The following is a 115,343-nucleotide window of genomic DNA, read 5'->3' on the forward strand; positions in this document are numbered from 1 at the left end:
GTCCAGCGCGGCAAGAGCTCCCTGGTCAACGCGTTGGTCGGTCGCCGGGACCTGTGTCCGGTGGGCGTCGACGTCACGTCGTCGGTGACGCTGGGTGTCACGCCGGACCCCGACCTGCCGACCGAGCTGGCCGCCGAACTGTTCCTGCCCACCGGCACCCGGACGATCGACGCGGCCGACCTGGCCCAGTGGGTGACCATCGACGGTGCGCGGGTCCGCGATCCCCACGTGGAGGAGCTGCCGACGGCGGCGGCGCTCGCGGTTCGCGACGCCCGCATGTCGGACGTGACGCTGATCGACACCCCCGGAGTGGGCGGCCTCGACGGAGGTTTGACGCGGCTGGCAGCGCAGACCGCCCAGCAGGCCTGCGTCCTCGTGCTGGTCTGCGATGCGTCGAGCCCGTTGACGGCCCCCGAGATGGCATTCGTGCGCGAGGCGACCACCACCGTGGACTCGGTCGTCGTGGTCGTCACGAAGACGGACAAGAACCTGCGGCGCTGGCGGGAGATCGTCGACGAGAACTCACGCATCCTCGCCGACCAACTGCAGCGGCCGGTGACCGTGCTCGGGGTCTCCAGCCTGCTCGCGGTGATGGCCGCCGAGTCGACCGATCCGGTCGTCCGGGATCGGCTGGAATCAGACAGTGGGATCGCCGCGCTGCGTTCCGAGATCGTCCGGCGCCTCGACGCCGGCGCCGCACTGCCGCAGCTGGATGCGGTGCGCACCTGCCTGGAAGGTCTGCGGTCGGTGCGCACACGGGTCGCCCGCGAACTCGACGCCGTGCGCACCGGCGCGAACGCCCTGCCCGACCTCACCGCCGACGTCGCACGCCTGTCCGATCTGCAGGAGCAGTCGCGGCAGTGGGAGCAGTACCTGGCCCGCGACCTGACCCTGCTGCGGCAGTCGGCGATCGACGACCTGGAGCGTCGTCTCGACGGGGTGCGCGACAAGTGGACGACCTACATCAACACCCACGGCATGCAGGTGCTGCGCCGCAGCGAGCAGAAGTTCACCGCCGACATGCAGGCAGATCTGCAGGTGGCGATGGTCGAAACGTTCTCGGCCTTCCTGCAACGGCTGCACGACGAGATCATCGCGCCACGCTTCGCCGACGACCCGAGCGTCTGGGAGGAGCTGAGCGCGCGGATCGTCACGTCCATGCAGGGCAAGAAGATCGAAGCCCATCAGGTGGGCAACAAACGTCACGGGCTGCTCGACCCGACGCTGCTCACCATGGGAGTGGTCGGCGGGTCGACCCTCGGCGGACTGCTCGGGCTGTCGGCGCTGATGGGCGTCGGAGTGGTGGTGGGCACCGTGTGGGTCGGGGTCAACCTGAGCTTCCGGGCCATCCGTGCCGGCAAGTCGAACCTGCTGAGCTGGCTGCGCGAGACCATCGCAACCACCAAGGCGGCCACCGGCCGGCTGCTGGACGGCGCCGTCGCGCAGTCGCGCCCCGAGATCGTCATCCGCTATCGCGACTATCTCCGGACCAGTATCGAGCACCTGCAGACGACGATTGCCGAGGTGCAGAAGGCGGCCTCGGCCGACGCGGCCGCACGCGAACGCTCGATCCAGCGGTTGACCACCAACCTGGAGATCATCGACAAGCGGATCGCCGCCGCCGACCAGCTGCTGACGGACGGGCGGTGACTGTCGTGCATCCGAATCACGACCCTGTCCACAGCACCCTCGATCGCGGCCTGCATCAGCTGGCCGCACTCGGCGGTGATCTCGTCGGCCACGCCAACGCGATCGGGACGATCCTGTGGTCGCCGCCGCGGGTGGTGATCGTCGGACGGTTGAAAGCGGGTAAATCAACCCTGGTCAACGCGTTGATCGGGGCACCGGTCGCCGAGACGGCCGCGCTTGAGGCCACCAACGCGGTGACCGTCTATCAAGACGGTTCGCCATCGCGCGCGGAGGTCGTCGGGATCGACGGGCGGCGTCATCCGGTGGCGGTTCCACATGACCGGCCGGCCCCGCTGCCCCTGGAGACGCCCGACATCGCGTTCGTGGACCGCTGGCTCCCGTCGGCGGCGTTGCGCCGTCTCACCCTCATCGACACACCCGGATTGTCGACTCTGACCGTCGCCAACGACGCCGCGACGCGACGGGTCATGATCGATGGATTCGAGCAGACCAGAGTCGCATCGATCGACGCCGACGCAGCGGTCTTCCTGTTCGACGCGGCGCCGCGCGCCGACGAGATCGACTTCCTCTCCCGGCTGCCCTTCACACCGCTGAACATGCTCGGAGTGCTCTCGCGCGCCGACTCGTTCGGCGAAGGGGCGTTCGGACGACGTGACCCGCTGACCCACGCCACCGAGCACGCGGCACGGATGGCGGACCGGCTGGCCGCCACCGTGGGCACCGTGGTCCCGCTCTCCGGGTTGATGGCCCAGACCAGTCACACCGGGATGCTGACCGAGCAACTGACGGATGCGCTGGCACGGCTGCGCGGGCTGGGGCCGCTCGACGTCGTCCGGGCCTTCGACGGCGACGGGCCCGACGAATGGACCGGCCAGGTGCCCCCGGCGCTGAGGGTGCAGCTACTCGCGCTGTTGGGTGAGTACGGCGTGCTCAACGGGCGCCAGATCGCGACCGGCGGTGCCGCCGCCCTGAACGCCTGGCTCGTCGAGCGCTCCGGGATCGGCAGGTTCCGCCACGCCCTCGACGCCTCGACCACGCGCTTCGCCGTGCTGCACCGGGCACATCGCATCCTGGCGCGGCTCGATCAACTGGCGTATACGCATCCGGCGCGCGATGAGATCCGGTCCCTGGCCGCGCAGCTGCGATCGTCGCCTTCGTTGCACCCCGTCGCCGTGCTCGAGGATTATCAGCGGATGCTGCGCACCGACCCGCTGGCGGCGATCACCGACGACCTGCGCACCATCCTCACCGCAACATCCCCGCCCGGGCGGGTCGGTCTCCCCGACGACGCGTCACCGCAGCTGGTGGCGACCGAGGCTCGCCGGCGCCTGGCGCTCGTCCAGCAGCGATCGCTGGCGACCAGCTCGGCCGCCGAGGATGCCGCCGTCGTCACGCTCGTTCGCACCTACACCCCGCTGACGGCCAGACAGTCTGACAGCCCGAACTCGTGACAGCCCCGAAATCGTGACCACCCAGCCACCGACACACAGGAACCACCAACCCATGTCCTTCGCCGCCTGGACCCTGGCCATCGACTTCGGCACCTCCAACTCCGCCGCCGCGCACTCGGGCGCGACGAGCGGCGCCATCGAGACGCTCGCGTTGTCGCACGCCGGGAATCTGATGTCGTCGTCGGTGTTCGTCGCAGCTCCCGACCGGATCATCGTCGGTGATGCCGCGGTGGATGCGGCGCAACAGAATCCGGCCGCCTTCGTCGCGTCACCGAAACGCCTGATCGGCGCGGACCCCACCTGCACGGTGAACGGCCACATCATGCCGACCCACGTCCTGGTGTCGGCGGTCATGGGGGCGATCGTCCAGCGCGGCAAGGCGGCCCACGCGGGCGCGCCTCCGGCACAATTGGTCCTGACGCATCCGGAGGCGTGGGCCCATCAGCAGATCCGGGTGTTGATCGACGCGGCAGCCGCGGTCGGCATCCATCCGTCGACCATCACCACCATCTCCGAACCGCGCGCTGCCGCCGCCCACTACTCGCGGTCACACGCGATGCAGCCGGGCGCCAAGATCGCCGTGTTCGATTTCGGTGGCGGCACTCTCGACATCGCCGCGCTCACCGTCACCGCCGACGGCGCCTTCGAGGTGATCGCGGCGCGCGGCGACAACGGTCTGGGCGGCAAGAATCTCGATGCGCTCGTGCAGCGGTGGGTCGAGGAGCGGCTCGGCGAACGCGATCCGGATCTCGTGGCATGGCTGCGCCGTGAGGCACCGGTCGATGTACTGCAGGCCCTGCATGACTCGGTCCGCCGTGGCAAGGAGTTGTTGTCGGAGGCACCGTCGGCGACCATCACCGTGCCCACGCCTGCGGGACGCACGACACTCCAGATCACCCGCGACGAATTCGACGAACTCATCGGCCGAGCCGTCGATCAGGCGATGCAGCTGACGCGGGCGACGCTTCTCGACGCGGGGATCACCCACGCCGGGCAACTGACCGCGCTGTATCTGACCGGCGGTTCCTCCCGGATTCCGCTGATCCAGCAGCGGCTGGGCGATCTCGGGCTGGTGGCGACGCTCGACGACCCGAAAACCGTTGTCGCCCAGGGTGCGTTGCTGACCGCACGCGCCGAGGCGGCGCCGCGCGGGAATCCGGCGTCGGGGTGGCCGGCACCGCCGCACCCGCCGACGCGCGGCCCTGGTCAGCCGGCGCCGGTGCGGGCTCCCGAGTTCACAACGCCGCCCGGCGGGTCACCGCAGCGGCGTCGGCGGTGGGGGCGGATCGCCGCAGTCGCCGTCGCCGTCGTCGCCGTGGTGGGGATCGCTGTCGGCACGATCGCCCTGGTGAACTCGGGGGGCGACGACCCGCCCGTTGGCGCGGCCGCACAGTCGAGCGCGTCGGACACCGCCACGGACGCCGCCGGCGGCCCCACCGGAGTCGTGACGGACGAGGACCAACTGATGGGCCTGCTGCCCGGCCCGCTGCGCGCGTCGGTGACCGATTGCCGCAAACAGGGATTCAGCTCCAACGACGCGCTGAAAGTGATGTGCCGGTTTGCCGAGACCAGTTCACTCGCCGAACTCGCCGGCCCCGAACCACTCTCGTACTTCATGGTGGTCTACGCCGACCCCGCCGAGGCGAAGGAACGCATCGTCAACATCCGCAACGGCGTCTATTCCGCCGGCAAGGGCACGCTCGTCGAGGATCCGCAACGCACCGCGGCCGCGGAGGTCCGTCCACAGTCGTCGGTGAGTGGTGACTACATCGTCGACTACGCCAGTGAGGCGACCGCATTGATCGTCAATGTTTTCGGCGTCGGGTCCGAGGCCGAGGGCCGGACGTTCCTGAGCCGCTCCGGGCTGATCGCTTGACACCGGGCCTGATTGCACGCCGCGGAACATTTCCGGGGCCTGCCGCCGTCTGATCCGGTGAGATCAGACCGCGCACATCTTTCAGGGGGCCCGCCGTGCTCACGATCGGCAACACCGGTGGATTGTCGGTGCGTGGTATCGGCCTGACCGTCGACGGCGGCAAGACCCTGCTGCATGACATCGGTTTCACCGCCACACCGGGGACGCTGACCGCGGTCATCGGTCCTTCCGGCGCCGGGAAATCCACGCTCGCCAGAATCATCTCCGGATCTGCCGCACCCACCACCGGGCACGTCACCTTCGCCGACCGGGACGTGCACGGCGACCACGACGCCATGCGGACCCGGATCGGTGCGGTGCCACAGCAGGATGTGGTGCACCGCAAACTCACACTCCGCCAGGCCTTGGCATTCGCCGCCGAACTCCGCCTACCGCGTGACATGTCCGCGGCGCGGCGGGCGGCCGTTGTGGCCGCCGTACTCGCCGAGCTCCACCTGAGCGACCACCTGGACACCCGTATCGACAAGCTCTCCGGCGGACAACGCAAACGGGCATCGGTGGCGCTCGAGTTGCTCACCGGCCCGTCGCTGCTGATCCTCGACGAGCCCACCTCGGGGCTCGACCCGGCGTTGGACCGGCAGGTGATGGCCACTCTGCGTCGGCTCGCCGATGCCGGGCGGGTCGTGCTGGTGGTCACCCATTCACTGACCCATCTGGCGATGTGCGATCAGGTACTGCTGCTGGCGCCGGGTGGCGTGGTCGCGTTCCACGGCCGCCCTGACGAGCTGGCCGTGGCGATGGGCACCGGGGACTGGGCGGAGATCTTCGCGTTCGTCGCCGCCCATCCGGCGCTCGCCCACCAACGCCATCTCATCCGGGCAGCACCGCGGACCTCGGGGGCATCGCGGAGTGTGGACCGTTCCGGGTTCGTACCGGTTCATGACGGACCCCGACGCAGTGCGATCGGACAGTGCGGCACCATCATCCGACGTCAGGCGCGATTGGTCGCGGCCGATCCGGGATACCTGACCTTTCTCACCGTCATGCCGATCGTGCTGGGGCTGCTCACTCTCGTGATTCCCGGATCGGCCGGCTTCGGTGTCAACAGCGCCGCCGAGACCGCGGGGGAGGCGCTGCAGATCCTGGTGATCCTCGTCGTCGGCGCCACATTCACCGGCACCACTCTCACCATCCGTGATCTGGTGGGCGAACGTGACATCTTCGAGCGTGAGCGAGCGGTCGGGTTGCGACCCGGCGCATACCTGGCCGCGAAGATCGTCGTGTTCTCCGGTATCGCGGCGGCGCAGACCGCGGCCATGGTGGCGATAACGTTTGTCGGCAAGGGAATTCCGGATTCACGTGTGGTCGGCGCGGCTCCCGTCGAGCTGTTCTGCGCCGTTGCCGCACTCGCCGTGGTGAGCGTCATGGTGGGACTGGCTCTTTCGGCCACGGCCCGCTCGACCGAACAGACGATGCCTCCGCTGGTCATCTTGGTGATCACGCAACTCGTGTTCTGCGGCGGTCTGTTTCGGCTGACCGCGCCGGTGCTCGCACAGTTCTCGTGGGTGCTGCCCTCCTACTGGGGCTACGCCGCCGCGGCCGGCGCCGTCGATCTGAGAAGCATCGCACCTCTCGCCCCACAGGTCGACGGTGCGCTGATCTGGTCACCCACACTCCTCAACGCGGTACTCGCTTACAGTGCGCTGCTGCTGATCTCGACGATCCTGGTCACCTACACGATGACGAGGCTGCAGGTCCGCCGCGGTCGGGGACGCTGATGTGGGCTGCGGTGCTAGCATTGCCGGCATGTCGAGTCTGCAGAAAGGCGCATGAGGCGCCCTCGTCGTCTAGTGGTGCGCGTCGTTGAGGTGTCTGTCGGGACTGGAGCGCTGCCACCTTCTCAGGTTGGAGCGGTCACCGAATTTCCGGTGAGTTTCGCTGAGCGTAGCTCGCCGTTTGCCACCCGTGCCGTGCGGGATGTCGAAGTCATGACTGTGCGCGGGGTGCTCGAGCTCGACGACCGAGGGCCTTTGAGTAACCGAATCGTCAACGAACCTTGGGAAGTCGTCGATGAGGCGCCTGCCCACTACCGCGATGTCCAGTGCGCACCACACTTTCACGGAGACAGTCCCACCGCCATCGACGACGGTGAGGGGTGCCGGGACACCGCAACTCTGATCGATCTCGATCTCGATGACGTTGCGCCACAGCCCTTGCGCCCGCGTGTGGTCCCCGGTCACGCTTCCGGCGCCGACGACGGCGCGGTGTGGGTGGGGCCGGTTCTCGACCAACTCGGCCGGCATGCGTGGCCGTTCTTCGCCTGCACCCCGCTGCGCGTGTTCTACGGCCGCGGGTTCGCGGCGGTCGTCCACGACGACCTCACGCTGGGCCCACCCAACAGACTGCCCAAGGAGGTCATCGCCGCAGGCGGTATCGATGACCGAACATGGATTGTCACCTATCGGTCGCGACGGGACACCGATGACCTCTCCACACAGTGGTGGCCTCTACCCGTTCCCGATGATTCGACCACGGTACCGCCGGGCGATCCGCGACTGGCGATTCTCGATCCCGCCACGCTGTCGGCTGAGGTGAGCTGGCCCGTCGAACAGCGCCGCTCCGTCGCCGGCCACGGCGCGGATGTCTGGATCTGCGATCGCAAGAGACTCTCTCGCGCCGACCGTCGTTCGTCGGATCGACCGAGGCGCGTCGACGTCTCCGCACTGATCGCAAGTTCCCTCCCACCCGCGACCGACCCGAGGCCTCGCCGGTGAACGACACCACTGCCGGGAACTACGCACCCAGACCGATGTCGATCCTGGTCGACCACATCGCGATCGAGGACGGGGCGATCGACCCACCCGCAGTCGGAGCCGTGGCATCGTTCCCGCTGCTCTTCATCGAGACGTCGGCGTCCGAACCCGACGCGGTGACGGTCCGCGGTGACCTCGAACCCGCGGATGGGCCGCTCGTCCAGCTCGACGGTGGGACCAACTGGTTCGGGTTACTGCACGGCGACGGATGGACAGCCACCTGGCACGGACGTCGCCGGCTGACCGGGTCGATCGAGACGACCGGCCGGTTCATGGGGGTGATGGACATTCACGCGTCTGGACGAGTGCGGGGACGGGTGAGAACCGTGCGCGTGGTCTCCGTGTACTGGAGACGAGTCGACACCCGAGCACGCTGGGAGCCGGTGACCGGACGCCGCGAGTACCGACAGGTGGACCGTTCACCGCGATGGTTTGCCGACGAGCGCATGTTGACGGACAACCCACCCGCTGTGTCCCGCAGCGAGATCGGTGTCCTGATCACACTTGACCTTGGCGGCTGACCTTGGCGGCGTACCGCCGGGCAGTGCCGGGATATGACTGACAGCAATGCGAATGAGTGTCGATCCCTGCCCGCGGCAAGAGCACCCGACAAAGCGTCCTCCGCCACCGGGCCATCGACATGTTTCCTCGGCCCGTTTCTGTTGGGTGCATCTCTGGGAACTGGTGAATAGGGAACTCCGGCGAATCTTCGGTGGCTCCCGAGGTCAGCGAGAGTTCGAGCGGCCGGCCTCAGAGCACGTTGCTGTGATCGGTTGAGTCGTCCCCGCCGTAGTTGTCGTGCGGGCTGGTGTCGGACCCGTAGCTGTCGTGGGACCCGTAGCTGTCGTGGGAATACGAATCCAAGTGCCCGTCACCATCGGTGTCGGCGGCATAGGCGTCCAGGTGCCCGTCGCCGTCGGTGTCGGCCGCGACGGTGTCGGCCATGCCATCCCGGTTAGTGTCGGCGACAACGGTGTCGGGCCGACCGTCGCCGTCGGAATCCAGGGTGGATGCGACGATGCGGCCGTCCTCGAGCGAGTCGACCCGGGTGATGTCGCCGGTGGCGTCGAGGTGCGTGATCGTGTCGGCCTGACCGTCCTCGTCGGAGTCTTTGGCCACCAGAACGGTCCCGTCCGCGCCGCGCGCCGCCGCCGTGTCGATGGTGCCGTCGCCGTCGGTGTCGGCGGCGACGAGTTCCACATTTCCTGCTTCGTCGTACTGCACGATGACGTCGTGCCCCTGGCTGTCGGTGGTGTGCACGACCCTGTCCTGGTCGGGGGCGGTCGGGGAAGTGGCGTGGTGAGACTGGAACGGGGAACCGGACATGAGGTCGTCCTCTCGGTCGGTGTGAACGTGACACGGATCTGATGCACGCAGGTCGCGAGAATGTTCCCGGCGTTTTTCCCGACGACGAATCGGGAACATCGTGGCGGCCCCGTAGCATCAGATCTGAGAGCGGTCACCATCTGGTGACGGCGAGGAACTCACACCCGGGGGGAGGTCACATGCAGGAGGAGCCGTCGATTCTGGCTTCGCTCGGCATCGACCCCACGACTCTCACACCGCCGCCGGCCGCCGCGTGGGACACCGCGATGCAGGCCGCGTTCGACCCCTCAGCGTCGGCTGATCCCGACACCGTGCCGGACATGGACGACGTGCCGCCGGACGTCGGGGACGGTGGCGATGATGACGTCCTCGACGGCTTGGTCCCCGATGAGCCCGGCCACCAGCACGCCCCGGCGAGCCCCGACGAACCAGTCGCCGATGACGCGTCGGGTTCCGCGGACGTCGATCACGGTGACGACCCGGAACTCGACCTGACCGACCACCACCATGATGCGCCGGGCGGCGACTTTCATGACGGCGGGCACGACTCACACGACGGTCACGTCGATCTCTGAATCGGGTTGGGGGACGTGATGGACGAGGCCGTTCTGCTGATGCGGGCGCGTGAGGGCGACCAGCGCGCCTTCGCCGACCTGGTCGGCGCACACCGCAACCATGTGTGGGCGGTGTGCCTCAACATCTGCGGCAACCCGCATGACGCCGAGGACGCCCTGCAGAACACGCTCGTCGCGGCCTGGCAGAACCTGCACAAGTTCCGCGGCGAGGCGCGTTTCTCCACGTGGCTGCACCGCATCGCCGCCAACAACGCGCTCTCGGTGGTGCGAAGCCGTAAGTCGAACACCACCATCACCGACTTCACCGACCCCGACCAGCAGGTCACGCTGGACGACCCGGACGGCCCGGCGTTCGACGAGCGGGTGGCCCTGCGCGACGCCGTGCGCGACGCATTGGCCCAGTTGCCCGACGACTTCCGCGAGGCGGTCGTGCTCCGCGAGTTCGGCGACCTCACCTACGCCGACATCGCCGTGCACCAGGGCGTCGGCGTGCAGACGGTGAAGTCGCGACTCAACCGCGCCCGCACCCAACTCGCGGAGATCATGGCCGACCACGTCGGGAGTAACTGACCCGCCGCCACCCACTGACAACTCGTGATGCGGTTGTTATCCCCTGGGGTTGTCGTTTTGACCAACTCTTAACTACTGTCACAACAGTCACATCAGCAACATCCTTAACGGGATGGTGTTGTTCCCGATGCTCACGCTCACGGAAGGTCTCGCGAGACGTTGGTCAGAGCACGCCCTCGGCACACCCGGGCCCGATCGCTGTCATTGGCTGCGATCGGGTTCATCCCGGTGCTGCTGGTCGGCGGTCTGGTGGCCGTGGTCGCGCCGACGTTCACCTCCGAGAGGGTCACCCTCTCGGCCGGGTCGGAATTGACGCTGATCGGACACGGCCTCGGGCACGGGCGCGGGATGGGGCAGTGGGGTGCGTACGGCTACGCCCGCAAGGGATGGTCGGCATCTCAGATTTTGCGCCACTATTACGGCGGCACCACCGCGGGGAAGGTGGACAGGCCCGAGATCACGGTCGCTCTGACCGGGAAGAACTCGGTGAATGTGCACGCGGACGCCGGGATGCGAGTCGGTGGCCAAACGGTGGCTCCCGGACAGGCGGTCAGCCTGTCCGGGGCCACGGCCACCATCACCAACGGATGCGGTGGCGGTGTCGTGCGGTCGGTCCCGGCGCAATGGGTCGAACCGATCACCATGGGCCCGAGCCGACCGCCGGGCGAGTTCCTCAGATTCTGCGGTTCCAACCAGGCCTACCGTGGCGCCCTCGGATTCGACGGCGGCCGCGTGGCCAACCGCCTGCACATCGATGACTACGTCAAGGGCGTGATCCCGAAGGAGAGCGTGCCGCAGTGGGCCGACTCCGGCGGTGCCGAGGCGCTCAAGGCGCAGGCGGTGGCGGCGCGGACCTATGCGCTGGCGGCGATCGCCGGCGGCAAGAAGATCGACGACACCCAGAACTCGCAGGTGTATGGCGGTGTGGCCGGCGAGGATCCGCGTACCAATCGCGCCGCCGATGCGACCGCCGGTCAGATCCTGCTGCAGGGTGGCAAACCTGCGTTCACCGAATTCTCTTCGTCCACAGGTGGTTACACGGCGGGCGGACGCTTTCCGGCGGTCCGCGACGACGGCGACTCGGCGTCGCCGAACCACAACTGGACCGCCACGGTCAGCGCCGGCAGCGTCGGTGCCGCGTTCGGCGTCGGGGCCCTGCGCAGCCTCGAGGTGATCGAGGCCAACGGCCTCGGTCCGGAGAGCGGGCGGGCGATCAAGGTCCGCGCGGTCGGGTCGGCGCGCACGGTCGAGGTCAGCGGCGAAGATGCCCGCACCCGGCTGCAGCTGAAGTCGTCGTGGTTCGCCGTGAAGGGACAGGCACTCAAGCCCAAGATCGTCACGCCGCCCACCGGCCCCGACGGCGGTGGGCCGCTCGGCTCGCTGGACCTCGGCAGCCTGATGGAACTCCCAGACCGCCTGCTCCCGGGTTCCTCGCAGCTGCTCAGCGTCGGTACCCAGGCGCTCAACGGCAAGTACGACCAGCTCGGCGGGATCACCGGACCGCTCGGTCAGGCCATCGGCGTCCCGAACCTGACCCCCGACGGCAACGGCGTGGTGCAGCTGTTCCAGCGCGGGCTCATGTTCTTCAGCCAGAACACCGGCGCACACGCGCTGACCGGTCGGGGTCTCGCGGACTATCTGGCGCGTGGCGGACAACCGGTGATCGGTTTCCCGAGGTCCGACCGGCTGGGGTGAGCCCCACGATCGGCTGCTACTCCGGTCCGGCCTCGACGATCCGCTTGGCCACCTCGGCCAGCTTCACGTTGCTGTCCTGCGACAGCCGGGCCAGCAGTCGGAACGCCTCGTCGGCGTTGATGCGGTAGCGCTCCATGATCATCCCCTTCGCCTGACCGATGACGTCGCGGGTGCTGAGCGCGGTGAGCAGTTGCTCCTTCTCCCGAACGGCGGTGAAGGCGGTGGCGCAGTGCGCGGCGAACAGCTGCCCCACCGAGATGGCATCGACATCGAACGCGTGGGTCGTCGTGCTGATCAGGTTGAGCGCGCCGAAATCGTTCCCGTCGATGTAGAGGCAGAAGCAGGCCATCGATCCGATGCCCAACTCCACGGCCGAGGCGGCGAACCGCGGCCACCTCTGCTCGTGACGCATGTCGTCGACCAAAACAGTGGTGTCGTCGATGGCCGAGCGCACGCATGGCCCCTCATGGAGTTCGCGCTGCAGATCGTCGGACTTGCCCGCGAGATCGCCGACCATGACCGGTGTCTCGATCTGACCTCTGGTGACCAGTGTGACGCTGGCGTACTCGGCGCCGGGCACCGAGTCGACCGCGGTCTTGGAGATCTTGCGCAGCACCGCCTCGGTGTCGTTGCTCTCCTCGCGCAACTCGCGAACGATCTCCGCCATCCGGGCTGTCTGATCGAAATTCATACCGACTCCTCCACCACCATCCCCCACCCGAATTCGTACAGCTCAGGGTACGAGATTTTCGCGTGCCGCAATCGATGGGACCGGCTCGCGGGTGAAGAGGTCGAGCCGCAGGTCCTCGTCGCGATAGCCGCCACGATGGTGCAGTGACGAGGCGAGCAGGAAGTCGTGGACGTCGTCGCCGGATCGGGGGTACTCGGACACCTTGCGCCGCCAGTGGACCGCAAGCACCTCGCCATCGGCGCTCAGCGAGCGGTGCAGACGCTCGACCACGGTGTGCAGGTCGGCGGACTGGAGATAGTAGAGCACCTCGCTGAGCACGATCAGGTCGAACTGACCGTCCGGCCAATGGGTCATGATGTCGCCGGTGGTCACCGTCGCGCGACTGCCGACGTGGGCGAGACGCCGCGTCGCGAGTTCGACGGCCCGCGGACTCAGATCCATACACAGCAGGTGGTCGCTGAACATCGCGAGCTCGGAGCTCAGGATGCCGATCGAACACCCCGGTTCGAACACCCGGTGATAGCGCTCGCGGGAGAGGGCGGCGAGGGTCAGCGCGTACTTGCGCCGCTCGTACCAGCGATCGGTGAATCCCCAGGGATCATCGCTGTTCGCATACATCTCGTGAAAGTAGCTGTCGGGCAACGGCCGTGACATCTCACCCGATTCGGATGACCCGGTCATACGAGCACGAACTCCCACGGCCGGATGAGGTGGGCCAGGACGTGCGGCGGTAGGACGGCCTCGTCGGCCGGATCGTCGGACAGCGGGCGAACCTGTGTGTCGAAGGCGTGGATCGCGGCGTGTTTCACCGCGAGTATCGCCGGATCGATGTGATGTGTCCGCATCCGATCCCATGGGACGGCCGGGTCGCCGGGCTCGGCCCAATGCCACATCCAGATCGGATACATCCAGAGCGGGAGGTCGCGCCGACGGGCCACCTCGAGCGCACTGCGCCCGACCGCGTCGTGATCCGGATGACCGTCATGTGACCAGACTGACAGCACCGTGGTCGCCACGTCGGGTTTCTCGTCGATCACGGCCTCGATGATTCCCGCCATCGTGTGATGCGCCTGCTCCAGAGCCCCGTCGGTCAGCCCGAACCACCGGGGCCGGCCGAGCCCCAGCAACTCGGTGGCGGTGTCGAGCTCGACGTGGCGCCGGCCCGCCAGCTGTTCGGGCGACAGCGTCGGGGAGCCGGGATGTGAGGCACGACCGTCGGACATGCAGATGATGACGACCTCCACTCCGGCGGCCGCGGCCGCGGCCATGATGCCGCCGGCGCCGAGGACCTCGTCGTCGGGATGCGCACCCACCACCACGAGGCGTTCGACGTCGACGGTGACCGTCGGCCAGGGACTCGCGGCATCGAACCAGCACTGCCACGCCGCCTCGGGGGTGCCGTCGGAGGCGACCGGGGTCTCCGCCAGGCCGTTTCGGGTGGTCGGTTCGGTCATCGGCACAGTTGTTCCTCCGTCGCGGCCAGTCGACCGAGAGTCACGAGATCGTGGTCGGCGTGGGATTGCCGTAGGTAGATGCCGAGATCGGCGACCGCTTGCGCGTGTTCGCGGCGATGCACCAGCGGTGCGGGGCCCAGCGCACGGTTGACCCGGTCGATGACCGCGGTGGCGATCTGTTCGATCGACCAGCGGACCTGGTGGGCCAACCGCCGTGCGAGAACCTCGTCCTTGGGGGCCATGTCGATCTGGGTCGCGGCGTGTTCGAGGACCGCGTGGCCGTCGGCGAGCAGGGCGTCGACAGCCCCGAGATGCATCATCACCAGGTCGTCGTCGCGGCGTTTGGCGGCCGCCGAGTAGAGGCTGCCCGCCACCTTGCGCGCCCCACCGAGCCAGCACGCCGCCACCCCGACGCCGCCGTGCCAGAATCCGGGTCGATCCAGGTATTCGCCCGGATCCCCGATGGGACGAGCCACGGCCCGATCGAACTGCGCGGTGCCCGTCTCGGTCGCGCGCATACCCGTCGCCACCCAACCTCCGCGTTCCGGACGGACGCCGTTCTGATGCAGATCCACCGCGAACAGTGCGCGTTGATCTCCCTGGCGCGCGGTGACCAGCGCATGAGTGCACGTGATGACCCCGGAGCACCAGGGTTTGGTCCCGGAGAGTTCCCACACCTCACCGCGCTTCTCGGCGATGACCTGCGGCTCGGGTGGCTCGGCGGCCCAGACACCCCAGAACTCGCCGGGGCCGACCCGCTCGCCGACGATCTCGGCGAGGATCGCGTCGGCGTCGAGGTGGGCCTCCACCAGCCGGCCCATCGAGATGTCGCGGTGACACAGATCGGTCAGCACCCGCAACCGCTGCGCCGTCTCACCCCGTGCGGGGAGCGGGACGTCGAGGCCGCTCTCGGTCGCCACGCGGTAGGCGAGGGCGGGGACATCGCAGTTCATCGGATCACCTCCGCCTGCGCCCGCGCCCGTCGGTTGTTCCCCTGACTCACGATCTCGAGTCGATGCAGGTAGGCGGCGAAGCCGGAGTCGGCGCGACCGTCACGTCGGGTCGAGGTCTGCACGGGCGAGCAAGAGCTGCGGTGCACCCGGGCGCCGGCCGACGCCAGGCGCCGGACGAGGTCGACGTCCTCGTCTCCGGTTCGCGCCGCGAACCCCCCGACACGTCGGTAGAGCTCGGCCCGGAAGCCCAGGTTGGCGCCGTGCACGTGGTAGTGGCTTTCGTCGGCGCCATAGCGCTCGGCGAACATGGGTGCCAGCTCGGGTGGCCAGGTGTCCCAGTCCTTGGGCGTGACCGTGCCGACAAAGGCGTCGGCCCCGGCACCGGCGGATGCGAGATGGCACACGATCCAGTCGGGTGGCACCTCGGAATCGGCATCCGTCGTCGCGAACCAGGTGTGCGGGTCGGTGTCGGGATTCAACAGCGCGGCGAATCCGGCGCGGCGCGCGGCGCCGACCGATCGCGCCGCGATGGACATCGTCGCGACGGTCGGCGGAATGAGCCGGGACGATGAGTCGGTACACGCGTCGAGCACCACCATCACCGTGACCTCGACGTTCACCTCGGCGGATGCGGCCTCGAGCGCGGCCAGACAGGCGGGCAGGAGGCGTTCCTCGTCGTGGGCGGGTACCACCACGGCTACGCGCTCGATGGGGGAACGGTCGCGCGGAAGAGAGATTTCGGACACAAGCAGCCCCTGACGATCTTCGATGGAGTTTCGGACCCAAGGGCTCCAGGTCGATGACCCAGGATAGCCGCGATCGGGATTTTCGTCACCGGCCCACCCCGGCCGCGCCGTGTGCACGGCGATTACTCAGGGTGGGTCCGTTACCCTGAACTTCCGTGGCAGGCAATAGTCAGGACTCGAGCAGTCGGGTCGACGGCACCCCAGGTGCGTCTTTCGATCTGATCATCGTCGGTTCCGGGTTCTTCGGGTTGACGATCGCCGAGCGGGCGGCAACCCAGCTCGACAAGAAGGTTCTGGTCGTCGAGCGTCGGCCGCACCTCGGCGGCAACGCATACTCCGAGCCGGAGCCGACGACCGGCATCGAGGTCCACAAGTACGGTGCGCATCTGTTCCACACCTCCAACAAGCGGGTGTGGGACTACGTCAACCAGTTCACCGACTTCACCGGCTACCAGCACCGGGTGTTCGCGATGTATCAGGGACAGGCTTATCAGTTCCCGATGGGGCTGGGTCTGGTGTCGCAGTTCTTCGGCCGCTACTTCACGCCCGACGAGGCGCGCGCACTGATCGCGGAGCAGTCCGCCGAGATCGACACCGCCGACGCCAAGAACCTCGAGGAGAAGGCGATCAGTCTGATCGGCCGCCCCCTCTATGAGGCCTTCGTCAAGCACTACACCGCCAAACAGTGGCAGACCGACCCCAAGGAGCTGCCGGCGGGCAACATCACCCGGTTGCCGGTCCGCTACACCTTCGACAACCGCTACTTCAACGACACCTACGAAGGACTGCCGGTCGACGGCTACACGGCGTGGCTGGAGAAGATGGCCGCCGACGACCGCATCGAGGTGCGTCTGGACACCGACTGGTTCGACGTCGGTGACGAGCTGCGGGCCGCGTCGCCGTCCGCGCCGGTCGTCTACACCGGACCGCTGGACCACTACTTCGACTACTCGGCCGGTCGGCTCGGTTGGCGAACCCTGGATTTCGAGACCGAGGTCCTCGACACCGGCGACTTCCAGGGCACCCCGGTGATGAACTACAACGACCCCGACGTCCCGTACACGCGTATCCACGAATTCCGCCATTTCCATCCGGAGCGGAATGACTATCCGTCCGACAAGACCGTCATCATGCGCGAGTACAGCCGTTTCGCCGATGCCGACGACGAGCCGTACTACCCGATCAACACCCCTGACGACCGCGCCAAGCTGGCCGCGTATCGCGATCTGGCACAAGCCGAGACCGCGGCGAACAACGTGCTGTTCGGCGGGCGACTGGGCACCTATCAGTATCTGGACATGCACATGGCGATCGCCAGCGCGCTCACCATGTTCGACAACACCCTGGCGCCGCACCTCACCGACGGTGTGCCCCTGGGTGAACCGGCACCGGGAGCCAAGCGAGCGGGCCGAAACGAAGAGGCGGAGTAGATGACCGTGACCGACGCGCAGACCACGTCGAACGATGCCGGACCGGCGTCGAAGGCGAAAACCCTTCTGCAGCGGGTGATCCTGCCGCGCCCGGGTGAGCCCATCGACGTCCGTTCGCTGTATCTCGTGGAGTCGGGCGACAATCCGCGACGGGCACACGCCCCCAGCCGCACCTCGGTCGTGCTCGGCGCCGAGTCGGAGGTCAGTTTCGAGACCTACTTCAACGCGTTCGCCGCGGCCTACTGGCGCCGCTGGAGCATCCTGACCTCGGTCGTGCTGCGCGTCGAGGTCATCGGGACCGCACGCGTGGACATCTACCGGTCCAAGATCGACGGCTCACGGATTGCGGTCGACGGCGACCTGATCACCACCGACGAATCCGGCCGCGGCGTCATCGAATTCGAATGTGACCTGGGTCCGTTCGAGGACGGCGGCTGGATCTGGTTCGACATCACCACCGACACCGACACCGAGATCGTCGCCGCCGGTTGGTATGCGGCCATCGACAGCCCCACCGGGGATGACACCAAACGGGTCACGGTCGGCATCCCGACGTTCAACCGGCCCGACGACGCGGTCAGCGCGCTGGCAGCATTGACCTCGGATCCGTTGGTGGACGAGGTGATCGACGCGGTCATGATGCCCGACCAGGGGACCCGCAAGGTGGTCGACGCCCCCGGCTACACCGAGGCGGCCGCCGCGCTCGGCGATCGACTGAACATCTTCGACCAACCCAACCTCGGCGGCTCGGGCGGATATGCGCGCATCATGTACGAGGCGTTGCGGCGCAACGACTCTCCGTATGTCCTGTACATGGACGACGACATCATGATCGAGCCCGACTCGATCCTGCGGGCTCTGGCCATGTCGCGGTTCGCCAAGACGCCGATGCTGGTCGGCGGGCAGATGCTCAACCTGCAGGACCGCAGCCACCTGCACTGCATGGGCGAGGTGATCAACCGCGACAAGTTCATGTGGACGGCCGCGCCCTTCGTCGAATACGACCACAACTTCGCGAAATACCCTCTGCGCGACCGGGAGAACTCCAAGAACCTGCACCGGCGCATCGACGTCGAGGGCAACGGCTGGTGGATGTGCATGATCCCGCGGGAGTGCGCCGAACAGATCGGCCTGCCCATGCCGTTGTTCATCAAGTGGGACGACTGGGAGTTCGCGCTGCGCGCGGCCAAGGCCGGCTACCCGACCGCGACGGTGCCCGGGATCGCCATCTGGCACATGGCGTGGAGCGACAAGGACGACGCCATCGACTGGCAGGCGTACTTCCATCTGCGCAACCGGCTCGTGGTGGCGTCGCTCACCAAGGACGGCCCGATCGACGGCATCCTGAAATCCATGGTCAAAGCGACGGCGAAACATCTTCTGTGCCTGGAGTATTCGACGGTGGCCATCCAGAACGAGGCCATCCGGGACTTCCTTGCCGGACCCGACCACATCCGGAGTCTGCTGCCGACCGCGCTGCCGAAGATCGCCGAGATGCGCAAACAGTATCCGGACGCCGTGGTCCTGCCGTCGGCGACCGAGCTGCCGCGCACGAGCGGTCAGGCGACGCACCTGGGCACCAACGTCCCCGAGGGCAAGGTCGCGAAACTCAAGTCACTGGCCGCGGCGATGGCCCGCAACGCCCGCCCGGCCGACCCGCGCCACCACGAGGTGCCACAGGCCAACTACCCGCCCGTCGAGGCGCGCTGGTTCAGTCTCGGTCGGGTCGACGGCGTCACCGTCACCACCGCCGACGGCCGCGGTGTGGTCTATCGCAAGCGTGACCGCGACAAGATGATCGCCCTGGCCAAGGAGTCGGCGTCGCTGGTCCGTGAGCTGAAGGACCGGTTCCCGACGTTGCGCGAGACCTATCGCGACAAGCACCAGGAACTGACGAGTCAGGAGAGTTGGGCGCGTGTCTTCGGAATCGACTGAGCAGATCGCACCGGCGTCGGGTGAAGCCGACGCCCTGGTACGGATCCAGTCGGCCCTCGTGGATCGTCCGGGCGCGGTCCCGGCCGCGCGGGGCCTCTCCCACTTCGGTGAACATTCTCTGGGATGGCTGGCGATCGCCGGCGCGGGTGCCGCGTGGGCGCACCGGCGCGGGGACACCGAAGCCCGGCGGCGGTGGATCGAAGCCGGTGTCGGCGCATTCGGCGCGCACGCGGCCTCGGTGATCATCAAACGTGTGGTGCGCCGGCCCCGCCCCGACCATCCTTCGATCACGGTGGGAGTGTCCACGCCGAGCCGACTGAGCTTCCCGTCGTCGCATGCCACCTCGACGACCGCGGCCGCGATCCTCATCGGTCGCGCTGCCGGGCTTCCACCGGCGGTGCTGCCCGCCGCAATCGTCCCGCCGATGCTGGTGTCGCGACTGGTCCTCGGTGTGCACTACCCGACCGATGTCCTCGCGGGGGCGGCGATCGGAGCGGCGAGCGCGGCCGCCGTCGCGGCGGGTGACAGACTGTTCGCGACAAACGATCGCGGGTAGTAGACCCGCCCATCGCCAACGACCGTCGCGAAGACGCGAGCCAGGAACGAGATGAGCCCGAGGACATGAGCGAAGAGCCGATCGAGCACGAACCGGTGTTGGCACCGCCGAAGAATCTGGCGACCGGTCTGATCAAGGCCGTCCGCCCCCGCCAGTGGGTCAAGAACGTCCTCGTCCTGGCAGCGCCATTGGCCGCGGGCAGCGTGGGTGAAGGGGATGTGCTCGGACCCGTCGCGATCGCGTTCGTCGCGTTCTGCCTGGTCGCGTCGAGTATCTATCTCATCAACGACGCCCGCGACGTCGAATCCGATCGCAACCACCCGACCAAGCGGTTCCGTCCGATCGCCGCGGGAGTGGTGCCGGTGCCGACGGCCTACGGACTCGCCGCGGTCCTCGCGGTGGCCTCCCTCGCGGTCTCGTTCGTCGCGAACTGGCAGACCGCGGTGGTCATCGCGATCTATCTCGGCATCCAGCTCGGCTACTGCTTCGGGTGGAAGAATCAGCCGGTCATCGACATCTGCATCGTGTCGTCGGGCTTCTTGCTGCGTGCCATCGCCGGTGGTGTGGCGGCCGAGATCGCGCTGTCCCAGTGGTTCCTGCTGGTGATGGCGTTCGGCTCGCTGTTCATGGCCGCAGGCAAGCGTTATGCCGAGCTCCAGCTGGCCGAACGCACCGGCGCCAAGATCCGCAAGGCGCTGCAGTACTACACGACCACCTATCTGCGCTTCGTCTGGACGCTGTCGGCCACCGCCGTGGTGATCTTCTACGGACTGTGGGCCTTCGACAAGAACTCCGGCCACGACACGAACGTCGCGTACGCCGTCTCGATGGTGCCGTTCACCATCGCCATCCTTCGCTACGCCGTCGACATCGACGGTGGCCAGGCCGGTGAACCCGAGGAGATCGCGCTCGGCGACCGCGTGCTGCAGCTGCTCGCCGTCGCCTGGATAGTATGCGTGGGTGTCGCGGTCTATGCAGTCAACTGACGTCACCAACGCCGAGGAATCTGCCGACAGCATCTCCGACTCCGTCGACAGCACGGACGATGCCGCGAAGCGTCCCGGGCGTGGGCTGAAGGCGTGGGGCCCGCGGCAGTGGGTTCCGGCCATCAGTTTCTTCATCGGCGCGGTCACCGTCACCACTTTCTTCACGATCGGGGTCTGGCAACGGCGCTGGATCGCCGATGACGGACTCATCGTCCTGCGCACGCTGCGCAATCTGTTCGCCGGCAACGGTCCGGTGTTCAACGCGGGGGAGCGGGTGGAGGCCAACACCTCGACCGCGTGGACCTATCTGCTGTGGTTCTGGGCGTGGGTGACCGACGGTCAGCTCGAATACGTCGCCCTGTGGGTGGCGCTGGTGCTGTCGGTGTCGGCCATCCCGATCGCCATGTACGGCACCGCCCGCCTCTATCGCACGCGGCTCGGTGGGATCACCGGCGACGGACTCACACTGCTGCTACCGTTCGGCGCGATCGTCTACATCGCCCTGCCGCCCGCCCGTGACTTCGCGACGAGCGGACTGGAAAACGGTCTCTGTGTGTTCTGGGTGGCCGTGCTGTGGTGTCAGCTGGTGGCGTGGAGCCGCCGACCGGGACGCAGCGCGACGGCCTGGCAGCGTGCGGCCACCGTGACCCTGGCGTTCACCGCGGGTTTGGCCCCGCTGATCAGACCGGAGCTCACCATTCTCGGCGGCCTGGTGCTGGTGATGGTGGTGCTGGCCCCGACGTCGTGGAAGATGCGGATCGCGATGATCGTCGCCGCCGCGGTCCTGCCGGTCGGCTATCAGATCTTCCGGATGGGGTACTACGCGCTGCTCGTGCCGAACCCTGCGGTCGCCAAGGACGCGAGCGGCTCCAAGTGGCATCAGGGCTTCGTCTACCTGGGCAACTTCTTCGGCCCCTACGCCCTGCTGCTACCGGTGATCCTCGCGATCATCGCCGGGATCATGATCGCCGGCGGTCATCGCCTGGCGCGGCAGCGACGTGCTGCCGAGGGTGCCGATCCCGACGCCGCCGGTACTGATGCCGCCGGTACTGATGCCGCCGGTACTGATGCCGCCGAGTCCGACACGAACCTGCCGTCCCGACTGGGTCGGTGGTCGGTGGCCCTGCAGACCCCGACCGCGGTGGTCGTGGTCTTCCTCGTCGCCGGACTGATCGGCGGCATCTACTGGCTCCGTCAGGGTGGCGACTTCATGCACGGCCGCGTGCTGCTGGTGCCACTGTTCACGCTCCTGCTGCCGCTGATGGTGCTGCCGGTGACGATCCCGGCCCATCTCCGCGAGGCCTTGGGTCGTTCCCGCCCGGCCGACGACGCCGCCGGCGACCGCCCGTCGTGGGATACCGACGCCGACGAACCTGACCTCGACGGAACCCCCGATCGCGCCGACGGAACCCCCGATCGCGGCGACGGAACCCTCGATCGCGCCGACGGAACCCTCGATCGCGCCGACGGAACCCTCGATCGCGCCGACGGAACCCTCGATCGCGCCGACGGAACCCTCGATCGCGCCGACGGAACCCCCGATCGCGGCGACAGTCGGCGTCGGACACGCCTGCAACTCGTCGGCTCACTGCTGTTGAGCGCGATGTGGGTGACCACGGTGGTCTGGGCCGTCGTGGTCCACGAGAACGTCCTGCCGAACGCCGGCATCGACATCGGCCGCAGCGGCATCGTCGACGAACGCCGCTTCTACGTCACCAACATGGGCAACGAGAACCCGGTGACCGCCGAGGACTACCTCGACTATCCGCGCGTCCGGGCGATGGTGGAGTGGATCGACAAGTTCCACGACGAGGGCGGCGTCATCCTCCCGTCGTTCAACTACGACGAGTGGTACATCGCGAAGCTGCCCGGCAACATCGCGCCCGACAAGCGCAAGCTGACCGTGTACTTCCTCAACCTCGGCATGACGAGCATGAATGCGCCGCTCGACGTCCGCGTGATCGATCAGATGGGACTCGCCTATCCGCTCGCCGCGCACACCGAACGCCTCGAGGACGGCCGCATCGGGCACGACAAGATCCTGCCGTCGGAGTGGGTGGTGGCCGAGGCCGGCGCCTATCCGCGCAAACCGGTCCTTCCCGGCTATCTCGACGAGGACACGGTCCGGGAGGCCCAGGTCGCGTTGACCTGCAAGGAGACGAAGTCCCGATTCGAGTCGTTCGAGGCGCCGTGGACGTTCGAGCGGTTCAAGCTCAACCTCAAAGAGGCCTTCAAGTTCACCGACTATCGGATCGAACGCGACCCCGAGTACGAGATCGCGCGGTGTGGGCTGCAGATGCCACCCCGCATCAACCCACGCTGAGCGGGGTAAACCCTGCCGGTTTGCCCGGAAACATCTCGAATCGGTAACGTTCGCGCCGACCTGGTCGATAGATCAACGTGACCAGGGCACCCGGGCTCTGGCCACATAACGTTTCGCTGACGAGCGAGTGTGAGTGCAATCACATGGTTTGTCAGCGTTGGGGGTATGCAATAGGCTCCCGAAACGGTGCCGAACGCCGAATATCGGCTGTTGCGCGAGCGGTTTCGCCTCGCTCGCGGCATCGGTTCGGGGGAGGACAGCGGCCGGGTGTCGTAAACGGATCCGGCGGATCGGGGAGGATTTCCCTGGTCCGGTGGATGACAGAGGGAGAAATCAGTCGATGCGTGAAGCTTCTGCCACGCCACGGATGACCGGCCGGTCGCACAACCGGTACATCGCCGCGTTCATCGCGATCGCGACAGTGATCGGACTCGCCGGCGTCGTCGGCGGTGCCGGACAGGCCGACGCACGGATCGGGGGCACGTCGGTCGGCCGCGAGCAGTTCTATGTGAACGGCTGCGGCATGCCGAACGTGAAGGTGCGCGCCTGGAAGCGTCCGGGCAACTACAAGACCGTCATCCTCCTCGACGGTATGCGCGCCCAGTACGACTACAGCGGCTGGGAGATCAACACCAACGTCCAGGAGATGGTGCGCTCCGGCGTCAACGTCGTCGAGCCCATCGGTGGTCCGGCCAGCTTCTACTCGGACTGGGATGCGCCGAGCAACTTCAACGGCCAGAAGTACACCTACAAGTGGAACTGCGTCATCACCAACACCCTCGTCCGCGCACTCGACGCGCGTGGCTACCGGGTCGGTGCCGGCCGCAAGTACGCGATCGCCGGTCTGTCGATGGGCGGTAACGCCGCACTCGTCATCGGTGCGCAGAACCGCCGCAACTTCGACCGCGCCGCATCGCTGTCGGGCTACAACTTCTTGAACGCACCGGGCATGCGTGCCGCGCTGCGCCTGGCGATGTTCGATGTCGATCCCAAGCCGTGGAACATCGACTGCATGTGGGGCCCGCCGTGGAGCCCGCGCTGGATTCAGAACGATCCGTTCATGAACATCAACCGCATGCACGGGATGAAGATCTTCGTCGGCTCCGGCAACGGTCTGTTCGGTCAGTACAACGCCCTGCCCAACGTGTTCGACGACCTGTTCAAGGGTTCGACGCTCGAGGTGCTCGCGTTCACGCAGGCCAAGGCCTTCGAGGCGGCTGCGGCGCTGCAGGGACTGCCGGTCATGACCTACGACGCCAACGGCACCCACGCCTGGGGCTACTGGCAGGACATGCTGTGGAACGCGAAGAACCGAGGGTTCTTCCGCTGACCCTGCGCCGGTCGGACGCCTGACCACGCAACAGCAGTCACAGAAATCCCACGCGTAACAGCGTGGCGCACGCAAAACAGAACGCCCTACGTGTAAGAAACACGTAGGGCGTTCTGTTGTTTGTGAGGCTGCTGTGACTTTTGGGGAAAGAGTTACACACTCACCTGGTTGAACGCCGTGTTGCTCAGGTGGTGTGAAGGAGTCCCGAGGGTGAACTGGCGAGTTGTCCGTAGTCCGCAGACGCGCGGTGGGTGGGGACGCGACATGACGGCCCCCCGTCGTGTCGCGATGGGTCTGGCAGGTGCTGCCGCGGTGGTGCTCGTCGTCACGGCGCCAGGGGTGCCTGCCGGCGCCGCACCGGCACCGCAGCCGGGTGCCCCGGCCGCACCCCCCGCGGCGCCTGCCGCACCCCCGGCGCCTGCTGCACCCCCTGCGGCGCCTGCCGCGCCCGCGCCGCCTGCGGCACCCCCCGCGGCGCCTGCTGCGCCCGCGCCGCCTGCGGCCAAGCCCGTGGCGGCCACCAATCAGCCGGCCCGGGTGACCAACACCTTCTGGTACTCCGATCGTCGCGTGGCCCTGTGGGTGCACTCCCCGGCGATGGACACCGACATCCAGGTGCAGATACTGCTGGCGCGGGACTGGTGGTCCAAGCCGACAGCGAGGTTCCCGCAGCTGATCACGCTGGACGGGCTGCGGGCGCAGGAGGACCAGAGCGGTTGGATAATCAACACCGACATCGAGGACTTCTACCGCGACAAGAACGTCAACGTGGTGTTGCCCATCGGCGGCGAATCCAGCTTCTACACGAACTGGAAGGAACCGGACAAGGGCAAGAACTACCAGTGGGAGACGTTCTTGCAGCAGGAGCTCCCGCCCATCCTGGAAGGGCAGTGGCGGTCCACGGACGTGCGGGGCATCCAGGGGCTGTCGATGGGTGGTTCCGCGGCGGTGATGCTGGCCGCGCGCAACCCCGGCTTCTACAAGTACGTGGCGTCGTACTCCGGCATCCTGCAGATGACCTCCTATGGCATGCCGCAGGCGATCCAGTTCGCGCTGCGTGACGGCGGCGGCTACGACTCGATGAAGATGTTCGGTCCCCCGAGTGATCCGGCGTGGAAGGAACACGATCCGTATCTGCTCGCCGACAAGCTGCGCGGCACCAGCCTCTACATCTCCTCCGGCAACGGCATGGTGGGCCCCCACGACAAGCCCTCCGACATCCCGATGCTCGCCACCAACTACTCCGGCGTGGGCCTGGAGATCCTCAGTCGCGTCACGTCGCAACAGTTCGCGATCAAGCTGAACCAGCTGGGCATCCCGGGGCAGGCGGTCTATCGGCCGTCGGGCACCCACACCTGGCCCTACTGGGAGTTCGAGATGCAGCAGTCGTGGCCGCAGGCGGCCGCAGCGCTCGGCCTCAACGGTGACCACCCGGCCTGCCGCGCCGGGTTCCCGAAGACCTACGGACCCAACAAATCGACCTTGGGCGAGTGTCTGACCCCCGTCTACGGGGTCCCGGGCGGCAAGGCCCAGGACTTCCGTGGCGGCCGGATCATCACCGGACCGAAGGGCCCGAAGATCGTCGGCGGCGGCATCGGCGGGGCCTACGTCGGGGCAGGCGGTCCCGGCGGCAAGCTGGGTCTGCCCACCAGCGACGAGTTGCCCACCCGTGACGGCAAGGGCCGGTTCAACACCTTCCAGCACGGCAAGATCGTCTGGACCGCGAAAGACGGGGCCAAGGTCACCAAGTGACCGCCCGTCCCGACTGCGGCCCGCGGCGGCGTCTCGGAGCCAAACTGAGCGCAGCCGTCGGCGGGCCTGAAACTTCGCTGAGGAATCGCGACGTTTCCGCTGGTCGGGCGGGTCGCTGCGCGTGGGGCGACCTCGCGAGGCTGTAGCCTGACGCCAGGTGGGTCGTCGAGCGGCGAGTCCCACCGCAGCCCGTGTGTGTGGGCCGGGGCGGCAGTCGACCAGGACGCCGTCCGGGCGCGATGAGGAAAGTGACGATGACCAGAAAGCTGCTGCAACTCGCGATCGCCGGGGCCGGACTCGCGCTCACGCTGGGTTCGGTGTCGGCGTGTGCCGACGACTCGACGGCGACCGCCCCCATCACGAGCAATCCGGTCACCACCACCTCGATGTACTCGACGACCGCCCAGTCGGCGACGTCGAGCGCGACCGCCGCGCCGACGTCGACCGAGGCGCAGAAGCAGTCCGAGTCCGTCGGCACCGCGCTGCCGGCCACCGCACCCGACCCCAGCACCGACGTCCCCAAGAGCTTCCCCGGCCCGAACGGCCAGCAGGTGGGCGCGAAGGGCCAGGCGTATCTCGCCGCCCTCAAGTCGCAGAACGTCACCTTCATGGGCGACACCGACAACTCCGTCGCACTCACCATGGCCGAATACGTGTGCAACGAGCGGCGCAAGGGCACCGACCCGGTGACCGTCAAGGCATTCGTCACCGCCTCCGTGGGCCCGGGCACCAAGACGGTGGCCGAGGCGAACGCCAAGGCCGACAAGGTCATCAAAGCTGCTGACGAGCACTACTGCTGATACGTGAGTGCCCGGAGAACGCAGCGCCCCAAGCGGCGACTGCCACGACTGCTGATCTTCCTCGGCCTGCTCGCGATCCTCGCGATCATCCTGATCGTGGTGCTGGTGATCGTCCTGCTGCAGCCGGGGCCGCCCCGCATCCCGATCGGCCCGGGACCGTCGACGACGACTCCGAGCAAGGAGCGTCCCGAGGCCCAGTCGGCCGACTGCCCGGATGTGCTGACCCTGGTGATCCCGGGCACCTGGGAGTCATCGGCGGGCGATGACCCGTACAACCCGACCGCCAATCCGCGTTCCCTGATGCTGCGGATCTCCAGCGAGCTGGCCGACCAGTACCCGTCCTCGCGCACCAGCGTCTACACGGTGCCCTACATCGCGCAGTTCCGGAATCCGACGAACCTCGGCGACCGGCAGGCCGACTACAACGTCTCACGCACGCAGGGATACAAGCGGGCGGCGGGCAAGATCATCTCCACCAACAAGAGCTGCCCGCTGACGCGCTACGTCATCATGGGCTTCTCTCAGGGTGCGGTCATCGCCGGTGACCTCGCCAGCAACATCGGTAACGGCCGCGGGGTGCTCGATCCGTCCGATCAGGACCTCGTCCTGGGCGTCGGACTCATCGCCGACGGTCGTCGACAGCCGGGCGAACAGAACGACATCGGTCCGTCTCCCGACGGTGTCGGAGCCGAGGTCGCGCTGGCCGGAATGGGCAAGCTGGTGCCCGGCATCACCATGACCGGTCCCCGCGACGGCGGCTTCGGCGAGCTCCGCGACCGTGTCGAGTCAATCTGTGCGCCAGGCGATCTCATCTGTGATTCGCCGTCGGTCACCAACCCGATCGGCGCGGTCGGACAGCTCGCCGGAGCCATCAACAACCCGGTGCACGCCCTCTACGCGACGCCGCGATACTGGTCGCTGGACGGGACCACCGCCACCCAATGGATGTACGGCTGGGCCGACGACGTGATCCAGAACGCACCACACCCGAAACACAATTAGGCCCACAGCGGCGCGGGACTGGGTCAAAGGTCCCAATTGTGGCGTTGTCGGTCGCCGGTCACGTTCTGTCCACGATTCGTTTGGTGGTGCCCTGACGCTGCATTAACGTGTGGGGGCGATCGGGCGCGTGCCCACCACGACGAGCGCGAACGCGCATGAGGAGACAGTTGATGAGCGAAACCGGGAACCTGCGCAAGTTCCGGTTCGGCGCCGGCGGTGAAGGCAACAAGGACGAGGGTGGCGCCCGCAAGTTCGTGAAGCTCGCGCAGACCGCCGAGGAGTACGGCTACGACACGTTCGCCGTGCCCGACCACCTGGGCAATCAGGTCGGTCCGATCGCCGCGCTCGGCGCGCTCACCCAGGCCACCACGACCATCCGTCTTGCCACGTCGGTCCTCGCCAACGGGTGGCGTCACCCGGCGCTGCTGGCCAAGGAGGCCACCACCATCGACGTGCTCTCCAAAGGGCGCCTCGAGCTCGGTATCGGCGCGGGCTGGATGAAAGAGGAGTTCGACAAGGCGGGCATCGAGTTCGAGTCGCCGGGTGTACGCATCCGCCGGCTCGACGAGGCACTGACCGTTCTCGACGGCCTGATGCGGGGCGAGACGGTCGACTTCGCGGGCGAGTTCTATCAGATCAACGGACTCGAGGGCAGTCCGCGACCGCGGCAGGGCCCGCGGCCGCCGATCGCCGTCGGCGGTGGCGGACCCAAGATGCTCGCACTGGCCGCCAAGCACGCCGACATCATCTCCGTCGCGCCGAGCACCACCCGGGACGGCAAGATGCGGCTGTCGGACATGACGATCGGCAAGACCGCCGAACGCGTCGAGGCCATCCGTGAGGCGGCCGGGGACCGGTTCGACGACATCGAACTGAACTGGACGATAGCGGTCATCGTCATCACCGACGACCGTGAGGCGACCGCCGAGATGGCCCTCAAGGCGCTCGACCAGGGATACCCGCCGAACATCGAGCGCGACGCCGAGTTCACCGTCGACGATGTCCTCCATTCGCCGTACCTGGCGATGGGTACGTTCGAGGAGATCGCCGATCAGATTCGTGAGGTGCGGCGCCGGACCTCGATGTCCTACGTCGGCGTCTTCCCGACCCAGATGGATGCGTTCGCGCCCGTCATCCAGCTTCTCAAGGGGGAGTAGGATTGCCGACGGCTTGACCGCATAAGGCGAGGTGAACGGGCCTGAACCGCTTGCGAGAAGTGCGTCATGTCCGGATTGCGGGAGTGTGAAGGTGCAGTTGACGATGATGAGTTTTTCGAACAGGTAACGATTTGGACTACCGTGACCGCGGTAGTACCGACGGGCGTGGATAGCGTAGGCCGTGGCATATCGGGGAATGTCGACGGTTCGGGGGAAGGCGCGGTCCACGTGGGGGCCACAGGAGTAATGGATGCTGAACACAGAATTTGAGCAGTTCCTCGATGAGAACGGACAACTGCATTTCACCGAGGACGCCACGCTTGTCGACTATGTCGAACGCAATGTGCGCGAGGAGGCGGACACCCTCGCCTATCGCTACATCGACTACAGCCGCGAGCGCGACGGCGAGGCCCAGGATCTGACCTGGGCCCAGTTCGGCAAGCGCCTTCGCGCGGTCGCCGCACGCCTGCAACAGGTCACCAAGCCGGGCGATCGGGTGGCGATTCTGGCGCCGCAGTCGCTCGAGTACGTGATCGGCTTCTTCTCCGCGCTCTACGCCAGCAACATCGCGGTTCCGCTGTTCTCGCCGGACGAGCCCGGCCACACCGACCGCCTGCACGCCGTCCTCGGCGACTGCAAGCCCACGGCGATCCTCACCTCCACCAAGTCCGCCGAGGCCGTCCGCGACTTCTTCAAGCCGCTGCCCGCCAAGGAGCGTCCGCGGGTCATCGCCGTCGACGCGGTACCGGATTCGGTCGGGTCGAGCTGGGTCGCGCCGGTCGCCGGTAAGGACCACAACAAGGACACGGTCGCCTACCTGCAGTACACCTCGGGTTCCACCCGCGTGCCCGCCGGCGTGGAGATCACCTACCAGGCCGTCGCCGCCAACGTTCTGCAGATCTACGACACCATCGAGATCGACCGCAACGCGCGCGGCGTCACCTGGCTGCCGATGTTCCACGACATGGGGCTGCTCACGGTGATCCTGCCCGCACTGGGTGGCCGCTACATCACCATCATGAGCCCGCAGGCCTTCGTCCGGCGCCCGGGCCGGTGGATCAAGGAACTCGCGGCGGCCAGCGACGGCGCGGAGACCTACGCCGCGGCGCCGAACTTCGCGTTCGAGCATGCCGCGGTCCGTGGGCTGCCGAAGCCGGGCGAGGAACTCGACCTGTCCAACGTCATCGGCCTGATCAACGGCTCCGAACCGGTCACGGTCAGCTCGATGAAGAAATTCAACGACGCATTCGAGCCGTACGGCCTGCCGAAGACCGCGATCAAGCCCTGCTACGGCATGGCCGAGGCCACGCTCTTCGTGTCCGCGACACAGCGCGAGAACGAGGCCAAGGTCATCTACGTCGACCGCGACGAACTCAACGCCGGTCAGTTCAAGGTCGTCGACCAGCACGCGCCGAACGCCGTCGCGCAGGTGTCGTGCGGTCAGGTCGCGGTGAGCCAGTGGGCCGCGATCGTCGATCCGGACACCTCGACCGAGCAGCCGGACGGCCACGTCGGCGAGATCTGGCTGCACGGCCTCAACATCGGCGCCGGCTACTGGAACAAGCCGGAAGAGACCGAAGAGACTTTCGACAACACGATTGAGGTGAAGCTCCCCGAGGGCAGCCACACCGAGGGCGCCGGGCCGGATGCGACCTGGATGCGTACCGGCGACTACGGCGTCTGGCTCGACGGCGAGCTCTACATCACCGGCCGCGTCAAGGACCTGGTCATCGTGGACGGCCGCAATCACTACCCGCAGGATCTCGAATACAGCGCCCAGGAGGCCAGCTCGAGCCTGCGTCCGGGATTCGTGGCCGCGTTCTCGGTGCCGTCGAATCAGCTGCCGTCCGTCGTCTTCGAGCAGTCCACGAGTGGTCTGAAGTTCGACGCCGACGACGCCTCCGAGCAGTTGGTGATCGTGGCCGAGCGGGGCCCGGGCAAGCGTCACGACCCGCAGGAGATCGCCGACACCGTGCGCGCCGCCATCGCGGCCCGCCACGGTGTGATGGCCCGCGACATCCTGCTGGTCCCGGCCGGATCGATTCCCCGCACCTCGAGCGGCAAGATCGCCCGCCGGGCCACCCGTACCGCCTACATTGACGGCAGCCTGCGCGGCGGTTACAAGCAGACCGCGTTCCCGGACGCCGAATAAACCCCGAACAGTAGTCTGGAAGCGATGTCTGAACTGAATACCGAAGAGTCCACCAACCCCACCGCCGGAACCGCCGGGGAGACAGCCGGCGATCTGACCGTCGCCGAGTTGCGTGACTGGCTACGTTCCTGGGTGTCGGAGGCCACCGGTATCCCGGCTGATCAGATCTCCGACGACCGGCCGATGGAGGAGTTCGGGCTGTCGTCCCGGGACGCGGTGGCACTGGCCGCCGACGTCGAGGACAAGACCGGCGTCATCCTCACCGCGACGGCCGCCTACAACCACCCGACCATCGCGATGCTGGCGAAGCGGATCATCGAGGGCGATCCCGACGAGGGCCTCGACGACGGTGCGGACACCTTCTGGCAGCGTGACCGCAGCGCCGACGACGACATCGCCATCGTCGGTCTGGCGACCCGCTTCCCGAAGGCCGGGGCGACGCCGGAGTCGACCTGGGATGCGCTGATCGGCGGTGTCGACGGCATCACCGATCTGCCCGACGACCGTTGGACCGAGTTCCGGTCGGACCCGCGGATCGCCGAGATCATCGAGTCGTCGAACGTCCGGGGTGGCTACCTCGACGACGTGAAGGGCTTCGATGCCGACTTCTTCCAGATGAGTCCGCGCGAGGTCGAGATGGTCGACCCGCAGCAGCGTCTCGCTCTCGAGTTGACCTGGGAGGCGCTCGAGCACGCCCACATCCCCGCGAGTGACCTCAAGGGCGGTCCGGTCGGGGTGTTCATCGGAACCTCGACCAACGACTATCAGATGCTCGCGACGCTCGGACTGGGCGAGGGCGCCCAGGAGACCGCCGCATACGCGTTGACCGGTACGGCCACCTCCATCGTCGCCAACCGGGTCTCCTACTTCTTCGACTTCCACGGCCCGTCGATCGCCATCGACACCGCATGCTCGTCGTCGCTGGTGGCGGTCCATCAGGCGGTGCGCAGCCTGCGTTCGGGTGAGACCGAGGTCGCGCTCGCCGGCGGCGTCAACATGATCATCACCCCGGCTGTCACGCTCGGCTTCGACAACGTCGGCGCACAGGCCTCTGACGGCCACATCAAGGCGTTCTCCGCCGACGCCGACGGCATGATCCGCGCCGAGGGTGGCGGACTCGTGGTGCTCAAGCGGATGGCCGACGCCCGACGTGACGGTGACGATGTGCTTGCCGTGATCGCCGGCTCCGCGGTGAACTCCGACGGCCGCTCCAACGGTCTGTTCGCGCCCAACCCGGAAGCCCAGGTGGAGGTGCTGCGCGACGCGTACACCGACGCCGCGATCGACCCGCGCACCGTCGACTACATCGAGGCGCACGGCACCGGCACGATCCTCGGCGACCCGATCGAGGCCGACGCGCTCGGCCGGGTGGTCGGCCGCGGTCGCGTCGTCGGCGCACCCGCGCTGCTCGGCTCCGCGAAGACCAATTTCGGGCACATGGAGTCCGCGGCCGGCGCCGGTGCACTGGCCAAGGTCGTGTTGTCGATGCAACACGACAAGATCCCCGCGTCGCTGAACTATTCGGGCCCCAACCCCTACATCCAGTTCGACGCCACCGGACTCAAGGTGGTGGCCGAGGCCGCCGACTGGCCGCGCTACTCCGGGAACGCCATCGCCGGCGTCTCCGGTTTCGGCTTCGGCGGCACCAACGCCCACGTCGTCGTGCGTGAGGTGTTGCCGTCGGATCTGGATCCCTCCGCCCCTGCCGCTGGTGCAGTGGCCGCGAACGACCCTTCCGCTGGTGCAGTGGCCGCGAACTCCCCTTCCGCTGGTCGAGTAGGCCGCGACGAAGGAGCGACCGTATCGAGACCCGCCGAGCCCACCGACGACCCCGACCTCGATCTCGACGACGACGAGTACCTCACCGAGGCCGAGCGTGCGATCCTCGCCGCGCAGGCCAAGCAGGACGATGCTCCCGCAGAGGAGGTCGTGACCGACCCGGCCGCCGGTTTCGCCCCGTGCGCCGCCGAGGGTTCCGTGGTGCCGCTGGTGATCTCCGGCTTCCTGCCGTCGCGGCGTCGCAAGGCCGCCGCGGACCTGCTGGAGTGGCTGGAATCCGATGCCGGACAAGCCACTCCGCTCGCCGACATCGGGCGGTCACTGGCGCATCGCAACCACGGCCGGTCACGGTCGGTGGTGATGGCACGCACCCACGAGGACGCGATCACCGGTGTCCGCGCGATCGCCGACGGCAAGAGCAATCCGCTGGTGTACGTGGCGGATTCGCCCGACGCGGCATCCGCCGTGTGGCTGCTGTCCGGCTTCGGCTCGCAGCACCGCAAGATGGCCAAGCAGCTCTACACCGAGAACCCGGTGTTCGCCAAGTACGTCGACCGAGTCGACGAGTACGTGCAGAACGAGCTCGGCTACTCGATCGCCGAGATGTTCGTCGACGACGAGCAGACCTACGGCATCGAGACCAGTCAGGTCGGCATCTACACCATCCAGGTCGCACTCGCCGACACCCTGCGGCACTTCGGCGCCGAACCCGGTGTGCTGGTGCCGCATTCGATGGGTGAGGCGTCGGCCGCCTACATCAGTGGCGGCCTGACGCTGGAAGACGCCACCCGGGTGATCTGCCAGCGCTCGCGTCTGATGGGCGAGGGCGAGTCGATGCTGCAAGGCGACGACATCCGCCTGATGGCGCTGGTCGAGTACAGCGCCGAGGACATCAACGACGTCCTCGCCGATTATCCCGACTTGGAGATCTGCGTCTACGCGGCACCGACGCACACCGTGATCGGCGGGCCGGAGTCCCAGGTCGACGCGATCGTCGCGCGTGCGGAGGAAGAGGGCAAGCTCGGTCGCAAACTGCAGACCAAGGGCGCCAGCCACACCTCGCAGATGGACCCGCTGCTCGGCGAACTCGCCTACGAGCTCACCGGAATCGAGCCACTGAAACCGACCGTCGGTCTCTACAGCTCCGTCGACCGCGAGACGTTCTACCGTCCCGGACACGAGCCGGTGCACACCATCGACTACTTCACCAAGGGCCTGCGGCACAGCGTCTGGTTCAGCCAGGCCATCGCCAAGTCGGTGGAGAACGGGCACCGCACGTTCCTCGAGCTGTCGCCGAACCCAGCCGTGCTCATCTCTGTTGCCGCGGTGACCTTCTCGGCCGGCCTGCACGACGCCGAGCTGATCGAGACCCTGCGTCGCAAGGAGGACGAGAGCTTCGGTCTCGTCAACGCCCTGATGAAGCTCTACGTGCACGGACATCCGGTCAACGTCGGATCATTGTTCGGCACAGGCGATTTCGGCGACATCCCGCGTACCCGGTTCGACCGCAAGGAGTTCTGGCTCAAGGCGGAGCTGTCGTCGGGTGGATCGAACGGCAAGGTGCCCGGCTCTCATGTCGCACTTCCCGACGGTCGCCACGCCTGGGAGGTCAACGCCTCCGCGGTCACCGATGCCCGTGAGCTGATCCGTGCCGCGGCGGCGCAGGTGATGGCCGACGTGTCGGTGGGCGCGGTCGTCACCCACGGCGAGACGCCGTCGTCGGGCACCCTGACGACCACGTTGAGCCCGCACCCCGGGGGTGCGTCGGTGACCGTGCACGTCAAGCAGGACAAGAACTTCCGGTTGCTCGTGGAAGCAGTGGTGGTCGGCGGCGCGGTTCCCGTCGAATCGCCGGCTCCGACGGCAGCGGCCGATCAGGTCTCCCCGGCGGCCGTCTTCGCCGACGACAAGGTCGTCACCGAGGACGAGGTCGTCGACGACATCGGCAACACGTGGGACCCGGAGTCCGGTGAGTCGGTGGAGGATCGGCTCGCCACCATCGTCGGTGAGTCGATGGGATACGACCCGGAGGACCTGCCGCGCGAGATCCCCCTGATCGAGCTGGGACTCGACTCGCTGATGGCGGTCCGGATCAAGAACCGGGTCGAGTTCGAGTTCGACATCCCGCAGTTGCAACTGCAGGCGATGCGCCAGGCGAACCTCGCCGACGTGGTCAAGTTCGTCACCTACGCGGTCGAGCATCGTGACGAGGTGGCCCAACTCGCCCAGGGCGCCGAGGGGCAGGGCGATCTCGACACCGCCGCGCTCAACGCGCTGATCGACGCGGAGAACTCGAAGCCGGCGCAGGAGACCCTTCGTGACGCTCGCGAGCTCGCTCCTCAGGGAGCGGGGGACGTCGAGGAAGCGTCCATTTCCGCTGGTCGAGTAGAGACGAGCGGCAGCGAGGAAGCGTCCGTTTCCGCTGGTCGGGTTGAGACGAGCGGCAGCGGGGAAGCGTCCATTTCCGCTGGTCGGGTTGAGACGAGCGGCAGCGAGGAAGCGTCCATTTCCGCTGGTCGAGTAGAGACGAGCGGCAGCGAGGAGCGTATCGAGACCCCCGCTGCCGACACCGATCTGAGTTCGCAGCAGGCCGTCGCCGACGCGACGGGCTCCGACGTCCCGCCGCGCGACGCGGCCGAACGGCTGACCTTCGGTGTGTACGCGGTCGTCACCAAGAAGTCCGCGGGCGGCGTTTTCAACAAGCTGCCCGTCCTGGAAGAGGACGTGGCGCAACAGCTCACCGATCGGCTGAACGAGCGCACCGGCGGCGACATCGACTTCGAGGACATCCTCGATTCGGAGTCCATCGAGGAGATGTCGAACTACGTCCGCGAGTTCCTCGACGCCGGTGCCGACACCGACGGGTTCATCCGCTATCTGCGCCTGGTCGACGGCAAGAAGAGCTATGACGCCGCCGCGGGCGATCCGATCCCGGCCCTGCTGTTCCATCCGGCCGGCGGTAACACCGCGGCGTACGAGGCCCTTCTGAAACGCCTTCCTGAAGATCAGCCGGTCATCGGCTTCGATCGGGTCGAGGGCACCATCGAAGAGCGTGTGCGGCAGTACATGCCGCGCCTGCGTGAGATCCAGCCGCACGGGCCGTATGTCCTGATCGGGTGGTCGCTCGGCGGCGCGCTGGCCTACGGCTGCGCACAGGTGCTGCGCGAGGCGGGCGAGGAGGTCAGCTTCGTCGGGTTGATCGACGTGGTGCGCCCGTCCGAGCCGGTCGTCGAGACACCGGACACCAAGCGTGCGCGGTTGGAGCGCTGGCGCGATTTCGCCGTCAAGACCTACGATCTCGACGACGATGTCCCGATCCCGATGGATCGGCTGGTGGAGGCCGACGACGAAGGCCAGTTCCAGATCATCATGGAGATGATGTCGATGTCGGGCACCAAGATCCCCGGCGGCATCATCGAGCATCAGCGCACGTCGTTCCTCGACAACCGTGCCCTCACCAACATCGAACCGACGGCCTATGACGGCAAGGTGATCCTCTACCGCGCTGACAAGATGCACGACGGCGCAATCGAGTTGGAGCCGCAGTGGGCCAAGATCGACGAGGACGGCCGATGGGGTGAGGTCGTGGAGGATCTCGAGATCATCCACATTGGCGGTGACCATCTCTCGATCGTCGACGAACCGTACATCGGCAAGATCGGTGCCGACCTCACCCGGCGGCTCGGCGATGTCCGGGCGCGGACTCAGCAGTAGAAGTATCGAAAGCGAGCGAGGCGTGACTGAGATGATTGCCCAATCGGGCACGACTGCGGACAAATTGGCGGATCTGCGCGAGAAGCTGGAGTCCGCGAAGGAACCCGGCGGCGAGAAGGCGATCGCCAAGCGTGAGGTCAAGGGCATCTGTTCGCCGCGTGAACGCCTGACGATGCTGTTCGATCCCGGCACGTTCGTCGAGATCGGTGCGCTGGCGAAGATGCCCGGCGCGGCCAACTCGGGTTACGGCGACGGTGTGGTCACCGGGCACGGACTCGTGTACGGCCGCCCGGTCGCCGCGTTCTCACACGATCAGACGGTGTTCGGCGGAACCGTCGGAGAGATGTTCGGCCGCAAGGTGTCCGCACTGATGGAGTGGGCCGGCAAGATCGGTTGCCCGATGGTCGGCATCAACGACTCGGCCGGTGCCCGCATCCAGGACGCGGTGACCTCGCTCGCCTGGTACGCCGAGATGGGGCGCCGTAACGATCTTCTCTCCGGCTTGGCTCCGCAGGTCTCGGTGATCCTCGGAAAGTGTGCGGGCGGTGCGGTGTACACGCCGGCCAACACCGACATCCTGGTGGCCGTCGAGGACAAGAGCTACATGTTCGTGACCGGTCCGGACGTGCTCAAGCAGGTCAACGGTGAGGAGATCTCCGCCGAGGATCTCGGTAGCGCCCACAATCAGGCCCGGTGGGGCAACATCCACCACGTCGCTCCGGACGAGAAGTCGGCGTTCACCTGGGTGCGGGAGTACCTGCAGTACATGCCGTCGAGCGCGTATGAGAAGCCGCCGGTGGTCAATCCCGGCCTCGAGCCCGAGATCACCGAGTCGGATCTGTCGCTCAACCACTTCATGCCAGACAACGACAACGCCGGCTACGACATGCACGACATCATCATCAAGTTGTTCGACGACGGCGACTTCCACGAGGTGGCCGAGCTGTTCGCGCCGAACATCCTCACCGGCTACGCGCGGGTCGACGGCCGCTCGGTCGGTGTGGTCGCCAATCAGCCGAATGTGATGTCGGGCGTGCTCGACACCGATTCGTCCGAGAAGGCAACGCGTTTCGTCCGCACCTGCAATGCCTTCGGGATTCCGCTGGTCTTCCTGGTGGACACGCCGGGCATCCTCCCGGGTCTCGCCGAGGAGCAGAAGGGGACGATCCGTCGGTCGGGCCGGTTCCTGTTCGCCTACGTCGAGGCAGACGTGCCGAAGGTGACCGTGGTGCTGCGCAAGGCCTACGGCGGGGCGTATGCGGTGATGGGCTGCAAGCAGCTCGGCGCCGACATCAACTTCGCCTGGCCCACCGCGAAGATCGCGGTGATGGGTGCGGAGTCGGCGGCCGCGGTGTTGACCCGCCGCCAGACCGAGGGGATGTCGGCCTACGACGCCGACAAGGTCCGCCGTGACTTCATCGATTTCTACAACACCAACATGGCGACGCCGTACCTGGCTGCCGAGCGTGGCTACATCGACGCGGTGATCGAGCCGGCCGAGACCCGCCTGCAGCTCCGAAAGGCGTTGGCGCAGTTGCGGGACAAGCAGGTCCTGCGTACCCCGCGCAAGCATTTCCTGATGCCGATCTGAGTGGAGTGGGCCGCACTCGGCCGCCCACGCTTTTCACGGACGCTCGGCCGAGCGCGTCAGTCGAACCGCATCAGGATCGAGTGCACCGCCTGCGTGACGGTCAGCCGGTCATAGCTCTGCACGAAGTCGAAGGTGCGGTCGAGATCGTCTGCGCCGGTGTGCAGATCACGAGCCGACAGCAGCGCCGCGAAGTGCGGCCCCAGTACCGCGACGTTCCACTCGTTGACGAGGTCGTCGTCGGGGCGCAGAGGTGCCCGGTGCACGTTGCCGTCGCGGACGTCGGCCAGCCCGACTCCGTACACGCCTGCGAGTCCGGTGCTCTCCGACATCACCCGCCAGCGGTCGGCCGTCCGCGCGGTGAAGTGCCGCGCGTGCTGGAAGGTCCCCAGCACGATGGAGGCGCCACCGATGGCCGCCTGATGTTCGAGCGCCTTGCTCATCTCGATGAGCAGACGCTTGTCGCCGAGGCGCGGTGCCAACGAGACCGACGCGATGGCGTACGGCGTCTGCTGATCCGGTGGCGGAGTGGACCACACCGGCATGTCCGGCATCGGCACGATGGTGGCCGTCGGTAGCGAGGCCGGGTTCTCGACGGCGGGATACAGACCGCCGATCCCGAACGACGCGCCCATCGTCAAGGCGGTGATCCGTCGGGACTCGTCGTCGACGCCCTCGGCGATGACCACCGCCTGACTGCGCTCGGTGTGCGCGGCCAGCGTGTGCGCCAGCCGCGCGGAATCCTGGTTGGCGGTCCGATCGAGCAGATCGGCGGAGGTCACGATGATGTCCGGTTCGATCAGCGTGAGGAGGGTCGCAGCGTGATCGGTGCTGGTGAGTCCGTCGACGCAGATGATCTTCCCGGCCGCCCGGGCCTTCGCCACCCGCGCGAGCGTGCGTTGCGGACTGCGGGTGACCGCACTGGGCAGCACCACCATGACGTGCCGCTCGAGTGCGTCCACGGTGTCGTTGCCGAGTTGGTCGAGCAGATCGAGGTCCAGACCGACCAGCAGGGGCAGGATCTTGGCCACCGACTGCGCGCGCGGCGACCGCGCCAGCTGCTGACGGCGATTGTCGAGGACGTGATGCTGCTCCATCAGCCGCGCGGCGCGGCGCAACGCGTCCGCGGTGCCCAGCCGGGTCCCGGTGGGGCCACGCAGCTGTAGTTCGACCGCGGCCAGCGCTCCATCGCTCAACCGGCACACCGGCGCGAACTGCATGTGGAGCTCCAGATCCTCGAACAGGGTGAACCCGTCCTCGGTCGAGGTCTGCCCGGATTCGGGTGTCATGCCGTCACAACGGTCATCGGGCGCCTCCCGTCGGAACTGCAGAAAGCTCCGGATCGAACTGGGAGGATGCGACTACTTCACATCCTGGTCAAGGCGAACATGCTGCCTGCGGCCAGGATAACAAAGGTCAGGACCAATCCCAGGGCGAGCCAGACCCCCAGGAGTGGCACAGCGACCAGCAGGGACCACACCGTGAGGGCGCCGGCCAGGAAGAGTCCCGACAGATCGACGTGGTCTGGCACGTCGTCGACCTCCGCCCGGACCGGCGATGTGCTGGGTTGCCGGTCCGGTGCGCCGACGGCGGGAGGGATGGTCATCGTCGGTGGTCTCAGTCGGCGTCGCGAGCGGCGGCGGCCGCCCCGGCCTCACTGGTCTGGCCGGCGTTCGCGAGTTCGCCGGAGTAGCTCTCCAGGTGGGCGCGCACGAACCACTGGAACTTCTCGAGTTCCGCCGTCTGCCCGATGAGGATGTCCTCGGTGATCGCGTCGAGCTCACCGACCTTCTCGATGGCGTCGCGGTGCGAGGTGATGAACCCGGCGTAGACGAGGTCGAGGGCACCGAGGTGGGCCTGGGCGGTGTCGCGCCCGATGGAGTAGTCGCTCCACGAGCGATCGGCCTCGATCGCCTTGGCGGTGCCGCGGGGTGATGATCCCAGGGTCGCGATGCGTTCGGCCACCGTGTCGGCGTAGCCGCGGACCAGCTCGACCTGGGGATCGATCATCTCGTGCACACCGATGAAGTTGGCGCCCACGACATTCCAGTGGATGTGTTTGAGCGTCAAGTGCAGGTCGTTGAGCGCGCTGAGGCGTTCCTGCAGACACGTGGCGACCGTGGTCGCCGATTCGGCGGACAATCCGGGTGCGGTGAATGTGGTCATGCCTCCGACGCTAGGGGCGGTGGGACCCGGTACGCCGGTCCGCGCCGCGCATGGCAATCCAACCGAGACCATCCATCACGAAACGGTAACGGCGTGGTTGTCGCGGGCCGGTTCAGGCGACCGTGTGGCCGACGAGCCGTCCGATGGCAAACGTCACCACCATCGCCAGCGCGCCGCCGATCACCACCCGCAACATCGGTCGCCACGGTCGTGACCCGCCGAGCGCGGCACCCGTGGCGCCGGTGAGGGCGAGCGCCACGAGAACCGCGACGAAGGTGACCGGAATCCGCCACGACGACGGGGGAGCCAGGATGGCGATCAGCGGCAGCAGGGCACCCAGCGTGAACGACACCGCCGACGACAGCGCCGCCTGCCACGGGTTGGTGAGTTCGTGGGGATCGATCCCCAGTTCCGCCTCGGCGTGGGCCTCGAACGCGTCGTGTTCGGTCAGCTCACTCGCGACGCGGCAGGCGGTGTCGTGGCGCAGGCCCTTGGCCTCGTAGATGCCGACGAGTTCGTCGAACTCCGCGTCCGGTTGCTCGCGCAGTTCGCGACGCTCCTTGGCGAGCAGGGACTGCTCGGTGTCGCGTTGTGTGCTGACGGAGACGTACTCCCCCAAGGCCATCGACACCGCGCCGGCCGCCAGGCCGGCGATGCCCGCGGTGAAGATCGGTCCGCGATCGACTGTTGCGGCCGCCACGCCCACGACAATGCCCGCGGTGGAGACGATTCCGTCGTTGGCGCCGAGCACGCCGGCGCGCAACCAATTGAGCCGGTTGGCCAGCGAACCGGTGTGGGGCTCGCCGCTGTGCCGGTGCTCGTGATCGACGCTCATGGGTCAACTCAACTGTGGCGGGAACGTTCTCGCAAGCAAGGGAACCGTTGCCTTACCGGTCTGGCGGTTCGGCAACTGCCTTACCGGTGTGGCGGTTCGGCAACGGTTCGACCCCTGCTCTCAGCCGGCCAGATCCAGGGCGGCACGCACGATGCTGTCGGTGTCGATGCCGTGATGCCGGTACACGTCGTCGAGAGAGCCGACCTGGCCGAAATGGCTGACGCCCAACGCCGCTCCGGTGACTCCGTGGATTCCGGTCAGGAATGCCAGCGTGTGCGGGTGACCGTCGAGGACGGTGACCATCGGTGTCGCACGGTCGGCGGGGAACGCCTGATCGAGAATCCACGACGGCGCGTCGGCCAATCCGCGGCGTGCCTGCAGCGCCTCGAACAGCAGGCCCGCACTCGTGACGCAGACCACATCGGCGGGTATGTCCTGGGCGGCCAGACGGTCTGCGGCCGCGAGGGTCTCGGTCATCAGGGCTCCCATGCCCACCAGCGTGACCACCGGGTGGGGGACGCGGCGCACCGGATACGCCCCGGCCACCACCTGACGGCGCCGGCGTTCGCGTGCCGCGGGGTCCTCGGGCACCGCGGCGAGCGTCTGATCGACCGGCCGTGTGGACAGCCGCAGGTACGACGAGCTCCCGTCGGGGCGTCCGAGTAGGCGCATCGCCGCGAGCAGGGTCCATTCGGTGTCGATGACGAATGCGGGTTCATAACTCACACAACCGGGTTGCTCGAGACCGATCGACGGGGTGGTGATGGACTGATGCGCCCCGCCCTCGGCGGCCAGGGTGACACCGGACGGTGTGCCGACCAGGATCGACTGGCCGCCGGCGTAGATGCCGTAGGACCACGGCTCGAGGGCGCGTTCCACGAACGGGTCGTACATCACGCCGATCGGGAACAGTGGCTGCCCCCAACGGCTCCAGGTGGCACCGAGCTCGCCCATCAGGCCGACGAGATTGGTCTCGGCGATGCCCAGTTCCATGTGTTGACCGGTCGGCTTCTCCCGCCAGTGCATGATCGTCTCGGCGTCGTCGTCGAACCAGTTGCGACGTTCGGCCGGTGACCAGACCTCCACCTTGTTGAGCCATCCGGCCAGGTTGGTGGTGGAGCTGACGTCGGGGCTGACGGTGACAACGCGCCGGGCGGCTTCGGGTGCGTCCCGGGTGAGCGCGAGTAGCGCGCGGCCCAGGGCTGCCTGGGTGGTCGACGTGCCGGCCGGTGTCCGGCCCAGATCCTCGGGAACCGCCGGTGGTGAATGGGGTTCGATGGGCTCACGCGTGAGCCGCCTGGCCGCGTCGGCACACAGGCGTCCGGCATCGCTGTCGGGGGAGAACCGCGTCCACGGACGATCGGCGTCCATGCCCATTCCCGTTGCGAGCTCACCGAACTGCTCGACGGTCAGCAGCGATGAATGGTTCTGCGGGTGTCCCTGCGTGGGCAGCCCGTGGCCCTTGATCGTATAAGCGATGATGACCGTCGGGCGGGTGTCGTCGATCTGTGCGTACGCCTGGCGCAACGCTTCGAGGTCGTGTCCGCCGAGGTTGCGGATCGCCCGGGTCAGGGTGGCGTCGTCGAGGTCGCCGACGAGTGCCGCGATCTCCGGTGCGGATTCGCCGTCGCCCGGGATGCGCTCCCGCAATTCTGTTGCGGTGCAGCGAAGTAGACGCTGGTACTCCGGATTGGGCATCTGCAGGATGCGTTCGCGCAGTGCGGATCCGCCCGGTCGGGTGAACAGCGCCTCGAGCAGGGCACCGAATTTGACGGTGATCACCTGCCAGCCCGCGGCGCCGAACATGCCCTCCAACCGGCCGGCCGCGATGTTCGGCACCACCCGATCCAGGGACTGTCGATTGAGGTCGACAATCCAGACGATCTCGCCGAGGTCGCGCACCGTCGGGTCCAGGATCGCCTCCCACACGGCACCCTCGTCGAGCTCGGCGTCACCGACCAACGAGTACTGCCGGCCCTTGCCGGTGGAGGAGATCGTGGCATCCACGTAACGCCGGGCGATGGCGCCCCAGATCGGGGCGGTGGCACCGATGCCGACCGAGCCGGTGGAGTAGTCCGCCGGATCCGGATCTTTGGTCCGACTGGGGTAGGACTGCAGTCCGCCGAATTCACGCAGGGTCGTCAGGTAGCGCTCGTCGAGTTCGCCGAGCAGATAATTGATGGCGTGCAGGACCGGGGATGCGTGGGGTTTGACCGACACCCGGTCGCCGGAGCGTAGATGCTCGAACCACAGCGAGGTCATGATCGACACGATCGACGCACACGACGCCTGATGGCCCCCGACCTTCAATCCGGTCGGGTTGGGGCGAACGCGGTTGGCGTGATGGATGATCGCGGTCGAGAGCCACAGCACCCGCTCCTCGATGTCGAGGAGCGCCTCGGATGTGGGCTCGCCCGCGTGTAAGGGGATGACCTTGGCGGTCTGTGGTGCGTTCATCGGAGAATGCGTCCTTGCTCGTGGTCTCGGTGCACTGCCTGGGCTCCTGGCCCCGACCCACAGGACGTGAGCGGCGATCGTCGTGCGAACTGCGGACCGGAATGTGATCCGGTCCGGGCGGTTGCCGGGGCGGGTTGGCCCCGGCAACGCTGGCGAGCTTCTGTGTGCAGAACTCGACTCTCAGTCGACCACCGGCGCACTATTCACGCAATGCTCGCGCGCAAGATTGCGCAATGTGCTCATCTGTGGAGGGGTGTCGTATGGGATGGTTGGCACTATGCTCACCCCGGATCGTTCCCCTGTCGTCGACAGCATCGACGGCCGCATCCTCGTGGCACTGACCGACGACCCGCGGGCCACCGTCGTGGCGATCGCCGAGGCGACCGGCCTGTCGCGCAACACTGTGCAGGCGCGGCTGACGAAACTCGAAGAGCGCGGCGCGCTGCGGTCGTTCGAACGCCGTATCGATCCGGCGGCGCTCGGGTATCCGCTGACCGCGTTCATCCTCACCAATGTCACCCAGAGTCAACTGACGCCGATCGCGGACGCGCTGAGCGAGGTTGCCGAGGTCGTCGAGGTACACGGTCTGAGTGGGGTGAGTGACCTGCTCGTGCACGTGGTGGCCCGAGATGCCGACGATCTGTACCGCGTCGCCGGAAGGATCCTGGATATTCCCGGCGTCACCCGGACCACCACGGCGCTGGTGATGCGCAAGCTCGTCGACTATCGCATCACCGATCTGTTGAATCGGCGGTAGCCTCCCGATCCCTGAGGTCCAGGGGCCGGGTGGGCGACCCTCCGCTGGCGGAAAAGCATTCTGACCAGCGATCATGCAGATTCGCATGATAACATTCATGCATGCCTAAGACGGTGCAGATCCGGGACATCGACGACGCCGTGTATGCGGCGTTGGCGCGTCGGGCCGCGGACGAGGGGATCAGCGTTCCGGAACTGCTCAGACGCGAAGCCACCCGGTTGGCATCCCGCCCGTCGGTCGCGCAGTGGTTGCGACGCACCGGGCGTCGGCAGTCGCAGATCTCGACAGCTGAGGCTCTGCAAGCGCTGGACGAGTGGCGAGGGCAATGGCCGGATGCTGATCGTTGACGCGTCGTGTCTCTTCGAGGTGGTTGCCGACACGGCGATGGCGGCTGAGATCGGCGCTCGACTCTCCGACGATCCTGACCACGCGGCGCCAGAGGTCATCGACGTCGAGGTACTCGGAGTGATTCGCGCACAGTATCTTCGCGGGCGTCTGGACCGCACTGCCGCAGCTCTCGCGGTCGACGATCTCCGCGACTGGCCAGGCGAGCGACATTCGCACCGATGGATGCTGAACAGAGTGTGGGACCTTCGTGACTCAGTGCGTGGCTGGGACGCGTTCTATGTCACGCTCGCGGAGGCAATGGATGCCACGCTGATCACGATGGATGCACGTCTGGCGCGCGCCCATGGGCCGCAGTGCCGGATCGAGGTGATCGGGTCCGGCGGAGGGTGAGAGGCATCGCCGCACAAAACGATCGACCTTCGCCAGGGGCGTGACCGCGAACGTCGGCAGGCGCCGTCAGGTCCGTCTGTCTGCCGGTCGCTGGTGCTGTGACTCATCGAGGCGGTCGGTGGTTGCCGCTCGTAGGTAAACATTGGCGTACCGGATGCCCGATTTCAGCAGCGTTTAAGGTGCGACCGCATACGGTGCGCGCGTGGACACTATCAACGGGATACCGGCTCATCCCCTCTTCGTGCATTTCGTCGTCGTGGCGGTCCCGGTCACCGCGCTGATGGCCATCGTCGCGGTCGTGTGGCCGCGTGCCCGTGCTCATCTGGGGATCGCGCCCATGATCCTCGCGCTGCTCACGTTGATCGCGGTCCCGATCACGACGTCGGCCGGTGAGTCACTGGAGAGTTCGATGGGCGCTTCGTCGCCCGCGATCGAGCACCATGCCGAGTTGGGGGACAAGCTGATCCTGGTGGTGGGTCCGCTCTTCGGACTGGTGGCGCTGTGGTGGCTGTTGTTCAGCCCGTGGGTGCTGTCCCGGGTGTCGCTGGGTGAAGGCGCACTGCGGATCTCCCGGATCGTGGTCGGCGCGTTGACCGTGGTCGTCGCCGTGCTGGCGATCGTGATGGTCGTCCTCGTCGGGCACAGCGGCTCGGACGCCGTGTGGGGCAGGTAGTCGGCCGGACAGTCACGGAGCAGCCGCAGGCCGGCCGGTCAGAACACCCGCAGACCCAACCGGCGACGGAGCCGCATGTCGAGCAGGTAGGTCAACAGCAACCCGCGCATTGCCCGGCCGACTGCGGGATCGACCACCCGGGCCAGCCGCAACGTGCGCTCGTAGCGTGAGTCGTCGGCGGCACTCCACCGCCAGTGCATCATCGTGCGGAACTCCGGTGGCAGGCCGGCCTTGATGAGGTAGTTCATCGGCCGCCCGAAGACCTTGTGCGCGACCGCCCCTGCCGCCCCCAACCGATACTCCAGGAACGACAGATCCGAGAGCTGTTGAAGGAGTTCACGAACCGGTGGGTCGATCGTCATCGAACCCACCTGCTCGTGCCAGTAGCATTCGAGTTCGCGATAGCCGGCCGGCCACTGCTCGGCCCGGACGTTCAACGTCGTTCCCAGCCATCGGGCATCGTCGACGATGCGGTCTCGTTCGGCCGGGCTCAACGGACCGTACAGCAGCTCGTACTGGTCGATGAAGTACTTCATCAGGCATACGGCCACCCACAGTTGGAGACGGGAGTCGTTGGCGCTGTAGGAGACCGGACTCTGCCGTGTGGAGTACACGAGATCGTGGATGCGCTTGAGCTCGTCGTGCACGAAGGCGCGGTCGTCGGCGTCGCCGAGCAACGCTACCGCGAGGAAGGTGCCGGTGGTGCGGCTGCGCTTGATCGGATGCTTCACGGCGCTTCCGGAATCGACCCGGCTCTCCACCACACCGTGGCCGACCTTGGGATTGGCGAGCTGCATGATCACGTTCGCACCGGCGATCGTGGGCCCGAGCCCGGTCACGAGATCGCCGGTGCGGCGGATGCGTCGACGATGCCGCGCGCGGCGGACGTCGGCGACATGGGGGTGCTGGTAGGGACTCTGCGCACCGGAGATCGTCACGTCATCGCGTTCGCCGATCGTCATCGCAACACTCCTCCACGCTGAGGCGTCTGACGTCAGGCTACCGTGCCAACTCACAGCGCAGCGCCGAAATCGTGGGCGGCGCGAATCGTCTCCGAAAACCGCCCTGCAGCGACGTTCCGGCGGCGAATCGCCGCCGAGCACTCGCTGCTGGGTGGTTTCCAGGCTGCGGGGCCGGTTCAGTACCCGCTAGACCGCATCGGGGCGGGATCGTAGAGGCCGGAGCGACGGGCGGTGCCGAGGTCGAGTTGTGCGGGCGGTGCCGGATTGATCTCGGTGAAGCGTTGCAGCCCACCCCAGTCGCGACCCCAGTTGTTACGCAGGTAGGTCGGCAACAGGGTCGGCTTGAGCATCGCCTCGGTGATGCCCAACGGCCCACCGGCCTTGCCCGACATCCACGTCTGACTGTTCTTCCGCGTGGCTTCGGCGTCGGGCATGATGCGCCACTTCGGCACCTGCAGCACACCGTTGACGACCTTCATGGGCTGCTGGCACGGGAAGACCATGCCGGGCAGCCAGTCGATGAAGACCGGATCGGTGGTGCCGACGACGTCATTGAGCGTGCGGAGTTCGCTGACCCGCGGCGGGGTGATGGCCACCCACTCCGACGGAGCGCCCGCGGTGTCGCGGACCTGCACGCGCACCACATCGGCCTTCGGCGGGGCGTCGGCCAGCGGGTAGCGCAGGTTGCGCCAGATCGGCACCTCACCGATGTCGATCGGCGACATCATGCCGACCGGCGTGACGCGACCGTCGGGCCCGGTGCGGCCGAACTGCACGGTGACCTGTTGCCCGGAGTGCTCCACGCCGAGTCCGTCGACCGCCTGCACCGAGCCGGCGACGGCGATCGTCAGCAACGGTGCGTCGGCGTTGCGTGCCGGCAGCTGATACCAGTCGGTGGTGAGCGATCCGGTCCCGGTCAGGGAGCGATAGCTGCCGAGCACGGGGGTGTCCGCGGGATTCAGCCCGAACGGCAGGCCCACGGTGGAGCCGTTGACGCCACGCGCGCCCTGTCCGCCCTCGGTGCCGCCCTGTGCTGATTCGCTGGTCTCGGTGGACGCGTCCGCACCGGCACCGGACTGCGCGGTGTTCTGCGCGGAGGTGGTGGCGGTGTCCTGTTCTTCGGTGGAATCGATGGACAGTCGGTTCGGCACCCCGTTGGGGGTGAAGCCGACCGGATCGGTCGAACCGGCCAGCGCGGCGGAAATGGTCGGTGCGGGTTTGCCGTTCACCGCGGCCGGTGTCAGCAGCCCGGTGTTCGGGTCCGCCTCCACCAGCACGTCGTCGGCCAGAGCGCATTCGTTGCCGGTCAGGGCGCGCGCATTCGACTTGAGCCACGACCAACTGTCGCGTTGCTCGTAGGCGCCCTTGGCGAACGAGGCCACCATGAAGATCACCACGAGCGCGGAGATCACCGGCAGCGGCGAGAACTTCAGCCTCGACAACGGTCCGGAACCGCCGGTCGTGCGGGTCTGTTCGTCGACGTAGTCGTCGCGGAAATGGAACCACAGACCCACGAGTGCGGTGATCACCGCGACCGCGAGGATGACCCAGCCCACCTTGATCCCGGCGATCGACGGTGGGCGGTCCCACCACGGGATGCCGAAACTGCCGACGAACCACCATCCGTTGGTGCCGGTGAACGAGATCGCGGTGATCGCGAGAACCGCTGCGGCGAAGAAGGTCCGGTTGCGCCGCGAGCGCAGGATCGCCGGGGCCATCATGGCTCCGGCCGCCGCGGCGAGACCGCCCGCGATACCCGCGTACACGCCGAAATGGTGCGTCCACTTGGTCGGGGTGAACGCGATGAAGAACATCGTGCCGAGGGTCACCGCGATCAGCCGCCAGATCGGCGCCCGGGCAACACCGTTGGGGTGCTCGCGACGCAGCAGGCGAAGCAGCACCACCACCAGGCACAGAATCATGATCAGCACGCCGTACCGGCGCGCCAGCGTGCCGTCGGCGGTCGGCAGCATCAGGTAGTAGTAGCGCACCGGCTCCTGCCACCACTCCAGGGTGGGACCGACGTCGCTGGCCACCTTGTTTCCGGTGATCAGCGCCATGAGCGGCTGGTCGAGGAAGATCTGGTAGAGCACGGCGGTTCCGGCGGCCAGTACCGGCGCGAGCATGGGCAACAGCCCGTCCCGCTTGCGGCGTGACACCAGGGTCTTGACCACCGGACGCACTCCGGCCAGGAGCGCGGCCACGGCCATCAGACCGCCCGGGGCGAGCGCGAGGGTGAACGCCGCAGCCACGACTGCGATCGCGTACGGCAGCATTCGTCGGGTGGCGATGGCGCGCTCCACGCAACACCACGTGAGCAGGGCGCCCACCGCTTCGGCGGGCTCGGGGCGAAGTCCGTTGTTGTAGGGCAACCAGATCGCGAGGAAGACGAACGCCGCCGACCATACGGCGGGGGTGCTGTGGCGGACGGCGCGGCCGAGGCGGGGGATCACCTCACGGCTGATCAGCCACCAGCCGAGCAGGCCGAGCAGGAAGGCGGGCAGACGCATCCAGGGCGCGGCGAGGCTCACGTGGGTCATCGCGGCGATGACCTGGAAGTGCCAGCCGAACGGGTCCTGCGGCACGCCGAAGTAGCGGAAATAGTTGTCCGCGTAGCCCGCGTCGCCCGTGATCCGGCCGACGGTGAAGTTGTATCCGTCGTCGGAGGTGTTGGCCCCGCCGATCCACCAGAACGCGAGGATCAGGAAGACCGCGACGTCGGGTCCGCGGATGGTCCACCATCCGGTCGGCAGAAAACGCTTGTGCCGTCGGCCGTCCCGATGATCGAGCACACCGAGGGCGACGAGCGAGAGGATCGTCATGATGATGCCGATGATGATCACGGCCAGTTTCAGCGGCGTCGGTGAGCTGACATACCTGGTGTCGATCGTGGCGTGCAGGGAGAGTCCGTCGCGCGGCGCGGACTCCGGCAGGTCGGTGTAGATGCCGACGATCTGCGGCCGCATCTCCTGATCCGGCGCCCGGAAGGAGTGCAGGCCATCGCCCGGCTGGTCGACGAAGCGGGCGGTCACGCCCTCGCCGTCCGCGTGGAACACGATGCGGCAGTCCGGATTCGACTGGGCCGGGCCGCGCGGCGAGTTCAGGATCACCACGTCGCGGTCGGAAACCGTCAGGGCGTCACCGGTCGCCCGGATCATGAGCGCGCGGGCCGCCGCGTCCTGGCCGCCCTCCGGGATCGTCGACAGCAGCATGCCGCCGTCGGCGGGCAGCTCGCGCGCCAGCGAACACGGCACCGACACGTCCATGTTGATCGGCACATAGGACACCAAGGGCGCGGCGACATCGGAGACGCCATCGCCCTGCGGCCAGTTCAGCTCGGCGGTCGACTGATTCACCGGCAACAGCGGCGTGAGGATCGCCATCAGAAAACCGAGCAGACCCGCGACGACCGCGACGATCTTCGCCGCTCGGTAACTCCGGTGCGGTGGCGGACTCTCCACGGGCGCAGCGCCGTCCGGCACGTCGGTCGGTGTGTCAGTCGTCATTGGATTGTGGCTCCACCCTGATCGAGCCGGTGCGTGACCAGCCCCATTGTGTCGTCTGCGCTGTGTTCACCCGCACCGCGGCCGCATCCGGCTCCAGAGGTGTCAACCGTTCCAGCGCACCCCATTCCCGCGTCCAGTCGTCCTTGAGATAGGTCGGCACCGCCTGCGCCGACGTCGTCGATTCGGAGATGGACAGCAGGCCGCCGTCCGCGCCGGCCTGCCACGTCTTCGACTGCGAGTTGGTCAGCGGGTAGTCGGGCATGATGCGCCACTGCGGCACCTCCGCGACACCGTTGGTGATGTGCAGGGGCCGCTGACACGGGAAGTGCGCCGCGACGATGAAGTCGATCACCGTCGGTGACTGCGATCCGACGACCTCCTGCAGGGTCTGCAGTCGAGGCGCCCGCGGCGGGGTGATGCCGATGAACTGATCCTTGCCGAGATTGTTGTCCTGCAATGACAGCCGCATGACCGTCGCCCTCGGCGGGGCAGAACTCATCGGGACGCGCAGATTCCGCCACGGGCGATTGGTGATGACCGGTCCGGGATCGATCGGCAGCACATCCGGTCCGAGCTGGCTGAACGAACCGTCCGCGGCGGGCCGACCGAACTGCACCACGAGTTTCTGCCCGAAGTTGCGGACGCCGAACGTGTCGATCGTCGAGATGGCGCCGGCCGCGCTGAACACCAGCAACGGGGATCCGGCACGGACCGCGGGCAGCCGGTACCAGCCGGTGGTCAGGCGCGCCTCACCCGGATATCCGTAGCTGCCGAGCACCGGGGTGGTCGAGGGATCGAGCCCATAGGGCAGGGCGGCGGTGGAGCCGTTGACGGTGCGCGGCCCCTGGCCCCCCGTGGTGCCCGCGCCGAGGCCACCGGTGATGGCGAACGGTTTGGAGAAGCTCGCCGACACGTTCATCTGTCCGGGCCGCTGATTGCCGGGATCGGGCGACAGGTCGTCGGGGATGCCATTCGGGGTGAACCCGACCGGATCGGTGCCGCTGCCGGCGCCGTCGAGGGCCGCCGACACCGACTCCCCGCTCGCCGGGGTCAACATGCCCTCATTCGGGTCCGGTTCCACCAGTACCCGATCGGCCATGCCGCAGCTGTTGCCACGCAGCGTGTTGACGTTCTCGGCGAACACCGTCGTCGCCGGGTACCGGGTCACCGCGGCCTTGGCGAACACGAGCAGTTCGGCCACCACCATCAGACCCGCGACGACGGCGATCGGTGACGACGCCAGGAACAGCCGGCGACGGTCGGCCCGGCTCTCTCCCGGTTCGCCGGTCACATGGGAGAGTCCCTTGTTCTCGACGTAGTCCAGTCGGAGGTGCTGCCAGACGGCGATGGCGGCCGTGATCACCGCGAGGATGAGGAACAACGTCGACACCGGGTGGCCGGCGAGCACCGGTGCGCGGTCGAACCAGGAGATGCCGTACTCGTAGCCGAACGGCCAGGCGTTGTACCCGGCCATGGCCGCCGCGAGAGCGAAGAACAGCCCGGAGATGAACACGGTGAGGTTGCGTGCGGACAACGCCGCCGACTGTGCCACCGCCAGCGTGGCCGTGGCGGCGACGGCTGCGGCCAGTCCGGCGAAGATGCCGAACTGGATCGTCCACTTGGTGGGCGTGAAGGCCAGCAACAGCATGGTCACACCGATCGACCCGATCAGCCGCCAGGTCGGCCCGGGATCGACGCCACGCAACCGGGTCCGCCGCAGCATCACCGCGACCGTCACGATCAGGCCGGCGAGCAGCAGCAACACCGGGACGCGGCGGGTGAGCGCACCGTCGTCGGTGGTCACCGAGATGAAGTAGTAGCGCAGGTACTCCTGATGCCAGCTGATCACCGGGCCGACCTGATAGCGGATCTTCATCGCCTCGAGCACGGTGGCCAGCGTCTGGTCGCGGAACACGACGACGAGCACGAGCAGGCCGGCCGCGGTCATCGGCGCCAGCAGCGCCAGGATGCCCGACTCGCGTCGACGAGCCAGCAGGATGCGCAGCAACGGTCGCGCCGACACCAGCAGGATGGCGACGGCGATGACGCCCTGCGGGGCCAATGCGAGCGTGAAGCCTGCTGCGATGGCGGCCAGCGCCGCGGGCAGCAGACGCCGGGTCGCGATGGCCCGCTCGGCCGCCCACCAGGTGAGCATCGAGCCCAGGACGATCATCGTCTCACTGCGCAGGCCGCTGTTGAACGGGAGCCAGAACGCGAGGAACACCAGCGCCGCGGCCCACATGGCCCAGGCATTGCGGCGGACACCGGCGCCCAGTCGTGGCAGCAGCACCCGGCTCAGCACGAACCACGACGCCAGCCCGGCCACCAGCGGCGGGATGTGCATCCAGAGCAGGGACGGGGAGATCGACGACCAGTGGGCCAGGAAGCTGTAGTACCAGTCGAACGGCGCCTCGGGGATGCCGTACCAGCGGTAGTAGTCGGCGAGATAGCCCGACGAGTCGGCGGTGCGGCCCATGTTCAGGATGTAGCCGTCGTCGGCGGTGCCAGCGCCGAGCAGTGTCCAGATCAGCAGGACTCCGGTGACCGCGATGTCGGTGGGACGGGGAATCAGGATGCGCCGGCCGGACCCGGTCCGCGGCCCGATCCGCCGGTGATAGCCGTGCAGGCGGTCCAACAGCCAGAGCGCGACGAGAGCGAGGAGCACGGCGATCACCGCGAGCAGCATCACGATGAGTTTCAGGACCGTCGGCGAGCTGACGTAGCGGTTGTCGATCTGGACATGCATCCGTAAGCCCTGGCTCGCCGCCGCGGTGACCTGCGCAGCGGTGAGCTCCGAGAAGATGCCGTCGACCTGCGGCCGCTTGTCCGGCGGCAGGACGGTGCGCTGCCCCAGCCCGACGAACTGTGCGCCCGGACCCGAGGGTGCCGAGAAGATGTGCAGCTCGCGGCACCCCGACAGCTGATCGCGGGAGGCGCTGGCCGCCACCGAGTTGCGGAACGAGACCGACACCGTGTCACGGGTGGCGGTGACATACAGCGCCGACGACCTGCTCTTGGGCGCATCGGTCGGCATGGTCGTGAGGATCTGGGCGCCGTCGGCGGGCAGCGCGCCCAGCACGCTGCAGGGAATGTGGGCGTCCAGCGATTCCGGTGTCTGGGCGATCAGCGGCGCGACGACCGACGACGAATCGCCGGACAGTGTCTGTCCCTGCGGCCAGTCGAAGGACGCATCGGTCGAGTCGACCGGCAGGAAAGGGGTGATCACGCACAGGACGGCCCCCACGATCCCGGCGACCACGGCGATCGTCCGGGCGGTGCCTTCGGACACCCTTGCGGTCGGCTTCGCTGCGTCAGGCGCAGCTGGCGGGGCTGTCACAGGCACGATGTCTGATGCTAAGCGACTTACCTGAGAGTACCTAGTCGCGCGCCACACCGGCCGAAACCGGGCTGCGACGCGGCCCACCTCCCACCTTCTATTAGGGTCACCGTCTGATGACTCCTACTCCCCGACAGCTGACCGCCCGCACCTGGGCGGTGATTGCCGCTGCCGCCGGACTCGTCGCCATCGTCGCCGCCGTCCTGACACCGCTGCTGCCGGTCACCACGCGCACCGCGACCATCGACTGGCCGAGTCGCGACGTGTCGGCCGCGGCCGGCGCGTCGGTGACCGCACCCCTGGTCGCGGCAACCCCCGCGGGTCTCGACGTCACCGTCGGCTGCCCCACCCTGGCCCGGGCCGCCCGATCCGGCTCGCCGACGGTCGTGCTGTCGACGATGCCGACATCCGGCGCCGATGCGACGAACAAGGCACTGTCCGTGACCGCCGGTCCGGACGGGGCCACGGTCACATTGCGAGGTAAGGAGCTCGTGCACCTCCCCCGCGCCGACCTGGCATCGTGCGACCGGCTGGTGGTGCGCGCATCGTTCTCGGCGATCTCGGCCCGTTTCATCGGAGCGGGTCGTGCGGGGACCGCGGACCCGTACCAGCGGCCTCAGGTCTCGGGCATCTTCACCGACCTCGATCCGGGCGCCGTGCAGCGGGCGGCCGGGTCGGACGGTCTGGCCGTCCACGTCGACGTCGACAACCGGTTCGACACCAGCCCGTCGCTCATCAAACTGCTCGTGATGATCGTCGGCGTCCTCGCCGTCATCGTCACGTTCGTCGCCATCGCCGGCGTCGACGTCGCCAACGGCTACCACCGACGGGTCGGCCGGGTGAGACTGCGACGCCTGTTCGCACCACGGGTCGCCGACGTCGCGGTGACCGCCGCGCTGGTGATCTGGCACTTCCTCGGTGCGGGTACGTCCGACGACGGCTACATCCTGGCCATGGGACGCAACGCGTCGGATGCCGGATACCTCGCGAACTACTACCGGTTCTTCGGCATCCCCGAGGCGCCGTTCGACTGGTACTACAGCTTCCTGGCCCACTGGGAGTCGATCTCCACGGCGGGCGTCTGGATGCGGCTGCCCGCCCTGATCGCCGGGCTCGTCAGCTGGTTCATCCTCAGCCGCGTGCTCTTGCCGCGGCTCGGTGGCGCGGTGCGCCGATCCCAGTGGGCCATGCTCACCGCCGCCGCCGTGTTCGTCGCCTTCTGGATGCCGCTGGCCAGCGGATTGCGCAGCGAGGGCATCGTCGTGCTCGGATCGCTGCTCACCTGGTGGGGCGTCGAACAGGCGGTCGCCACGCGGCGCATGCTGCCGGCGGCAGGTGCTGCCCTCGCGGCCGGACTCACCCTCGCCGTCGCACCGCACGGCCTGATCGCGGTGGCGCTGTTGCTCGCAGGTTCGCGGCCGATGCTGCGGACCGTCCGGAAACGCCGGGGTGAGAACGGAGTCCTTCCGTTGATCGCGCCCGTCGGCGCCGCCGTCGCGTTCGTGGTGATCGTCGTCTTCCGTGATCAGACACTGGCCGGGGTGGCCGAGGCGATCCGCGTCCGGTACACGGTGGGGCCGACGCTGGACTGGTATCAGGAACTGCTGCGCTACTACTACCTGTCCCTGACCACGCAGGACGGCTCACTGGTGCGCCGGGTCCCGTTGCTGCTGTTGCTGGCCGCGGTGTTCGTCACGTTGGCGGTGATGCTGCGGCGCAAGCATATTCGCGGGGTCGACCCGGGGCCGGTGTGGCGGGTGATCGGCGCGATCCTGCTCACCGTGCTGTTGCTGTCGTTCACGCCGACGAAGTGGACGGTGCAGTTCGGCATCTATGCCGGTGTGGGCGCCGCGATGGCCGCGGTGGCGACCGTGGCCGTCGCGCAGTCGGCGCGCCGGTCCCCACGCAACCTCTGGATGTACATCGCGGTGCTGATGTTCGCGTGCGCCCTGGCGGCCGCCGGCGAGAACGCGTGGGGCTGGGCCTACGACTTCGGCATCTCGTGGTTCGACAAGGCGCCCAGCCTCGCCGGGACGCCCCTGTCGTCGATCTTCCTGGTGCTCACCGTTCTTGCGCTCGCCGTGGCCCTGTGGTTCCACCTGCGCATCGACGCCGACGCCGACAACGGGGTGGTGCGCGACGACCGGACTCCGGTGTCCCGCACCCAGACCGCGATTGCGTCGTCGCCCATGCTGGTGATCGCGTTGCTGGTGGTGGTCGTGGAGCTGGCACTGTTCGCGAAGTCTGCCGTGGCACGATCGGACACGTACACCACGTTCAGTGCGAACATGCACGCGCTCGCCGGCGACACCTGCGGCATGGCCGACGACGTCCTCGTCGAGGAAGACCCGAATCGCGGTGCACTGCAACCGATCGGCACCGACGACATCTCGCGTGCCCTCGCGGGTGAGTCCACCGGGTTCGGCCCCGATGGGGTCGCGGGTGACCTGACGCCGGACCCCACCTCGCTCGGCGCGGGCACGATCAACACCTCCGGCGACCTGTCCCGCCCGTTCGTCGTGACGGGCGGACCCCCCGGGACCACGGGTGGGCTGGGACCGGTCGGTGTCAACGGGAGCCGGGCCGCACTGCCCTTCGGTCTGCGACCCGAGGACACCCCGGTGCTGGGAACCTACGGTCACGACAACGGCACCGCCGAACTCACGTCGATGTGGTACCGGCTGCCGGACCGGTCGTCGTCGCCGCTGCTGGTGATCACCGCTGCGGGGCCGGTGTTCTCGGTCGACGAGGACGGATTGGCGAGGGCCGGCCGCTCGCTGCGGGTGCAGTTCGGGCGGACCGACGGCGATTCCGGCGAGTTCCGCGAGGTCGGTGCCCCGTACGTGCCGATCGATCCCGGACCCGAACGGCCCAACCGTCCGTGGCGCAATCTGCGGATTCCGATGTCGGCGGTACCGCAGGGCGCCACCGCGATGCGGATCGTCGCGGTGGACAACAACGTGAGTCCCGACCAGTGGCTGGCGTTCACGCCGCCCCGCGCGCCCGTCCTGCGCAGCCTGCAGGACGTGGTGGGCTCGACGACGCCGGTGCTGCTGGATCTCTCGGTCGGCAGCCAGTTCCCGTGCCAACATCCCATGAGCACCCACGCCGGCGTGAGCGAAATACCACAGTGGCGCATCGTGCCCGACCAGACGACCACCAACTCGAAGTCGAAGACCTGGCAGGCCTCGATCAACGGTGGAATCCTCACCACCGCCGAGGCGCTGACCCGCGCATCGACGATGGCGACCTACCTCGACAACGACTGGTACCGGGATTGGGGTGGTCTGCAACGGCTGTCGCCGATCGCGCCGGACGCCAGGCCCGCGCACGTGACGACCGGAACCTCGACGACGTGGGGCTGGACCCGGCCCGGAGCGATCAGGGTGGTGCCGCAGAATGACTGACCCGGACAAAGAAACGCCCACGAGGCGGGCCACACCGAGTGACCGGACGATCCGGATCGCGAAGATCGTGGCCGTGGTGGCCGGCGCGCTCGGGGTGCTGCTGGCCCTCGCGTCACCGTTTTTGCCGGTGACCTACACGAAGACCGAACTGCAATGGCCACAGGCGAACACCATCGAGAACGTCGCCGCGCCGAACGTCTCGTATGTGCCGGTGTCCATGGACGTCTCGGTACCGTGCGCCCTGGCCGCCGACCTGCCATCCGGCGGTGGTGTGTTGTTGTCCACGGTGCCCGAGAACGGTGCCGAGGCGAGCACCGTCGGACTGTTCGTGCGGGCCACCTCGGACCGCCTGCTCGTCACCCAACGCAACGCCGTCCTGCTCAACGTCCCGCGCGCCGAGGCACAGCAGAACCCGGACTGCCGGATCGCAATTCAGTCCGACACCACCGGAACCCGCGGAGCGGTGGACGGTTTCGTCCCGAGCGGGGGTGATCCCCAGCGGTTCTCACTCGACGACCCCAATGCGCGCCCGCAGATCATCGGCGTCTACACCGACCTGCCGTCGACCGCGTCCACGGCGGGCCTGTCGTTCCGGTCGACCGTCGACACGCGTTTCAGTTCCAGTCCGACCCTGCTGAAGGGGGCGGCGCTCATCATCGGTGTGCTGCTGACCGTGGCGTCGATGATCGCTCTGGCCGTTCTCGACTCCCGCGACGGCCGCCGCCTCGGACTGGGTCTGCCGGCCCGCTGGTGGCGTCCGACCCCGCTCGATCTGGTGATCACCGCCGTGCTGGTCGTGTGGCTGTTCGTGGGTGGTAACACCGCCGACGACGGCTACCAGGTCACCGTCGGACGTGTCGCCCCCGACGCAGGTTATCTGGACAATTACTACCGGTACTTCGGTGCGCCCCAGGACCCGTTCGGCTGGCACTACCGTTATCTGGCCCTCTGGATGCAGGTCAGCACCGCGACCCCGTGGCTGCGCCTGCTGCCGCTGCTGTTCGCACTTGCCGGCTGGTTCCTGATCAGTCGGTTCGCCATCCCGCGTCTCGGCCAGGCGGTTCGGACCTCCCGCGCCGCCATGTGGGCGGCCGGGCTGGGGTTCCTCGCCGTCTGGTTGCCGTTCAACAACGGTCTGCGGGTGGAACCCGCGCTCAGCGTGGGCATCCTGCTCACGTGGATTCTGGTGGAACGGACGGTGGCCACCGGACGGTTCTTCCCGTTGACCCTGGCGATCCTGTCGGCGACGCTGACCCTGACGATCCACCCGGCCGGCGCCATCGCGGTCCTCCCGCTCCTGGCCGCCGTGCGACCTCTGCTGCGGCGGCTGCGCAGGCGGCGTCGCCGGGACGGTCTGCTGCCGTTGCTCATGCCGATACTCGCGGCCGGCCTGGCGATCCTGTTCGAGATCTTCGCCGACCAGCCGCTCGCGACCATTCTCGAAGGCATCAAGGTGCAGGGCATCGTCGGACCCACCAACAAATGGTGGACCGAGGGGATGCGCTACTACATCCTGCTCAACCCCACCCCGGACGGTTCGATCGCCCGCCGCATCGGCATCTTCGTGACATTTCTCGCGGCCCTCATCATCGTGCTCACCCTGCTGAGCAAGCGACGCGTCCCGGGTGTCGCGTCGGCGCCGCTGTGGCGGCTGCTCACCGTCGCGGGGGGTGCGGTGGCCGTGCTGGCGTTCGTGCCGACCAAGGCCACTCACCAGCTCGGCGCATTCGCCTGTCTCACCGGCGTATTGGCCGCCGCGGCCACCGTGTTCCTGCGGCCGACCGTGATGCAGCGGCGCTGCAATCGGACCTTCGTCGCCGCTGCGGCAGCCTATGCCCTCGCGGTCGCGTTCGCCGGTCGCAACCAATGGTGGTACGTGGGCAGCTACGGAATCCCCTGGGCCGACGACACTCCGAACGTCGCCGGGATCGAGCTCTACATCCCGATCGTGCTCGTCGCCGTGGCACTGACCCTGCTGGGGGCGTGGCAGTACTACCGTGACGACCGACTCGCCGAACGCGGCGAAGCGCCGACAACGGTGCAGACCCGCAGCGTGATCCAACGGATGCCGACCTACTCGTTGGCGATCATCTCCGCCGTCGTCTTGCTGTTCACCTTTGTGTCCTTCGCGAAGGCGTATCAGACGCAACGTGATTCGTGGTCGTGGACGGGCTCGAACATCGACGCGATGCGCGGGCAGCCCTGTGCGCTGGCCGACGCGGTGATGGTGGAGGCCGACCCGAACGTGGGCGTACTCACCGCCGCCGACGTCGCCGGACAGCGCAATCCGTCGCCGGGCGCCGCCATCGCCGGCACGGGTATGACCGGTTTCGATCCGAACGATGTCTCCACACATCTGGAGAGCGAGTCCAATCCGGACGAGCAGAACAACGAGATCGACCGAACCCAGACGGATCCGTCGACCGCGCAATCCGAACCGAGCGGCTCGGCGGGCTCGGCCGACACGGGTGGTGGCACAACCACCACGCGCGGGGTCAACGGTTCCTCGGTGCGGCTGCCGTTCGGTCTCGACCAGAACCGCGTCCCGGTGCTCGGTACTTACGGAACACCCACCGGCCGTGGCCATCTGACCTCGGACTGGTATCAGCTGCCGCCGCGGACCGATGACGCACCGCTGGTGACGATGTCGGTGGCCGGGAGCATCGAGTACATCGACGAGCTGGCCGTCACCCATCCGGGACAGAAGTTGCGACTCCAGTTCGGTCGCGTCGAACCGGATGGCCAGGTCACCACCGTGGCGTCGATGATGCCGCTCGACATCGGCAACGATCCGGAATGGCGCAACCTGAGATTCCCCCTCGACCAGGCCCCGCCCCGGGCATCGGTGGTGCGCATCGTCGCCGACGATACGTCGGGTGATCCGGCGCAGTGGCTGGCCGTGACGCCGCCGCGGGTGACACCGCTGGTGACGTTGAACTCGTTGGTGGGTAGCGATGATCCGGTGCTGCTCGACTGGGAGGTGGCCTTCGCATTCCCCTGCCAGCGGCCCGCCTCGGTGGTCGACGGGGTGTTCGAGACCCCGCAGTGGCGGATCACCCCGGACGCCGAAGGCGAGCGGGTCAATTCGCGTCGGTGGATGGCCGGCGACTACGGCGGCCCGCTCGGCATCGTGGAGAACGAACTCCGTCCGATCGTGCTGCCGTCCTACCTCCGCAACGACTGGGCGAAGGACTGGGGCAGTCTGCAACGACTCACCCCGCTCAAGCCTCAGGTCGACGCAGAGCTGGTGACCAGCGACGACGTCCACGGCGGCCTCTGGACGCCGGGCCCGATGCGGGCGATCAAGAACTGACTATCCACCGCCGGTGCACGCCGACGGCGGATGAGCCCGTCGGACATTAAGGTGTCGTCATGCCGACCTACGTGTACCGGTGCGACGAGGACTGTGCGGACTTCACCGAGCAGCACCCGATGGCCGCCATCCCGGACGACGCCACCTGCCCGGACTGCGGCCACGATGCGCGGCGCGTGATCGGCGCACCGGCGCTGGGCGTGGGTGCGACCAGCGCGATGCACTTGCACGACGCGACCCGGGCGACCGCGGACACACCACAGGTCGTGTCGAACGTTCCCGGTAGAGCCCGGCGGGCCACGCCGGTCTCCTCGAACCCCTTGCATCGCACCCTGCCCAGACCCTGAGCAGGACTACTGTGTCGGTGTGGCCAGGTCCTCCCGGCGCAAGCTCGCCGACTATCCGCATCCCCATGTGGCCGTCGACATCGCTGTGCTGACGGTGGAGAACGGCTCGTTGCGAGTCGTCGTCCAGCGTGATGACAGCGGGGCGCCGGCACTACCGGGCAGGTTCATCCGCGAGGGCAACACCGTGGAACAGACGGTGGACGAGGTGCTGGCACTCAAGCTCGGATTGTCGGCGGAGGTTCGGCCACAGCTGCTCGCGGTGTTCAGCAAACCCGATCGCGATCCGCGAGGGTGGACTATCTCGATAGCCCATGCGGTGGCTCAACCCGTCGAGGCGTTGGCGGACGTGCGCGGCGAACTCACCCCGGTCACCGTGGACGGGAAACTGGAGTCGGGCGAGCATCTGCTCTACGACCACGACGACATGCTCACGGCCGCGGTCGACGGATTGAGGGCCCGGTACGAGGACCGGCCGGACCCGGACGGGCTGGTTCGTCCGCCGTTCACTCTGACAGACCTCCGGGAGACCCACGAGGCGGTGCTCGGACGGAAACTGATGCGCGATTCGTTCAACCGTCGCGTCGAGCCATTGCTGCTGGTGGAGACCGACGGGGACGGCTCTCCCGTCACCCGTGTCGGTGGTGGTCGTCCGGCACGGCTCTTTAGGCGTCCCGCCGACGCATCGAGTTTCGGGTGGAGGCTACCAACCGTCGGCGGCGACTGACGGAAACGACTGTGTAGGCGCAACCCTCGTGGGGATGTGCGTAGGCCACCGCCGGTCGAGGAGCGAGCGATGCGTTGCCAGTCGGTCCCTGTGGTGCGTGACCACTTCGCTCCCTGTGGATTCTCGCGAGGAACGAGCGAAGCGTGACCGCCCGGTTCCCTGTGGATCAGCGCGAGGACGCGATGCGTTAACCACCTCGCTCACTGAGCCTGAGGAGCTTCGCGAGGAACGAGCGCGTCGCCACCCGCTCCCTGAGCGCTGGGGAGCGTCGCGAGGAACGAGGGATGTCACCACCCGCTCTGAGGAACGAGCGAAGCGTGACCACCCGCTCCCTGAGGAGCATCGCGAGGAACGAGCGAAGCGTGACCACCCGCTCCCTGAGGAGCATCGCGAGGAACGAGCGAAGCGTCACGAAGGGGAAGCCCCACCGAATGGGACCGGAGTCTGTGCTCCGGTCCCATCCGACGTTCGCGTGCAACTCATTGCCGCGCGTGCGTCGCGATCAGGCGGCGGGCGGGGTCAGCACACCGTCGATCAGGTAGACGGTCGCGTTGGCGGTCTTCACGCCGCCGCAGACGACTCCGGCCTCGTTGACCTTCCAATCGTCGCCCGAGCCGGTCACGGTGACGCTCTGACCCTCGAGAGTCTTGTGCTCGCCTTCGATGGCATCAGGAGCGACCTGCCCTGAAACCACGTGGTAGGTAAGGATATCGGTGAGCATCTTGGAATCGGTCTTGAGGGTGTCCACGGTCTCGGCGGGAAGCTTCGCGAATGCGTCGTCGGTGGGCGCGAACACGGTGTACTCGCCATTGTTGAGCGTATCCACCAGATTCACATCAGGATTGAGCTGGCCCGAGATTGCCTGGGTCAAGGTCTTGAGCATCGGGTTCGCCGCGGCGGCGGTGGCCACCGGCGCAGTCGCCATGCCGTCGACCGATGCGGGTCCGGTCGGATTCGCCTCCGCGTAGGCCGCACACCCTGGTCCGACCAGACCGGACGCAGTGGCAGAACCGCTTTCGGAGGCCATACTGCTCATCGGCGCCATACTCGTGGCCGATGAGGTCGAGTCGGAGCTGTCATCCGAGGAGCAGCCGGCCACGAGCCCGACAGTCAGGGCGACACCTGACGCCACGGTCAAGACACGATGAATTCGCTTGAGAGCCATGATCGATCCAATCTGTGGTTGACACCCACCGCGTGGCGGGTCACTGAGGCATTCGGTGTGCGGGTGGCCCCGGATTGGTCCCGATTGTCCGAGTCCTCTCACCTGTGGTTTCGTCGGGTGCCGAAACTTCGACCAATCCGCAGGCTCCCACGCACCGAACCCTTGTCGAGATCACCGATGTCAACCCCGGCCGGTGTGGGAGGAGACCGACCATGCGTGCACTCGAGACGAACCTGCGCGCACTGGCATCCGGCCTGGTCGCCGTGTTGGCCGGGATGGCCGTCGGTGAGCTTGTCGCACTGCCGATCTCGCCCTTCGCGTCGCCGTATCAAGCAGTCGCGGCATTTCTCGTCGACCACGCGCCCGCGTGGGCGCGGGAGTGGGCCATCGACACGTTCGGCACTGCTGACAAGACTGCCCTGATGGCCGGCGTGGGCGCGGTCCTGCTGGTGCTGGCCGCCCTCGCCGGCATTGTCCAGACCCGGCGACCACCGTGGGGCGTCGCGTTCGTCGTACTCTTCGCGGGCGTCGGCATTCTCGCCGAGCTCACCCGGCCCACCGCAGAGCCCTCATTCTTACTGCCCCCGCTGCTGGCCGGTGTCGTTGCGGGCGCCGTCCTGATCGTGCTGTGCCGAAACGCGAGGCCGCAGACCGCAGGTGCGGCCACCGGATGGAACCGGCGACAGTTCCTCGCGGCCACCGGACTACTCGCAGCCGCCTCGGCGGCTTCCGGGATGATCGCTCGACGACTGTCGCGCTCGGGCGACGTTCTCGCCGAGCGACGTGACGTGGTGCTTCCCACGCCGGCGTCGGCAGCATCACCGATCCCGGCCGGCGCCGACATCAACATCGACGGGGCCACATCCTTCGTCACCGACACCGCGACGTTCTATCGCATCGACACCGCATTGCAGGTTCCGCGGCTGAGCAGCCGGGACTGGCGACTGCGCATCCACGGGATGGTCGACCGGGAGATCACGCTGAGCTGGGACGACCTGCAGGATATGGCGGCCATCGAACGCATCATCACGCTGACCTGCGTGTCCAACGAGGTCGGGGGTGACCTCGCCGGAAACGCTCGCTGGATCGGCTTCCCGATGGCCGACATCCTGGCCCGCGTCGGTGTGCACAACGACGCGGACATGCTGTTGTCCACGAGTGTTGACGGCTGGACGTCGGGCACGCCGCTCGCCGCGATCACCGACGGACGCGACGCAATGCTCGCCGTCGGGATGAATGGTGAGCCGTTGCCGCTCGAGCACGGTTACCCGGTCCGTCAGGTCATCCCGGGGCTCTACGGGTTCGTGTCCGCGTGCAAGTGGGTGACCGACTGGGAGATAACGCGATTCGACCGTGCTCAGGCGTACTGGACGCAGCGTGGCTGGGGTGTTCGCGCGCCCATCAAGACGGCGTCGCGCATCGATCGCCCCGCCCCACTCTCGCGGCAGGCGCCGGGTCGTGTGGTGGTCGCCGGCACGGCGTGGGCCCAGCACCGCGGTATCAGCAAGGTCGAGGTACGCGTTGACGACGGGCCTTGGCAGCAAGCGCAACTCGCGCCGCAGTACTCGGTCGACACCTGGCGACAATGGATCTGGAACTGGGATGCGACACCGGGACAGCACACGCTGTACTGCCGTGCCACCGACGCGGCAGGTCGCCCCCAGCCCGAGGTGCGGGTGGCGCCGATCCCCGACGGCGCGACCGGATGGCACAGCCGGGTGATCAGGATCGATGCCGAGTAAGGCGTGTCCAACCACCCCGGGCTCGGGGGGCCTGCGAGCTTGCCGGCGCGACCACCTGTTCCCCCGGGGAGCCTGCGAGCTTGCCGGCGCGACCACCTTTTCCCCCGGGGAGCCTGCGAGTTTGCGAGCGCGACCACACGCTCCCTGAGGAGCCTGCGAGCTTGCCGGCGCGACCACCTGTTCCCCCGGTGAGCCGCCGAGCTTGCCGGCGCGACCACCTGTTCCCCCCGGTGAGCCGCCGAGCTTGTCGGCACCATCCGCTCCCTGAGGAGCCTGCGAGCTTGCCGGCGCGACCACCTGTTCCCCCGGTGAGCCGCCGAGCTTGCGAGCGCCACCATCCGCTCCCTGAGGAGCCTCCGAGCTTGCGAGGATGCGTCACGAAGGGCGGCCCTTCGTGACGCTCGCAAGCTCGCTCCTCAGGGACCGGGGGCTCTCGCAAGCTCGCTCCTCAGGGACCGGGGGGGGGGGGCTCTCGCAAGCTCGGTCCTCAGGGACCGGGGGCTCTCGCAAGCTCGCTCCTCAGGGACCGGGGGAGCCGGGGCGAGGTTGCGCGAGAAGCGTCGCGGGTCTCGTTGAGTCGAGCTCCTCGCTCAGGCGGATCGGCCCGGTGGCAATGCCTGTCGCGGTGTGAGATTCGCCAGCAGCCATCGATAGATCTCCTCGTTGTTCAACAACGTGAAGTGATGAGCCCCGCCGAGGTCGAGGCCATCGGAGAACCGTAGCCCGAGACGGGTGCGAGTCGGTGCGCCCCGCCCACTCGGTGTCAGGACGAGGCCGTCGCCGATCAGCCGGCCGATCGGATTGTTCGGATTGCGGGTGAGGGTTGCCGTGACGAACAGGTGGCGGGCAGTGGGGAGCAGGGGAACGTCGGCGCCGGGCGGTTGTGGCCACGCGTCGGGTTCCCGGTCGGCCCAGTCCTCCGGCGTGAGATTGCCGTGGAAGAGATCGCGCACCCCCGCGCTACGCCGGCGGAGCAGATTGCTGATCGGACGGGTCGCCGACGATGACCGCAGCACCGACGACAGGGCGTGCACCCCGCGCTCGAGGGGCGCCCCGAGGTGCGGTGTACCGAGGTAGGCGGTCTCGGTCACGAGCGCGGGCCAATAGTCGCCGTGCTGGGTGGCGAAGTGGCAGCCGCTGCGGATGACGAGACCGCCCATGGAATGACCGACCAAGGTCATGCGGGTGACCGGGGTCGGCCAGAGCAGCACCAGATCGGTCAGCAGGTCGGCGAGGTCGCGACCGTTGTCGCTGATGTGGCGGCCGGTGTTGTAGCGGATCTGCACCTCGGTGGCGGCGATGTCGGTGGACAGCCGGTCCCCATACGTCGGTCTGCCGCCGATCGCCCATGCGCGCTCGGACTCCATCAGCCCGTGCAGAAAGACGACGAGATGACCGGTCGCGGCGGGAAAGGCACGCTCCAGAGATCGGGTACCGATCGAGATGGGTGCACCGTTCACCCGGATCGACATGTCGGTGGCGAGTGGCGATCGGTCGGCGGCGAGTTCGTCGCCGATCAATCCGTTGAGAATCCCGAGCAGCGCGGCACCACGGGGTGTCTGTGAGAGTGCGCGGTCCGACGGCGGCAAGCGGTCCGCGATCGATTCCGCGGTGTCCAGCAGGGCTCCGAGAGATTGGTAGGTGCCCTCGCTCACGGCGTCGTGCACCATACGCGGTGACTCGATCGTCGGGCCGAGAATCGGCCGCAATGCCCCGAAGATGCCGGTGGAGACGGAGCGGTGCATGCTGCTCAGGCCATGAATCGCGTCCCGCAGCTCGGCGAGGGCGAGATGCGTCAGAGCGCCGAGTTCGTCGGCGTCGGCTGATGCGGCCATGGTTTTGAGTGTACGCATGTACACCCACCGTGTCCCGTCATCGAGGAGCGAGAGTAAGTGCGGCCCGCAGTTGACCGAACCGGAACAGGGCCGACGCATCGATCGACTGCTGATACCGAACGACGACCTCTGCGGCGAAATCGTCCACCCGGTCGTCGGGAATGCGCACCGTCCACGCCGTCGCCCCGACGGCGAACCACTGCGTGAAGTCTTCGATTGAGTCGAACTGCCACTGCAGGTCATCGATGCGGATGTCCGTCACGGTGAATCCTGCCTGTTCGGCGGATGCGCGGAACCGATCCGGGTCGACGTGGATGTACGGCGGGTCGAAATCCCTGAAGCACGCGCGCCACGCCGGGCTCGCCGCGACCTGCATCGCGAGGTCCTCGATGCTCGGTCGGTCGGTCGCGCACACCACCTGGATCACCGCGCGGCCACCGTCGTCGAGACTGTGGGCAATCTGTGCCAGCGCTGCGGTCTGATCGATCACCCAATGCAGGGCATTGAAGGACACCGCGATGTCGAAATCGCGATCGAACGGGAGCGACAGTGCGTCATCGACGTGGAACTGCACACGCAACATGTCCAAGGGCACGCGGGCGAGCGCCGCATCGATCATCCGCCGCGACGCGTCGACCCCGACCACCGTGCCGCGCGGCAGTCGCTCGGCCAGCAGCATGGTGATGAAACCATCGCCACATCCGACGTCGAGCAGACGCTCGTCACCGGCGAGGTCGATGTCTCGGATCGACGCCTCGGCGACCATGCGCTGCAACCCGCTGACGTCGGCGTATCGTTCACCATCCCAGTCGACCATCGCAGACCTCCGTGGGCTGACGATACGCCGATCGGGCGGACCTCAGGTGCGAACGTCGGGCGGGCCCTTCGTGACGCATCGCTCGTTCCCTTCGTGACGCTCGCAGGCTCGCTCCTCAGGGCGGCGCCTGGCGAGGCTCCTCAGGGGCCGGGTGGGGACGTTCTGTTCGTTTGTCGTGAGGCTCCTCAGGGACCGGGTGGGGACGTTCTGTTCGTTTTCTCGCGAGGTTCCTCGGAGACCGGGTGGGGTGGGGACGGCCGGGGTCTCCATCTACTGGTCGGGTCAGGACGCAGTCACGGCGGCCGGCGCCCGGCCGAACACCATCGAATCCTCGATGTTGTCGGTGTAGTGGTCGATGGCGTCGCGGTAGTAGTTGTGGCGGACCTTCCACTTGCCGTGCGTCCCGGACTTCGGCAGGGCCTCGGGGCTGCGTTCCACATACCCGGCCTTCAGATCCCACACCGGCTGCGCCGCCATCGACACCTCGCCCAGATGCGGGTAGGCGTGTGTATAGCCGTGTGAGCGCATGTATTTGACCAGCTTCGCGACGGCGCGGGCAGTCATGTCGGCGCGTAGCGTCCACGACGCGTTGGTGTAGCCGACCGACCAGGCCAGGTTCGGGACATCCTCGAGCAGATGGTTCTTGAAGACGAACCGATCATGCGGCTTGACCTCGGCATCGTCGACGCGGATGGTGATGCCGCCGAAGGCCAGGAGCTGCAGTCCGGTCGCGGTGACGATCACGTCGGCGTCGAGATGCCGGCCGGATTTCACCGCGACACCGGTGGCGTCGATGTGATCGATGTGGTCGGTCACCATCTCGACCGACCCGTCGGTGATCGCCTGGAACAGGTCGGCGTCGGGGACCATGCACATCCGCTGATCCCATGGGTTGTAGTGCGGATTGAAATGCACATCGATCGGGTAGTCGTCGGGCAGCTCTTTGCGCACCCCGGCGGTCACGAACTTCCGTCCCATCGTCGGGAACCGGTGCACCGCATGGACCAGAGCGGCTGTCTGGGCTGCGTACCGCGTCCGGATGACCTGATGAGCGGCCTTGGCGGGCAGCACCTTCCGGATCAGTGGGTTGAGCCGCTGCTTCTGTTTCATCGAGACGATGTAGGAGGGCGACCGCTGCAGCATCGTGACATGGGCGGCCCGTTCGGTCAGCGACGGGATGAGACTGACCGCGGTCGCGCCGCTGCCGATGACCACGATGCGTTTGCCGGTGAAGTCGAGATCTTCCGGCCATTTCTGGGGATGCACGACAGTGCCGGTGAAGTCGTCGATGCCGGCGAAGTGCGGCGTGTACGGCTCGTCGTAGTCGTAATACCCGGTGGCGAAATAGACGAACCGGCCCCGGTAGGTCTGCTCGGTCCCGTCGGCGGTCGCGGTGACTGTCCAGCTGTCGGTCCCCGAGTCCCAGTCCGCGCTTCGCACGTGATGTCCGAACCGGATGTGTTCGTCGATGCCGTACTTCTCGGCGGTCTCGGCCAGATAGTTCCGGATGTCCCCTCCCTGGGCCAGGGCCTCCGGCCGATGCCACGGCTCGAACGGGAAACTGAGGGTGAAGATGTCACTGTCGGACCGGATGCCGGGATAGCGGAACAGGTCCCAGGTCCCGCCGATCCGCTCCCGGCGTTCCAGTATCACGTACCGCAGGGACGGATTCTCCTGGCGCAGTCGGTAAGCGGCGTCGATGCCGGACAGCCCTGCGCCGAGGATGATGACGTCGTGGAACGCCTCTGAGCCGTCCGCGTCCGCGGCGCTGCCGTGAGCTGCGCCTGCCGTGTTCTCATCCATCGGAACCTCCTCGTCGAGAGCTCTCGATCACCCACGTGCGCAATGATCCTCGTGATCGCCGATCTCTGTTGCACGCGGTGAACCGCTGCCGTCACCGTAGTTCGTCGAACCCCACCAGTACGGGGAATCGGCGCACGCCCGGTGCGCACCCGGGCGTGCGTCGATCCCCGCTGTCTTGCGGCGCTGTCATGCGGCCCCGACCGCCGCAAGACAGCGACAGCACCATCGGTGCCGGCAAAAGTGCGACATCGATGTTGCATGTACGCTATGCCTGTGACGCTCGCCACGCAAGCACGCGCAGACGTGGAACGGAATCGCACCGCGATCATCGAGGGTGCGATCACGCTCCTCGGGCAGTCGCCCAACGCGTCGATGCAGCAGATCGCCGAGGCGGCCGGGGTCAATCGGGCCACTCTGTACCGGCATTTCACGAATCGCGAGCAACTGTTGACCGCCCTGCACGCCGAAGCGTTGGCGGACTCGGCCGCGTTGGCCCTCCGGCTGCCGACCGAAGGGCCGGTGGTGCCGGCGCTGAGGTCCTACCTCGACGACGCCATCACCATCGGGGAGCGCTATCGGTTCATCCTGATGTATCGACGCACCGACCCGACCCTGTTCGAACTCGAGGCCAGGGCCTCGGCCCCGGTCGTCCGGGCGATCCGTCGGGGACAGGCGCAGGGGGAGATCGACGACCGCCTCGACCCCGTGTTCGCGGCCGCGCAGGTCACGATGCTGGTCATCGGCGTCGTGGGCCTGGTCGAACGCGGTGCCACCACGCTCGACGACGCGCGGGCGCAGGCGCAGATCACCTTTCAGAACATCGTCACGGCGGTCGACAGCATTCGGGCGTGAGCGGACCGACATCATGCAACACTTGTTGTCAGATCGCACCGCGATCACCCGCACCGCGACACCCACAGCCCAGGGAAGATCTCATGCGTGAAGAGAAAGTCACCTACTGCCGGATCTGCGAGCCGCTCTGCGGGATGATCGCGACCGTCGAGGACGACCGGCTCGTCGGACTCCGCCCGGACAAGCAGCATCCGTTGTCGCAGGGCTTCGCCTGCCCCAAGGGCATCGCGTTCACCGAGATCGTGAACGATCCCGATCGTGTGCTGCGCCCGCTGCGCAAGCGAGGAGACGGCGAGTTCGACGAGGTGTCGTGGGAGGAGGCTCTCAGCGACATCGGCGAGCGACTGGTCGACGTGCATCGACGTCACGGCAGTTCGGGCATCGGCTGGTATATCGGCAACCCCGCCACCTTCTCGACCGGGCACACCCTCTGGGCAGGCGTGTTCATGAGCCTTCTCGGCACGCCGCACGTGTACTCGGCCGGGTCGCAGGACGTCAACAACCGCTTCGTGGCCAGTCATTTCCTCTACGGCAATCCGGTCGCGGCGCCGATCCCGGACATCAACCGCGTGCAGCTGCTGCTCATCATCGGCGCCAATCCGGTTGTCTCCCATGGCAGCGTGATGAGCTCACCGCGGATTCGGGAGGGACTGAACGAGATCACCGCCCGTGGCGGTCGTGTCCTCGTGGTCGATCCGCGTCGCACCGAGACCGCGCGCGAGCACGAATGGCTGCCGATCGTCCCGGACACCGACGCGTTCTTTCTGCTGTCGCTGCTGCATGTGATGTTCGACGAAGGGCTCGTCGATGTGGACCGGCTCAATCGCCGGGCCCGCGGCGTGGACAGCCTGGCGCGCATCGTCGCCGGGTATGCACCGGAGTCGACGGCAGAGATCACCGATGTACCGGCCGACGTCGCCCGCGACCTGGCCCGCTCGCTGGTCCACACCGAACGGGCCGCCGTGTATGGCCGCGTCGGTACCTCGCTCGGGCGGACGGGGACACTCACCACCGCGCTGCTGGACATGGTCAACCTGGTCGCCGGCAACCTCGACGTCGTCGGCGGATCGATGTTCGGCGATCTGGGCATCCCGGGTCAACGCCTCGGCGTCGCCGCGCTGCAGCGGGTGTCGCGATTCGCGTGGGGTGCCCGGCGGAGTCGCATCGGCAACCTCCCCCAGGTGCTGGGTACCGCGCCGGCGTCGGTGATGGCGAAGGAGATCACCACCGCCGGTCGCGGACAGCTCCGCGCGTTGTTCGTCGGTGCCGGCAACCCCGTGCTGTCGGTACCCAACGGCCCGGAGCTCAGCGCTGCACTCGACGACCTCGATCTCCTGGTCTCCCTGGACATCTATCGCAATGAGACCAACGCCCACGCCGACTACATCCTCCCGGCCACCACCATGTACGAACGCGGCGACTTCCTGCTGCCGTTCCAGGCACTGTTCACCACACCGTTCAAACAGGCGACCGATCCGGTGATCACACCACGCGGCGAGGCCCGCGAGGAATGGACGGTCGTCAACGAACTGATCGCGGCCCTGTCGCGACGTTCTGTGCTGGTGGGTGGTCTGCATCTGATGAACCGCGTGTCCGCCGGTCTCGGCAGGCTGTGGAACCCGCAGCGGCTGTCGGACCTGGTGATCCGGATGGGCGCCGGAGGCGACCGATTCGGTCTGCGTCGCGGCGGTCTCACCTATCGACGCCTCGTGAACGACCAGCCGCACGGCGTCGTCGTCGCGGACGGGCTCGAACCTGGCCGCCTGCGCAACACGGTCACCTATCGCGACCGCCGGATTCACCTCGACGAGCCCGAGCTGCTCGCCGAGATCGACCGACTCGCGACTCCCGATGATGCGCGACTACCGTTGCGACTCATCGGCATGCGGGAGATCCGCTCGGAGAACAGCTGGCAGCACAACGCGCCGATGCTGCTGCGCGGGGGTCGGCTGCACGTGGCGCGCATGCACCCCGACGACGCGCGCGACCGAGGCATCGGCGAGGGCGACCTGGTGGCCGTGCGGTCCGCGCACGGCGCGATCGAGCTGCCCGTCTCCCTCACCGACGACATCAAGCGCGGCGTCGTCGCCATCCCGCATGGCTGGGGACACAACGGAACCGGCGGCTGGACCCGCGCCAACGCCGCCGCGGCCAACGAGCTGGGCAGCGGCGGCGTCAACGTCAACGAGCTGATCTCATCGAATCCGGCGGACCTGGAACGCCTGGCCGGGATGGCCAACATGACCGGGGTGCCGATCGAGGTGTCGGCGCTCGACCCGGTCGACGTCGCCCCGCGCGGCAATGCGGAGGTCTCGACGAGCTGAGCGCGTCCGACAGCGTGCCGTCAGTTCCACTCGGCCGGGTCGGGGCCGTCGTAAATCGCCGCCATGGTGGTCTGTCCGTCCAGCGCCTCGCGGATGATGTCGGCGTGACCGGAATGATGGGCGGTCTCACGAAGCTTGTGCAACAACATCTTCCGGATCGACCACCACTCCCGCTCCGGCTGCCAGGGCGCGGTCATCTGAGGGATCAGTTCGTCGAGGCTGCCGACGTTCGCGACGTACTCGTCGAGCGCCGTCGCCGCCCGGTCGTACTCGGCCAGCCAGTCCGCCACGGTCTCGTCGTCGGTCAGATCGTAGGCGTGCGCCGCCTGGGCCATGTCGAGCTCGGCCGTCTCGTCCCGCTCGATGAGTTCGCTGAGCGTGCCCTGTTCACCGACGGCGAGATGCTTGAGGAGTCCCCCGAGGGTCAGTTCACTCACCGTCGTGCGCTGCCGCGCCTGCTCTTCGGTGATTCCTTGCAGCGTCACCTTGAACAGCGCTCGCTGATCGGCGAGCAGGATGAGCAGGTCCTCCTTCTCTCCACTGACGGTGAAGGGCAGTGCGACGGGGGTGTAGGTGCCGGCCATGATCGTCCCTCTCGTTGTTCGTGCTGGTGATGACGACGCTATTGCCAATTGCGGACAGCTTCGGTCCGCTTTCTCAACGTTCTCTGTTCTTCCTTCGCACCACCCACGCGGCGACTTCGGTGCGGTTGGAGAACCCGAGTTTGGTGAGCATGCTGCGCACGTGGGCTTCGACGGTCCGCTCCGACAGGAACAGCCGGTCGGCGATGTCGCGGTTCGACAACCCGTCGGCGACGAGGGTGGCAACCTCGTTCTCTCGCTTGGACAACGGGTTCGGCGATGATCCGTTGCTCGAAGGGCCTGCACCCAGCGTGCACAGCAGATCCGTCGCGGCACGCAGATGCCCGGGGAGGTCGAGCCGCCGGCATTCATCCGCGGCGCTGCGTGCGAGCTCGACCGCCTGGTCGAGGTCACCGCGGTTGCCACCCTCGGCCAGCGCGGTGGCCAGACCCAGTCGGCTCAGCGCGACGTAGGGGCGTGACCCTATTCGCGTGTTCATCGTGATCGCCTGCCGATACAGCGCGATGGCCTCGTCGCGTCGGCCGGCGACCCGGGCCAGATCCGCGAGCACCCGGGCAAACGCCCCGGGACTGGCCACACCCCCGCCCGGACCGTAATCGTCGCGCAGGTATGCGAGATGGTCGAACACCTTGGCGGCGGTCACGGCGTCGTCCAACAACACAGCACCGTAACCGATCTGAACCAGCAGCGGCACCCAGCGAGGTCCACGGGCGTCGGTGTCCGGGACGTGGCGGAACTCCTCGAACGCGGCAGTGGCCTCGTCGTGTTCACCGGCGATCGCCAGCATCACGGGCAGGAACACCCGCGCGAGCTGGATCCGTTGGGCTGCGTGGATCATCCGGCGGGTGGTCGCGAGATCGTCGACCTGCCCGCGGAGGATGTACACCTGCGAGGTGAATGCGTCGGAGATCCCCCGTAGCGACGAGTCGTCCATCACGACGCCGAGCGCCGCCGACGCCTCGTTGTGTACGAGCGCCGTGGCGATGTCCCCGCGGAGGAGATCCAGCACGGCCCTGACCCTAAGCGCATGCCACTGGGCCAGCCGGAGGTGGTGTCGTGCTGCGGTCCGATCCAGCTCGGCCAGCGAGCGTTCGACCAACCCGATGTTCCCCGTGCCGAAACCGGCGTCGGCCATCCAGACGTGCCCCCACATGGTCGCCAGTGGCTGGGTGGATCGGTCGGCGAGGCCGATTGCCCTGCGTGCGAGTTCTTCTCGCTCACGTTCACGCCCGCATGACGCCAATGCCAGGTGCCGGGCCGCGATGGCGTCCAGCAGCGCATCGGGATCGGCGCTATGCTCAGCGATCTCCAGTGCCGATTCGGACAACCGTGCCTGTGTCTGGTTGTCCTCACGTTCGGCCGCAGCCATGGCGCGCTGAGCCAGCAGTCGGGCTCGCCGGGCGGTGTCGGCGTCGGGCACGATGTCCAGGGCCCGGCGGCACAGATCGTCGACCACACTCATGACCTCGGCGGAACCGATTCCGCTGACGACCAGGGCCGACTCCGCCAACGTGCTGTGATCGCCGGCGATCTCTGCGAGATCTGCTGCGCCGCAGCTGTGGTCGAGGCTGATTGCGATGCGACCGGCGGCGAACTCGGCTCGCGCGGTGTCGAGCATCAGGCGTCGTCGGCGGCCATCGCGGTCGTCAGGTGTGACGTCCAGTGCAATGGAGCGGAAATCCGCGGCTTCGGCGTAGGCGTGTGACTTCCATGCGGTGTCGGCGGCACGTTCGGCCCACCGGGCGCAGTCGCCGGCGTGCGTGGGGATTCCGGCGCGCTGCCAGTGCGTGGCGATTAACCCGGCTATCTCGTCGGTGTCATCGCGCTCGGCGAGCGCGCGTGCGGCAGCCGCGTGGAGCGTCCGACGTTCCATCTCACCGATGTCGCCGTGGATCGCGTCGCGCACGAGTGCATGCGTGAACGCGAGATGGCCGGGGGTGGAGAGGATTATCCCGGCAGCAGCGGCTTCGTCGATCGCGGTGGCGCACGCGTGCGCAGGGCGATCCAGCATCCGAGCGATCACGGTCGGGTCGAGGTGCTCGCCGAGTACTGCTGCGGCGGAGAGCACTTCACGTGTCGACGGTTCGAGCGGGCGCAGGATTCCGCGCGTCAGCTGCCTGACCTGGGACCGGGACGAGAAGTCCGGCAACGACGATGTACCGCCGGTCCGGATCGATTCGATGATCAGGCGCACGAGCAGGGGGTTGCCATCGGTCCCGTCGTGGACATGGGCGACGAGTCGGTCGGAGATGTCGGCGGATCCGATCGCCTCGCTCAGCCATCGGCGCACCTCGGCCCGAGCGAGCCCGGCCAGCGGAATCGACAGCGCGCTCGGCGCCCGTTGCAGCTCCGACAGCACCTCGGCCGCTCGATCCCCGGCGGCTCCGGCGGGATCCCGGACAGTCACGAGCACGAGCAGTCGGGTGCCCGTCAGATCGGCGACGAGATGGCGCAACAGCAGCAGCGAGGTGCGGTCTGCCCAGTGCAGATCCTCCAGGACGATGACCAGCCCGCGGGGTGCTGCCTCGACGCGCACCACATCAGCGGCCGTCTCGAGGAACTCGAACCGAGAAGCGCCGGTCGACGCCCGATCGGTCTGCCCGTCCAGAACGGCCCGCAACCCGTCGACGTCGCGGGCCACCCGCCGCCAGGGCCACAGCGCCGGCATCCCGTCGTCGTCGACCGCGCGTCCCCGGGCGATCGGGATCGCGAGGTCGGACACGATGTCGGTGACCACATCGGTCAGCCGGGTCTTCCCGATCCCGGCGGGTCCGGAGATCACCGCGATGCGCCCGCGCCCCTGTCCGGCGGCGAGGACGGCACCACGCAGCTGCGCCACCTCGTGCGCACGACCGACGAACGGTGCCTCCACGTAGCGAGTATGGACCGCCGAATGCGTACTCGACTACGTGCTGGCACTGATTCGCCGCAGCCCGTTCGGACACAGACTTGACGCGCACCATCACCTCACCGCCGGAGCGGTGCGCCGGACCACCGAGGAGCGACATCATGTACATCCAACTGACCTACTTCGACGGCCCGCGTACACCCGAACAGGTCGCCGCTTCAGAGTTCGCCGAGCAGCATCGGATCGCGCCTGCGGCGATGGCGGTACCGGGCGTGCGCTCGGCCTACGTATGCCGCGGCGCCGACGGCACCGAGGTCGTGGTCTCGATGGCCGACAGCGAGGAGGCGCTGCTCGAGGCCACCAAGGCGATCATGGCGACCGACCCGCTGCCGGACGAGGACCCCGCGCTGCTGAAGGGACCCGATCGCGTCGAGATCCTGCCCGTCTCCGCCGTGTACGAAGCGGCTGCCGCACCGGCGACGACGTAGCCATGAATTGGCAACGAGGTGGCCGCGCGTCGGCGCCTCGCGACGGGGTTGGCCGCGCCTCTTCCCGATCCCTGAGGAGGCCCGGAGCGCTAGCGAAGGGCCGTCACGAAGGGCTTCGTGACGGCGCAGGGCTCTTACCCTCTTCCCGATCCCTGAGGAGGCCCGGAGCGCTAGCGAAGGGCCGTCACGAAGGGTCGGCCCTTCGTGACGCATCGCTCGTGCCCTTCGTGACGCTCGCAGGCTCGCTCCTCAGGGCGGCGCCTCAAGGACCGGTGTGGTGGTGGCATTGGTATTGCGCGACTCGCTCCCCAAGGACCCGGTGGTGACGCTCGAGCCCGTCACCTCCTGCCCGAGCGGCGAGAGGCGTCAGTCCTGTTTGCGCAGGATGAACCGCTGGATCTTGCCGCTCGGGGTCTTGGGCAGTGCGTCGACGAAGTGCACAGTTCGCGGATAGGCGTGGGCGGCAAAGCCGGTCTTGACCAGCTGCTGAAGCTCACGCTCGAGGTCGTCGGTGCCGTCGACGCCGTCGGCGAGCACCACGAACGCCTCGAGCACCTCGCCGCGCAGCTGGTCGGGCCGGCCGACAACCGCCACATCGACCACGGACGGATGGGTGATCAGCACGCTCTCCACGTCGAACGGCCCGATGCGATAGCCGGCCATGATGATCACGTCGTCGTCGCGGGCCGAGAAGTAGAAGCGGCCGTCGGAGTCCATGCGCCCGGTGTCGCCGGTCAGGTACCAGGCACGATCCTCGGTGAACCGCGCCGCGGTCTTGTCCGGGGCGTCGAGGTAGCCGTCGAAGAACATCAGCGGGCTCTTCGCGACGTCGATGGCGATCTGACCGTCGACGATCCCGGTCGCGAAACCGGGCATCGGCTTGCCCATCGATCCGGGGACCAGGGGCTCGGCCACATCGGGATGCCAGTGGTTGTTGATGAACATGCCGTGCTCGGTCTGGCCGTAGTGGTCGCGGACCTCGGTGCCGAGAGTGGCGCGCGCCCACTCGATGACATCGGGTGTGAGCGGCTCGCCCGCCGACGACGCGCGGCGCAGCGACAGTCCGGTGAACGACGGGTCCTTGGACAACGACCGGTAGACCGTCGGTGCGGCGGCGAAGTTCGTGACCCCGAGCTCGCGCATGATCCGCGCGGTCAGCTCGGGCGAGAAACCGGAGTGCAGCAACAGGTTTCGACGTCCGATCGCCAGCGGGCCGAGGATGCCGTAGTACAGGCCGTACGCCCAGCCCGGATCGGCCGCATTCCAGAAGACGTCGTCGGCGGAGACGTCGAGGCCGTAATGCATGTAGCAGTGGAAGGCGGCCAGTGCCCGCACCGGCACCGGCACGCCTTTCGGGGCGCCGGTGGTCCCACTCGTGAACAGCAGGATGAGCGCGCCGTCGCCCCCGACGCTCGACGACTCGACGAGGGGCTCGTGGTCGGCGACCAGCGCATCGAACTGCTCACCGGCCACGACGGTCGTGATGTCGTCGATGCCCTCCAGTTTGGCGGCCTGACTCGGCTCGGTGATCACCACCCGCGCCTTCCCGGCGGTCACGCGCATCTCGATGGCGGGTGTCGCGAACGCGGTGAACAACGGGATGTACACCGCACCGAGTCGCGCGATCGCGAGCAGCGACACGACCAGTTCGGCGCGCTTGCCCATCAGCACGCCGACCGTGTCGCCGCTACCGACACCCATCTCGGCCAACGCGGACGCGAACCGCTTCGAGGCGTCGGCCAACTCCCCGTAGGTCAGGTCGACGGTCACCAGATCGTCGCCGTCGACGTCGATCGTGGTGAAGGCGACCGCAGCCGGATCGTGCCGGTCCACCAAGAGCTTGGCGGCGTTCGCCTGGTCGTCGCCGTAGATCGCGAGCCACTCGGCGAGCGTCTCGGTGACGGGGGTGTGGTCGGCGGGGGTGTGGTCGGCAGGGGTGGGAGCGGTCTGCGTCATCGTGAGGGACCTTCAGTGCTGTCGGCGGAACGCGCGGCCCGGGCCGGACCACGCCGAGGCGGTAATGTGGGTCACATTCTGCGCGTCCTGACGACGCGGGTACACCCCCCGAAGAGGGGGACAGCGTGAATCATCCGGAGGTGACATGAGCGAGGCGTCGTTGGTGATAGACGCGCTGCACCGGGTGCGCCGGGCCAGCGGTGTCTCGCTCGCGTTCGCCGGCATGGTGTCCGGAGAGGCGAATCGACAAGGTCAGTCCGTGCGCCTCGAACATTTCGTCGGCCCCACCCGGGGAGCGCTCGCCGGGGTGTCCGTCGACATCGGGCACGGACTCGGTGGCAAGGTCATCAGCGTCCAGCGACCCGTGGCGGTCGACGACTATCTCCGCACCCCGAGGATCACCCACCGATACAACACGATCATCGCGACCGAGGGTCTCCGGGCGATGGCCGCGGTCCCCGTGATCGTCGACCGGCAGCCGGTGGCGGTGCTCTACGGCGCCCTGCACAGCACCGACCCGATCGGCAACCGCACCTTCGACGTCCTGGCCGCCGAGGCACGTGCGCTCGAACAGCAGATCGTCGTGAGCCGGGTCGCCACGGATTCGGTGTCGGACCCGGCGGATGTCGCGGAACTTCGTGATCGACTCACCGAGGCCTACGGACGGCTGCGAACGCTGGGCCGCAGCCTCGACGATCAGTTGGTGGCCGAGGAGATCGCCCGCATCACCGACGCGCTCCTCGACAGCGCCACCGAAGCCGACCCGACCGTCACCCTCACACGACGTGAGTCCGACGTCCTCGCGCTGGCCGCGCTCGGCCACAGCAATAGGCGCATCGCGGAGGAACTCGGCATCGGGGTGCAGACGGCCAAGGGCTACATGAAGGACGCCATGGGAAAGCTCGGCGCCGCCACCCGGCTCGAGGCGGTCATCGCTGCGCGGCGGGCAGGACTGCTGCCGCGCTGACCGGACGTGGCCCGGTGCGCGGCGGAGCGTCGCTCAGTGGTTGCGCAGGGTCTCGATCAGCTCGTCCTTACGCATGTCGGAGTAGCCGGTGATGTCGAGTTCCTTTGCACGATCACGCAATTCGTCGACGGTCCAGTCCTCATACGATGGCGAGTGACCGCCCTTCGCGCCGACGGAGGATCGGGATTCGTTGGCCGCGGCATTCGCGATGCGCGCCGACTTCTCTTTTGAATTGCCCTCGTCACGGAGCTTCTCGTACAGTTCGTCGTCCTTGACCGACGGGCCCGGATCGCGTTCTGGCATCGGTGTCCTCCTCGTTGGTTGTCCCAATGTCTCGGTTCAGTCACCGCTTTCGACGATACGCCGCTCGAACAGCACCGAGATCCGGTCCTGGTCGATAGTGTGAGGTTGAGGCAGCGTGACCAGGATCCCCGGACAGCGCAGGAGCATCGATGAGCAAGAAGAAGAAGATGATCGGTCGGCTCGAGAAGGAGATCGAGCGTCTCCGCGGCGAACTCGACCGTGTCGACAAGGAAGCGAAGAAGCGGATCAAGAAGGCGGAGAAGGACGCCGCCGCGCTGCGCGACGAAGTGCTGAGACTGATCGGCCAGGCCAGGTCGGGAGGCAAGACGGCCACCGACGAGAAGGCCGGCGCCGCGCCCGACAAACCCGACACCGCAATCGTCGAGGAGACGCCCGCGTCACCCGCCGTCGAGGCACCCGCGGTGACCCCGACGAAGGTGCCGGACGCACCGGAACGGGCGGCTCGCACGCGTGCCCCGGCACAGAAGAAGCCCGCGAAATCGGCGGCTTCCGGAGGCCCGACCGTGGCGCAACTGCGGACCGAGGCCAAGAGCAAGGGCATCAAGGGCTACTCCACGATGACCAAGGCCCAACTGCTCGACGCGCTCGGCTGAGGCCACCCACACCGGGCCGTGAGCAGGGTGGATAGGCTTGGACGGTGGGCGTGCAGAGATCAACGCAGGTCGCAGCCGAGCCCCGCGACGGCGGTGGGGGCGACTCCCTCGTCGGCAGGTGGCAGCAGCTGCGCGACGTGATCGACGGCCCGCTCCCCGAGATCGCGCTCCGCTTCTCCCGCTTCCTCGCTGCCGACCGGCCGCATCAGGCGTTGATCATCTTCACCCGCGAATGCACCGGACGCCCGCGCAAGGTCGCCGGCGATCCGGAGATCGTCGACCGGGTCACCATCGACGAGCTCGATGCGATCAAGGAATCGGTTCTGCCCGGCCGACTCGAGCCCACCACCGCGGTCGTCGGTGGGGTGCTGCGTCCCGTCCACGCGGTGCGCGACGAGTCCGACACGCTGCTCGTGGTCATCCCCAAGCCGTCGCGGACCGCGCCCGCGGAGCCGTCCGGCGATCTGCTCCGCGCCTGGTTCGCGATCGTGGCGACATCGATCCGACAGCAGGTCGCGCAGGCGAGCCCGGACTACCTCGCCGAATCGCGCGCGGCATCCAGCGAGCGGGCACGGACGATCGCGCAGCTCACCCAGACCCACGAGGACGCCCTCGTCTCGATCCTGGGCACGCTGCGGTCCCGCGACCTCGACGATCGCACGGCACGGGCCGCCGCCGCCGAGACCGCGTCGTCGGCGCTCATCGCGCTGCGGGCGGTGGGCGACAGCGACCGCAAATTGGCCACCGAGGAGCTCACCGCCGCATTCGGGCGGCTACAGCTGGAGCTCGAGCCGGCCGCGGATCAGCTTCACGTCGACGTCGAGTACGTCCGACCGTCGGGTAGCGGACGCACCCTGCCCGGCGAGATCGCCCACGCGGCGCGAGCGATCGTCCGGGTGGTCGCGGTGGCCTTCGGTTCCCAGCGCGGGGTCGCACGACTGCGGATCGCATGGGAGTGCGTCGGGAACGATCTCGTCGTCGACGTCCGTGACCAGGGTGCGGGCGACCTCGACGGGGAGGCGCTGTCCCGGCAGCTGACCGGTCGGCTGCAGACACTCGGCGGCCGGCTCGAGGTGGAGACCCTCCCCGCCTGGGGCAGCCGGGTGACGGCCCGTATCCCACTCGAGACACCCGGCGAGCGCCCCGACGAGGACGTTCTGTCGACGCTCAACCCGCGGGAACTCGAGGTGCTCGGCCATCTCGCGCTCGGGCGGCGGAACAAGACCATCGCCACCGAACTGGGTGTCAGCGAGAGCACCGTCAAGTTCCACGTCACGGCCATCCTGCAGAAACTGCAGGTGTCCAATCGAGGGGAGGCCGGTCTGCTGGCGGCGCGGGCGGGAATCACCGCCGCATGAGCATGCGGCCCTCCGCGGTGATCCGATTGATGGGCTGTACTTTCGACTAGGTAGAACCATCCATTCGGACGGATGCATGTGTTCACCCGCACCGCGAGACTGGGATGCGTAGCGGACTGCCCGTGGCGGTCCACAGTTGTCACCCGAAAGGATTGAGAAGCCGATATGTCGCAGACGGTCAAGGGAGTCATCTCGCGGAGCAAGGGAGCGCCGACAGAGGTCGTCGACGTGGTGATCCCCGACCCCGGCCCACGGGATGTGGTGGTGTCGATCAAGGCGTGCGGTGTGTGCCACACCGATCTGGCCTACAAGCAGGGCGGCATCAACGACGAGTATCCGTTCCTGCTCGGCCATGAGGCGGCCGGCACCGTGGAGGCGATCGGCTCCGACGTCACGCACGTTGAGGTCGGCGATTTCGTGGTGTTGAACTGGCGTGCGGTGTGCGGCCAGTGTCGCGCCTGTAAGCGCGGGCGTCCGTGGTACTGCTTCGACACGTTCAACGCCAGCGTCCCGATGACCCTGACCGACGGGACCGAGCTGAGCCCGGCGCTGGGCATCGGCGCGTTCGCCGAGAAGACGCTGATCCATGAATTGCAGTGCACCAAGGTCAATCCCGAGACGGATCCGGCCGTCGCCGGCCTGCTCGGCTGCGGCGTGATGGCCGGCCTGGGCGCCGCGATGAACACCGGCAACGTCGGTCGCGGCGACTCGGTCGCGGTGATCGGCTGCGGTGGTGTCGGTGACGCCGCGATCGCCGGTGCGAGACTGGCCGGAGCGACCACGATCATCGCGATCGACCGCGACTCCTCGAAGCTGGCGTGGGCCAAGGATCTCGGCGCGACGCACACCATCAACGGTGCCGAGGTCGACGACGTGATCGCCGCGGTGCAGGACCTCACCGACGGCAACGGCGTCGACGTCGTGGTGGATGCGGTCGGCCGGCCGGAAACCTACAAGCAGGCGTTCTATGCCCGCGACCTGGCGGGGACCGTGGTGCTCGTCGGTGTGCCCACGCCGGACATGACACTGGAGATGCCGCTGATCGACTTCTTCTCGCGCGGCGGTGCGTTGAAGTCGTCGTGGTACGGCGACTGCCTGCCCGAACGTGACTTCCCGATGCTCATCGACCTGTACGAGCAGGGTCGGCTGCCGTTGGACAAGTTCGTCACCGAACGCGTCGGACTGACCGATGTCGAGGCCGCCTTCAGTGCGATGGAGGCGGGCAAGGTGCTGCGCTCGGTGGTGGAGCTGTGAGCCTGCGCATCGACAATGTCGTGACGTCCGGCCAGTTCTCACTCGACGGCGGCACCTGGGACGTCGACAACAACATCTGGATCGTCGGCAACGACGACGAGGTGGTCATCATCGACGCCGCGCACGCGGCCGAACCGATCCTCGAGGCGGTCGGCGATCGCACGGTGAAGGCGATCGTGCTCACCCACGGGCACAACGACCACATCACGGTCGCGCCGGAACTGTCCGAGGCGACCGGCGCCCCCATCCTGCTGCATCCGGGCGACGACATGCTGTGGAACGAGACCCATCCCGACGTCGCCCACGGTGACCTCGAGGACGGGCAGGAGATCACGGTCGCCGGGACCACGCTGACGATCATCAACACACCGGGACACTCGCCCGGATCCTCGGTCGTGTACGCGCCCGAGGCCGGCGTGCTGTTCTCCGGTGACACCCTGTTCCAGGGCGGACCCGGCGCCACCGGACGGTCGTACTCCAGTTTCCCGACCATCATCGCGTCGATCCAGGAGAAGATCTTCAGCCTCGACCCGGAGACGAAGGTCCACACCGGACACGGTGACGGCACGACCGTCGGCACCGAGTCGCCGCACCTCGAGGAGTGGATCAAGCGCGGCAGCTGACACCGCCGCGCGGGTGCGTGCGGGTAACGTCAGCACAATGACCGCGCCCGGCGCCCTGATCCCTCCGGCATTGCGGGGTTATCGGGCGTCCTGGCTGCGCACCGACATTCTCGCCGGCATCACGCTGGCCGCGGTGGCCATCCCAGAATGCATGGGGTACAGCTCGATTGCGCACGTCCCGGTCGTTGCCGGGCTGTACACCATCATTCTGCCCACCATCGCGTTCGCCGTGCTCGGTTCGTCCCGGTTGCTGGTCGTCGGCGCCGACTCCGCCACGGCGGCGCTGCTGGCCTCGGGCATCGCCGGCCTCGGCGTCGCGGGACTGATGCCGGACACGCAGGAGTGGCTCGCGTGGGCCGGTGTCATCGCGCTGGTGACGGGTGCATTCCTCGCCGTCGCGCGTGTCTTGCGCCTCGGCTTTCTCGGCGACTTCCTCTCCACCGCAGTGCTCGTCGGCTTTCTCGCCGGGACCGGCATCAGTGTTATGACGGGACAGATTCCGGGCATGCTCGGTATCCCCGTGACCGGGGGGCGGGTATGGGAGCGATGGTCGGCGATCGTGGGCGAGCTCGGGTCGATCAACTGGGCGTCGGTGGCGTTCGCCGCCGCCACCCTGGTCGCGCTGATCGGCGCCCGGCGGTTGGCGCCTCAGGTGCCGATGGCGATCCTGGTGGTGATCGGGTCGATCGTGCTGGTCGCGGTGTTCGGCTGGGCCGATGATCTCGACGTCGTGGGTGCGCTGAACGGCGGATGGCCGAACCTCGGACTGCCCGAGGGCATCCGGTGGGGTGACATCCCCAAGGCCGCGACGGTCTCGATCGGCTGTGCCATCGTGATCCTCGCCCAAAGCGCTGCCACCGCTCGCGGTTTCGCCCAGAAGCACGGGGACACCGCCGACGTCAATCGCGACATCGTCGGGCTGTCCGCAGCGAACCTGATGGCCGGGCTGAGTTCCACTTTCGTGGTCAACGGAAGTCCGACCAAGACCCAGTTGCTCGACGAGCAGCGCGGTCGGACGCAAGTCGCCAATCTGACGATGGCCGCCGTGGCACTGGTGGTCGTGGTGTTCCTGGACCGCGCGCTCGCCGACCTCCCGCACGCCGTGCTCTCGGCGATCGTGTTCCTGGTCGCGGTCAATCTCATCGACCCGCACGCGTTCCGTCGTATGTGGCAGGTCCGCAGGATCGAGTTCGGGATCGCTGTCATCAGTGCGGTCGTGGTCCTCGTCTTCGGCGTGCAGAACGGCATCCTCACCGCGATGGGCGTGTCGCTGCTCGAGATCGTCCGCCGTCAATACCAACCGCGACGATTCGTGGTCGGCGTCAGCGACCACGGTCGCGAGCGTCGCTACACCGCAGCACATCCCGGCCTCGAATCGTTGCCGGGGCTGATCGTCTTCCGGTACGACGCCGACCTGTTCTACGCCAACGCAAGTCGCTTCGCCGACGACGTGATGGGGTTGATGCGGGCCGCGCCGGACCCGGTGCGCTGGCTGGTCCTCGACTGCACCGTCATCAGCGATGTCGACTATTCGGCCTCGTCGGTGCTCGAGGACCTGATCGCGTTCGTACATTCGCGTGACGCCCACTTCATCCTGGCCGGCGTCGACCCGGAACTGCATGGGGCCCTGTTCGTCGAGGGAGTGCTCGGCGACCTCGACCCCGACCACGTGTTCGGCACCGTCGGTGCCGCGGTCCGTGCCTACGAGAAGGCCTACCCGGACGCCGTCGAACACGAATCCGATGACCATCCAACGCATCCCGAAGGATCGGAGGAACAGTGAGGCTCGCACGTGTCGTCGACGCATCCACCGCCATCGCCGCCACCCGCTCCCGCAACAAGAAGTCGGCCGAACTCACCGCGCTCCTCGACGAGGCGTCGGCCGAGGAGATCCCGACGGTGGTCGCGTGGTTGTCGGGGGTGATTCCGCAGGGCCGGCTCGGGGTCGGCTGGCGGTCTCTGATGAACCTGGAACTCACTCCGGCGGCGGAACCGTCCCTGTCGGTGTCCGATGTGGATGCGATGCTGACCGGGCTCGCCGCCGCCACCGGACCCGGTTCGGTGGGTCGACGGCGCGAACTGCTCGATGAATTGTTCGGTTCGGCAACCGAATCCGAGCAGGACCTGCTTCGCAGGCTGCTGATCGGCGAACTGCGGCAGGGTGCGCTGGCCGGCGTGATGGTGGATGCGATCGCGTCGGCGTCCGGACAGTCACTGGAGTTGGTCCGCCGGGCGCACATGCTGACCGGATCACTCTCGGAGACGGCGGCGCTCGCGGTGCACGGCGGTGAAGACGCACTCGCCGGGGTCGGCTTACAGGTCGGACGCGCGGTGTCGCCGATGTTGGCGACACCAGCGGAATCGCTCGAGGACGCCGTCGTCTCGCTCGGCCCGGACCTGGTGGTGGACTTCAAGCTCGACGGTGCCCGGGTGCAGGTGCATCGTGACGGCGACGCCGTCTCGGTGTTCACCCGGACCCTGCGCGATATCACCGGCGCCGTTCCGGACATCGTGGCGGTCGCACGTGACCTGCCCTGCCGGAGCATTATTCTCGACGGTGAAACGCTGACCCTTGACGCCGACGGGCGGCCTCGGCCGTTCCAGGACACGATGAGTCGGTTCGGCTCGTCGGGTGAGTTCGGTGACGACCCGGCCGGGGTGCTACGCCCCTTCTTCTTCGATTGTCTGCATCTCGACGGTGACGACCTCATCGATCGGCCGTTACGAGAACGTCTGGCGGCGTTGACGTCGGTGGCACCCGAGTTGCGCATCCCGTCGGTGGTCAACCCGACCGTCGAGCAGGCCGCCCAGCATTTCGATGCAGCGCTCGCCGACGGGCACGAAGGGGTCATGGTCAAGTCCCTCGACGGCGTCTACGCTGCCGGTCGACGCGGAAAGGGTTGGCAGAAGGTGAAACCCGTGCACACCATCGATCTGGTGGTGCTCGGAGCCGAGTGGGGCTCTGGACGTCGCACGGGATACCTGTCCAACCTGCATCTGGGTGCCCGCGACCCCGACGGCGGTCCACCGGTGATGGTGGGCAAGACGTTCAAGGGACTCACCGACGCGTTGCTGCAATGGCAGACCGACGAGTTCCCGCTGCACGAGAGTCACCGCGACCCACACACCGTCTATCTGCGCCCAGAGCTCGTGGTGGAGATCGAACTGGATGGAGTGCAACGCAGTTCGCGCTATCCCGGCGGTGTTGCCATGCGCTTCGCACGGGTGGTCAGGTACCGGCCGGACAAGACGCCCGCCGAAGCGGACACCATCGAGACCGTCCGGGGGATGCTGCCGGGATGATCGGCCGGGCCGTTTCAGCCGTGGTAACCGAACTTGGCGTTCAGCTCGTCGCCGACGACGGTCAGTTTCGCGACGAGCTCGTGTGCGTCGGCGGGATCGAACCGATAACGGGGACCCGAAACGCTCAGTGCCGCCACCACCTGGCCGGTGTGGTCGCGGATGGGGACGGCCATCGCGACGAGACCGACTTCCAACTCCTCATCGGCCAGCGACCAACCACGTTCGGCGACGATGTGCAATTCGTCGATCAGCGCGGGCAGGTCGGTGATGGTCTTCTCGGTGAACCGGGGCAACGTGCGGGGCAAGCTCTTGCGGAGTTGGGGATCGGTCAGTCCACTGAGCAACGCCTTGCCCGATGAGGTGGCATGCGCCGGGGACGCCTGGCCCACCCAGGTGTTCAACGCTACGCTCGACGAGCCCTGCGCCTCGACGACGTTGATGGCCTCTCCCTGACGTAGGATCGCGAGATTGGTGGTCTCGCCGGTGTCCTCGGCGAGCGTGTTGCAGAGTTCCTGACCGAACTTTGCGAGATCGAGCGTCGCGGTCGTCGTCCCGGCCAATCGGACCACGGTGAATCCGATCCGGTACTTGCGGCCGCCGTGCGCCTGCTCGACGAACCCCCGCGATTCCAGTGATCCGATGATGCGCGACACCGTCGATTTGTGAACGCCGAGTTCCTCGGCGAGCTCGGTGACCCCGGCACTACCGGCCCGGCCGATCATCTCCAGCACCTGCAGGGCCCGATCGACCGACTGGACAGCGCCGCCCGTCGGCTTCTCGCTGTCTGTGCTCTCACCGGCCATAACAACAGTTACCTTACCTGCCGCGCTCAGTAGTCGATCTCCACCGGAGACAGAGGTTCGGAGCAGCAGAGCAGGATCTTGCCCTGTTGGATCTCGCGATTTCGGATGCCGCCTTGGTGATTCATCACCACGTCGCCCGAGAGCTTGCTGACCTTGCACGACCCGCACAGTCCGATTCCGCAGGACGACGGCAGAGTGACGCCGGCGGCAGCTGCGGCGGCAAGGATGCTCGATCCGGGTGAGACGGTGATCCGTCGGGCACGCCGGGTGAAGTCGACGACGACGCCGGGTTCGTGGGAATCGGCGGGGAGGCTGAAACCGAAGCTCTCCTCGTGGATGTGCGCGAGGTCGCCGCCGGCGGCGACGAGGGCGGACCGCACGCCGCTGCGGAAACTCCCAGGCCCGCAAAGGAAGATCTCGCGTTCGGCCAGGTCGGGACAGACGCGCTCGATCATTGTGCGGTCGACACGGCCCCGGTGACCCGTCCAGTCGGGCAATTCGTCGGCAGGCATGCGGGTGGCGGCGAAGGCCAGCGTCAGATTCGGATGCCCTCCGGCGAGTTCTTCGAGTTCGTCGCGGAACGGAATGTCGTCGACGCTGCGGGCGCTGTGCACGAAGACGATGTCGGTGGGTGCCCGGGCGTCGGTGACCGCGCGAACCATCGACATCACCGGGGTGATGCCGCTGCCGGCCGAGATGAAGAGATACTTCTCCGCCGGCCGGGCGGTGTAGGTGAAGCGGCCCAGTGGGCCGGTGGCGGAGATGACGGTGCCCGGAGACATGTTGTCGTGCAGCCAGTTCGAGACATGTCCCCCGGCGACTCGTTTCACCGAGATCGACAGGGAGCCGGAACTCAGTGGCGACGACGAGATGCTGTAGCACCGCTGGACCGACCTGCCGTCGATCTCGAGGGTGATGGAGAGGAACTGGCCGGGCTCGAAGACCAATGTGTGGGACTCGTCCGGGGCCGGGTCGCTTCCACCCGAGTGGCCGAGGACCCGAAAGGTGAAGGTCGCGATGTCACGTGTGGTGTGGGAGCGGTCGATGCAGAGCAAGAGGTGGTCGGCGGACATCACGCACTCTCCGCGGTGGGCATCGGTGTCGGCAGGCCGAGGTTGGTGCGCAGCGCGGTGATGTACCAGTTGACGAATGCCTCGACCTGGAACTCCGACGGTCCGTACGGGCCGGGCACATAGGCGGGACTGCTGATGCCCTGCTGTGTCAACCGGACCAGGTCCGCGTCCTGCTGATTGGTGATCTCCCACACCGAGGTCAGACGGTCGAGGTCGTAGTCGACGCCCTCGACGGCATCCCGGTGCACCAGCCAGGTGGTGCGGACCAGTGTCTTGTTCGGCGCGAGCGGGATCACCGAGAACAGCAGTGCGTGATCGCTGGTGACGTGCAGCCACATGTTGGGTTGCAGGTGCATGGACAGGCGACCCAGGCGGGTGTCCGGCATGTCGGTGAGCAACCGACGGCACGCGGCCGTGCCGTCGAGGGTGAACGACTCCCCGGCGAGGTCCATTGCTTCTCGCTCGATATGGAAACCTGTTGTGCGGGTGTCGAGTTGCTCGATGCGTGGGTAGGGTAAGCCGTTGCGTTCCCAGGTCTCCACCAGTTCGGTGGTGGCCTGGTGGTAGCGCGCGAAGACCGGTCCCAGCCGGGCGGGGATGGCTGCGGCATCGCTGTAGCCCCAGGTAGGGAAGAAGACGTTGAGCAGCTCCGGATGGCCACTGCAGTGATAGCACTCCCGGTTGTTCTCCATGGTCAGCTTCCAGTTGCCGTCCTCGATGAGATCGGTCTGTTTGGCGACCTTGGCCTGCTGGAGCAGATGCGGCGCCAGATACGGCTCGATGATCTCCGCGACCTCGTCGATGTCGGTCGGCGGATCGTCGGCGAGACAGATGAAGACGAGTCCGGCGATCGTCCGAACGTGCACCGAACGCAGTGAGTAGCAGGACTTCTGGAATCCGGGTGCCTGTGCGTCGGCGAACATCAGCCGGCCGTCCATGCCGTAGGTCCAGGAGTGGTACGAGCAGACGATGGTCCCGACCGATCCGCTGCGCTCGGTCAGCAAGCGCGCGCCGCGGTGCCGGCAGACATTGTGGTGCGCACGGATCTCGCCGCTGTCGTCACGCGTCACGATCACCGAACGGCTGCCGAAGTTGATCGTGACAAAATCGCCGGGCTCGGCGACCTCTGCCTCGGCTGCGACGAAGATCCATCGTTTGGAGAAGACCTCGTCGAGGTCGAGGTCGAAGAAGTCTTGATCCACATAGAACGACGCGGGCAGGCTTTGCCCGGGGACTCGGTCGCGGATCAGGGCGTGCACGGGGCGGAGCGGATCGTCCGGCCTCGAGTGTGCCGCGCCGGCGACGAATTGTGCGGTCATCGGTGTGCGGATACCAATCTCTGCCAAGGGATTCCACGATTCCTCAGATGTCGGACAGAGTGCCTGTGGTCCTCGGTGACCCGCTGGCGGAGCCGGTGCATCAAACGGTCAATGTTGCGCGCTACGCAACACTGAGCAGCACATGCAACAAGTGTGCGGCCGCGTGGATACGGTGTCAAGCGCTGAGTCGGCGGGTGCGGGGAGTATCGGTTGTCGCTCCCTGATTCCGGATCCGCGCCTTCGATCGAGGGAGCGGAATCGGAATCGGGGAGCGACAACCGTCAGCTCATGCTTGCCACTCGTCGGCTTCGCACTCAGTGCCGGATGGGCGCCGGACTCCAGAGTCCGCTGCGAGTGGCGGTTCCGGTCTGGATGTCGGCCAGCGTGTTCACGTTGCCGTAGGGCGTGTACTTCTCCAGCGAGCCCCAGTCGCGGCCGATGTCGCCCTGCAGGTACGTGGCCATCGCGTCCGCCTGCTGCGAGACCTCGAGCCAACCGAGCGGTCCGCCGCCGTAGGAGTCCTGCCACGCGGAGACCGCGGCGGCCAGATCGGCGCCGGGCTTGATCCGCCACTTGGGAATCTCCGCGACCCCGTTCTCATGGGTGAAGGGACGTTGGCACGGGAACACCAGACCGGACGTCCAGTCGACGTGAACCGGGTCCTCCCGGCCGACGACGTCCTCGAGTGTCTTCATCTCCGGCAGTCGCGGCGGCGTGACGACGATGAACCGGTCCGACGACAGGTTGTCGTCGACGGCGACGATCCGAACCGCGGTGATATCGGACGGCAACGAGTCGGTGGTGACGCGAACATTGCGCCAGGACGGTCGCGGTCCGGGGTCGATCATCTCGGTGTCACCGGTGGCCTGCAGCGATGCGTCGCGGGTTCCGGGGCGGATGGGATCGGTGGTGTATTCGAGCAACAGGTTCGGATTGTCGTAGAGACCTGCGACGGAGAATGTCAGCAACGGCCGGTCCTGGAAGTCGGACGGCAGCGCATACCACGCCGACGTGAGCCGCGCGGGAACCTGGTCGGTCGTCGAATAACTGCCCATCACCGGGGTCTTGGCCGGGTCCAGGAAGAACGGGAGTTCGGCAAAACTGCCGTTGACACCGGCGCTCGATGTCACGCCGCCACCCGTGCCGCCGGTGTTGGCGGTCAGCACATCGGGAGAGTCGACCGCTGTGCCGGCGAGGACACCGAGCGAACCCTCGCTGGCCGTCGTGTCGAGGTCGACGGGCACGCCGTTGGCGGTGAACCCGGTGGTCGCCGGTCGCGTGCCGCCGGGCGGCGCGGTGGCCGGCCCGGCGAGCGGATCGGCGATCGAACCGTCGACCGGTTGCAGCAGGAACCGGCTCGGATCGGTCTCCACCCACACCTTGTCGGCCATCCCGCATTCCTCGCCCTTGAGGGCTTCCAGGTTGGATCGGGGTACCGAGTACGACGAACTCTGTTGAATCCCCGCGAAGGCCGCGGTGATCAGCATGAAGATCACGACGCCCGCGGAGATGAACGCCAGCGGTGCCGACGCCACGAGCGACCACAACCGGCGGTACCAGGCGCGCGGGCGGTGATGTGCGGGATCGGCGGGGTCGGTGCCGGCGAACGGCTCCCGGAAGTGGAACCAGAGCGCCGCGAGCAGGAGGACCAGCGCGGCGTACAGCAGGATGTCGGCGAGTTTGAGCCCGAAGGTCACCTGGCCGACGCCCCACGGCATCCCCCACGCCGACGAGTAGTAGTACGAGTTCGGCGCGGTGAACGCGAGCCCCCCGATGAACAACACGAGTGCGGCGAACAGTGTGCGGTTCCGTCGCGAGTGCATGGTGTCGTTGCTGGCCGCGATGGCAGCGATGGCGGCGAGTGCGGCGGCCAGACCGGCGAACACACCGAAGTGATGCGTCCACTTGGTGGGCGTGAACATCAGGAACACCAGGGACGCGAAGGTGATCCCGACGATCCGGCGGGACGGCCCCAACGCGGTGCCGGGGATGCGCGAACGTCGGATCAACATCGCGGCGGAGACGACGAGGCCCAGGAACATCGCCAACACCGCGAACCGACGTGCGATCGAACCGTCCGCGGAGAACGCGAACAGGGAGGAGTAGCGGTCGATCTCGTTGTACCAGTGCAGGGATGGGCCGAGTGCCGACTTCATCTGCGATGCCTCGACGAACGACCGCAGCGTGAGATTCGAGAACACCACGAAGATCACGAAGGTCCCGGCCGCGAGGATCGGTGCCAGCAACGCGACGTAGCTCCAGCGATCGCCGCCGATCACCTTGGCCCGCTTGATCAGTGCGAGCATCATCGGGCGGGCACCGGCGATGAGGGCCGCGACCGCCAGCAGCCCGGTCGGTCCGGCCGCCAGGCTGAATGCGCCGACGAGGCAGGCCACCGCGGCCGGCAGCAGACGGCCGGTGGCGATGGCGCGCTCCACCGAGCACCAGGTGAGCAGCGCGCCTAGACAGATGATCGGTTCCGGGCGTAGGCCGTTGTTGAACGGGAACCACGACACCAGGAACACGAACGCCGCGGTCCATCCGACGACCGGTCGGGAGATGGCGGCGCGGCCGAGACGCGGCAACACCTCGTGGCTGATGATGAGCCACACCCCGATGCCGCAGAGCAGTGCCGGAATCCGCATCCACGGGCTGGCCACGCTGACATGGCTGAGCCAGCCGAAGACCTGGTAGTACCACCCGAACGGCGCCTCGGGAGCGCCGTACCAGCGGAAGTAGTTGGCGGTGTACTGGGCATGCTGAGCCACCCGCGACATGGTGAGCAGGTAGCCGTCGTCGGACGTGTTCGGTCCGATGAAGTGCCAGACTATGAGCGCGCCGATCACGACGTAGTCGCGGGCGTTGAGCCGCCACCACCGAGCGGGCAGGATGCGGCGGTGTTTGCGGCCGTCGGTCGAGTCGAGGACGGCGAGTGCCGCCAGTGCCAGCAGAGTGCAGATGATCCCGACGATCAGCACGGCCCACTTCAGGATCGTCGGAGTGGTCGAGTACCGGGAGTCGATCGTGACATGCGCATCGAGGCCGGGCAGGGTCGCGGCCGGACCGTCGAGGTCGGTGAACAGACCCGTGACCTGGGGACGCTGGTCGGCGTCATAGGTGTCGGACTCGCGGCCAGCCGTGGTGCCGTCGAGCGCCTCGCCCTCGTCATTGCGCATGCCGACGAACTCGGCCGACACCGCATCGGAATCGGCGTGCACCGCGATCTCGCGGCAGTCCTGCGACCGGATCTGCTCGAGAGTCGCAGAGACCAGCGGTACGTTGCGGATGACCACTTCGACGGTCTGCCGATCGGCCGGGTCACCCGGCTGACCCGTCTTGCGGATGAACAGCCCGCGCTCGGCCGCCTTGTCCGCCTCCTTGGGTGTGGTGGACAGCAGCACCGATTCGCCGTCACCGAGTTGCTCGACGGCGCTGCACGGCACGTGCGCGTCCAGGTCGATCGGAACATAGCTGATCAGCGGCGCCGCGACCGAGGTGACCCGGTCGCCTTGCGGCCACGAGATCTGTGCGGTGGTCTGGTGGACCGGCATGAGGGGAGTGGCCAGCGCCATGAGGAAGCCGAGCAGTCCGGTGATGATGGCGACGACCTTGGCTCGTCTTACCGTCTGCGATGGCACAAAGAGAGATGGTAACCGTTGGCTTTCCGGGCCCCCGCTCGGCCGAATGCCGCTGAACTAAGGTTGGTGCCATGTCTGACACCGCGACCGACCCGGAGCCGCTGCCGATCCTGCTGCTCAACGGCCCTAACCTGAACACGCTGGGTGTGCGGCAGCCTGAGGTCTACGGTGCGGCGACGTTGGCGGACGTGGTGGACCTGGCCGAGCGGACGGCGTCGGAGCTCGGCTTCGGCCTGCGTGCCGCCCAGACCAACCATGAGGGCCAGATGATCGACTGGATTCACGAGGCCCGCGGTCAGGTCAGCGGGATCGTGATCAATCCGGCGGCGTGGACGCACACATCGGTGGCGCTGGCCGATGCCCTGGTGATCCCGGAGGTGCCGATCATCGAGGTCCACATCAGCAATGTCCACAAGCGGGAGGCGTTTCGCCATCACTCGTATGTGTCACCGCTCGCCGCCGGGGTGATTGCCGGATTTGGTATCCGCGGCTACGAGTTCGCGATCCGGCAACTGGTCGAGTTGGTGTCCTGATCCGACCCGCTGTGGCGGCACAATACGAGAGTGCTGCACATCGCGATCTCGACGCCCGCGGAGCTGACGGACGACATCGTCGGCCTTGTGATCGACGACGAGGCGGTGAGTTCGGTGACCGTCGCACGGGGAGCGTCGGTGAAACCGGTGGGCGACGTCGTGACCATCGACGTCGCGCGCGAGGCCGCCGATGGCCTCATCAATGCGGTCCGCGATCTCGGGGTCGCGACCGACGGAAGCCTGCGGGCCGAGGAGGTCGAGACGTACCTGTCCCGGCGGGCGCTGCAGGCCGAACGGCGCGCGCCCGGCTTCGGGTCGGATGCAGTGGTGTGGGCCGAGGTCGGACGTCGTGCGTACTCCGATTCGGAACTGAACTTCACGTATCTGGGATTCATGATCCTCGCGACCCTGCTCGCGGCGATCGCGGTCGTGCTCGACTCGCAGATCTTGACGGTCGGCGCGATGGTGCTCGGACCCGAGTTCGGCGTCATCACTGCGATCGGTGTGGCTGTTGTGCTACGACGGCGTCGCCTTCTGTGGATGTCCTGTCGCACGCTGGTGACCGGTTTCGTGGTGGGAATTCTTGTCACCATGCTGGTGTCGTTGCTCTGGCGGGGCCTGGGATGGGCCACCGACGATGACCTGCTGCATCATCCCGCCACCGAGTTCATCTATACGCCGGACCGGTGGTCGTTCTTCGTCGCGATCATCGCCGCGATCGCCGGCGTGCTGTCGATAACCTCTGCCCGTACCGGAGCTCTTGCGGGCGTGTTCATCTCGGTCACGACCATCCCCGCCGCAGGCAATCTTGCGCTCGCGGCTGCGTTCGCCGAGTGGCGCGAGGTGGGCGGCTCGGCATTGCAGCTCGCGATCAACATCAGCGGCATGACGCTCGCCGGATGTCTGACCCTCTGGACCCAGCGACGACTGTGGCAGCCGTTCTCGAAACGTCGGGTGGCGCGGCGACGGGTGGTCGGGTCGGGGTGAGGCGGCACCGTCCGAACAATGTGCAACCAGAGGGTTGCGGTAGCCGGCACTATGTGCAACCATTGGGTTGCAGTCAAACACCCTTGGAGGACATCATGGACACCCAATTCGATCGCATCGAACGTGAGATCACCATCGAGGCGCCGGCCGAGCACGTCTGGTCGCTGGTGAGCGAACCCGGCTGGTACGTCAACGATCAGCAGGTCGTCGATCATCAGATCCAGCGCGACGGGGACATCAGCTACGTCACCGACCCCACCCACGGCCGCTTCGCATTCCGGACCGTCGCGCTCGACGAGCCGAAGTATGCGGCATTCCGCTGGCATATCGACGCCGACGATCCCGCGAGTTCGTCCACTCTGGTCGAATTCTGGCTCACCCCGGTCGATTCCGGTGTGGTTCTCAAGGTCGCCGAGAGCGGGTTCTCCACGCTCTCTGAACCGGAGGCCAATCGACGCTCGCGATTCGATGACCACACCCAGGGCTGGCAGATCGAACTCGACGTCGCGCGCGCCCACCTCACCGGGGCGGCCGCGAGTGCCTGAGTCCGACCTCGCCGACGTCGGGGACCCCCAGGTTCCGGTCGAGCTGTTCGCGGCGCTCGCCGACGACAGCCGCTGGCACATCCTGGTCACACTGTCGCGGTCTCCGGCGTCGGCATCGGCTCTGGCAGAACAACTGCCGATCAGCCGGCAGGCGATAGCCAAGCACCTTCGGTTGCTCACCGACGTCGGCCTGGTGACGGCGACGAAGTCCGGCCGTGAGGTGCGCTACGAGCCGGTCGGGTCTCGGTTGAGCCAGGTCGCACGGCAGCTCGACGCCATCGCCCGCGGCTGGGATCGTCGACTCGATCGCATCAAGTCGCTTGCCGAGGAGTCGGGCGGCACGTCTGCGCGTTGAGCATCTGCTGGTTGAGTGGCCCGGAGCGTCGGCGGGGGCTGTCTGCTGGTTGAGTAGCCGGAGCGCTAGCGGAGGGTGTATCGAAACCTGTTGTGGGTGATCTCGATACGGTTCCTCGCCTAGCGGCTCGGTACCTACTCGATCAGCGGGGCGACGGTTTCCTGGCGGCTCGGTACCTACTCGATCAGCAGGGGACGGTTGCCTAGCGGCTCGGTAGCTACTCGATCAGCGGGGGACGGTTGCCTGGGGGCTGGGTACCTACTCGATCGGCGGGGACGGTGCTTGGTCGGCGGGGGGCTGTCTGCTGGTTGAGTAGCCCGGAGCGCTAGCGGAGGGTGTATCGAAACCTGTTGTGGGTGATCTCGATACGGTTCCTCGCCTATCGGCTCGGTACCTACTCGATCAGCGGGGGACGTTCAGCGGGGATGGTTGCCTGGGGGCTCGGTGCCTACTCGATCGGCGGGGACGGTTACGACACCTCGAGTGCGCGGCGCGCGGCGTCGGCGACCGAGCCGTCGTGGCGGGGACCGTGGCCGGGGAACAGGACCGTCGCATCGAGCGTGGTGAAGGATTCGATCGTCCGCCGCGCCGCAACCAGATCGTGCTGAAACGCTTTCGACAGGCACTGTGGTCCGACGATCTTCGAGATCGGGTGCCCGCTCACCAGCGCATCGCCGGATACCAGGACCCGGCCGTCGGCGACCAGGAAGGCGCTGTGCCCGTCGGTGTGTCCGTGGGCCGCGACGGGCACCGGGCCGCCGGGGAGGTCGAGCGGCTCGGGGAACGGTTTCGCGTCGGCAATTCCCTTGCGGCTCAACACTCCCAGCGGCGCGACCTTGGCCAGCCAGCGCAGCACCCGAAGCTGGTAGGCCAATGGGACGATGTCGGCGGGGCCGGCCTGCTGGAGGTACTCCCGCCGCGCATGGGCCACTTCGACCGGATCCATGAAGACGTCGAATCCGTACTTCTCACTCAGCGAGATCAGCCCGCCCAGATGGTCCACGTGTGCGTGGGTGAGCAACGCCCCGCGGATGTCCTCAGGGCGGCCCCCGATGTGCCGGATCGACTCCACCACATCCGACGCCTGGCCGGGATAGCCGCCGTCGATCAGGGTGATACCCGAATCCGCTTGCAGCAGAACCCAGTTCACCACCTCGGTGTGCACGAGAAAGGCCGACGACGACCCGGCATCGACGCGGCTGATCAGGAAATCACTCTTGGGCACGATCATTTGCGCACCACCACCACGAAGGGACCCACCTCGGTCACCGCGAACCGCGGGTCGGAGAACACCGCGGGATCGAAGGTCACCGTGTAACGCTTGACGTTCGGGTCATTGGGATAGACATCCTTCGCCAGCCGCAACGTGTAACCGTCGGCGGCATAGCGGAACAGGAAGACGTTCGGCGGCTTCCACGGCGACCGGTCGAGTTCGCGGATCAGTTCGTCCGGTGTCGTCGACTCCGACCACCGCTCGATCGTCTTGGCCCGTTTGTCGAACTCCGCCAATGGGTTCGCATAATGGGAGGTCAGGCCCTGAAAACCCCAGTACGGGTAGATGGACAGGAATCCGTAGTCGGCGGTGAGCACCACGTTCTGATCGGCGGGCTTACCGGTCTGCACCCGGATCAGCCGATGGATCTGGGGGAAGTACGATTCCGCTCCCGGCGGACGCTGGTCGGCGCGCTTGCCGTAGCCGTCGGTATCGGTGTAGGCGGTGGTGATCTCGGTGGACAGATATCCGGGCACGCCCTGGGCGAGGGCGATCGCCGAGATCGTCGCGACCGCGCCGATCGCGAACCGCACATCCCCGAATCTGCGGACCGCCCAACGCGATCCCTCCGCGATGCCGAGGACTCCCGCAGCCGTCAACGAAGCGTTCAGGATGGTGTCGAGTCGGAAGGACAAAAGGGTGGAACCGCCGGCGGTCAGCGCCATCGACAACAGGCCGAACAGATAGATCACCGCCACCGTGAGGCCGAGCGCCAGCGCGATGGTCCGGGCACGGAAACGCAGCAGCAGCCAGATCAACCCGATCAGGGTGATCATCCCGACCAGGGTGAAGTGGAAGAACGGCATCGGTAGGATCGCGCCGCGATCCGGGAGGTAGTGCTCGGCGGTGCCGCCACTCGAGGGCTCGCTGCGCGCGCGCGACCACAGATACGGCGCCCACACGAGCAGGGCGATGAGCCCCGAGATCACCCCGATGGTGGCCAGTCGTCCCGCAATCGCCACGATGACGTCCCGACGATGCGCCCCGACGTGGGGGTCGGCCAGGTTCGACGCCTTGAACCACGCCTGGACAGCGAGATAGAGCGCCATCACCACCGCGGTCAGCGCGAACAGGCCGGTGTAGAGGGTGTAGAACGTGGCGCTCAGGCCGAGGAAGACCCCCGCAGCGAGCACCGCGGCCCAACTCGTCGCGGAGCGGAGTCCGCCGACCGCGCCGTCGGCGTTACGGGACCGGCCGCGCAAAGCGTAGAGCAGCGTGATCAGCATCGGGGTGCCGATGAAGACGAGGACCGCGGCGTACGGCTCGGGCGAGGCGTACATGAGCGTGACGACGGTGACCGCCAGCGCGATCGGGATGCCCCGACTCGGGCCCACCAACCGGTTCCACAGCAGGATCGACACCGCGGCTGCCGTCGCCATGGAGATGATCGCCCACGGCTTGTAGGCCTCCCAGCCGGGCAGCGCCTCCAGGTTCGCGTACCGGCCGCCCCACCAGAACCAGCCCGCCGGGTAGTACGGCGCGAGGTCGATGTAGGTCATGTCGGCCAGCCGCGGGCTGCTGGTCATCCGGGTGAGGTATTCGGTCCGGAACTGCTGATCGACAGACAGACCGAACAGGTACAGGCGCGTCGCCCCCAGCGGCATGCCGAGGGTGACGGTGACCAGACCCGCGGTTGCGGCGACCGACAGCAGACTGGTCAGCCACCGTGGCTTGCCATAGCGGTGCAGCAGGACGGCGGCGACGAGGACGACAACGGCCAGCACCTGACCGACAGTGGTCAGTGCACGCGTGACGTTCGACGAATTGAAGGCCGGCCAGTCGACGGACGCGATGACCTTCAGCCCGACAAAGGCGATGAGCGCACCGACGACAGCACCGATGACCAGCTCGCCGACGTCGCGTGCGTGGCGGACGGATACCCCCACGATCAGATGGGCAGGCGGCGGAAGATCGGCCGGGGGATGTGCCGCAGGATCATCATGACGAACCGGAACGGACCCGGCGCCCAGACGATTTCCTTGTGCTTGTCGGCGGCGGCGACCGCGAGCCGTCCGACGTCTTCCTTGTTCACCGTCAGAGGCGCCTCGGCAACGTGCGCGGAGAGTCGGGTGCGGACCTGACCCGGCCGGACCACCAGCACGTGGATTCCGAACGGACGCAGGGCGTCCCCGAGGCCGAGGTAGAAACCGTCGAGGCCGGCCTTGGTGGAGCCGTAGACGAAGTTGCTGCGGCGCACCCGTTCCCCGGCCACCGAGCTCATCGCGATGATCTGACCGAAGCCCTGGGCGCGCATCTTCTCGCCGAGCAGCACTCCGACCGACACCGCTGCGGTGTAGTTGATCCCCACCTCGGTGACCGCGGTCCGCTGGTCCTGCCAGGCCTTCTCGTCGTCGGGCTGGATGCCGAACGCGACGATCGCCACGTCGATGTCACCGCCGGCGAAGGCCTTGTCCAGCACCGCTTGATGGGTGTCGGGTGCGAGCGCGTCGAAGTCGATCTGCTCGACGCTCGACGCCCCGGCGGTGTTCATCTTCTCGACGGCCGCGGCCGCCGTCGGGTCGCCCGGCACGGTGGCCAGGACCACTCGCATCGGGCCCTTCTTGAGGTACTCCTCGGTGATGGCCAGGCCGATCTCGGAACTGCCGCCCAACACCAGGACGGACCGCGGCACGCCGACGGCATTGATCATGTTGTGAGTTCTCCTTCGAAGCTGGTGAGGTTCAGGCGTGTTCGGATCGCTGGTCGGATCAGGACAGTTCGAGGCGACGGCCCATGTCGGACATGAACACCTGATCCGGATCGACGCGGCGCCGGGTGGCGATCCAGTCGCCGATCTGTGGGTACATCGCGTGGAAGGTCTCGGCCGACGTCCGCGAATCCTTCGCGGTGTATAGCCGGCCGCCGATCGACATGACGCGGTGGTCGAGCTCGTTGCAGAACTCGGCCAGCCCCTTCTTGATCGGGAAGTCGACGCAGATGTTCCACCCGGCCATCGGGAACGAGAGCGGCGCCTTGTTTCCCGGGCCGAAAAGCTTGAACACGTTGAGGAAGCTGACATGCCCGGAGGCCTGGATGTCGAAGATGATCTTCTTGAAATCGTCGACGGCCTCGGGCGGGACGATGAACTGGTACTGCAGGAAGCCCTTGGAGCCGTATGCGCGGTTCCAGTTCCCGAACAAGTCGAGCGGGTGATAGAACTTCGTCAGGTTCTGGATCTTGCCGGTGTAATTGCCGCCCATCCGGTAATAGGCCTCGCCGACGATCGAGAAGTCGAGCTTGTTGGCCAGACCGTTGGGGAAGATGTCCGGGAAGTTCAGCAGAGTCGGGGCGTCGAACTTCAGCGGGTCCTTCGCCAACTCCGGCGGCAGCTGGTCCAGGGTCGCCAGCGATCCGCGGGAGAAGGTTCCGCGCCCCAGCTTCGGAGGCTTGCTGATCGCGTCGAACCAGCCCGACGAGTACGTGTAGTTCGACTCGCTGCCGTCCTGATGCAGCGCGATCGTCTCGTCGAGAGTGCTGGTGACCGTGCCGTCGGCGATGAAGTAGGCGGTCTCGGTGCGGGTCATCCGGATCTTCGCGCGCAGGATGATGCCGGTCAGACCGACGCCGCCGATCGTCGCCCAGAAGATCGAGGCGTCCGGGTCGTCGTCCGTGCCCTCGGGGGTGATGGTGATGATCTTCCCGTTGGCCAACAGCAGGGTGATCTCGGTGACGTGATTGCCGAAACTACCCGCACTGTGATGGTTCTTGCCGTGGATATCGCAGCCGATCGCGCCGCCGACGGTCACCTGCCGGGTGCCGGGCAGCACGGGCACCCACAGCCCGTGCGGCAACGCCACCCGCATGAGCGTGTCGAGGTCCACACCGGCGTCGACGTCGACGATCGCGGTCTCCTCGTCGATCGAGTAGATGCGGTTGAGCGGGGTCATGTCGATGGTGAGACCGCCGGCGTTCTGGGCGTTCTCCCCGTAGGAACGGCCGAGTCCGCGGGCGATGACGCCACGCTTGAGGTAGTCGGGTTTGTCCGCGTTGTCGTCGGCGACGCGTGCGACCGCTTCGGCGATGACCTCGGGATACGGCGTCGACAGCACGTGCCCCTGAATCGGCATCGTGCGGCCCCAGCCCATCAGCTTTCGGGTCTCGATCGGCAACAACTCGTGAGTAGACATCGCTCATGAGGGTACCTGGCCCGGTACGGTCGTCGGCTCCCGATGAGAACCTGCGCCCGATCAGGTCGTAATCAGCAACACTGGTTATCGAGGAGGCCGTCATGGGCACACCCCTGGACAAGACATTCACCGCGACGCTGGAGACCAGCGAGGCGCCGGGTGGCTGGACCTTTGTGGTCACCGACTGGACCGCGGAGTACTTCGGCACCCGTGGGCTGGTCAAGGTCACCGGCACGGTCGATGGCCATCCGTTCGAGAGTTCCTTCATGGCGCTCGGCGACGGCACGCACAAATTGCCGGTGAAGGGCACGCTGCTGACTCAGTTGGGCAAGTCCACCGGGGATCCGGTGCAGGTGCATCTCACCGAGCGTCGGTGACGGACGCCCGGATCGCCGCACGGGCCTGGTCGATCTCACCGCGGCAGAAGCGCGCGTTCACCGGATCGTCGGCACGGCCGAGGGCCTGGTCGATGAGATCGAGATGCTCGAGCACGGCATCGCGGACATCGGCATCGACCGCGGCCACACCGATGCGCCGGGCGAGCATGATCGCGGCGGTCATCGCGATCGGGGCGTCGAGCGCGTAGGTCCGGACCGCCCCGAACACGTCGTCGATCAGCTCCTGCAGAGGCAACCGGGTGACGATCAGCCGTACGGTGCCGTCCTCGTCGGTGCGTCCCAGATCCGGGGCCGAACGACGGGCGAGCGGGACCATCCCGGCCGCGAGCTCGTTCAGTGAGTTGTGCGCGGTGTACGGGTCGTTGGTGCCGGGAGACAGTGCCCGCACGGCCATCTCGGTCAGCTGCTGCACCGCGAACTGGATGTCCTGATAAGGGGTTCGGGTGTCTCCCAGGGAGATCGCCGCGCGGACGGCGTCGCCGACCGCGTCGGTCTCGTCGTCGTCGAGGTACCGGTCCTTGCTCGGATGTACCCGGGCGAGTGGTTCACCGTCGACGAGATGATCACCCGGCCGGACCTGCACCGCGATCATGCAGTCGGCATCGACGGCCGCGCGGTACAAGGCGTTCTCGTCGATCGCGATGACGAATCCCGATGTCTCCACGGTGATCAGGTCGCCGCCGGGTGGCGTGGGTGCCGGCTCTGCGTTGTCGGGTGGGTCGTCGGGGTAGAGCGATTCCACGACGGCGTCGAGCTCGGAACGGACCCGCGCCGACAGGGTCGACACCTGGATCGATGTCGCGATGTGGTTGATGAAGTAGACCAGCACGAGCACGTCGATCACGGCGAGCAGCACCGCCACGTTGACGGCGAGGTCGGGGACGAAGGTGGTCTCGATCGTCGGCCCGGCGGTGATCGCGCGCAGCACCATCAGGGCATAGAGGAAGGTGGCGCCGAACATACCGAGCACGAACTGGTTGCCGCGGTCGTTCATGAAGTTGCGCACCAGCCGCGGCCCGTAGGTCGAGCTGGCGGTGGCCAAAACCGAGATGGTGATCGAGAACGACGTCGCCGCCACGGCCAACATCGATCCGCCGATGGCTCCGAGCAGGTCGCGACCGCCGCTGGCCCCCACCCGGTCGAGCAGTGCACCGGTCCCGATCCCGGCGGTGTCGAGGGAGCGATCGAGCGCGATCAATCCCTGTGCCAGCACGATCGCGATCAGACCCATCACCAAGGGCAGGAACCAGAACACATCACGCAGACGCGCGAGCCGTATGCGCACCGCGGGGGCCCTCAACCGCCGAGCACCTTCTGCGCCGCATTGCGTCCCGGGATGCCGCTGACGCCGCCGCCACGTCGTGCTCCGGCGCCGCACAGCAGCAGCCGCGGGTGTTGCGTCTCGACGCCCCAGGTGCCGACGTCGGCCTCGGTCTCGGCCCAGGGCCATTGCAGGCTGCGGTGGAAGATGTTGCCACCGGGAAGTCCCAGGATCTCCTCGAGATCCTGGGGGGTCTTCACCTCCATGCACGGATTGCCGGTCACGTCGTGGGACACAACCGATTGGATGGGTTCGGCGAGCACCGAATTCAGGGAGGCCAGGGTGGCGCCCACGGCATGTTCGACCGCGCCGGGCGAATCGAACACCTCCGGTGGCGTGTGCAGCCCGAACAGGGTGAGTGTGTGCCGACCGTCCAACTCGGGCCCGAGAATCGACCGGTCGGACAGTGTGTGGCAATAGATCTCGCACGGCGGGAGTTCGGGTACCTGTCCGCGATCGGCTTGCCGCCAGGCGTCGTGGAGTTGTGTCGCGCTCTCGTTGATGTGGAAGGTGCCGGCGAACGCGGCGTCGGGGGAGATCGACTCGTCGCGCAGTCGGGGCAGCCGATCGAGCAGCAGGTTGATCTTCAGTTGTGCTCCCCGCGTCTCTGATTCGGTCGGGATCGGATCGTCGAGGAACTCGTTGACGGCCTGCGGCGCACACGCCACGTAGAGCATCGTCCCGGACACCGTGCCGTCGGTGAGTTCGACGGTGCCGTCGTGCGGATCGATCCCGACGACCTGCACGCCCGTCCGGATCTCCGCGCCGGCCGCCGAGGCGGCCTGGTACAGCGCGCCGGACACCGCACCCATGCCGCCGACGGGGACGTCCCAGTCGCCGGTCCCGCCGCCGATGACGTGATAGAGGAAGCAGATGTTCTGTCGCAGTGACGGATCGGCGAGATCGGCGAAGGTGCCGATGAGCCCGTCGGTCGCTGCGATCCCACGGACGACGTCGTCGTCGAAATACTGCTCGAGCAGGTCGCCGAGGGGTTGTGAGGTGAGCATCTCCCAGAGTTCGGCCTCGCTCGAATCGCCGCCGATCACCAGATCATGCATCTGTCCTTCCGATCGGAGTGGTTCGAGCATCGTCGGGAAGACGCGTTGTGCGATCAGGCCGATCCGGGTGTAGAACGACTGCCACGCCGTGAACACCGTGTCGGAACCCGTTGCGCGACGGAATGACTCGGCGGTGGCATCGGTGTCACCGTGATCGACGAGGATGGCGGTGGCCGGATCGTTCGGCAGCGGCGTGTACGACGAGTACCGCCGCCGGATCAGCCGGATGTCGAGGTCGAGGTCGGTGATGATCTGTTGCGGCATCAGTGACACCAGATACGAGTATCGCGACAGCCGCGCCGGCCGTCCCGGGAAGGGCATCGCCGAGACCGCGGCGCCGCCGACGTGATCGGTCTTCTCCAGAACCAGCACCGAGCGGCCCGCGCCGGCGAGGTAGGCAGCGGCGGTCAGTCCGTTGTGCCCGGCGCCGATGATGATGTCGTCGAACTGCGCGGTTCGGGTCACGGTGCTGTCACCTCATGATGCGTTGGAGGAAAGGGGTCGAATCGGCCATGGACGCGAGCACAGTGCCGGAGTGGTCCTTGGTGGGGTACACGTGCAGCTCGACGGGCTGGTTCGCGGCGCGCATCTGCGCGTACAGCGACAGCGCCGACGGGGCCGGCACATCGGTGTCCAGAAGGCCCTGGCCGAGGAAGATCGGGCGGTCATATCCCGAGTACGGGGTGCTCATGTAGTCGGTGAGGCCCTCCCGCACGCCCGGGATGCTGCCGAGCGGAGCGCGGAACAGGGTGCGCAGGTCCCGGCCCGCCATCAGCTCGTGCATCTCCGGGTAGCAGAGAAACCGGGCCTTGCCGATCAGCCGGTTGCCGAGCGGGCTGAGCGCCGCCTGTGTCCGCAGATCGGGACGGGCCTCGATGAATCCGGCCAGGATGTAGGTGGCATAGGTGTTGAGGCCGGCCGGCAGGGTGACCGGCGGGAACGTCGGGCCGCCGAGCGCGATGATCTGCTCGATGTTGGCCGGTGTCCCGGTCGCCACCACGCCGCGATAGTCGAGTCCGGAGCCCGCCGACAGCACGCTCGCCCGGCGTGCACCGTTCAGCGCGGCCCCGGCCCCCTGGGACTGGCCGACGATCGCCCAGCGCTTGCTCAGCGGCAGGCCCATCTGTTGGGCCGCCTTGACCGAGTCGACGATGGAATGGGCCTCCGAATCGCCGTTGAGGTAGCTCATCAACCCTGGTGTGCCGAGACCGACGTAGTCGGTGGACACGATGGCGTAGCCCTGCCGCAGCCAGTGCGCGAGGTAGGCGGAGTCGCGGGCGCTGCGCGGTTGCGCCGACGGTGTGCAGTTGTCACCGAGCCCGGTGGTGCCGTGGGCCCACGCGATCACCGGCCAACCACCGGGCGGCGGGGTGCCGGCCGGAACGAACACGGCTCCGGTACTGGTCGCGGGCCGGCCGTGTTGATCCGGTGTCGCGTAGTGGATCCGGTAGGCCTGTGCGGCGCCCGGGACGCTCAACCCTCGATCCAGCGGGACGTGTGCGATGAGTGTGCCGGCCTTGTGCGGCACGGGGCCTGTGTAGCTGCGGACATCCAGACCCGACCAGTGCGGTGCTCCGGTGCCCGGAACGTTCTCGGCTGCTGCCGTCGGATGGCCAACCGCCAGGGCGATCGCGGTGGCCAGGGTGGTGATAGCCACCGCGGCGGTGCGCCGCAGACGTCCAGACCTCATGATCGGCAGCGTAGATGACCGACGCGACCACCACGCCCAGATGCCCGGTTGGACCTATTCTTGCTTCGTGGACATTCCGTCAGTGCAGCTGAACAACGGACTCTCTATCCCGATGGTGGGACTCGGCACGTTCGACATGCTGGGGCGGCCCGGTGTCTCGGCGGTGGCGGGAGCGCTCCGAGCGGGGTACCGGATGCTCGACACGGCCAGCCGCTACAGCAACGAACGCAGTGTCGGGATCGGGCTGCGTCAATCGGGTGTGCCTCGCGACGAGGTGGTGGTGCAGACCAAACTCGGCGGGGGCGATCAGGGATTCGACGAGGCGATCAACGCGGCCAAGGACAGTGCCCGACGTCTCGGCGTCGACCATATCGACATCTACCTGATCCACTGGCCGTGTCCGAGCCTCGGTCGGACCGTCGAGTCGTGGAAGGCTCTGCTCACGCTCGCGGACGAGGGGTTCATCCGTACCGCCGGGGTGTCGAACTTCAAGCAGCATCACCTGGAGATGCTCTACGACGAGACCGGACGCTGGCCGGCGCTCAACCAGATCCAGTGCTCTCCCGCACTGGCCCGTACCGAGCTGCGGGAGTTCATGGCCGACAAGGGTATCCATGCTCAGGCGTGGCATCCGACCGGTCGCAAGGAGGGCATGCTCGGGGAGGCGTCGGTGATCAAACTGGCACGCAAGTACGGCAAATCGCCCACCCAGATCGCATTGCGGTGGGCCGTGCAGAACGGTGTCAGCGTCGTGCCGAAGTCGTCGCACGCCGGCCGGCAGACGGAGAACGCCGACCTGTTCGACTTCGAGTTCGACCACGATGACCTGGCCATACTCGCCGAGCTCGACCGTGGTGAGAAGGCCGCGCGCGATTCCGATGTCGAGGAGGAGTACTGACGGCTCGGCCTCGCCGTCCGGCGCGGCCGCGTCGCCCGAACCCGCACGGAGACGACACCTTCCGACGTAAGGTCGGCCCATGAGCGATGGCCGTGCCCCCACAGCCGATGCGCCCGCGGCTGGCGACCTCGATCAGCGCCGGATCTGGTACATCTTCGGTGGTCTGATGCTGGCGATGCTGCTGGCCGCGCTCGACCAGACGATCGTCTCCACGGCGCTGCCCACCATCGTCAACGATCTCGGCGGAGCCGAACACCTCACCTGGGTGGTCACCGCCTACATGCTGGCGACCACTGCCACGACGCCGCTGTGGGGCAAACTCGGCGATCTCTACGGTCGGCGCAACCTGTTCATCGCCTGCGTGGTGATCTTCCTGGTCGGCTCCGCGCTGTGTGGCACAGCTCAGTCGATGGTGCAGCTGATCGGCTATCGCGCCTTGCAGGGGGTGGGTGCCGGCGGTTTGATGGTGTTGGCGCAGGCGATCATCGGCGATGTGGTGCCGCCTCGGGAACGCGGTCGCTACCAGGGCATCTTCGGAGCAGTCTTCGGCTTCGCCAGCGTCGTCGGACCACTGCTCGGAGGTTTCTTCGTCGACAACCTCAGCTGGCGGTGGGTCTTCTACATCAACCTTCCGATCGGTGCCGTCGCGCTCGTCGCGGTGATCCTGGTGCTGCCGAAGACGGCGGCACAGGTCAAACCGTCGATCGACTACCTCGGAATCCTGCTGTTGGCGTCGGCCGCCACCGGGATCGTGCTCGTCACCAGCTTCGGATCGCTCTGGGGCTGGACGTCGGTGCGCGTCCTCGTACTGGCCGCGCTCTCCGTGCTCGCCGTGCTCGCGTTCGTGGCGGTCGAGCTGCGGGTCCCCGAACCGGTGATGCCGATCCGGCTGCTCACCAACCGGGTGTTCGTGATCGCCGCATCGGTCGGGTTCGTGGTCGGTTTCGCGATGTTCGGTGCGATCACCTTCCTGCCGCTGTTCCTGCAGTCGGTACAGGGCGCGACCGCCACATCGTCGGGTCTACGGATGATCCCGATGATGGTGGGTCTGCTGCTGACCTCCATCGGCAGCGGCCAGATCATCAGCCGCACCGGCCGATACAAGATCTTCCCGATCATCGGCAGTGCGATCTTCACCGTCGCCCTGTATCTGCTGTCCACCATGGACCGCGACACCTCCGAGGTGCTGACCAGCGTGTACCTGTTCATCCTCGGTATCGGGCTGGGCATGGTGATGCAGGTGCTCGTTCTCGCGGTGCAGAACGCCGTCGAATATCGCGACCTCGGAGCGGGTACGAGCGGCGCGACCTTCTTCCGCACCATCGGGTCGTCGGTGGGTGTCGCGGCGTTCGGTGCGGTGTTCAACAGCCGCCTGGACGCCCAGCTCACCGACGCCGTGCCGACCGCGGCGGTGGGTCCGTGTTCCTCCGACGTGCTCGAGGCGTCGTCGCTCACCCTTCCGGCGTGCCCGCCGGAGGTACAGAACTGGTATCTCGACGGCTTCACCGACGCCTTCCACATGGTGTTCCTGGTCGCCGTGCCGATCGGGTTCGTCGCGTTCGTACTCTCGTGGCTGCTGCCCGAGGTGTCGCTGCGCACGGTCACCAAGACCGCCGATCCCGGGGAGAGTTTCGGCATGCCGTCGGCGCGGACCTCGTTGGAGGAACTGCGGCTCAAGTTGTGGGAGACGTTGGGCCGTGACGACCGGTTGCGGGCCTGGGAGTACGTCGTCGAGACCGCGCAGAGTTCGCTGTCGCGGGGCGAGGCCTGGATGGTGAGCCGGGTCGCCGAGGAGCGGACCCGGGAGATATCGGCGATGGCCGAGGCCTCCGAGTCGCCGCGGCCGCTGGTCGAGGAGACCGCCGAGTCGCTGGCACGACGCGGCATGGTCACCATCGACCAAGGAGTGGTATCGATCACCGCCGAAGGCGAGGCGGAGGCCCAGCGTCTGCTCGACGCGCAGCGCCAACGCCTGCGTGAGGTCGTCGCGGACTACCCGGGCAGCGACGAGGCCGACGTCGACGAGATGCTCGACGAGATCGCGCGCCGCCTGCACGACGAGGTCCCGCCGCAAGGTTTGGTCACCGCAGACTAGGGTTGGAGCGTGTCTCGACCTGAATCCGGCGCATACGAGGAGCATCCTCGCCACGAGGATTTTTCCACGCGCCACGCGCCGACACCTCTGGAACTTCCGCTCGGTGACGGCGAGGCGTCGACCAACGTCGACCTCAAGACGCAGGTCGTGCGGTTCGCGATCACCGGCGCGGGTTCCGGCGTCCTCGACTTCGGGCTGACGCTGCTGCTCCAGTACGTCGTCGGGACGCCGTTCTGGATCGCCAAGTCGTTCGGCTTCATCCTGGGCACCACCACCGCCTACCTGCTGAACCGCCGCTGGACCTTCGAGGCCGAACCCAGCTTCGTGCGGTTCGTCTCGGTGGCCGCCCTCTACGGCGTGACCTTCTTCGTCAATGTCGGCCTGTACACCTGGCTGTCGCACATGTGGCCGGTGACCATCGTGTACAGCTTCCTCGCCTACGTGATCGCCCAGGGCACCGCAACAGTGATCAACTTCGTGGTTCAGCGCCTCCTCATCTTCCGGATCAGCTGATCGCGATGGCCACAGCGGTCGTCGTCGGGAGCGGGCCGAACGGTCTGACCGCGGCGGCTGTGCTGGCGCGCGCCGGTTGCACGGTGCATGTCGTGGAGGCGGCCGACACCATCGGTGGAGGCGCACGGTCGTCGGAGATGCTGCGTCCGGGCATCGTCCACGACCACTGCTCGGCGGTCCATCCGCTCGGCGCCGGTTCACCGGCACTGAATGCGTTACGGCTCGACGAGCACGGGCTCCGGTGGCGATGGCCGGAGATCGATTGCACGCACCCGTTCGACGACGGGCGGGTCGCCGTGCTGCACCGTTCGATCCATGACACCGCGGCGGGCCTCGGCGTCGACAAGGAGGCCTGGCTCGACATGATCGGCGGTGTGGCCGGCGATTTCGACGAGCTGGCCGTCGATGTCCTCGGCCCGCTCATCGCCTACCCGAAGCACCCGGTCCTGTTGGCGGAGTTCGGACATCGCGCGCTCTACTCGGCGGCCGCGACATCCCGGGTGTTCCGGTCGGCGCAGACACGGGCGTTGTTCGCAGGTGTGGCTGCGCACGGCTTCACCCGGCTCGACCGACCGGGTTCGGCAGCGGCCGGACTGATGCTGCTCGGCGCCGGGCACCGTCACGGCTGGCCCGTCGCCGAGGGCGGGTCGTCGGCCATCATCACCGCGCTGGCATCGGTGATCATCGATGCGGGTGGCACGATCACCACGGGACAGACGGTCGAGCACATCGACGAGGTCGCCGCAGCCGATGCGGTGCTGCTCGACGTGATGCCGGGCGCGGCCGCACGCATCCTCGGCGACCAACTGTCGGAGAGGCGGTTTCGACGTTTTGTCCGGTATCGACACGGTCCGTCGGCGTTCAAGGTCGACTATCTGATCGACGGCGAGGTCGGCTGGACCAATCCCGAGTCCCGACGCTCCGGGACGGTCCATCTCGGCGGCGACATGGCCGAGATCGCGCATGCCGAAGCGACCGTTGCGGCCGGTGGGATGCCCGAACGTCCCTTCACGCTGGTGGCCCAGCAGTGGCTGGCGGATCCGTCGCGTGGTCCGGGGGCGATCAAGCCGTTATGGGCCTATGCCCACGTGCCGCACGGCTACACCGGCGATGCGACCGAGGCCGTGACCGCGCAGATCGAGCGTTTCGCCCCCGGTTTCCGTGATCGGATCGTCGAGTCGGTGAGTACCTCGCCGGCCCAGCTCGAGCAGCACAACGCCAACTATGTCGGCGGCGACATCGGTGGTGGCAGAAACGATCTCCGGCACCTGATCGCGCGACCGCGGCTGTCGTCGAATCCGTATGCGACCGGTGTGCCGGGCGTGTTCCTGTGCTCGTCGGCGACCCCGCCCGGCGGCGGGGTGCACGGGATGTGCGGACACCACGCCGCCCGGGCCGCCCTGCGCTATCTGGAGAGTTGACCCACTCAGCCGTTCACCTTGGCGATGATGTTCTCCGCGTACCAGTTCAGGTGTGAGAGCTTCTTCTCCAGCGGCTCGGTGTCCGGGCCCTTGATGTAGGGCATGCGGAATCCGACGATGACGTCAGTGATCCCCTTGTCCTCCAGGCGTTTACATCCGTCGACCGAGTAGGCGTCCATCGAGATGACGTGAATCTCGAACGGGTCGTTGGTCTTTCCCTCGGCCTTGCGGATGTCGGCGATCTTGTCGAGCAGTGCGTCGAGCTCCTCGGCGGGTCCGCCGCCGTGCATCCAGCCGTCCCCGCGGATCACTGCGCGGCGCAGCGCGAGGTCGGCGTGCCCGCCGACCAGCATCGGGATCGGCTCGGTGGGTGCGGGGGTCATCTTGATCTTCGGGATGTCGTAGAACTCGCCGTGGAACTCGAAGTACTCGCCGGTGGTGAGGCCGCGGATGATGTCCATGCACTCGTCCATCCGCTTGCCGCGGCGCTTGAAATCCACGCCCATGATGTCGTAGTCCTCAGGCCACGGGCTCGTCCCGACGCCGAGGGCGAAGCGATTGTTCGTCAGGTAAGCGATCGAACTCGCCTGCTTGGCGACCAGGGCGGGCGGCCGAACCGGGAGTTTGACCACGAACGGGGTGAACCGGATCTTCTCGGTCACCGCGCCCAGCGCCGCCGCCTGGATGAAGGTCTCGATGAACGCCTTGTCGTCGAGAAACTCCCGATTCCCGTCCTCGGTGTAGGGATACGTGGCATCCGATTCGGCCGGGTAGGCCAGCGAATCGGGGATGGTGAAACCGCTGTACCCGGCCTGCTCAGCCGCCTGCGCAAGGGGTGCGTAGAAGCTGGGGTCGGTCATGGCCTCGGCATAGGTGAAGCGCATCGTGCTCCTCGGTGACGTGTGGGTCTTCACCCCAGAGTAGAACACGTTCTAATTAGGTCGGGAGAGGGTTTGGTGCTTGCCGTTCGGCCGCGAGCCCGAGTGGTCGGATCCGTGGGGGCGTCAGGACGTCAGTGCGGCGGTGGTATTGGTCGACAAGGATGCGCGAACCGCCGCGGTGATGTCGTCGACGATCGCTTCGTCGTCGCCCCGCTCGAGAGCGTCGAGGATGGCGCCGACCACGACCGACGGTTCCAGCTTGGGCACATCGAGATCTTCGATCATCGGTGTCGCGGTGTAGGCCAGGTGGGCGCCCACGACCTGGATGCCCTGACCGGCGAGTTCGGCGCGCAGGCTGTTGGTCAATCCCCACAGCGCGGCCTTCGATGACGAATACGCCCCCGGTGTGGCCACCCAGCTGAGGGCGGATGCGATGTCGATGACGGCGCCGCCCCCCCGTGCGGTCATCGCAGGGGTGAGTGCCCGGGTCATCTCCAGGACGCCGAACACGTTGGTGTCGAACACCTCCCGGATCTCACTGATCGGGGAGGTGAGCAGCGACGGAGCCGCGAGCATGCCGGCGTTGTTGACCAGGATGTCGACGTCGGGCGCAGCGGCGGCGACCGCGGCGATGTTTTCCGGGTCGGTGACGTCGAGGTGTACAGGAACGACGCGCGCGTCCGGCGCGTCGATCTCGCGTCGGGCCGCGGCGTAGACCTTGGCGGCTCCGCGGGTGAGCATCTGGGTGACGAACTCGGTGCCAAGGCCGCCAGAAGCGCCGGTGACCAGGACTGTGTGACCATCGATGAGCATGAGGATCCTCTCTATCGGGATATGAGCACGCGTGATCGGATTCAGCGACGTGCCAGGGGTACCGGGCTGTGGGCGTCGGCCCCGGGGCCGGGTTGGACGCGCAGGTCGGCGCGGGTCACGGGTCCGCCGCACGCCGAGCAGGTGAATTCCACTGTCATCTCTTCACCGCAGGATCGGTGGGTCGTGACGACAGGCGGTTCGCCGTCGATCGCCCACTTGTCACCCCACTGCCGCAGCGCCGCGATCACCGTCCACAGCTCCCGGCCCTTCTCGGTGAGTCGGTAGTCGTACCGGACGGGTTTGTCCTGGTAGGGCTCCTTGGTCAGCACGCCGTGTTCGACGAGGGTGTCGAGGCGCTGGGTGAGCACGTTGCGCGCGATGCCGAGGCGGTTGGAGAACTCGTCGAACCGGGTGACGCCGAACAGGGCGTCGCGGACGATGAGCAGCGTCCACCATTCGCCGACGATCTCCAGGGTCTGGGCGACGGAACAGTTCATGTCGGTGAAAGTGGCGCGGCGCATGACTTCAGCCTAGTGAGTTGCGTCAAACAACTCAAGTCTGCTTTCATGAGTTTCATGAAACAACTAAGCAGGTATGCGCTCGCGGACGAGTTCTCGGCGATGCCGATCGGTGGCGGCAGATGGTCGGCGTCCATCGACCGGTCATGGTGGGGGTGGGCAGGTCCGCACGGTGGTGTGATCGCCGCCCTGGCCGTGCACTCGGCGTCCACGGCCGCGCCGGAGGTGGCGGTCCGCGCGCTCGATCTGAGGTTTGTCGGGCAGCCGGCGGACGGGGAGCTCGTCCTGTCACCGACCGTCGTCGAGGTCGGTCGCACCACCCGGGTCGTCGACGTGTCCATCGCGCAGGGCGGTCGAGTGGTTGCGACGGCCTCCGTCACGATGGGGCGGGTCGGGCCGCCCGGCCCCGCCGACGTCGAGGACGTCTCGTCCGAGGTCGTGCGCCGTCCGGAGGAGTGCGAGCGTTTCATGATCCCGCCGGAGATCGTGCCGATGGGCGGTCATCTCGATCTGCGTCCCACCGACGGGCCGTTGCCGCTGACCGGCTCGTCTGCGGCGTGGATGCGTGCGTGGATCTCGACCATCACACCGATGGCGCCGGATGCCGCCTACCTCGCGCTGCTGGCCGATTCGTTGCCGCCGGCGGTCTTTCCCACGCTCACCGAACCGGCGGCGGTCCCGACGGTGGCGTTCTCGATGCACCTCATGGGGCAGCCGGACGATGCGAGTCCTGCACCACGGCTGGTCCACACCCGCAACGTGTCGACGTCGGGCGGGTGGTCGGTCGACGACACCACCATCCGTGATGAGGCCGGACGGCTCCTCGCCTCGGCCCGGCAGAGCCGTCGTGTCCTGGGGTGGTCGGCCCGATGACCACGACACGCGTATCGATGGGGTTGTCGGCCACGCGGCCACAGCGGCCCGGCATCGTCTTGCTCATCCTCTCGCTGGCGGCGTTCATGGCCAGCCTCGACGTCTTCATCGTCAACGTCGCCTTCGACGACATCGGTCGCGACTTCGACGGCGTGGGGCTGTCGGAGCTGTCGTGGGTGCTCAACGCCTACACGATCATCTATGCCGCACTGCTGGTTCCGGCCGGTCGTATCGTTGACCGCTACGGGCGCAAGGGCGGATTCCTTCTGGGACTCGCGATCTTCACCGCAGCCAGCGCGGCATGTGCTGCCGCGGAGGGTATCTGGTGGCTGGTGGCGTTCCGCTGCCTGCAGGCCGTCGGTGCGGCGATTCTCACTCCGGCCAGCCTTGGGCTGGTGGTGTCGACGATGCCGGTCGAGGTGCGTGCCCGGTCGGTACGGATCTGGGCAGCCACGGGTGCGCTCGCCGCGGCACTCGGTCCGGCGGTCGGCGGACTCCTGGTCGAGGCGTCGTGGCGCTGGGTGTTCCTGGTGAACGTCCCGGTCGGCATCGCGGCACTGATCGCCGGTGCTGTGGTGCTCGTTCGTTCTCAGAATGATTCCGTCACAGCGCTTCCCGACCTTCTGGGGGCGGCGCTGCTCGCATTGTCGATCGGTGCCCTGACCCTCGGGCTCGTCGAGGGGAGTGAGTGGGGCTGGACCGATGCGCGGATCACCGGTTCCTGGGTCGTCGCCGCGGTTGCGCTTGCGGGCTTCGTCATCAGCTCCATCCGACATCCCGAGCCGGTGATCGATCCGGCGCTGCTACGCGTGCGCGCCTTCTCCTTCGCCAACATCACCGCGGTGCTCTTCGCGATCCCGTTTGCCGGTGCGCTGCTCGCGAACATCCTGTGGCTGCAGCAGGTCTGGGGATACTCGGCGATCAAGACCGGCTTCGCGGTGTCGACCGGGCCGTTGATGGTGCCGATCTTCGCCGCGGTGGCCCATCGGCTGAGTGCGCGAATCCCGGTGGGCGTCATCGTGTCCGCCGGATGTGTGCTGTTCGGCCTGGGCGGTGTGCTCATCGCGTTGTCGGTGGGTCAGACACCAGACTATGCGACGCAGATCCTGCCGGGCTGGCTGATCGGTGGTGTCGGTGTGGGTCTCGCCCTCCCGTCGATCCTGTCCTCGGCGACCGCGGACCTGCCTGCCCATCAATCCGCCACCGGCAGTGCGGTGGTCAACATGAGCCGGCAGATCGGCATGGCCCTCGGCGTCAGCCTGTTGATCGCGGTGATCGGAAGTCCGGTCGGATATGCGGCTGCGCACGATGTGTTCACTCAGGCGTGGTGGGTACTCGGTGGCGTGGCCCTGTTGGGGGCCGTGTCTGCGCTGTACATGACGCCCACGCGGTTCCCAGGAGAGTAGCCGGCGAGCACCTTCCGCTGGTCGAGTAGCCTGGCGAGCACTTTCCGCTGGTCGAGTAGCCGGCGAGCGGCAGCGATTTGGTGTGTCGAGACCGGGTGGGTTGTGTGATCTCGATACGGTGCCTCGCCTGGCGGCTCGGAACCTACTCGATCAACGGTGGGGGTGTGCTGTCTGTTGGTCGAGTAGCGGGCGAGCGGCAGCGAGTTGGTGTGTCGAGACCGGGTGGGTTGTGTGATCTCGATACGGTGCCTCGCCTGGCGGCTCGGAACCTACTCGATCAACGGTGGGGGTGTGCTGTCTGTTGGTCGAGTAGCCGGCGAGCGGCAGCGAGTTGGTGTGTCGAGACCGGTTGGGTTGTGTGATCTCGATACGGTGCCTCGCCTGGCGGCTCGGAACCTACTCGATCAGCGATGGGGGTGTGCTGT

Annotated in this window: 87 protein-coding genes and 1 pseudogene (1 of these 88 cut by a window edge); 52 read left to right on the top strand and 36 right to left on the bottom strand. The window is 67.4% G+C overall.

Going from position 1 to position 115,343, the window contains the following annotated elements:
• The 6 genes and pseudogenes from ACVT6V_RS04650 to ACVT6V_RS04675 form a co-directional block, all read left to right on the top strand.
• Positions 1-1,650, top strand: partial view of a dynamin family protein gene (locus ACVT6V_RS04650; RefSeq protein ID WP_489898645.1) — the 3' portion only. 159 nt of this gene lie to the left of the window's left edge; only the last 1,650 of its 1,809 coding nucleotides appear in the window; its start codon lies beyond the left edge, outside the window; its stop codon occupies positions 1,648-1,650.
• The gene (locus ACVT6V_RS04655; protein ID WP_489898646.1) at positions 1,647-3,101 is read left to right on the top strand and encodes a GTPase; all 1,455 of its coding nucleotides are present in this window, start codon (positions 1,647-1,649) and stop codon (positions 3,099-3,101) included. Before ACVT6V_RS04650 ends, ACVT6V_RS04655 begins: the two co-directional genes overlap by 4 nt.
• A gap of 52 nt (positions 3,102-3,153) precedes the next feature.
• Positions 3,154-4,977 carry an Hsp70 family protein gene (locus ACVT6V_RS04660; RefSeq protein WP_489898647.1) on the top strand — a complete coding sequence of 608 codons (1,824 nt, stop codon included), beginning with the start codon at positions 3,154-3,156 and terminating at the stop codon, positions 4,975-4,977.
• 116 nt (positions 4,978-5,093) lie between these two features.
• A pseudogene (locus tag ACVT6V_RS04665) lies at positions 5,094-6,755 on the top strand (ATP-binding cassette domain-containing protein); the annotation flags it as partial.
• Positions 6,756-7,007: 252 nt separating this feature from the next.
• Positions 7,008-7,751 (top strand): hypothetical protein, encoded by a 744-nt coding sequence (locus ACVT6V_RS04670; protein WP_489898648.1) that lies wholly within the window; start codon positions 7,008-7,010, stop codon positions 7,749-7,751.
• On the top strand, positions 7,748-8,311 hold the full coding sequence (locus tag ACVT6V_RS04675; protein ID WP_489898649.1) for a hypothetical protein: 564 nt from the start codon (positions 7,748-7,750) through the stop codon (positions 8,309-8,311). Before ACVT6V_RS04670 ends, ACVT6V_RS04675 begins: the two co-directional genes overlap by 4 nt.
• A gap of 229 nt (positions 8,312-8,540) precedes the next feature.
• Here the strand turns inward: ACVT6V_RS04675 and ACVT6V_RS04680 are convergent, their stop codons facing one another.
• Positions 8,541-9,050 (bottom strand): hypothetical protein, encoded by a 510-nt coding sequence (locus ACVT6V_RS04680; protein ID WP_489898650.1) that lies wholly within the window; start codon positions 9,048-9,050, stop codon positions 8,541-8,543.
• A 245-nt stretch (positions 9,051-9,295) separates the two neighbouring features.
• On the opposite strand from ACVT6V_RS04680, the gene ACVT6V_RS04685 reads away from it, so the two are divergent.
• The 3 genes from ACVT6V_RS04685 (at position 9,296) to ACVT6V_RS04695 (ending at position 11,956) form a co-directional block, all read left to right on the top strand.
• Positions 9,296-9,691, top strand: a complete 396-nt coding sequence (locus ACVT6V_RS04685) for a hypothetical protein (protein WP_489898651.1) — start codon at positions 9,296-9,298, stop codon at positions 9,689-9,691.
• A gap of 18 nt (positions 9,692-9,709) precedes the next feature.
• Positions 9,710-10,261, top strand: a complete 552-nt coding sequence (locus tag ACVT6V_RS04690; protein ID WP_489898652.1) for an RNA polymerase sigma factor — start codon at positions 9,710-9,712, stop codon at positions 10,259-10,261.
• Positions 10,262-10,420: 159 nt separating this feature from the next.
• Complete coding sequence (locus ACVT6V_RS04695; protein ID WP_489898653.1) at positions 10,421-11,956, top strand: SpoIID/LytB domain-containing protein; 1,536 nt, start codon at positions 10,421-10,423, stop codon at positions 11,954-11,956.
• 16 nt (positions 11,957-11,972) lie between these two features.
• On the opposite strand, the gene ACVT6V_RS04700 is transcribed toward ACVT6V_RS04695, so the two are convergent.
• The 5 genes from ACVT6V_RS04700 to ACVT6V_RS04720 are packed head-to-tail and all read right to left on the bottom strand — an operon-like array spanning position 11,973 to position 15,800.
• Complete coding sequence (locus tag ACVT6V_RS04700) at positions 11,973-12,647, bottom strand: GAF and ANTAR domain-containing protein (RefSeq protein WP_489898654.1); 675 nt, start codon at positions 12,645-12,647, stop codon at positions 11,973-11,975.
• A 42-nt stretch (positions 12,648-12,689) separates the two neighbouring features.
• Positions 12,690-13,328 (bottom strand): class I SAM-dependent methyltransferase, encoded by a 639-nt coding sequence (locus tag ACVT6V_RS04705; protein WP_489898655.1) that lies wholly within the window; start codon positions 13,326-13,328, stop codon positions 12,690-12,692.
• Positions 13,325-14,101 carry a PIG-L deacetylase family protein gene (locus ACVT6V_RS04710; protein ID WP_489898656.1) on the bottom strand — a complete coding sequence of 259 codons (777 nt, stop codon included), beginning with the start codon at positions 14,099-14,101 and terminating at the stop codon, positions 13,325-13,327. Before ACVT6V_RS04710 ends, ACVT6V_RS04705 begins: the two co-directional genes overlap by 4 nt.
• Complete coding sequence (locus ACVT6V_RS04715) at positions 14,098-15,054, bottom strand: acyl-CoA dehydrogenase family protein (protein ID WP_489898657.1); 957 nt, start codon at positions 15,052-15,054, stop codon at positions 14,098-14,100. The genes ACVT6V_RS04710 and ACVT6V_RS04715 overlap by 4 nt, the downstream gene beginning before the upstream one ends.
• On the bottom strand, positions 15,051-15,800 hold the full coding sequence (locus tag ACVT6V_RS04720) for a glycosyltransferase family 2 protein (RefSeq protein WP_489898658.1): 750 nt from the start codon (positions 15,798-15,800) through the stop codon (positions 15,051-15,053). Before ACVT6V_RS04720 ends, ACVT6V_RS04715 begins: the two co-directional genes overlap by 4 nt.
• A 155-nt stretch (positions 15,801-15,955) precedes the next feature.
• Between ACVT6V_RS04720 and glf the strand changes: the two genes are divergently transcribed.
• The 13 genes from glf to ACVT6V_RS04785 all read left to right on the top strand — a co-directional run bounded on the left by glf (position 15,956) and on the right by ACVT6V_RS04785 (position 38,307).
• The gene (glf, locus tag ACVT6V_RS04725; protein ID WP_489898659.1) at positions 15,956-17,230 is read left to right on the top strand and encodes a UDP-galactopyranose mutase; all 1,275 of its coding nucleotides are present in this window, start codon (positions 15,956-15,958) and stop codon (positions 17,228-17,230) included.
• Complete coding sequence (locus tag ACVT6V_RS04730) at positions 17,231-19,165, top strand: glycosyltransferase (RefSeq protein WP_489898660.1); 1,935 nt, start codon at positions 17,231-17,233, stop codon at positions 19,163-19,165.
• On the top strand, positions 19,146-19,721 hold the full coding sequence (locus ACVT6V_RS04735) for a phosphatase PAP2 family protein (protein WP_489898661.1): 576 nt from the start codon (positions 19,146-19,148) through the stop codon (positions 19,719-19,721). Before ACVT6V_RS04730 ends, ACVT6V_RS04735 begins: the two co-directional genes overlap by 20 nt.
• A 65-nt stretch (positions 19,722-19,786) precedes the next feature.
• On the top strand, positions 19,787-20,707 hold the full coding sequence (locus ACVT6V_RS04740) for a decaprenyl-phosphate phosphoribosyltransferase (protein WP_489898662.1): 921 nt from the start codon (positions 19,787-19,789) through the stop codon (positions 20,705-20,707).
• Positions 20,694-23,030 carry an arabinofuranosyltransferase AftB family protein gene (locus ACVT6V_RS04745; protein ID WP_489898663.1) on the top strand — a complete coding sequence of 779 codons (2,337 nt, stop codon included), beginning with the start codon at positions 20,694-20,696 and terminating at the stop codon, positions 23,028-23,030. Before ACVT6V_RS04740 ends, ACVT6V_RS04745 begins: the two co-directional genes overlap by 14 nt.
• 340 nt (positions 23,031-23,370) lie before the next feature.
• Complete coding sequence (locus ACVT6V_RS04750; protein WP_489898664.1) at positions 23,371-24,360, top strand: alpha/beta hydrolase; 990 nt, start codon at positions 23,371-23,373, stop codon at positions 24,358-24,360.
• A 288-nt stretch (positions 24,361-24,648) separates the two neighbouring features.
• Positions 24,649-26,112 carry an alpha/beta hydrolase-fold protein gene (locus ACVT6V_RS04755; protein ID WP_489900705.1) on the top strand — a complete coding sequence of 488 codons (1,464 nt, stop codon included), beginning with the start codon at positions 24,649-24,651 and terminating at the stop codon, positions 26,110-26,112.
• A 254-nt stretch (positions 26,113-26,366) separates the two neighbouring features.
• Positions 26,367-26,912 (top strand): DUF732 domain-containing protein, encoded by a 546-nt coding sequence (locus tag ACVT6V_RS04760; protein ID WP_489898665.1) that lies wholly within the window; start codon positions 26,367-26,369, stop codon positions 26,910-26,912.
• A 3-nt stretch (positions 26,913-26,915) separates the two neighbouring features.
• The gene (locus tag ACVT6V_RS04765) at positions 26,916-27,914 is read left to right on the top strand and encodes a cutinase family protein (RefSeq protein WP_489898666.1); all 999 of its coding nucleotides are present in this window, start codon (positions 26,916-26,918) and stop codon (positions 27,912-27,914) included.
• A 170-nt stretch (positions 27,915-28,084) separates the two neighbouring features.
• Positions 28,085-29,071 (top strand): LLM class F420-dependent oxidoreductase, encoded by a 987-nt coding sequence (locus ACVT6V_RS04770; RefSeq protein WP_489898667.1) that lies wholly within the window; start codon positions 28,085-28,087, stop codon positions 29,069-29,071.
• Positions 29,072-29,321: 250 nt separating this feature from the next.
• On the top strand, positions 29,322-31,223 hold the full coding sequence (gene fadD32, locus ACVT6V_RS04775; RefSeq protein ID WP_489898668.1) for a long-chain-fatty-acid--AMP ligase FadD32: 1,902 nt from the start codon (positions 29,322-29,324) through the stop codon (positions 31,221-31,223).
• Positions 31,224-31,247: 24 nt separating this feature from the next.
• Positions 31,248-36,716: a polyketide synthase Pks13 gene (pks13, locus tag ACVT6V_RS04780; RefSeq protein WP_489898669.1), complete on the top strand. Its 5,469-nt coding sequence runs from the start codon at positions 31,248-31,250 to the stop codon at positions 36,714-36,716.
• Positions 36,717-36,747: 31 nt separating this feature from the next.
• Entirely contained in the window at positions 36,748-38,307 is a 1,560-nt protein-coding gene (locus ACVT6V_RS04785) for an acyl-CoA carboxylase subunit beta (protein WP_489900706.1), read from the top strand.
• Positions 38,308-38,363: 56 nt separating this feature from the next.
• Here ACVT6V_RS04785 and ACVT6V_RS04790 read toward each other — a convergent pair whose 3' ends face one another.
• The 5 genes from ACVT6V_RS04790 to ACVT6V_RS04810 all read right to left on the bottom strand — a co-directional run bounded on the left by ACVT6V_RS04790 (position 38,364) and on the right by ACVT6V_RS04810 (position 43,762).
• Positions 38,364-39,593, bottom strand: coding sequence for a DICT sensory domain-containing protein (locus ACVT6V_RS04790; protein WP_489898670.1), 1,230 nt, complete (start codon positions 39,591-39,593; stop codon positions 38,364-38,366).
• 77 nt (positions 39,594-39,670) lie between these two features.
• Positions 39,671-39,910 carry a hypothetical protein gene (locus ACVT6V_RS04795; protein ID WP_489898671.1) on the bottom strand — a complete coding sequence of 80 codons (240 nt, stop codon included), beginning with the start codon at positions 39,908-39,910 and terminating at the stop codon, positions 39,671-39,673.
• 11 nt (positions 39,911-39,921) lie between these two features.
• The gene (locus ACVT6V_RS04800) at positions 39,922-40,470 is read right to left on the bottom strand and encodes a Dps family protein (RefSeq protein ID WP_489898672.1); all 549 of its coding nucleotides are present in this window, start codon (positions 40,468-40,470) and stop codon (positions 39,922-39,924) included.
• A gap of 112 nt (positions 40,471-40,582) precedes the next feature.
• Complete coding sequence (locus ACVT6V_RS04805) at positions 40,583-41,305, bottom strand: VIT1/CCC1 transporter family protein (RefSeq protein WP_489898673.1); 723 nt, start codon at positions 41,303-41,305, stop codon at positions 40,583-40,585.
• A gap of 120 nt (positions 41,306-41,425) precedes the next feature.
• The gene (locus ACVT6V_RS04810; protein ID WP_489898674.1) at positions 41,426-43,762 is read right to left on the bottom strand and encodes a transketolase-like TK C-terminal-containing protein; all 2,337 of its coding nucleotides are present in this window, start codon (positions 43,760-43,762) and stop codon (positions 41,426-41,428) included.
• A gap of 277 nt (positions 43,763-44,039) precedes the next feature.
• Between ACVT6V_RS04810 and ACVT6V_RS04815 the strand changes: the two genes are divergently transcribed.
• From ACVT6V_RS04815 to ACVT6V_RS04830, 4 genes are all read left to right on the top strand, one after another.
• Entirely contained in the window at positions 44,040-44,519 is a 480-nt protein-coding gene (locus tag ACVT6V_RS04815) for an Lrp/AsnC family transcriptional regulator (RefSeq protein WP_489898675.1), read from the top strand.
• 101 nt (positions 44,520-44,620) lie between these two features.
• Entirely contained in the window at positions 44,621-44,866 is a 246-nt protein-coding gene (locus ACVT6V_RS04820; RefSeq protein WP_489898676.1) for a FitA-like ribbon-helix-helix domain-containing protein, read from the top strand.
• On the top strand, positions 44,853-45,257 hold the full coding sequence (locus ACVT6V_RS04825; RefSeq protein WP_489898677.1) for a type II toxin-antitoxin system VapC family toxin: 405 nt from the start codon (positions 44,853-44,855) through the stop codon (positions 45,255-45,257). The genes ACVT6V_RS04820 and ACVT6V_RS04825 overlap by 14 nt, the downstream gene beginning before the upstream one ends.
• Positions 45,258-45,459: 202 nt before the next feature.
• On the top strand, positions 45,460-45,930 hold the full coding sequence (locus tag ACVT6V_RS04830) for a DUF2231 domain-containing protein (RefSeq protein WP_489898678.1): 471 nt from the start codon (positions 45,460-45,462) through the stop codon (positions 45,928-45,930).
• 38 nt (positions 45,931-45,968) lie between these two features.
• On the opposite strand, the gene ACVT6V_RS04835 is transcribed toward ACVT6V_RS04830, so the two are convergent.
• From ACVT6V_RS04835 to ACVT6V_RS04845, 3 genes are all read right to left on the bottom strand, one after another.
• The gene (locus ACVT6V_RS04835) at positions 45,969-46,892 is read right to left on the bottom strand and encodes an oxygenase MpaB family protein (protein ID WP_489898679.1); all 924 of its coding nucleotides are present in this window, start codon (positions 46,890-46,892) and stop codon (positions 45,969-45,971) included.
• Between the two features lie 176 nt (positions 46,893-47,068).
• The gene (locus tag ACVT6V_RS04840) at positions 47,069-50,275 is read right to left on the bottom strand and encodes an arabinosyltransferase domain-containing protein (protein ID WP_489900707.1); all 3,207 of its coding nucleotides are present in this window, start codon (positions 50,273-50,275) and stop codon (positions 47,069-47,071) included.
• A gap of 112 nt (positions 50,276-50,387) precedes the next feature.
• The gene (locus ACVT6V_RS04845; RefSeq protein ID WP_489898680.1) at positions 50,388-53,741 is read right to left on the bottom strand and encodes an arabinosyltransferase domain-containing protein; all 3,354 of its coding nucleotides are present in this window, start codon (positions 53,739-53,741) and stop codon (positions 50,388-50,390) included.
• Between the two features lie 110 nt (positions 53,742-53,851).
• Here ACVT6V_RS04845 and ACVT6V_RS04850 point away from each other — a divergent pair, with 110 nt between their 5' ends.
• Genes ACVT6V_RS04850 through ACVT6V_RS04865 form a run of 4 tightly spaced genes read left to right on the top strand, consistent with a single transcriptional unit; the run spans position 53,852 to position 61,526 of the window.
• Positions 53,852-57,142, top strand: a complete 3,291-nt coding sequence (locus ACVT6V_RS04850) for an arabinosyltransferase domain-containing protein (RefSeq protein ID WP_489898681.1) — start codon at positions 53,852-53,854, stop codon at positions 57,140-57,142.
• The gene (locus ACVT6V_RS04855) at positions 57,135-60,455 is read left to right on the top strand and encodes an arabinosyltransferase domain-containing protein (protein ID WP_489898682.1); all 3,321 of its coding nucleotides are present in this window, start codon (positions 57,135-57,137) and stop codon (positions 60,453-60,455) included. Before ACVT6V_RS04850 ends, ACVT6V_RS04855 begins: the two co-directional genes overlap by 8 nt.
• Before the next feature lie 59 nt (positions 60,456-60,514).
• Positions 60,515-60,802 (top strand): FmdB family zinc ribbon protein, encoded by a 288-nt coding sequence (locus ACVT6V_RS04860; protein WP_489898683.1) that lies wholly within the window; start codon positions 60,515-60,517, stop codon positions 60,800-60,802.
• A 19-nt stretch (positions 60,803-60,821) separates the two neighbouring features.
• Positions 60,822-61,526: an NUDIX hydrolase gene (locus ACVT6V_RS04865; RefSeq protein WP_489898684.1), complete on the top strand. Its 705-nt coding sequence runs from the start codon at positions 60,822-60,824 to the stop codon at positions 61,524-61,526.
• 502 nt (positions 61,527-62,028) lie between these two features.
• Here the strand turns inward: ACVT6V_RS04865 and ACVT6V_RS04870 are convergent.
• Entirely contained in the window at positions 62,029-62,691 is a 663-nt protein-coding gene (locus ACVT6V_RS04870) for a fasciclin domain-containing protein (RefSeq protein WP_489898685.1), read from the bottom strand.
• Between the two features lie 212 nt (positions 62,692-62,903).
• On the opposite strand from ACVT6V_RS04870, the gene ACVT6V_RS04875 reads away from it, so the two are divergent.
• Positions 62,904-64,433, top strand: coding sequence for a molybdopterin-dependent oxidoreductase (locus ACVT6V_RS04875; protein WP_489898686.1), 1,530 nt, complete (start codon positions 62,904-62,906; stop codon positions 64,431-64,433).
• A 590-nt stretch (positions 64,434-65,023) separates the two neighbouring features.
• Here ACVT6V_RS04875 and ACVT6V_RS04880 read toward each other — a convergent pair.
• From ACVT6V_RS04880 to ACVT6V_RS04890, 3 genes are all read right to left on the bottom strand, one after another.
• A complete protein-coding gene (locus ACVT6V_RS04880; RefSeq protein ID WP_489898687.1) occupies positions 65,024-66,268 on the bottom strand; it encodes a PGAP1-like alpha/beta domain-containing protein in 1,245 nt (414 codons plus the stop codon).
• A gap of 37 nt (positions 66,269-66,305) precedes the next feature.
• Complete coding sequence (locus tag ACVT6V_RS04885) at positions 66,306-67,085, bottom strand: class I SAM-dependent methyltransferase (RefSeq protein ID WP_489898688.1); 780 nt, start codon at positions 67,083-67,085, stop codon at positions 66,306-66,308.
• Positions 67,086-67,367: 282 nt separating this feature from the next.
• A complete protein-coding gene (locus ACVT6V_RS04890) occupies positions 67,368-68,888 on the bottom strand; it encodes a flavin-containing monooxygenase (RefSeq protein WP_489898689.1) in 1,521 nt (506 codons plus the stop codon).
• A gap of 267 nt (positions 68,889-69,155) precedes the next feature.
• Here ACVT6V_RS04890 and ACVT6V_RS04895 point away from each other — a divergent pair, with 267 nt between their 5' ends.
• Together ACVT6V_RS04895 and ACVT6V_RS04900 are read left to right on the top strand one after the other, a co-directional pair.
• Positions 69,156-69,740, top strand: a complete 585-nt coding sequence (locus ACVT6V_RS04895) for a TetR/AcrR family transcriptional regulator (RefSeq protein WP_489898690.1) — start codon at positions 69,156-69,158, stop codon at positions 69,738-69,740.
• Between the two features lie 83 nt (positions 69,741-69,823).
• Positions 69,824-72,064, top strand: coding sequence for a molybdopterin-containing oxidoreductase family protein (locus ACVT6V_RS04900; protein WP_489898691.1), 2,241 nt, complete (start codon positions 69,824-69,826; stop codon positions 72,062-72,064).
• A 20-nt stretch (positions 72,065-72,084) separates the two neighbouring features.
• On the opposite strand, the gene ACVT6V_RS04905 is transcribed toward ACVT6V_RS04900, so the two are convergent.
• Both ACVT6V_RS04905 and ACVT6V_RS04910 read right to left on the bottom strand, forming a co-directional pair.
• The gene (locus tag ACVT6V_RS04905) at positions 72,085-72,648 is read right to left on the bottom strand and encodes a DinB family protein (RefSeq protein WP_489898692.1); all 564 of its coding nucleotides are present in this window, start codon (positions 72,646-72,648) and stop codon (positions 72,085-72,087) included.
• A 73-nt stretch (positions 72,649-72,721) separates the two neighbouring features.
• Positions 72,722-75,538 carry a helix-turn-helix transcriptional regulator gene (locus tag ACVT6V_RS04910; RefSeq protein WP_489898693.1) on the bottom strand — a complete coding sequence of 939 codons (2,817 nt, stop codon included), beginning with the start codon at positions 75,536-75,538 and terminating at the stop codon, positions 72,722-72,724.
• 137 nt (positions 75,539-75,675) lie between these two features.
• On the opposite strand from ACVT6V_RS04910, the gene ACVT6V_RS04915 reads away from it, so the two are divergent.
• Entirely contained in the window at positions 75,676-76,002 is a 327-nt protein-coding gene (locus ACVT6V_RS04915) for a hypothetical protein (protein WP_489898694.1), read from the top strand.
• 366 nt (positions 76,003-76,368) lie between these two features.
• On the opposite strand, the gene ACVT6V_RS04920 is transcribed toward ACVT6V_RS04915, so the two are convergent.
• Positions 76,369-77,958 carry an AMP-binding protein gene (locus tag ACVT6V_RS04920; RefSeq protein ID WP_489898695.1) on the bottom strand — a complete coding sequence of 530 codons (1,590 nt, stop codon included), beginning with the start codon at positions 77,956-77,958 and terminating at the stop codon, positions 76,369-76,371.
• 145 nt (positions 77,959-78,103) lie between these two features.
• Here ACVT6V_RS04920 and ACVT6V_RS04925 point away from each other — a divergent pair, with 145 nt between their 5' ends.
• The gene (locus tag ACVT6V_RS04925) at positions 78,104-78,925 is read left to right on the top strand and encodes a helix-turn-helix transcriptional regulator (protein WP_489898696.1); all 822 of its coding nucleotides are present in this window, start codon (positions 78,104-78,106) and stop codon (positions 78,923-78,925) included.
• Positions 78,926-78,958: 33 nt separating this feature from the next.
• Here ACVT6V_RS04925 and ACVT6V_RS04930 read toward each other — a convergent pair whose 3' ends face one another.
• Complete coding sequence (locus tag ACVT6V_RS04930) at positions 78,959-79,228, bottom strand: DUF7218 family protein (protein WP_489898697.1); 270 nt, start codon at positions 79,226-79,228, stop codon at positions 78,959-78,961.
• A gap of 149 nt (positions 79,229-79,377) precedes the next feature.
• Here ACVT6V_RS04930 and ACVT6V_RS04935 point away from each other — a divergent pair, with 149 nt between their 5' ends.
• The 6 genes from ACVT6V_RS04935 (at position 79,378) to ACVT6V_RS04960 (ending at position 86,380) form a co-directional block, all read left to right on the top strand.
• Positions 79,378-79,842 (top strand): Rho termination factor N-terminal domain-containing protein, encoded by a 465-nt coding sequence (locus ACVT6V_RS04935; RefSeq protein WP_489898698.1) that lies wholly within the window; start codon positions 79,378-79,380, stop codon positions 79,840-79,842.
• A gap of 128 nt (positions 79,843-79,970) precedes the next feature.
• Positions 79,971-81,200: a helix-turn-helix transcriptional regulator gene (locus ACVT6V_RS04940; RefSeq protein ID WP_489900708.1), complete on the top strand. Its 1,230-nt coding sequence runs from the start codon at positions 79,971-79,973 to the stop codon at positions 81,198-81,200.
• A 165-nt stretch (positions 81,201-81,365) separates the two neighbouring features.
• The gene (locus ACVT6V_RS04945; protein ID WP_489898699.1) at positions 81,366-82,454 is read left to right on the top strand and encodes an S-(hydroxymethyl)mycothiol dehydrogenase; all 1,089 of its coding nucleotides are present in this window, start codon (positions 81,366-81,368) and stop codon (positions 82,452-82,454) included.
• A complete protein-coding gene (locus tag ACVT6V_RS04950; RefSeq protein ID WP_489898700.1) occupies positions 82,451-83,077 on the top strand; it encodes an MBL fold metallo-hydrolase in 627 nt (208 codons plus the stop codon). The genes ACVT6V_RS04945 and ACVT6V_RS04950 overlap by 4 nt, the downstream gene beginning before the upstream one ends.
• Before the next feature lie 37 nt (positions 83,078-83,114).
• Positions 83,115-84,860: a SulP family inorganic anion transporter gene (locus ACVT6V_RS04955; protein WP_489898701.1), complete on the top strand. Its 1,746-nt coding sequence runs from the start codon at positions 83,115-83,117 to the stop codon at positions 84,858-84,860.
• Positions 84,857-86,380 (top strand): ATP-dependent DNA ligase, encoded by a 1,524-nt coding sequence (locus ACVT6V_RS04960; protein ID WP_489898702.1) that lies wholly within the window; start codon positions 84,857-84,859, stop codon positions 86,378-86,380. Before ACVT6V_RS04955 ends, ACVT6V_RS04960 begins: the two co-directional genes overlap by 4 nt.
• A gap of 14 nt (positions 86,381-86,394) precedes the next feature.
• Here the strand turns inward: ACVT6V_RS04960 and ACVT6V_RS04965 are convergent, their stop codons facing one another.
• The 4 genes from ACVT6V_RS04965 to ACVT6V_RS04980 all read right to left on the bottom strand — a co-directional run bounded on the left by ACVT6V_RS04965 (position 86,395) and on the right by ACVT6V_RS04980 (position 93,213).
• Complete coding sequence (locus tag ACVT6V_RS04965) at positions 86,395-87,183, bottom strand: IclR family transcriptional regulator (RefSeq protein WP_489898703.1); 789 nt, start codon at positions 87,181-87,183, stop codon at positions 86,395-86,397.
• Positions 87,184-87,209: 26 nt separating this feature from the next.
• On the bottom strand, positions 87,210-88,256 hold the full coding sequence (locus ACVT6V_RS04970; protein WP_489898704.1) for an FAD-binding oxidoreductase: 1,047 nt from the start codon (positions 88,254-88,256) through the stop codon (positions 87,210-87,212).
• Entirely contained in the window at positions 88,256-89,575 is a 1,320-nt protein-coding gene (locus tag ACVT6V_RS04975) for an aromatic ring-hydroxylating oxygenase subunit alpha (protein ID WP_489898705.1), read from the bottom strand. Before ACVT6V_RS04975 ends, ACVT6V_RS04970 begins: the two co-directional genes overlap by 1 nt.
• A gap of 314 nt (positions 89,576-89,889) precedes the next feature.
• Positions 89,890-93,213, bottom strand: a complete 3,324-nt coding sequence (locus ACVT6V_RS04980; protein WP_489898706.1) for an arabinosyltransferase domain-containing protein — start codon at positions 93,211-93,213, stop codon at positions 89,890-89,892.
• A 71-nt stretch (positions 93,214-93,284) separates the two neighbouring features.
• Here ACVT6V_RS04980 and aroQ point away from each other — a divergent pair, with 71 nt between their 5' ends.
• The 4 genes from aroQ (at position 93,285) to ACVT6V_RS05000 (ending at position 95,633) form a co-directional block, all read left to right on the top strand.
• Positions 93,285-93,746, top strand: coding sequence for a type II 3-dehydroquinate dehydratase (gene aroQ / locus ACVT6V_RS04985; protein WP_489898707.1), 462 nt, complete (start codon positions 93,285-93,287; stop codon positions 93,744-93,746).
• 30 nt (positions 93,747-93,776) lie between these two features.
• On the top strand, positions 93,777-94,733 hold the full coding sequence (locus tag ACVT6V_RS04990; RefSeq protein WP_489898708.1) for a DUF389 domain-containing protein: 957 nt from the start codon (positions 93,777-93,779) through the stop codon (positions 94,731-94,733).
• A 95-nt stretch (positions 94,734-94,828) separates the two neighbouring features.
• Positions 94,829-95,278 carry an SRPBCC domain-containing protein gene (locus ACVT6V_RS04995; protein WP_489898709.1) on the top strand — a complete coding sequence of 150 codons (450 nt, stop codon included), beginning with the start codon at positions 94,829-94,831 and terminating at the stop codon, positions 95,276-95,278.
• Positions 95,271-95,633 carry an ArsR/SmtB family transcription factor gene (locus ACVT6V_RS05000; RefSeq protein ID WP_489898710.1) on the top strand — a complete coding sequence of 121 codons (363 nt, stop codon included), beginning with the start codon at positions 95,271-95,273 and terminating at the stop codon, positions 95,631-95,633. Before ACVT6V_RS04995 ends, ACVT6V_RS05000 begins: the two co-directional genes overlap by 8 nt.
• 469 nt (positions 95,634-96,102) lie before the next feature.
• On the opposite strand, the gene ACVT6V_RS05005 is transcribed toward ACVT6V_RS05000, so the two are convergent.
• From ACVT6V_RS05005 to dprE1, 4 genes are read right to left on the bottom strand one after another with little or no spacing between them, the layout of a single operon-like run.
• Complete coding sequence (locus tag ACVT6V_RS05005) at positions 96,103-96,864, bottom strand: MBL fold metallo-hydrolase (RefSeq protein ID WP_489898711.1); 762 nt, start codon at positions 96,862-96,864, stop codon at positions 96,103-96,105.
• Positions 96,861-98,792 carry a galactan 5-O-arabinofuranosyltransferase gene (locus ACVT6V_RS05010; protein WP_489898712.1) on the bottom strand — a complete coding sequence of 644 codons (1,932 nt, stop codon included), beginning with the start codon at positions 98,790-98,792 and terminating at the stop codon, positions 96,861-96,863. The genes ACVT6V_RS05005 and ACVT6V_RS05010 overlap by 4 nt, the downstream gene beginning before the upstream one ends.
• 2 nt (positions 98,793-98,794) lie before the next feature.
• Positions 98,795-99,556, bottom strand: coding sequence for a decaprenylphospho-beta-D-erythro-pentofuranosid-2-ulose 2-reductase (dprE2, locus tag ACVT6V_RS05015; RefSeq protein WP_489898713.1), 762 nt, complete (start codon positions 99,554-99,556; stop codon positions 98,795-98,797).
• Between the two features lie 58 nt (positions 99,557-99,614).
• Positions 99,615-101,033, bottom strand: a complete 1,419-nt coding sequence (gene dprE1 / locus ACVT6V_RS05020) for a decaprenylphosphoryl-beta-D-ribose oxidase (protein ID WP_489898714.1) — start codon at positions 101,031-101,033, stop codon at positions 99,615-99,617.
• Between the two features lie 101 nt (positions 101,034-101,134).
• Between dprE1 and ACVT6V_RS05025 the strand changes: the two genes are divergently transcribed.
• On the top strand, positions 101,135-101,410 hold the full coding sequence (locus ACVT6V_RS05025) for a DUF1905 domain-containing protein (protein ID WP_489898715.1): 276 nt from the start codon (positions 101,135-101,137) through the stop codon (positions 101,408-101,410).
• Here ACVT6V_RS05025 and ACVT6V_RS05030 read toward each other — a convergent pair.
• From ACVT6V_RS05030 to ACVT6V_RS05040, 3 genes are read right to left on the bottom strand one after another with little or no spacing between them, the layout of a single operon-like run.
• On the bottom strand, positions 101,394-102,731 hold the full coding sequence (locus ACVT6V_RS05030) for a DUF2254 domain-containing protein (RefSeq protein WP_489898716.1): 1,338 nt from the start codon (positions 102,729-102,731) through the stop codon (positions 101,394-101,396). The genes ACVT6V_RS05025 and ACVT6V_RS05030 overlap by 17 nt on opposite strands.
• Entirely contained in the window at positions 102,728-104,275 is a 1,548-nt protein-coding gene (locus ACVT6V_RS05035) for a phytoene desaturase family protein (protein WP_489898717.1), read from the bottom strand. The genes ACVT6V_RS05030 and ACVT6V_RS05035 overlap by 4 nt, the downstream gene beginning before the upstream one ends.
• Before the next feature lie 7 nt (positions 104,276-104,282).
• Positions 104,283-105,500, bottom strand: coding sequence for an alpha/beta hydrolase family protein (locus ACVT6V_RS05040; protein WP_489898718.1), 1,218 nt, complete (start codon positions 105,498-105,500; stop codon positions 104,283-104,285).
• A 67-nt stretch (positions 105,501-105,567) separates the two neighbouring features.
• On the opposite strand from ACVT6V_RS05040, the gene ACVT6V_RS05045 reads away from it, so the two are divergent.
• The 4 genes from ACVT6V_RS05045 to ACVT6V_RS05060 all read left to right on the top strand — a co-directional run bounded on the left by ACVT6V_RS05045 (position 105,568) and on the right by ACVT6V_RS05060 (position 110,427).
• The gene (locus ACVT6V_RS05045) at positions 105,568-106,398 is read left to right on the top strand and encodes an aldo/keto reductase (RefSeq protein WP_489898719.1); all 831 of its coding nucleotides are present in this window, start codon (positions 105,568-105,570) and stop codon (positions 106,396-106,398) included.
• Positions 106,399-106,477: 79 nt separating this feature from the next.
• Positions 106,478-108,493, top strand: coding sequence for an MDR family MFS transporter (locus ACVT6V_RS05050; RefSeq protein WP_489898720.1), 2,016 nt, complete (start codon positions 106,478-106,480; stop codon positions 108,491-108,493).
• A gap of 9 nt (positions 108,494-108,502) precedes the next feature.
• On the top strand, positions 108,503-109,006 hold the full coding sequence (locus tag ACVT6V_RS05055) for a GtrA family protein (RefSeq protein ID WP_489898721.1): 504 nt from the start codon (positions 108,503-108,505) through the stop codon (positions 109,004-109,006).
• Between the two features lie 5 nt (positions 109,007-109,011).
• Positions 109,012-110,427 carry a phytoene desaturase family protein gene (locus ACVT6V_RS05060; protein ID WP_489898722.1) on the top strand — a complete coding sequence of 472 codons (1,416 nt, stop codon included), beginning with the start codon at positions 109,012-109,014 and terminating at the stop codon, positions 110,425-110,427.
• Positions 110,428-110,432: 5 nt separating this feature from the next.
• On the opposite strand, the gene ACVT6V_RS05065 is transcribed toward ACVT6V_RS05060, so the two are convergent.
• The 3 genes from ACVT6V_RS05065 to ACVT6V_RS05075 all read right to left on the bottom strand — a co-directional run bounded on the left by ACVT6V_RS05065 (position 110,433) and on the right by ACVT6V_RS05075 (position 112,642).
• The gene (locus ACVT6V_RS05065; protein ID WP_489898723.1) at positions 110,433-111,311 is read right to left on the bottom strand and encodes a TIGR03619 family F420-dependent LLM class oxidoreductase; all 879 of its coding nucleotides are present in this window, start codon (positions 111,309-111,311) and stop codon (positions 110,433-110,435) included.
• Between the two features lie 120 nt (positions 111,312-111,431).
• A complete protein-coding gene (locus ACVT6V_RS05070) occupies positions 111,432-112,121 on the bottom strand; it encodes an SDR family oxidoreductase (RefSeq protein WP_489898724.1) in 690 nt (229 codons plus the stop codon).
• A 41-nt stretch (positions 112,122-112,162) separates the two neighbouring features.
• Complete coding sequence (locus tag ACVT6V_RS05075; RefSeq protein WP_489898725.1) at positions 112,163-112,642, bottom strand: winged helix-turn-helix transcriptional regulator; 480 nt, start codon at positions 112,640-112,642, stop codon at positions 112,163-112,165.
• Positions 112,643-112,687: 45 nt separating this feature from the next.
• Between ACVT6V_RS05075 and ACVT6V_RS05080 the strand changes: the two genes are divergently transcribed.
• Positions 112,688-113,512: an acyl-CoA thioesterase gene (locus tag ACVT6V_RS05080; RefSeq protein WP_489898726.1), complete on the top strand. Its 825-nt coding sequence runs from the start codon at positions 112,688-112,690 to the stop codon at positions 113,510-113,512.
• Positions 113,509-114,918 (top strand): MFS transporter, encoded by a 1,410-nt coding sequence (locus tag ACVT6V_RS05085; protein WP_489898727.1) that lies wholly within the window; start codon positions 113,509-113,511, stop codon positions 114,916-114,918. The genes ACVT6V_RS05080 and ACVT6V_RS05085 overlap by 4 nt, the downstream gene beginning before the upstream one ends.
• Positions 114,919-115,343: the final 425 nt, after the last annotated feature.

It is taken from the genome of Gordonia sp. LMA167, from assembly GCF_058130025.1.

What these genes read in the sequence shown, in the direction of transcription:
- ACVT6V_RS04660 (WP_489898647.1), top strand. Translation starts at nt 3,154, where the DNA reads ATGTCCTTCGCCGCCTGGACCCTGGCCATCGACTTCGGCACCTCCAAC.
- ACVT6V_RS04685 (WP_489898651.1), top strand. Translation starts at nt 9,296, where the DNA reads ATGCAGGAGGAGCCGTCGATTCTGGCTTCGCTCGGCATCGACCCCACG.
- ACVT6V_RS04690 (WP_489898652.1), top strand. Translation starts at nt 9,710, where the DNA reads ATGGACGAGGCCGTTCTGCTGATGCGGGCGCGTGAGGGCGACCAGCGC.
- ACVT6V_RS04700 (WP_489898654.1), bottom strand. Translation starts at nt 12,647, where the DNA reads ATGAATTTCGATCAGACAGCCCGGATGGCGGAGATCGTTCGCGAGTTG.
- ACVT6V_RS04705 (WP_489898655.1), bottom strand. Translation starts at nt 13,328, where the DNA reads ATGACCGGGTCATCCGAATCGGGTGAGATGTCACGGCCGTTGCCCGAC.
- ACVT6V_RS04710 (WP_489898656.1), bottom strand. Translation starts at nt 14,101, where the DNA reads ATGACCGAACCGACCACCCGAAACGGCCTGGCGGAGACCCCGGTCGCC.
- ACVT6V_RS04715 (WP_489898657.1), bottom strand. Translation starts at nt 15,054, where the DNA reads ATGAACTGCGATGTCCCCGCCCTCGCCTACCGCGTGGCGACCGAGAGC.
- ACVT6V_RS04730 (WP_489898660.1), top strand. Translation starts at nt 17,231, where the DNA reads ATGACCGTGACCGACGCGCAGACCACGTCGAACGATGCCGGACCGGCG.
- ACVT6V_RS04740 (WP_489898662.1), top strand. Translation starts at nt 19,787, where the DNA reads ATGAGCGAAGAGCCGATCGAGCACGAACCGGTGTTGGCACCGCCGAAG.
- ACVT6V_RS04745 (WP_489898663.1), top strand. Translation starts at nt 20,694, where the DNA reads ATGCAGTCAACTGACGTCACCAACGCCGAGGAATCTGCCGACAGCATC.
- ACVT6V_RS04750 (WP_489898664.1), top strand. Translation starts at nt 23,371, where the DNA reads ATGCGTGAAGCTTCTGCCACGCCACGGATGACCGGCCGGTCGCACAAC.
- ACVT6V_RS04755 (WP_489900705.1), top strand. Translation starts at nt 24,649, where the DNA reads ATGGGTCTGGCAGGTGCTGCCGCGGTGGTGCTCGTCGTCACGGCGCCA.
- ACVT6V_RS04760 (WP_489898665.1), top strand. Translation starts at nt 26,367, where the DNA reads ATGACCAGAAAGCTGCTGCAACTCGCGATCGCCGGGGCCGGACTCGCG.
- ACVT6V_RS04770 (WP_489898667.1), top strand. Translation starts at nt 28,085, where the DNA reads ATGAGCGAAACCGGGAACCTGCGCAAGTTCCGGTTCGGCGCCGGCGGT.
- fadD32 (WP_489898668.1), top strand. Translation starts at nt 29,322, where the DNA reads ATGCTGAACACAGAATTTGAGCAGTTCCTCGATGAGAACGGACAACTG.
- pks13 (WP_489898669.1), top strand. Translation starts at nt 31,248, where the DNA reads ATGTCTGAACTGAATACCGAAGAGTCCACCAACCCCACCGCCGGAACC.
- ACVT6V_RS04785 (WP_489900706.1), top strand. Translation starts at nt 36,748, where the DNA reads ATGATTGCCCAATCGGGCACGACTGCGGACAAATTGGCGGATCTGCGC.
- ACVT6V_RS04790 (WP_489898670.1), bottom strand. Translation starts at nt 39,593, where the DNA reads ATGACACCCGAATCCGGGCAGACCTCGACCGAGGACGGGTTCACCCTG.
- ACVT6V_RS04795 (WP_489898671.1), bottom strand. Translation starts at nt 39,910, where the DNA reads ATGACCATCCCTCCCGCCGTCGGCGCACCGGACCGGCAACCCAGCACA.
- ACVT6V_RS04800 (WP_489898672.1), bottom strand. Translation starts at nt 40,470, where the DNA reads ATGACCACATTCACCGCACCCGGATTGTCCGCCGAATCGGCGACCACG.
- ACVT6V_RS04805 (WP_489898673.1), bottom strand. Translation starts at nt 41,305, where the DNA reads ATGAGCGTCGATCACGAGCACCGGCACAGCGGCGAGCCCCACACCGGT.
- ACVT6V_RS04810 (WP_489898674.1), bottom strand. Translation starts at nt 43,762, where the DNA reads ATGAACGCACCACAGACCGCCAAGGTCATCCCCTTACACGCGGGCGAG.
- ACVT6V_RS04815 (WP_489898675.1), top strand. Translation starts at nt 44,040, where the DNA reads ATGCTCACCCCGGATCGTTCCCCTGTCGTCGACAGCATCGACGGCCGC.
- ACVT6V_RS04820 (WP_489898676.1), top strand. Translation starts at nt 44,621, where the DNA reads ATGCCTAAGACGGTGCAGATCCGGGACATCGACGACGCCGTGTATGCG.
- ACVT6V_RS04825 (WP_489898677.1), top strand. Translation starts at nt 44,853, where the DNA reads ATGCTGATCGTTGACGCGTCGTGTCTCTTCGAGGTGGTTGCCGACACG.
- ACVT6V_RS04835 (WP_489898679.1), bottom strand. Translation starts at nt 46,892, where the DNA reads ATGACGATCGGCGAACGCGATGACGTGACGATCTCCGGTGCGCAGAGT.
- ACVT6V_RS04840 (WP_489900707.1), bottom strand. Translation starts at nt 50,275, where the DNA reads ATGGCGATCCTCACGCCGCTGTTGCCGGTGAATCAGTCGACCGCCGAG.
- ACVT6V_RS04850 (WP_489898681.1), top strand. Translation starts at nt 53,852, where the DNA reads ATGACTCCTACTCCCCGACAGCTGACCGCCCGCACCTGGGCGGTGATT.
- ACVT6V_RS04855 (WP_489898682.1), top strand. Translation starts at nt 57,135, where the DNA reads ATGACTGACCCGGACAAAGAAACGCCCACGAGGCGGGCCACACCGAGT.
- ACVT6V_RS04860 (WP_489898683.1), top strand. Translation starts at nt 60,515, where the DNA reads ATGCCGACCTACGTGTACCGGTGCGACGAGGACTGTGCGGACTTCACC.
- ACVT6V_RS04870 (WP_489898685.1), bottom strand. Translation starts at nt 62,691, where the DNA reads ATGGCTCTCAAGCGAATTCATCGTGTCTTGACCGTGGCGTCAGGTGTC.
- ACVT6V_RS04875 (WP_489898686.1), top strand. Translation starts at nt 62,904, where the DNA reads ATGCGTGCACTCGAGACGAACCTGCGCGCACTGGCATCCGGCCTGGTC.
- ACVT6V_RS04880 (WP_489898687.1), bottom strand. Translation starts at nt 66,268, where the DNA reads ATGGCCGCATCAGCCGACGCCGACGAACTCGGCGCTCTGACGCATCTC.
- ACVT6V_RS04885 (WP_489898688.1), bottom strand. Translation starts at nt 67,085, where the DNA reads ATGGTCGACTGGGATGGTGAACGATACGCCGACGTCAGCGGGTTGCAG.
- ACVT6V_RS04890 (WP_489898689.1), bottom strand. Translation starts at nt 68,888, where the DNA reads ATGGATGAGAACACGGCAGGCGCAGCTCACGGCAGCGCCGCGGACGCG.
- ACVT6V_RS04895 (WP_489898690.1), top strand. Translation starts at nt 69,156, where the DNA reads ATGCCTGTGACGCTCGCCACGCAAGCACGCGCAGACGTGGAACGGAAT.
- ACVT6V_RS04900 (WP_489898691.1), top strand. Translation starts at nt 69,824, where the DNA reads ATGCGTGAAGAGAAAGTCACCTACTGCCGGATCTGCGAGCCGCTCTGC.
- ACVT6V_RS04905 (WP_489898692.1), bottom strand. Translation starts at nt 72,648, where the DNA reads ATGGCCGGCACCTACACCCCCGTCGCACTGCCCTTCACCGTCAGTGGA.
- ACVT6V_RS04915 (WP_489898694.1), top strand. Translation starts at nt 75,676, where the DNA reads ATGTACATCCAACTGACCTACTTCGACGGCCCGCGTACACCCGAACAG.
- ACVT6V_RS04920 (WP_489898695.1), bottom strand. Translation starts at nt 77,958, where the DNA reads ATGACGCAGACCGCTCCCACCCCTGCCGACCACACCCCCGCCGACCAC.
- ACVT6V_RS04925 (WP_489898696.1), top strand. Translation starts at nt 78,104, where the DNA reads ATGAGCGAGGCGTCGTTGGTGATAGACGCGCTGCACCGGGTGCGCCGG.
- ACVT6V_RS04930 (WP_489898697.1), bottom strand. Translation starts at nt 79,228, where the DNA reads ATGCCAGAACGCGATCCGGGCCCGTCGGTCAAGGACGACGAACTGTAC.
- ACVT6V_RS04935 (WP_489898698.1), top strand. Translation starts at nt 79,378, where the DNA reads ATGAGCAAGAAGAAGAAGATGATCGGTCGGCTCGAGAAGGAGATCGAG.
- ACVT6V_RS04945 (WP_489898699.1), top strand. Translation starts at nt 81,366, where the DNA reads ATGTCGCAGACGGTCAAGGGAGTCATCTCGCGGAGCAAGGGAGCGCCG.
- ACVT6V_RS04955 (WP_489898701.1), top strand. Translation starts at nt 83,115, where the DNA reads ATGACCGCGCCCGGCGCCCTGATCCCTCCGGCATTGCGGGGTTATCGG.
- ACVT6V_RS04965 (WP_489898703.1), bottom strand. Translation starts at nt 87,183, where the DNA reads ATGGCCGGTGAGAGCACAGACAGCGAGAAGCCGACGGGCGGCGCTGTC.
- ACVT6V_RS04970 (WP_489898704.1), bottom strand. Translation starts at nt 88,256, where the DNA reads ATGTCCGCCGACCACCTCTTGCTCTGCATCGACCGCTCCCACACCACA.
- ACVT6V_RS04975 (WP_489898705.1), bottom strand. Translation starts at nt 89,575, where the DNA reads ATGACCGCACAATTCGTCGCCGGCGCGGCACACTCGAGGCCGGACGAT.
- aroQ (WP_489898707.1), top strand. Translation starts at nt 93,285, where the DNA reads ATGTCTGACACCGCGACCGACCCGGAGCCGCTGCCGATCCTGCTGCTC.
- ACVT6V_RS04995 (WP_489898709.1), top strand. Translation starts at nt 94,829, where the DNA reads ATGGACACCCAATTCGATCGCATCGAACGTGAGATCACCATCGAGGCG.
- ACVT6V_RS05005 (WP_489898711.1), bottom strand. Translation starts at nt 96,864, where the DNA reads ATGATCGTGCCCAAGAGTGATTTCCTGATCAGCCGCGTCGATGCCGGG.
- dprE2 (WP_489898713.1), bottom strand. Translation starts at nt 99,556, where the DNA reads ATGATCAATGCCGTCGGCGTGCCGCGGTCCGTCCTGGTGTTGGGCGGC.
- dprE1 (WP_489898714.1), bottom strand. Translation starts at nt 101,033, where the DNA reads ATGTCTACTCACGAGTTGTTGCCGATCGAGACCCGAAAGCTGATGGGC.
- ACVT6V_RS05025 (WP_489898715.1), top strand. Translation starts at nt 101,135, where the DNA reads ATGGGCACACCCCTGGACAAGACATTCACCGCGACGCTGGAGACCAGC.
- ACVT6V_RS05040 (WP_489898718.1), bottom strand. Translation starts at nt 105,500, where the DNA reads ATGAGGTCTGGACGTCTGCGGCGCACCGCCGCGGTGGCTATCACCACC.
- ACVT6V_RS05050 (WP_489898720.1), top strand. Translation starts at nt 106,478, where the DNA reads ATGAGCGATGGCCGTGCCCCCACAGCCGATGCGCCCGCGGCTGGCGAC.
- ACVT6V_RS05060 (WP_489898722.1), top strand. Translation starts at nt 109,012, where the DNA reads ATGGCCACAGCGGTCGTCGTCGGGAGCGGGCCGAACGGTCTGACCGCG.
- ACVT6V_RS05065 (WP_489898723.1), bottom strand. Translation starts at nt 111,311, where the DNA reads ATGCGCTTCACCTATGCCGAGGCCATGACCGACCCCAGCTTCTACGCA.
- ACVT6V_RS05070 (WP_489898724.1), bottom strand. Translation starts at nt 112,121, where the DNA reads ATGCTCATCGATGGTCACACAGTCCTGGTCACCGGCGCTTCTGGCGGC.
- ACVT6V_RS05075 (WP_489898725.1), bottom strand. Translation starts at nt 112,642, where the DNA reads ATGCGCCGCGCCACTTTCACCGACATGAACTGTTCCGTCGCCCAGACC.
- ACVT6V_RS05080 (WP_489898726.1), top strand. Translation starts at nt 112,688, where the DNA reads ATGAGTTTCATGAAACAACTAAGCAGGTATGCGCTCGCGGACGAGTTC.
- ACVT6V_RS05085 (WP_489898727.1), top strand. Translation starts at nt 113,509, where the DNA reads ATGACCACGACACGCGTATCGATGGGGTTGTCGGCCACGCGGCCACAG.